The organism is Cupriavidus necator A5-1, assembly GCF_000744095.1.
Lineage (GTDB): Bacteria > Pseudomonadota > Gammaproteobacteria > Burkholderiales > Burkholderiaceae > Cupriavidus > Cupriavidus necator_A.
On the sequence record NZ_JQLI01000001.1, the window covers coordinates 3601356 to 3716698 of the forward strand.

At 67.2% G+C, this 115343-nt stretch carries 101 protein-coding genes and 5 pseudogenes (2 of these 106 cut by a window edge); 54 read left to right on the plus strand and 52 right to left on the minus strand.

What is annotated here, in order from left to right; genetic code table 11:
- The 5 genes from K307_RS16020 to K307_RS16040 all read right to left on the minus strand — a co-directional run.
- On the minus strand, positions 1–399 hold the 5' portion of the coding sequence (locus K307_RS16020) for a GlcG/HbpS family heme-binding protein (RefSeq protein ID WP_013953475.1). It extends 81 nt beyond the left edge of the window; 399 of the gene's 480 nt are visible here — the first part of the coding sequence; it begins with the start codon at positions 397–399; the stop codon falls past the left edge of the window.
- A 29-nt stretch (positions 400–428) separates the two neighbouring features.
- Positions 429–1874, minus strand: coding sequence for an aldehyde dehydrogenase family protein (locus K307_RS16025; protein WP_042879534.1), 1446 nt, complete (start codon positions 1872–1874; stop codon positions 429–431).
- A gap of 25 nt (positions 1875–1899) precedes the next feature.
- A complete protein-coding gene (locus K307_RS16030; RefSeq protein ID WP_013953477.1) occupies positions 1900–2631 on the minus strand; it encodes a TenA family transcriptional regulator in 732 nt (243 codons plus the stop codon).
- A 175-nt stretch (positions 2632–2806) separates the two neighbouring features.
- Positions 2807–3739, minus strand: a complete 933-nt coding sequence (locus K307_RS16035) for an ornithine cyclodeaminase family protein (protein WP_042879536.1) — start codon at positions 3737–3739, stop codon at positions 2807–2809.
- Positions 3740–3798: 59 nt separating this feature from the next.
- Positions 3799–4494 (minus strand): sulfite exporter TauE/SafE family protein, encoded by a 696-nt coding sequence (locus K307_RS16040; protein WP_051974926.1) that lies wholly within the window; start codon positions 4492–4494, stop codon positions 3799–3801.
- Between the two features lie 426 nt (positions 4495–4920).
- Here K307_RS16040 and K307_RS16045 point away from each other — a divergent pair, with 426 nt between their 5' ends.
- The 4 genes from K307_RS16045 (at position 4921) to K307_RS16060 (ending at position 7570) form a co-directional block, all read left to right on the plus strand.
- Positions 4921–6459 (plus strand): hypothetical protein, encoded by a 1539-nt coding sequence (locus tag K307_RS16045; protein ID WP_042879538.1) that lies wholly within the window; start codon positions 4921–4923, stop codon positions 6457–6459.
- An 86-nt stretch (positions 6460–6545) separates the two neighbouring features.
- Positions 6546–6896: a 2Fe-2S iron-sulfur cluster-binding protein gene (locus K307_RS16050; RefSeq protein WP_042879540.1), complete on the plus strand. Its 351-nt coding sequence runs from the start codon at positions 6546–6548 to the stop codon at positions 6894–6896.
- 1 nt (position 6897) lies between these two features.
- Positions 6898–7215 (plus strand): hypothetical protein, encoded by a 318-nt coding sequence (locus K307_RS16055; protein ID WP_042879543.1) that lies wholly within the window; start codon positions 6898–6900, stop codon positions 7213–7215.
- Positions 7216–7267: 52 nt separating this feature from the next.
- Positions 7268–7570 (plus strand): 2Fe-2S iron-sulfur cluster-binding protein, encoded by a 303-nt coding sequence (locus K307_RS16060; RefSeq protein ID WP_042879544.1) that lies wholly within the window; start codon positions 7268–7270, stop codon positions 7568–7570.
- Between the two features lie 67 nt (positions 7571–7637).
- On the opposite strand, the gene K307_RS16065 is transcribed toward K307_RS16060, so the two are convergent.
- The 5 genes from K307_RS16065 to K307_RS16085 form a co-directional block, all read right to left on the minus strand.
- On the minus strand, positions 7638–8537 hold the full coding sequence (locus tag K307_RS16065) for a nucleotidyl transferase AbiEii/AbiGii toxin family protein (protein ID WP_155301163.1): 900 nt from the start codon (positions 8535–8537) through the stop codon (positions 7638–7640).
- Positions 8521–9537: a type IV toxin-antitoxin system AbiEi family antitoxin gene (locus K307_RS16070; protein ID WP_196251553.1), complete on the minus strand. Its 1017-nt coding sequence runs from the start codon at positions 9535–9537 to the stop codon at positions 8521–8523. Before K307_RS16070 ends, K307_RS16065 begins: the two co-directional genes overlap by 17 nt.
- A gap of 180 nt (positions 9538–9717) precedes the next feature.
- Positions 9718–11436, minus strand: a complete 1719-nt coding sequence (locus K307_RS16075) for a cobaltochelatase CobT-related protein (RefSeq protein ID WP_042879547.1) — start codon at positions 11434–11436, stop codon at positions 9718–9720.
- Positions 11433–12449 (minus strand): AAA family ATPase, encoded by a 1017-nt coding sequence (locus tag K307_RS16080; protein WP_042879548.1) that lies wholly within the window; start codon positions 12447–12449, stop codon positions 11433–11435. The genes K307_RS16075 and K307_RS16080 overlap by 4 nt, the downstream gene beginning before the upstream one ends.
- 47 nt (positions 12450–12496) lie before the next feature.
- Positions 12497–13327, minus strand: coding sequence for an IclR family transcriptional regulator (locus tag K307_RS16085; RefSeq protein ID WP_042882154.1), 831 nt, complete (start codon positions 13325–13327; stop codon positions 12497–12499).
- Positions 13328–13672: 345 nt separating this feature from the next.
- On the opposite strand from K307_RS16085, the gene K307_RS16090 reads away from it, so the two are divergent.
- The 9 genes from K307_RS16090 to pdeM all read left to right on the plus strand — a co-directional run bounded on the left by K307_RS16090 (position 13673) and on the right by pdeM (position 26957).
- On the plus strand, positions 13673–15109 hold the full coding sequence (locus tag K307_RS16090; protein ID WP_042879550.1) for an amino acid permease: 1437 nt from the start codon (positions 13673–13675) through the stop codon (positions 15107–15109).
- A gap of 61 nt (positions 15110–15170) precedes the next feature.
- Positions 15171–16724, plus strand: a complete 1554-nt coding sequence (locus K307_RS16095) for a PLP-dependent aminotransferase family protein (protein ID WP_042879552.1) — start codon at positions 15171–15173, stop codon at positions 16722–16724.
- Between the two features lie 128 nt (positions 16725–16852).
- Positions 16853–17260, plus strand: coding sequence for a nuclear transport factor 2 family protein (locus tag K307_RS16100; RefSeq protein ID WP_042879554.1), 408 nt, complete (start codon positions 16853–16855; stop codon positions 17258–17260).
- Between the two features lie 16 nt (positions 17261–17276).
- Positions 17277–18719, plus strand: coding sequence for an NAD(P)/FAD-dependent oxidoreductase (locus tag K307_RS16105; RefSeq protein WP_042879555.1), 1443 nt, complete (start codon positions 17277–17279; stop codon positions 18717–18719).
- A gap of 455 nt (positions 18720–19174) precedes the next feature.
- Positions 19175–20293: a nucleotidyltransferase domain-containing protein gene (locus K307_RS46195; protein WP_080745043.1), complete on the plus strand. Its 1119-nt coding sequence runs from the start codon at positions 19175–19177 to the stop codon at positions 20291–20293.
- Between the two features lie 493 nt (positions 20294–20786).
- On the plus strand, positions 20787–21899 hold the full coding sequence (locus K307_RS16110; RefSeq protein ID WP_051974928.1) for a ligase-associated DNA damage response exonuclease: 1113 nt from the start codon (positions 20787–20789) through the stop codon (positions 21897–21899).
- Complete coding sequence (locus K307_RS16115; RefSeq protein ID WP_042879559.1) at positions 21896–23569, plus strand: ATP-dependent DNA ligase; 1674 nt, start codon at positions 21896–21898, stop codon at positions 23567–23569. The genes K307_RS16110 and K307_RS16115 overlap by 4 nt, the downstream gene beginning before the upstream one ends.
- On the plus strand, positions 23566–26253 hold the full coding sequence (locus tag K307_RS16120) for a ligase-associated DNA damage response DEXH box helicase (protein WP_042879561.1): 2688 nt from the start codon (positions 23566–23568) through the stop codon (positions 26251–26253). The genes K307_RS16115 and K307_RS16120 overlap by 4 nt, the downstream gene beginning before the upstream one ends.
- On the plus strand, positions 26250–26957 hold the full coding sequence (gene pdeM / locus K307_RS16125; protein ID WP_042879564.1) for a ligase-associated DNA damage response endonuclease PdeM: 708 nt from the start codon (positions 26250–26252) through the stop codon (positions 26955–26957). Before K307_RS16120 ends, pdeM begins: the two co-directional genes overlap by 4 nt.
- Here pdeM and K307_RS16130 read toward each other — a convergent pair.
- Entirely contained in the window at positions 26942–27712 is a 771-nt protein-coding gene (locus K307_RS16130) for an SDR family NAD(P)-dependent oxidoreductase (RefSeq protein WP_042879566.1), read from the minus strand. The two genes, pdeM and K307_RS16130, sit on opposite strands and share 16 nt — an antisense overlap.
- 947 nt (positions 27713–28659) lie before the next feature.
- On the opposite strand from K307_RS16130, the gene K307_RS16135 reads away from it, so the two are divergent.
- The 9 genes from K307_RS16135 to K307_RS16175 all read left to right on the plus strand — a co-directional run bounded on the left by K307_RS16135 (position 28660) and on the right by K307_RS16175 (position 36434).
- The gene (locus tag K307_RS16135; protein WP_042879568.1) at positions 28660–29589 is read left to right on the plus strand and encodes a LysR family transcriptional regulator; all 930 of its coding nucleotides are present in this window, start codon (positions 28660–28662) and stop codon (positions 29587–29589) included.
- 388 nt (positions 29590–29977) lie between these two features.
- Entirely contained in the window at positions 29978–30331 is a 354-nt protein-coding gene (locus K307_RS16140) for a Zn-ribbon domain-containing OB-fold protein (protein WP_042879570.1), read from the plus strand.
- A gap of 28 nt (positions 30332–30359) precedes the next feature.
- Positions 30360–31505 carry a thiolase family protein gene (locus K307_RS16145; RefSeq protein WP_042879572.1) on the plus strand — a complete coding sequence of 382 codons (1146 nt, stop codon included), beginning with the start codon at positions 30360–30362 and terminating at the stop codon, positions 31503–31505.
- A gap of 1 nt (position 31506) precedes the next feature.
- Positions 31507–32271: an SDR family oxidoreductase gene (locus tag K307_RS16150; RefSeq protein ID WP_042879574.1), complete on the plus strand. Its 765-nt coding sequence runs from the start codon at positions 31507–31509 to the stop codon at positions 32269–32271.
- Positions 32272–32281: 10 nt separating this feature from the next.
- A complete protein-coding gene (locus tag K307_RS16155) occupies positions 32282–33085 on the plus strand; it encodes an enoyl-CoA hydratase/isomerase family protein (protein ID WP_042879576.1) in 804 nt (267 codons plus the stop codon).
- Positions 33086–33117: 32 nt separating this feature from the next.
- Positions 33118–34101 carry a tripartite tricarboxylate transporter substrate binding protein gene (locus K307_RS16160; RefSeq protein WP_042879578.1) on the plus strand — a complete coding sequence of 328 codons (984 nt, stop codon included), beginning with the start codon at positions 33118–33120 and terminating at the stop codon, positions 34099–34101.
- Entirely contained in the window at positions 34098–34523 is a 426-nt protein-coding gene (locus tag K307_RS16165; protein ID WP_042879580.1) for a PaaI family thioesterase, read from the plus strand. The genes K307_RS16160 and K307_RS16165 overlap by 4 nt, the downstream gene beginning before the upstream one ends.
- Before the next feature lies 1 nt (position 34524).
- A complete protein-coding gene (locus K307_RS16170) occupies positions 34525–35757 on the plus strand; it encodes a CaiB/BaiF CoA transferase family protein (RefSeq protein WP_042879581.1) in 1233 nt (410 codons plus the stop codon).
- A complete protein-coding gene (locus K307_RS16175; RefSeq protein WP_042879583.1) occupies positions 35754–36434 on the plus strand; it encodes a nitroreductase in 681 nt (226 codons plus the stop codon). Before K307_RS16170 ends, K307_RS16175 begins: the two co-directional genes overlap by 4 nt.
- A 15-nt stretch (positions 36435–36449) precedes the next feature.
- Here K307_RS16175 and gcvA read toward each other — a convergent pair whose 3' ends face one another.
- The gene (gcvA, locus tag K307_RS16180; RefSeq protein WP_042879585.1) at positions 36450–37346 is read right to left on the minus strand and encodes a transcriptional regulator GcvA; all 897 of its coding nucleotides are present in this window, start codon (positions 37344–37346) and stop codon (positions 36450–36452) included.
- Between the two features lie 189 nt (positions 37347–37535).
- On the opposite strand from gcvA, the pseudogene K307_RS16185 reads away from it, so the two are divergent.
- Both K307_RS16185 and fusA read left to right on the plus strand, forming a co-directional pair.
- Positions 37536–38412: pseudogene (locus tag K307_RS16185) on the plus strand (oxidoreductase).
- Positions 38413–38619: 207 nt separating this feature from the next.
- Positions 38620–40674: an elongation factor G gene (gene fusA, locus K307_RS16190; RefSeq protein ID WP_042879588.1), complete on the plus strand. Its 2055-nt coding sequence runs from the start codon at positions 38620–38622 to the stop codon at positions 40672–40674.
- Positions 40675–40680: 6 nt separating this feature from the next.
- On the opposite strand, the gene K307_RS16195 is transcribed toward fusA, so the two are convergent.
- The 9 genes from K307_RS16195 to paaA form a co-directional block, all read right to left on the minus strand.
- Complete coding sequence (locus tag K307_RS16195) at positions 40681–42345, minus strand: cation acetate symporter (protein ID WP_042879591.1); 1665 nt, start codon at positions 42343–42345, stop codon at positions 40681–40683.
- Positions 42342–42650, minus strand: coding sequence for a DUF485 domain-containing protein (locus tag K307_RS16200; protein WP_042879593.1), 309 nt, complete (start codon positions 42648–42650; stop codon positions 42342–42344). Before K307_RS16200 ends, K307_RS16195 begins: the two co-directional genes overlap by 4 nt.
- Positions 42651–42803: 153 nt before the next feature.
- On the minus strand, positions 42804–44153 hold the full coding sequence (gene paaK / locus K307_RS16205) for a phenylacetate--CoA ligase PaaK (RefSeq protein ID WP_042879595.1): 1350 nt from the start codon (positions 44151–44153) through the stop codon (positions 42804–42806).
- A gap of 77 nt (positions 44154–44230) precedes the next feature.
- Positions 44231–45895 (minus strand): phenylacetic acid degradation protein PaaN, encoded by a 1665-nt coding sequence (paaN, locus tag K307_RS16210; protein ID WP_042879596.1) that lies wholly within the window; start codon positions 45893–45895, stop codon positions 44231–44233.
- Positions 45896–45950: 55 nt separating this feature from the next.
- Positions 45951–47027, minus strand: a complete 1077-nt coding sequence (gene paaE, locus K307_RS16215) for a 1,2-phenylacetyl-CoA epoxidase subunit PaaE (protein ID WP_042879598.1) — start codon at positions 47025–47027, stop codon at positions 45951–45953.
- A 19-nt stretch (positions 47028–47046) separates the two neighbouring features.
- Positions 47047–47562 carry a 1,2-phenylacetyl-CoA epoxidase subunit PaaD gene (paaD, locus tag K307_RS16220; RefSeq protein ID WP_042879601.1) on the minus strand — a complete coding sequence of 172 codons (516 nt, stop codon included), beginning with the start codon at positions 47560–47562 and terminating at the stop codon, positions 47047–47049.
- A 5-nt stretch (positions 47563–47567) separates the two neighbouring features.
- Positions 47568–48320 (minus strand): 1,2-phenylacetyl-CoA epoxidase subunit PaaC, encoded by a 753-nt coding sequence (gene paaC / locus K307_RS16225; protein WP_042879605.1) that lies wholly within the window; start codon positions 48318–48320, stop codon positions 47568–47570.
- Between the two features lie 13 nt (positions 48321–48333).
- On the minus strand, positions 48334–48615 hold the full coding sequence (gene paaB, locus K307_RS16230; RefSeq protein WP_029044895.1) for a 1,2-phenylacetyl-CoA epoxidase subunit PaaB: 282 nt from the start codon (positions 48613–48615) through the stop codon (positions 48334–48336).
- A 55-nt stretch (positions 48616–48670) separates the two neighbouring features.
- On the minus strand, positions 48671–49657 hold the full coding sequence (gene paaA, locus K307_RS16235; protein ID WP_042879609.1) for a 1,2-phenylacetyl-CoA epoxidase subunit PaaA: 987 nt from the start codon (positions 49655–49657) through the stop codon (positions 48671–48673).
- 130 nt (positions 49658–49787) lie between these two features.
- Here paaA and paaX point away from each other — a divergent pair, with 130 nt between their 5' ends.
- Positions 49788–50744, plus strand: a complete 957-nt coding sequence (paaX, locus tag K307_RS16240) for a phenylacetic acid degradation operon negative regulatory protein PaaX (protein WP_042879612.1) — start codon at positions 49788–49790, stop codon at positions 50742–50744.
- Positions 50745–50747: 3 nt separating this feature from the next.
- On the opposite strand, the gene boxA is transcribed toward paaX, so the two are convergent.
- From boxA to K307_RS16260, 4 genes are all read right to left on the minus strand, one after another.
- Positions 50748–52028, minus strand: coding sequence for a benzoyl-CoA 2,3-epoxidase subunit BoxA (boxA, locus tag K307_RS16245; protein ID WP_042879613.1), 1281 nt, complete (start codon positions 52026–52028; stop codon positions 50748–50750).
- A gap of 144 nt (positions 52029–52172) precedes the next feature.
- Positions 52173–53600, minus strand: a complete 1428-nt coding sequence (gene boxB / locus K307_RS16250; protein ID WP_042879615.1) for a benzoyl-CoA 2,3-epoxidase subunit BoxB — start codon at positions 53598–53600, stop codon at positions 52173–52175.
- A 45-nt stretch (positions 53601–53645) separates the two neighbouring features.
- The gene (gene boxC / locus K307_RS16255; RefSeq protein WP_042879617.1) at positions 53646–55304 is read right to left on the minus strand and encodes a 2,3-epoxybenzoyl-CoA dihydrolase; all 1659 of its coding nucleotides are present in this window, start codon (positions 55302–55304) and stop codon (positions 53646–53648) included.
- A 171-nt stretch (positions 55305–55475) separates the two neighbouring features.
- Complete coding sequence (locus tag K307_RS16260) at positions 55476–56438, minus strand: helix-turn-helix transcriptional regulator (RefSeq protein WP_042879618.1); 963 nt, start codon at positions 56436–56438, stop codon at positions 55476–55478.
- Between the two features lie 103 nt (positions 56439–56541).
- Between K307_RS16260 and K307_RS16265 the strand changes: the two genes are divergently transcribed.
- The 4 genes from K307_RS16265 (at position 56542) to K307_RS16280 (ending at position 61659) form a co-directional block, all read left to right on the plus strand.
- On the plus strand, positions 56542–57006 hold the full coding sequence (locus tag K307_RS16265) for a DUF4863 family protein (protein ID WP_042882156.1): 465 nt from the start codon (positions 56542–56544) through the stop codon (positions 57004–57006).
- A gap of 8 nt (positions 57007–57014) precedes the next feature.
- Positions 57015–58562 (plus strand): 3,4-dehydroadipyl-CoA semialdehyde dehydrogenase, encoded by a 1548-nt coding sequence (locus K307_RS16270; RefSeq protein ID WP_042879619.1) that lies wholly within the window; start codon positions 57015–57017, stop codon positions 58560–58562.
- Positions 58563–58645: 83 nt separating this feature from the next.
- Positions 58646–60250, plus strand: a complete 1605-nt coding sequence (locus tag K307_RS16275) for a benzoate-CoA ligase family protein (RefSeq protein WP_042879620.1) — start codon at positions 58646–58648, stop codon at positions 60248–60250.
- Between the two features lie 47 nt (positions 60251–60297).
- Positions 60298–61659 carry an MFS transporter gene (locus tag K307_RS16280; RefSeq protein ID WP_042879622.1) on the plus strand — a complete coding sequence of 454 codons (1362 nt, stop codon included), beginning with the start codon at positions 60298–60300 and terminating at the stop codon, positions 61657–61659.
- Between the two features lie 80 nt (positions 61660–61739).
- Here the strand turns inward: K307_RS16280 and K307_RS16285 are convergent, their stop codons facing one another.
- From K307_RS16285 to K307_RS16305, 5 genes are all read right to left on the minus strand, one after another.
- Entirely contained in the window at positions 61740–62219 is a 480-nt protein-coding gene (locus K307_RS16285) for an IS4 family transposase (protein ID WP_230625713.1), read from the minus strand.
- A 61-nt stretch (positions 62220–62280) separates the two neighbouring features.
- The gene (gene ltrA, locus K307_RS16290; protein WP_042876603.1) at positions 62281–63588 is read right to left on the minus strand and encodes a group II intron reverse transcriptase/maturase; all 1308 of its coding nucleotides are present in this window, start codon (positions 63586–63588) and stop codon (positions 62281–62283) included.
- A gap of 504 nt (positions 63589–64092) precedes the next feature.
- On the minus strand, positions 64093–65106 hold the full coding sequence (locus tag K307_RS16295) for an IS4 family transposase (protein WP_230625715.1): 1014 nt from the start codon (positions 65104–65106) through the stop codon (positions 64093–64095).
- A 244-nt stretch (positions 65107–65350) separates the two neighbouring features.
- On the minus strand, positions 65351–65977 hold the full coding sequence (gene ycaC, locus K307_RS16300; protein WP_042879626.1) for an isochorismate family cysteine hydrolase YcaC: 627 nt from the start codon (positions 65975–65977) through the stop codon (positions 65351–65353).
- 88 nt (positions 65978–66065) lie between these two features.
- Positions 66066–66743 (minus strand): isochorismatase family protein, encoded by a 678-nt coding sequence (locus K307_RS16305; protein WP_042879627.1) that lies wholly within the window; start codon positions 66741–66743, stop codon positions 66066–66068.
- A gap of 147 nt (positions 66744–66890) precedes the next feature.
- Between K307_RS16305 and K307_RS16310 the strand changes: the two genes are divergently transcribed.
- The 4 genes from K307_RS16310 to K307_RS16325 all read left to right on the plus strand — a co-directional run bounded on the left by K307_RS16310 (position 66891) and on the right by K307_RS16325 (position 69130).
- Entirely contained in the window at positions 66891–67799 is a 909-nt protein-coding gene (locus tag K307_RS16310; protein WP_042879628.1) for a LysR family transcriptional regulator, read from the plus strand.
- A 443-nt stretch (positions 67800–68242) separates the two neighbouring features.
- A complete protein-coding gene (locus K307_RS16315) occupies positions 68243–68497 on the plus strand; it encodes a hypothetical protein (protein WP_051974929.1) in 255 nt (84 codons plus the stop codon).
- Positions 68498–68568: 71 nt separating this feature from the next.
- Positions 68569–68790: a translation initiation factor IF-1 gene (gene infA, locus K307_RS16320; RefSeq protein WP_008646230.1), complete on the plus strand. Its 222-nt coding sequence runs from the start codon at positions 68569–68571 to the stop codon at positions 68788–68790.
- An 85-nt stretch (positions 68791–68875) separates the two neighbouring features.
- On the plus strand, positions 68876–69130 hold the full coding sequence (locus K307_RS16325) for a hypothetical protein (protein WP_042879631.1): 255 nt from the start codon (positions 68876–68878) through the stop codon (positions 69128–69130).
- A 49-nt stretch (positions 69131–69179) separates the two neighbouring features.
- On the opposite strand, the gene K307_RS16330 is transcribed toward K307_RS16325, so the two are convergent.
- The 4 genes from K307_RS16330 to K307_RS16345 all read right to left on the minus strand — a co-directional run bounded on the left by K307_RS16330 (position 69180) and on the right by K307_RS16345 (position 70744).
- Entirely contained in the window at positions 69180–69554 is a 375-nt protein-coding gene (locus K307_RS16330; protein ID WP_042879633.1) for a hypothetical protein, read from the minus strand.
- A 65-nt stretch (positions 69555–69619) separates the two neighbouring features.
- Positions 69620–69946, minus strand: coding sequence for a hypothetical protein (locus tag K307_RS16335; protein WP_022539268.1), 327 nt, complete (start codon positions 69944–69946; stop codon positions 69620–69622).
- A gap of 107 nt (positions 69947–70053) precedes the next feature.
- Positions 70054–70356: a hypothetical protein gene (locus K307_RS16340; RefSeq protein WP_042879635.1), complete on the minus strand. Its 303-nt coding sequence runs from the start codon at positions 70354–70356 to the stop codon at positions 70054–70056.
- Between the two features lie 184 nt (positions 70357–70540).
- The gene (locus K307_RS16345) at positions 70541–70744 is read right to left on the minus strand and encodes a cold-shock protein (RefSeq protein WP_020202065.1); all 204 of its coding nucleotides are present in this window, start codon (positions 70742–70744) and stop codon (positions 70541–70543) included.
- 327 nt (positions 70745–71071) lie between these two features.
- On the opposite strand from K307_RS16345, the gene K307_RS16350 reads away from it, so the two are divergent.
- Entirely contained in the window at positions 71072–71314 is a 243-nt protein-coding gene (locus K307_RS16350; protein ID WP_042879637.1) for a hypothetical protein, read from the plus strand.
- Between the two features lie 109 nt (positions 71315–71423).
- Here K307_RS16350 and K307_RS16355 read toward each other — a convergent pair whose 3' ends face one another.
- On the minus strand, positions 71424–73661 hold the full coding sequence (locus K307_RS16355; protein ID WP_042879639.1) for an NADP-dependent isocitrate dehydrogenase: 2238 nt from the start codon (positions 73659–73661) through the stop codon (positions 71424–71426).
- 294 nt (positions 73662–73955) lie between these two features.
- Positions 73956–75497 carry a methyl-accepting chemotaxis protein gene (locus K307_RS16360; RefSeq protein ID WP_042879642.1) on the minus strand — a complete coding sequence of 514 codons (1542 nt, stop codon included), beginning with the start codon at positions 75495–75497 and terminating at the stop codon, positions 73956–73958.
- A gap of 291 nt (positions 75498–75788) precedes the next feature.
- Between K307_RS16360 and K307_RS16365 the strand changes: the two genes are divergently transcribed.
- Positions 75789–76220, plus strand: coding sequence for a phasin family protein (locus K307_RS16365; protein ID WP_042879644.1), 432 nt, complete (start codon positions 75789–75791; stop codon positions 76218–76220).
- 231 nt (positions 76221–76451) lie between these two features.
- On the opposite strand, the gene gdhA is transcribed toward K307_RS16365, so the two are convergent.
- The 5 genes and pseudogenes from gdhA to K307_RS16390 all read right to left on the minus strand — a co-directional run.
- Positions 76452–77804 (minus strand): NADP-specific glutamate dehydrogenase, encoded by a 1353-nt coding sequence (gene gdhA, locus K307_RS16370; protein ID WP_042879647.1) that lies wholly within the window; start codon positions 77802–77804, stop codon positions 76452–76454.
- Positions 77805–78091: 287 nt separating this feature from the next.
- Entirely contained in the window at positions 78092–78847 is a 756-nt protein-coding gene (locus K307_RS16375; protein ID WP_042879648.1) for a DeoR/GlpR family DNA-binding transcription regulator, read from the minus strand.
- A gap of 159 nt (positions 78848–79006) precedes the next feature.
- A pseudogene (gene phnY, locus K307_RS16380) lies at positions 79007–80470 on the minus strand (phosphonoacetaldehyde dehydrogenase).
- 33 nt (positions 80471–80503) lie between these two features.
- Positions 80504–81766, minus strand: a complete 1263-nt coding sequence (gene phnA / locus K307_RS16385) for a phosphonoacetate hydrolase (protein WP_042879650.1) — start codon at positions 81764–81766, stop codon at positions 80504–80506.
- A gap of 87 nt (positions 81767–81853) precedes the next feature.
- Positions 81854–82078, minus strand: a pseudogene (locus K307_RS16390) (FCD domain-containing protein); the annotation flags it as partial.
- Between K307_RS16390 and K307_RS16395 the strand changes: the two are divergent.
- The 4 genes and pseudogenes from K307_RS16395 to K307_RS16410 all read left to right on the plus strand — a co-directional run.
- Positions 82077–83402: pseudogene (locus tag K307_RS16395) on the plus strand (glycine cleavage T C-terminal barrel domain-containing protein); the annotation flags it as partial. The pseudogenes K307_RS16390 and K307_RS16395 sit on opposite strands and share 2 nt — an antisense overlap.
- A 224-nt stretch (positions 83403–83626) precedes the next feature.
- Positions 83627–85147 carry an aldehyde dehydrogenase gene (gene adh / locus K307_RS16400; RefSeq protein ID WP_042879654.1) on the plus strand — a complete coding sequence of 507 codons (1521 nt, stop codon included), beginning with the start codon at positions 83627–83629 and terminating at the stop codon, positions 85145–85147.
- 96 nt (positions 85148–85243) lie between these two features.
- A complete protein-coding gene (adhP, locus tag K307_RS16405) occupies positions 85244–86272 on the plus strand; it encodes an alcohol dehydrogenase AdhP (RefSeq protein WP_042879656.1) in 1029 nt (342 codons plus the stop codon).
- A gap of 13 nt (positions 86273–86285) precedes the next feature.
- Positions 86286–86687 (plus strand): DUF779 domain-containing protein, encoded by a 402-nt coding sequence (locus K307_RS16410; RefSeq protein WP_042879657.1) that lies wholly within the window; start codon positions 86286–86288, stop codon positions 86685–86687.
- Between the two features lie 104 nt (positions 86688–86791).
- On the opposite strand, the gene K307_RS16415 is transcribed toward K307_RS16410, so the two are convergent.
- Positions 86792–88756 (minus strand): sigma-54-dependent Fis family transcriptional regulator, encoded by a 1965-nt coding sequence (locus K307_RS16415; RefSeq protein WP_042879659.1) that lies wholly within the window; start codon positions 88754–88756, stop codon positions 86792–86794.
- 181 nt (positions 88757–88937) lie between these two features.
- Positions 88938–89180 carry a hypothetical protein gene (locus K307_RS16420; protein WP_042879660.1) on the minus strand — a complete coding sequence of 81 codons (243 nt, stop codon included), beginning with the start codon at positions 89178–89180 and terminating at the stop codon, positions 88938–88940.
- Between the two features lie 191 nt (positions 89181–89371).
- On the opposite strand from K307_RS16420, the gene K307_RS16425 reads away from it, so the two are divergent.
- The 3 genes from K307_RS16425 to K307_RS16435 are packed head-to-tail and all read left to right on the plus strand — an operon-like array spanning position 89372 to position 93700.
- Positions 89372–90307 (plus strand): alpha/beta hydrolase, encoded by a 936-nt coding sequence (locus tag K307_RS16425; protein WP_042879661.1) that lies wholly within the window; start codon positions 89372–89374, stop codon positions 90305–90307.
- Positions 90308–90344: 37 nt separating this feature from the next.
- Entirely contained in the window at positions 90345–92417 is a 2073-nt protein-coding gene (locus tag K307_RS16430; RefSeq protein ID WP_042879662.1) for a penicillin-binding protein 1A, read from the plus strand.
- A gap of 29 nt (positions 92418–92446) precedes the next feature.
- Complete coding sequence (locus tag K307_RS16435; protein ID WP_042879664.1) at positions 92447–93700, plus strand: arsenic transporter; 1254 nt, start codon at positions 92447–92449, stop codon at positions 93698–93700.
- A 9-nt stretch (positions 93701–93709) separates the two neighbouring features.
- Here K307_RS16435 and K307_RS16440 read toward each other — a convergent pair whose 3' ends face one another.
- Complete coding sequence (locus K307_RS16440) at positions 93710–93901, minus strand: hypothetical protein (protein ID WP_042879666.1); 192 nt, start codon at positions 93899–93901, stop codon at positions 93710–93712.
- 324 nt (positions 93902–94225) lie between these two features.
- Between K307_RS16440 and folE the strand changes: the two genes are divergently transcribed.
- Positions 94226–94987 (plus strand): GTP cyclohydrolase I, encoded by a 762-nt coding sequence (folE, locus tag K307_RS16445; RefSeq protein ID WP_042879668.1) that lies wholly within the window; start codon positions 94226–94228, stop codon positions 94985–94987.
- 84 nt (positions 94988–95071) lie between these two features.
- The gene (locus K307_RS16450; protein WP_042879672.1) at positions 95072–95515 is read left to right on the plus strand and encodes a BLUF domain-containing protein; all 444 of its coding nucleotides are present in this window, start codon (positions 95072–95074) and stop codon (positions 95513–95515) included.
- A 142-nt stretch (positions 95516–95657) separates the two neighbouring features.
- On the opposite strand, the gene K307_RS16455 is transcribed toward K307_RS16450, so the two are convergent.
- The 3 genes from K307_RS16455 to K307_RS49495 form a co-directional block, all read right to left on the minus strand.
- Positions 95658–95912 (minus strand): hypothetical protein, encoded by a 255-nt coding sequence (locus K307_RS16455; protein ID WP_041682184.1) that lies wholly within the window; start codon positions 95910–95912, stop codon positions 95658–95660.
- Between the two features lie 170 nt (positions 95913–96082).
- On the minus strand, positions 96083–96247 hold the full coding sequence (locus K307_RS16460; protein WP_042879673.1) for an FmdB family zinc ribbon protein: 165 nt from the start codon (positions 96245–96247) through the stop codon (positions 96083–96085).
- 651 nt (positions 96248–96898) lie between these two features.
- Positions 96899–98275, minus strand: coding sequence for a hypothetical protein (locus K307_RS49495; RefSeq protein WP_051974930.1), 1377 nt, complete (start codon positions 98273–98275; stop codon positions 96899–96901).
- Between the two features lie 34 nt (positions 98276–98309).
- Between K307_RS49495 and K307_RS49500 the strand changes: the two genes are divergently transcribed.
- The 4 genes and pseudogenes from K307_RS49500 (at position 98310) to K307_RS16475 (ending at position 102001) form a co-directional block, all read left to right on the plus strand.
- Entirely contained in the window at positions 98310–99314 is a 1005-nt protein-coding gene (locus tag K307_RS49500; protein ID WP_230625719.1) for a sensor histidine kinase, read from the plus strand.
- Positions 99315–99504: 190 nt separating this feature from the next.
- Positions 99505–99966: pseudogene (locus tag K307_RS49505) on the plus strand (response regulator); the annotation flags it as partial.
- Positions 99967–100213: 247 nt separating this feature from the next.
- Complete coding sequence (locus K307_RS16470; protein WP_051974933.1) at positions 100214–100477, plus strand: Hpt domain-containing protein; 264 nt, start codon at positions 100214–100216, stop codon at positions 100475–100477.
- A gap of 132 nt (positions 100478–100609) precedes the next feature.
- Entirely contained in the window at positions 100610–102001 is a 1392-nt protein-coding gene (locus K307_RS16475) for an MFS transporter (protein WP_080745045.1), read from the plus strand.
- Positions 102002–102158: 157 nt separating this feature from the next.
- Here the strand turns inward: K307_RS16475 and K307_RS16480 are convergent, their stop codons facing one another.
- From K307_RS16480 to K307_RS16490, 3 genes are all read right to left on the minus strand, one after another.
- The gene (locus K307_RS16480) at positions 102159–103133 is read right to left on the minus strand and encodes a Bug family tripartite tricarboxylate transporter substrate binding protein (protein WP_042879677.1); all 975 of its coding nucleotides are present in this window, start codon (positions 103131–103133) and stop codon (positions 102159–102161) included.
- Between the two features lie 85 nt (positions 103134–103218).
- Positions 103219–104031, minus strand: a complete 813-nt coding sequence (locus K307_RS16485) for an SDR family oxidoreductase (protein WP_042879679.1) — start codon at positions 104029–104031, stop codon at positions 103219–103221.
- Between the two features lie 33 nt (positions 104032–104064).
- Positions 104065–104997, minus strand: coding sequence for an IclR family transcriptional regulator (locus K307_RS16490; protein ID WP_042879680.1), 933 nt, complete (start codon positions 104995–104997; stop codon positions 104065–104067).
- Positions 104998–105573: 576 nt separating this feature from the next.
- On the opposite strand from K307_RS16490, the gene K307_RS16495 reads away from it, so the two are divergent.
- From K307_RS16495 to K307_RS16515, 5 genes are all read left to right on the plus strand, one after another.
- Positions 105574–106437, plus strand: a complete 864-nt coding sequence (locus K307_RS16495) for a branched-chain amino acid ABC transporter permease (RefSeq protein ID WP_042879681.1) — start codon at positions 105574–105576, stop codon at positions 106435–106437.
- A 12-nt stretch (positions 106438–106449) separates the two neighbouring features.
- Positions 106450–107481 carry a branched-chain amino acid ABC transporter permease gene (locus K307_RS16500; protein ID WP_042879683.1) on the plus strand — a complete coding sequence of 344 codons (1032 nt, stop codon included), beginning with the start codon at positions 106450–106452 and terminating at the stop codon, positions 107479–107481.
- Positions 107474–108238: an ABC transporter ATP-binding protein gene (locus K307_RS16505; protein ID WP_042879684.1), complete on the plus strand. Its 765-nt coding sequence runs from the start codon at positions 107474–107476 to the stop codon at positions 108236–108238. The genes K307_RS16500 and K307_RS16505 overlap by 8 nt, the downstream gene beginning before the upstream one ends.
- Positions 108225–108932 carry an ABC transporter ATP-binding protein gene (locus K307_RS16510; RefSeq protein WP_042879686.1) on the plus strand — a complete coding sequence of 236 codons (708 nt, stop codon included), beginning with the start codon at positions 108225–108227 and terminating at the stop codon, positions 108930–108932. Before K307_RS16505 ends, K307_RS16510 begins: the two co-directional genes overlap by 14 nt.
- Positions 108933–109071: 139 nt before the next feature.
- Positions 109072–110244 (plus strand): ABC transporter substrate-binding protein, encoded by a 1173-nt coding sequence (locus K307_RS16515; protein ID WP_042879689.1) that lies wholly within the window; start codon positions 109072–109074, stop codon positions 110242–110244.
- A 110-nt stretch (positions 110245–110354) separates the two neighbouring features.
- Here K307_RS16515 and K307_RS16520 read toward each other — a convergent pair whose 3' ends face one another.
- Positions 110355–113192, minus strand: a complete 2838-nt coding sequence (locus tag K307_RS16520; RefSeq protein WP_230625721.1) for a DUF6600 domain-containing protein — start codon at positions 113190–113192, stop codon at positions 110355–110357.
- Positions 113193–113474: 282 nt separating this feature from the next.
- A complete protein-coding gene (locus K307_RS16525; RefSeq protein ID WP_042879691.1) occupies positions 113475–114803 on the minus strand; it encodes a putative bifunctional diguanylate cyclase/phosphodiesterase in 1329 nt (442 codons plus the stop codon).
- Between the two features lie 247 nt (positions 114804–115050).
- Here K307_RS16525 and K307_RS16530 point away from each other — a divergent pair, with 247 nt between their 5' ends.
- On the plus strand, positions 115051–115343 hold the 5' portion of the coding sequence (locus K307_RS16530; RefSeq protein ID WP_042879692.1) for a methyl-accepting chemotaxis protein. 1288 nt of this gene lie beyond the right edge of the window; only the first 293 of its 1581 coding nucleotides appear in the window; it begins with the start codon at positions 115051–115053; the stop codon falls past the right edge of the window.

Here is a 115343-nt window from a genome sequence, read left to right on the forward strand (position 1 = left end):
CCCGGCCTGCGTGTCCTGCTCGCCGTTGCCGCCCGACAGGCCGATGCCGCCGATCACCTCGTCGTTGACCACGATCGGGAAGCCGCCTACGAACGCGGCGAACTTGCCCTCGAAGCTCCACTGGATGCCGAATGCCTCGTTGCCTGGCAGTGCCGGCCCGTTGGGCGGCGTGGTGAACAGGTGCGTGGAGCGCTTGTGCCCCGCGGCCGTGAACGCTTTGTTCCATGCGATCTGCGGCCCGGTGATGCGGGCACCGTCCATGCGCTCGAGCGCGAGCGGGTAGCCGCCCTCATCGACCACGCAGATCGACTCCAGCACGCCGATTTCCTCGGAGCGCCGGATCGCCGCAGCAACCATATGGCGCGCTTCGCGCAGTTCCAGCTTGATGGCTTTTTTCATGTCTCTTTGACTCCTTGTGACGGCCGGGCTCAGGCGCCCCGGTAGACCGTCTTGACCTGCGTGTAGAACTCCAACCCCGTGCGGCCCGACTCACGGAAGGTCGAGGTGCTCGATCGCTTCACCCCGCCGAACGGCGCGTTGACCAGGTTGCCGGTGGTGGTGCGGTTGACCTTGACCGTGCCCGCCTCGATATCCGTGGCGAAGTGGTGGATGTAGCGCGGGTTGCTGGTGACGATGGCCGCCGCCAGCCCGTACTCGGTGTCGTTGGCCTTGGCGATGGCGTCCGCGTAGTCCGTGAAGCCCAGGATGGCGATCACCGGCCCGAAGATCTCCTCGCGCGCGATCCGCATCTGCTGGGTCACGTCGGTGAACACCGTCGGCGCCACGTAGTGGCCCTTGTCGAAGTCGCCGCCGCTCAGGCGCGCGCCGCCACACAGCAGCGTCGCCTCGGACTTGCCGATATCGATATAACGCAGCACCGTTTCCAGTTGCTTGTGCGAGGCCAGCGGCCCCAGGTCCATCCCGGCCGTCATGCCGCTGCCGACCTTGAGGGTGGCGACCTTCGCCAGCAGCCGCTCGGTGTATGCCGCCTTGACGGACTCGGCCACCAGCACGCGGCTGGTGCCGGTGCACGCCTGCCCCGACAGCGAGAAGCCGCCCTTGATGGTCAGGTCGACGGCGCGGTCGAGGTCGGCGTCTTCCATCACGATCAGCGGGTTCTTGCCGCCCAGCTCCATCTGCGTGCGCGTGGTCAGCGGCACGGCGCGGTGGATCTGCTCGCCGGCGCGCGACGAGCCGGTGAACGAGATCGCCCGCACGGCCGGCGCCTCGGTGATGGCCGCGCCGATCTCGGCCGCGCTGCCGGTGATGAAGTTCAGCACGCCCTTGGGCAGGCCGGCCTTGACCAGCGCCTCGGCCAGCCGGTAGCCCGACAGCGGCGCCTCGGACGACGGCTTGAACACCACCGTGTTGCCGGTCACCAGCGCCGGGGCGATCTTGCGGGCCGGGATCGACACCGGGAAATTCCACGGCGCGATCACCGTCACCACGCCCAGCGGCTCGCGCTGGCTGTAGACAAGCTGGTCGGGGTCGTCGTTCGGGAACACCTCGCCGGTGAAGGTCTGCCCTTCCACCGCATAGAAGCGCAGCGTCTGGGCCGAGCGCAGCACCTCGTCGCGGGCCAGCGCCAGCGCCTTGCCTTCCTCGCGGGTCAGCTCGGCGGCAATGCTGTCGGCGTTGGCCTCGAGATGGTCGGCGGCGCGGTTGAGGATGGCGGCGCGCTTGCCGACCGGGGTCTTTTTCCAGCCGGCGAACGCAGCCGCCGCGGCGGCGACGACTGCCTGCGCGTCCACCGCGGAAGACGCCTGGAAGCGGCCCACGATATCGGTGGTGTCGGCCGGGTTGATGTTGTCGAAGGTGCGGCCCGACTGGCAGGCCGTCCATTCGCCGTCGATATGGTTGAGGAATACGGTCATCGTCGATCCGGTTGCGCGGCGGCGCTCAGGCGGCCATGTCGAGTTCGGGCAGCGGCAGTTCTTTCTCGACGTAGTCGTGATAGAGCGCCGTCGTATACAGCAGCCGCATCTGGGCGCCGATCTCGCAGATCTTCAGGCAGCGCTGCTGCAGCTCCGGCGTGTTGGCGTGCTCCAGCACGATCTGGTAGCCGCGCTCGCCGTGGATCTCGTCCGAGACGATATGCAGGTCGAAGAATTCGACTTCCTCGTCGGTGAACTGGTACTTGTCGCGCAGCGTGGGGGTCTGCTTGCGGTAGATCGACGGCACCTGCGACTCCAGCCCGACCACCAGCCCGGCTACCGCGACGATGGGGTCTTCACGCATGGCCACGGCGTAGCACCAGCTCTGCAGGCCACGGGTGGTGGGCGACATATTGTCCGGGTCGATCACGCGCTCGCGGGTGGTGCCGCAGGCTTCGGCGAAGCGGATCAGCAGGTCGGTATGGCGGTCGCCGCCGATCTCTTCCTCATACATATTGGCGAGCAGGAAATCCTTGGCTTCGGTATAGCGGTCCGGGGTGCGAGCGTAGATGTAGCCCAGGTAATCCGCGAACGGGCCGACGTAGTGATAGTGGTTCTCGGCCCAGCGTGCGAGATGGGCGCGGGTCAGCTTGCCGCTGGCCCAGGCCACGCTGAACGGCGCCTTGTTGGCGCTCTTGCCTTTGATGGCTTCTTCGAGGGCGGCACGGAATTCTTCGCGGTTCATCAGTTCGGCCATGGCGGAGGCTCCTGGTTGGCGATGTGGGGCGATTGAGTGGGTTGGATGCCGGGGTCGCTTCGTAAATCGATCATCCCTTGCATGCTGTATACTATATACAATAAGGCAGCGACAACAAGGACTTCGTTGACTAATCACGTAAGTGTTTACCCGGCTGGGAACCGGGCGATGGCGCTCAGGCCGCGCGACGCTCCGCCGCGCCAGTGATGCGGGACCAGGCGAAGCCCGCCAGCGCCACGTCTTCCAGCCCCACGCCGACTGACTTGTAAATCACGATGTCGTCGTCCCGCTGGCGCGGCGACACCTTGCCCAGCACCACGTCGCCCAGTTCGACGATCTTCTCGTGCGGAAGGGCCTGCGGATCGGCCAGCACGATGTCGCCGGCCTCGCGCACGGACTGCGGGCGCCACTCGACCACCACGGCGGCGGCGCGGCGCAGCGCGGTGTCGTCCAGTTCACGCGTATGCGGCAGGCTGGAGCCGATGGCGGCGACGAAAGCGCCCGGCCGGATCGACGCGCCCGCGAACAGCGGCGTGGTCGCGCGTGACGCCGTGACGACGATATCGGCCTCGGCCACGGCAGCATCTGGCGCTGCCAGCGCGACCGGAATGCCGCACAGCGCCGACAGCCGCGCCGGCATGCCTTCATCGGCATGCGGATCAGACACCAGGATGCGCTCCAGCCCGAGCGTCGCGCTGAGCTGGCGCGCGTGCTGCACGCCCTGCGTGCCGGCGCCGAACAGCGCCAGCGTGCGCGCGCCGGGCCGGGCCAGCCGCTGCGCCGCAAGCGTGGTACAGGCGGCTGTGCGCAGGCGCGTGATGGCGCCGGCGTCGAACGAAGCGAGCGGACGGCCGTCGTCGGCCGAGAAGATCAGGATGACAAAGGAGAACTGGCCATTGATGGTGGTGTAGACCTTGGCGCCCGCGACGCCCTGCTGCGGGATCACTGCGCCCAGCGTGGACAGCTTGACGCCGCCCGCCTCGGTGCGGATGCGCTCCTGCATCGTGGCGTCGCCGCGCGCGAAGCTGGAAAACGCTGCTTCCATGACTTGCCGGGCATCTTCCGGGCTGACGTGGGCATCGATCATCGCGTCTGTGATGTGCTGCATGGGAACTCCGCTGTTTGGGATGGGGACAGGAAAGACAGTGATCTCTGCGGGCCAGAGCCTCACGAAAAGGCAGTGCGGCCGAGCACACCGAGCGCCCCCGCAGCGCAAAGACCCAGCAGCAGCCGGCGCACCGCCCCGGGCGAAACGTGCCCGCGCAACCGGTTCGACAGCGCGAAGCCCGCAAACAGGAATGGCGCAAGGGCCGCCGCCAGCACCAGTTGCGGCAAACCGAAGCGCCCGGCCATCGCCAGCATGGCGAGCGACAGCACCGCGCCGCCGGACAGGATGCAACCCATCGTCGCGCGCATCGGCGCCGGCGCCATGTGCTGCATGACCAGCGCGAACGGCGGCGCGCCGGCCGACGTGATCGTTCCCATAAAGCCCGACAGGGTGCCGGCAATGGCCACGTTGGGCGAGGTCGGCAGCAGGCGCCAGCCCAGCAGGCTCAGCGCCACGGCGGCGAGTATCGACACCGAGAACAGCACCCCCAGCGGGCCCGGCGCCAGCCACGCCATGGTCAGCACCGCCGCCGCCCCGCCGAGCGCGCGTCCGATTAGAGCAAAGCCTGCGATGCGCCACGCGATCACCTCCCGCTCACGCAGCGCACCCATCAAGGAGAGACAGCAGCCCATCGCCAGCAGCGGTCCCGGCACGAGTTCGGGGAAGAAGATTGCCCCCAGCGGTGCCGAAAGCATCGCAAATCCGATTCCGCCCACGCCTTGCAGGCAGGCGCCCACGAGGATGAGTGCCCCCATCCATAGATATGTGGGGACGGAGAGTCCGGCGGGAAGCAGAGAGAGCAAGGTGGCGGGCAAGGCAGAGGTCATGGCGGCAGGTCGGAACAGCGGCTTGGAAGGCGCGAATGAAGCGCGTCGGACGGACGACCTCTTTGGGGCACGCCTCCCGCAAGTCGCTGGATAACGGTATACAGTCTACATGTCACAGCGCAATCGGGCAAACCTGTTGACCCATCTGTGCACCACTTGAAGGACGCTTCGCACCGCCGCAGGCCCAATAAAAGTGCGGCGTTCGGGCGACTTGCACCAGTCTGGTATAGGCGTAAGTCCGGATGAAAAACCTGTTGTCGTGAGATCGCACTGGAATATAGTATACCGACACTGGGTTCCAGAACTGGTACGGAACCCGGGGCCCCACAACCCCTCCGCCCCCAGGGAGTCTTCATGTCACAACAAGTCGTGATCGGTGCCGCGCACTGGATCTATCTGTCAGGGGTAGCAGTCATCGTGCTGACGATGATTCTGCGCGCCAATGTTGTCGTCCCTTCCATCGTCGGCACCGCCCTGGTCGTGTTTGCGCTTACCGGCAGCCCGGTCTCGGCGCTGGGCGGGGTGTTCTCCGCGAGCCTGGTTGCCGCCAAGGAGCTGTTCAATATCTTCCTGGTGATCGCGTTCATGACGGCGCTGCTGAATGCGCTCAAGACGCTGCGCTCCGACATCCGCATGGTCGAGCCCTTCCGCGTGGTGATGAAGAACGGGCATTCGGCGTTCTTTATCCTGGCGGGCATCACCTACGTCATCTCGCTGTTCTTCTGGCCGACCCCTGCCGTGCCGCTGGTCTCCGCGATCCTGCTGCCGGCCGCCATCGCAGCGGGGCTGCCGCCGCTGGCGGGCGCGATGGCGATTGCCATCGCCGGCCAGGGCATGGCGCTGTCGTCCGACTATGTGATCGGTGTGGCACCCGGCATCAGTGCCAAGGCCGCCGGCGCGGCGGTGAGCGCCGCGGTGGTGGCCGATCGCGCACTGGCCCTGTCGATCATCACCGGCACTATTGCGCTGTGCCTGGCCTACCTGTCGATGCGCAAGCATATCGTCCCCGCCTGCGGCACCCTGCTCGACCGCTGGCAGGCGCGCGCCGGCGGCACCGCCGAGGCGCTGGAAGGCGGCGGCACCTTCGACAAGGCCGAGATCGCCAAGGGCACCGCCCACGCCGAGCCGCTGGCCACCGACAGCAATATCGAAGCAAGCCTGTCGATGGTGGCCCGGCGCCGGGTGAAGTGGTCGAAATGCTTCGCGATCGTGACGCCCGTTGCTTTCCTCGCGGTGGTCGCCGTCATGGTGCTGCCCAAGCTGGGTACCGGCGTGCAGGACCTCAAGGGCGGCGATGCGGCCGCGCTGGTCGGCGGCGTCGCGGCGGTGCTGATGATGCTGGCGACGCTGGCCGCCGAAGGCCCGCGCCGCATGCTCGACGTGTGCCCGGAGCACATCACCGACGGCTTCGTCTTCGCCTTCAAGGCGATGGGCTCGGTGCTGCCGATCGCGGGCTTCTTCTTCGTCGGCGCCGGCGAAACCGCCGCGCAGATCCTGGGCCTGCCGCCAGGCAAGGCGCCGAGTCTGCTGTTCGAACTGATCCAGGCCTACCAGCACATGATCCCGGACAACCACGTGCTGGTCGCCTTCGGGGTGCTGCTCGTCGGCATGATCACCGGCATCGACGGCTCCGGTTTCGCGGGCCTGCCGCTGACCGGCACGCTGGCCGGCGCCCTCGGCCCGGTGGTCGGCTTCGACCCCGCCACACTGGCCGCGGTGGGCCAGATGGGCGCGGTCTGGACCGGCGGCGGCACGCTGGTGGCGTGGTCGTCGCTGATCGCGGTGGCCGGCTTCGCCCGGGTGCCGGTGCTGGAAGCGGTGCGCGCGCTCCTGATCCCGGTGCTGATCGGGTTGGCCTGCTCCACCGTGGCCGCCATGGTGTTGTGGTCGTAGGCGGCTGCATGCGCCGCCAGGCCCGACAGATTTCCCCGACTTCTCTTGACGCCGGGTGGGCGCCCCTACCCGGCAGGAACCGCAAGATGCCGACAGTCACTTTCCACAAGCAGGGCCAGACCTTCGTCGACGAGGTCAAGTCCCAGACCAACCTGGTCGTTCGCGCCGGGATCCGGCATTTTCCCTATCCCAACCTGCGCTACGAGTGCGGCATGGGCAAGTGCTCCAAGTGCGCCTGCCGCGTGATCGCTGGCGCCGAACACCTGCCCCCGCCCAACTGGAAGGAAAAGAAGCAGCTCGGCGAGCGGCTCGAACAGGGCTACCGGCTGGCCTGCCAGCTCTGGATCGAGCACGACATCGAGCTGGCGCAGGACGACCTGACCGGGGCTGCGCCGGCCACCGCCGCCACCCTGGCCACGGCCAGCGCGGACGCCTGACATGTTCGTCCTCCTCACCAGCCGCCCGGGCCAGTTCCGCACCGAGCCCACCGCGGGCATGACCGCGGTCGAGGCATACGACTACGTCTTCTACGGCAAGCGCACCGCGCACTTTGTCATCGCGGAACTGGCCGCCGACACCAAGGTGCGGGTGCTGGAAGAAACGCCGCTCGGCATCGTCAATCTGGTGTCGACCAAGTTCCTCGACAAGTACGCCACGCTGGAGGCCGCCCGCGCCGCGCTACGCGCACTGGCCAGCTTCGGCAGCATGGACATCGCCCTGGTGCCCACGCCGGTCGCCGTATGCGGGCGGTGCTGATCCTCCGGCCCTCACGCGCGCACGTGACGCATTCCGCAACACATTCATCGCCATGATCCAGATCACCTTCCTCACCAACCACGGCAAGACGGTCAGCGCGCCGCCCAACAGCAACCTGTTGCGCGTGTCGCTGCGCGATCAGGGCGGCATCCCCTTCAAGTGCGGCGGCGGATTGTGCGGCACCTGCAAGTGCCGCATCGAAAAGGGCCACGAGCACACCGACGCGGTCAAGCCGAAGGAAAAGAAGCTGCTGGCGGAAGCCGAGCTGGCCGCCGGGTTCCGGCTGGCCTGCCAGACTTTTATCAATGGCGACATTGCGGTGTCGTGGCAGCCGAAGGAGGCGGTGCGCGCGTGATGGGGGTGGTGAGCGGCTGCTGAGGATGGCTGGCGGCGGAGGCCAGGCGGCCGCGTCAGTATTGGGCCTACGATGGCTTCAATTTGAGTAGCGGCAGAAACTCTGCCCGAAAAGCCTGCATACGCGGATGTACCCGCCGTGGATCCATGCTGTCACCTGCGACCGCCTGGCGGTCGCCGAACGCCATATGATCCAGCAACAGGCTAAAGACCCGCTCGTCCCCGAGAATCACAACAAGCTGCTTCGTCACCGCTTCAGCCCCACGAGCCAGTGCAGCAGCGTCGCGGGCCAGCAAGGCCGCTGCGGCGATGTCAAGGTCGAAGTCGTATTTCTCCAGCAGGCCAGCCTCCTGCCCGAACAGGCGATCCTGGTTGCCGGCGGTTTCATAGCTGCATAGCAGCGTCAGCAGATCGGTAGCGTCGCGCCGGTCGTCGCAATGGCGGTCGTACCACGCAAGGAGCTTGAGCATTGCCAGCCCGGGCAGCGATGCGAACGGTATGACCAGGTCTTGATCGACAACAATGTGGATCGCGGCGTCAAAGGCTTGTCGGAATCCGGCAACGTTCATCATCGTGTCCATGGCTGGCGGCCACGCGATGCTCGCAGCCGGCTTTTCGATGTCGCCGAAAGGAATCACGTCGAGAACCATCACCCGCTCCCCGCCGTGGTGGTAGGTCAGCTTGTGCGGGTTCTTGTTGACCGACCAGAACCGGCCCGTGGCTACCAGTTGCCGGCATAGCGCCTCATGTTCCGCCCAGTCTGCGATGCAGATGCCGATGTCGATATCCTGCGTGCGCCGGGCTGGCCGGTTGCCGAAAACGTTCTCCAGGATGACCTGCCTGGCAGTCGCCCCGCCAACGAAGTAACGGACGCCAAGCTGGCGCGCGACAGCATCCAGGTCGCTCAGCAAGGACTTGCTGTCAGCGTCAAGCGGCCGTGTCGCGGGGAGTTCAAGAAGGATGGGCAAGGTATAACTCTCTTATCTGCCGCGCAGCCTCGACATTGCGCGATTCCCCGGTATCCAGCAGGTCGGCATACACCAGAATGGGATGCGCGACATCCGGTGCGGTCGTGGCAACAGGCCTGGACGAAGCGTGCCAGAAGCGCTGCACGATCTCGACTTCGCCGTCAGGGTCCGCTTTCAGCCTCGCTTCGAGCAGGAGTTCGCGAGGTGTTACCGAGCCCGCATACAGCGTGATGCGCTCGGCCCGCAGATTATGGGCGAGCTTCTCTGCGGCCGCCTCTCCGCCAAGGACGGCATCGTACCGGCGCAGGTCGATGGCATGCCACCAGTCGGGCCGGGTCGCGGCAAAGCGCCGTGATGCCAGTCTGGGCTTGAGCCGCAGCGGGTATAGCGCCGCCCATTCATCGACGACGCGCTCCCAGTCGCTGAAGCGGCGCTTGCCATCCGGGCTGACCGCCAGCAGGCCGCGATTCAGTAAGTCGTCCAGCGCCAGGTTGACCGTGCTCAGGGCAACGCCAGCGGCGCCGGCGATGGTGCGGTAAGGGGCCGCTACCAGACCAGGATCGGCGATCAGGGCGTACAGGACTTCCAGCTGTTTCGGGCTACCGGTGCGTGCACGCTGCATCGGCACCCCGCGCTCCAGCGGCCGGCGCCCCACGACGTAGAGCAACGCATCCGGCAAACGCAACGAAACGTTGCCTGCTGTATCGAGAAAGGCAATGTCATTGCTACGCAGGCGTTCCGCCATCTCCTGCGACACGTGCGAGGTGACCAGCAGCAACTTCTGCCCGACCCGATCCTGCAATTCTGCGATACCTGACACCACGGAAAAACGATCCACCGAACGCCTTGCCGTGACCGGTAAGGTGAAGGTACGCCCCTGCCCCAAGTCGAAGCGCATCGCACCGTCCAGCAGAAAGCCGCCCGCATCCGGCATCGGCGAAGCCGGCTCGGCGTGCATTGCTGTGGCATCGCGGAAGGCGGTGGCTGCCGCCTGCAGCAATGCATCGGCGGCACCGAGTGTCTTAATATTCACTTGAATATCCGTGCGGTGTTCGTGGGTGTACGCGTTACGCGTACAACATCCAATTATCATACGCCTACACTTGCGACAATTTGTACGAATTCCAGTTAATGTACGCGTAACGCGTACATGGTGCAAAACCAGACAGAGCCGGCTACGTCACCGCCGCCGCACCCCCAGCCCCGCCACCTCATCCAGCATCGCCATATCCACCGGCTGCGACAAATCCAGCGCCAGCGTATGCCGGTAATACGGACTGAGATCCAGCCCCACCCCCAACCCCAGCACTTCGACGTCCCGCAACGCCGCATGCCGCGCCACCACCGCCTTCAGGTGGTTGTCGAGATAGCAGGCGTCATTGGCCTGCCCGGTGGCGGTATCCATCGGGCTGCCGTCGGACACCACCAGCAGGATGCGGCGCGCCTTGCCGGTGGCGTGCAGGCGCGTGCAGGCCCACTCAACGGCCTCCCCATCCACGCCTTCGCGGAACAGGTCGGCCTTGAGCAGTGCGGCGATGTCGGTACGGGCCCGGCGCCAGCTGCGCTGCGCATCCTTGAATACCATATGGCAGGTCTCGTTGAGCCGGCCCGGATGCGCCGGCCCGCCGCGCGCCAGCCAGTCGGCGCGGGCGCGGCCGCCGTTCCAGGCGTTGGTGGTGAAGCCGAGCACCTCGGTGGCGACGCCGGCCTGGTCGAGCGCGCGGGTGAGCATGTCGATCAGCAGGGTCAGCGGTTCGGCCTGCGCCTTCATCGAGCCGGAGCAGTCGATCAGGAAGCCCACCACGCAATCGGCATGCGCCTTGTGCGCTTCGCGGCGGAAGAGCCGGCGCTCGGCGGGCGAGCTGACCAGTTGCGCCAGGCGGCGGCCGTCGATGCGGCCGCTTTCCTCGCCGAAGGACGAGCCGTCCACGCGCGGTTGCGCCAGCGCCGCGCGCAGCCGGCGCGCGAGTCGTGCGATGTTGACGCCGGCGCGGGCGATGCGGGCGTCGAGCCGCGTGCGGTACTCGTCCAGCAGCGCGCGCCGCACCAGCGTGGCGGCGCGCACCTCGCGGTCGTAGCGCGTGGTGAAGACGCGGTAGCCGTCGGTGGCCTCGGCCAGTACGCGGCTGTGGCCGCTGTCGGCGAGGGCGAAGTCTTCCGCGGGCGGTTCGTCGAAATCGAGCCACAGCGCAAACCCGGCGCGCGCGGCCGAGGCGGCGCTGTCATCGTCCTCGCCTGCGCGCGGCGCTTCGGTGCGGACCATGTCCGCCACCGCTCGGGCGAATGCCAGCGCGTGCACGGCGAACGCTGCCTGGTCATGGCGATGCGCGCGCAGCCCGGCCAGCGATGTGCCCAGCACGGGCACGATGTTGGCGCGCGTGGCTTCGATCAGGTCTTCGGTCTCTTCCAGCACTGGCTCGCCGGTCAGTCGCGACCATGCGACTTGCGCTACGGTGTAAAGCAGGATGCCGAGATGCCCTTCAGTCAGGCCGGAACGATGGAACGCCCGCGACCACGCCATGAAGCGATGGCGCAGGTTGGCCGCGACGCCCGCCATGCCGCGCGGCAAGCGCGTCTCGCAACGCAGCTGCTCGAGCAGTTCAAATACCAGGCGCTCGACCGGATCGGCGGGGCATAGCCGGCGATGCAGCGCGGCATCGGAATGCGCCTGGCGCAGCGCAGCGCCGTCAGCGGCGCCGCGCAGGCACGTGGCAGTATCGGTTTCCGGATCGGTACGCAGGTGCGGCGCATGCTGCGGCACCGGGCGCATCGCGCGCCAAAGCTGCCCGTCGCGGAAGTGCAGCGCAGCGTCGCCCGTCAGCGCGCGCACGGCGGCGCCGGACAGTTCATCCTGCCGCTGGCGCCGGCGCAATTGCTGCGCGGCCGCGGCGGCGCTCATCGCACGGACTCCGACTCGGCGGACGCGCCGGCGGCTTCGCCGGGCAGATGCCCGAAGCAACGCTGGTAGTACTCCGCCACCACCGGCCGCTCGGCTTCATCGCACTTGTTCAGGAAGGTCAGGCGGAACGCCAGCGCGGGATCGTGGAAGATCTGGCAGTTCTCGGCCCAGCTGATCACCGTGCGCGGCGACATCAGCGCCGACACGTCGCCCGCCGCAAACCCGCGGCGCGTCAGCCCCGCCAGCGCCACCATCGCATCGACCAGCGCGCGGCCGGCGTCATTGTCGAGCTCGGGCACGCGCGCCAGCACGATGCCGGCTTCCTCGTCATGCGGCAGGTAGTCCAGCGTGGCCACCACGTTCCAGCGGTCGATCTGCGCGTGGTTGAGAAGCTGTGTGCCGTGGTAGAGCCCGTTGGTGTTGCCCAGCCCCACGGTATTGGAGGTGGCAAACAACCGGAAAGAAGGGTGCGGCCGGATCACGCGGTTCTGGTCGAGCAGCGTGAACTTGCCGTCGCGCTCCAGAATGCGCTGGATCACGAACATCACATCGGGGCGGCCCGCGTCGTACTCGTCGAAGATCAGCGCCACCGGCCGCTGCAACGCCCACGGCACGATGCCTTCCTGGAACTCGGTCACCTGGCGCCCGTCACGGACCACGATGGCATCCTTGCCGACCAGGTCGAGCCGGCTGATATGCCCGTCGAGGTTGACGCGCACGCACGGCCAGTTCAGCCGCGCGGCCACCTGCTCGATATGGGTCGATTTGCCGCTGCCGTGCAGCCCCTGCACCATCACGCGCCGGTCGCGCATAAAACCGGACAGGATCGCCAGCGTCACCTCGGGCTGGAAGCGGTAGGCCGGATCGATCTCCGGCACGTGGTCGTCGCGCTGGCTGAAGGCCGGCACCATCAGGCCGGAATCGATGCCGAACACGCTGCGCACCGGAATCATCCGGTCCGGCTTGCCAAACTGGTCTTGCGTCACCTGTTGCTCCTCGTTGCTTGTCGCCATGCCTGCGCAGTGCGACCAGCGGAGCAAACCGCGTGACGCCGTGCGCGCTATTCGTCCTCTTCCGCGCCGCCGTGCCAGGCGCTGGCACTGTCGGCCTCGATCGCCGCCAGCGCACCGGCTGCGCGCTGCAGCGCGGGCAGCAACTGCAATACCTTGTCGCGCGCCACCCGCATCACCGGGGCCTGCAGCGCCAGCCCCAGGTTGGATTTGCCGCCGTCCGCGGCCGGCACCAGCACGCCGATGCAGAGCAGCCCGGGCAGAAACTCCTCATCGTCCATCGCGTAGCCGTCGCGCTTCACGCGCTCCAGTTCGGCTTCCAGCTGCGCGTGGTCGGTCAGCGTGTTCTGCGTGTAGCGCTCCAGCTCCACGTGCCCCAGCAGCCGCTGCCGCTGCGCCGGCGCCAGTTGCGCCAGGAACAGCTTGCCGGTGGCCGAGCAATGCGCCGGCACGCGCGAGCCCGGGTGCAGGTAGAAGCGCAGCGGCGCCGCCGTCTCCACGCGATCCAGGTACAGCACTTCGCCACCCGAGAACGCGGTCAGGTTGCAGCTCTCGCCGACCTCTTCCACCAGCCGCCGCAGCACCATGTGGCGCGCGCCGTGCGAGGTGCTGTTGAGCAACAGGTTCTCCGCCAGCCGGCGCAGCCGCAGGCCGGTGCCGTATTGCCTGCCGTCGCCGTTGCGCTGGATCAGGCCCGCGGCCTCGAGCTGCTGCAGCATGCGGTGCAGCGTGGGCTTGGGCAGGCCGGTCTCTTCCACCAGCGCCTGCAGGTTGAAGGCCTGGTCCTTCTCGGCGATGACTTCGAGCAGCCCGAACAGCCGCAGTGCCGGCGTGTCTCCGTCAGGCTTGGCGTCACTTTTGGTGAGGCGCATATCGTTCATGCCTGGCTCCATCATAGGTAAGTTTCATTTTCAGAGTCAAATCATATCAATTATCGAAACTTCTGGTTGACCTTCCGCCGTTGACGGCCTACATTCCAGCTAAACAACGATTTTTTGGAACTTCTGGTTCCGATTTTTTAAGCGATCACCGGAGACAAGTCGACATGGACGGATAGGCGATCCGTTTCGGGATTGCGAACACTGAACCGACCACGGCCCCAGGCTGGCACAGGCTGGTATTTACCGCCCCGCCACCTATACAGAAGAGAAGCCGTGGCGCCTGCCCAAAACGCTGTACTGGCTGCAATGCAGTACCGGCAGCAAGCGCAGCACAGGAGACACAACATGATCCAACAACCCCAGTCCGGCAACGGGCTATCCCACGGCCTCAAGCAACGCCACATGACCATGATCGCCCTCGGCGGCGTGATCGGCGCTGGCCTCTTCGTCGGCAGCGGCGTCGTCATCAAGTCGGCCGGCCCGGCCGCGGTCCTTTCCTTCCTGATCACCGGCCTGCTCGTGGTGCTGGTGATGCGCATGCTGGGCGAGATGGCCTGTGCCATGCCCGGCGGCGGCTCCTTCTACGAATATGCGCGCGAAGCCTGGCGCGACCGCCCGGCGGTGGGCAACCTCGCCGGCTTCCTGACCGGCTGGATGTACTGGTATTTCTGGGTCATCGTGGTGGCACTCGAAGCCGTGGCCGGTGCCGACCTGGTGCGCTACTGGCTGCCCGACGTACCCAACTGGATCATCAGTCTGGTCTTGCTGGTGATGCTGACGCTGACCAACCTGGTCTCGGTCAAATCCTTCGGCGAGTTCGAGTTCTGGTTCGCGTCGATCAAGGTCGCCGCGATCATGGTGTTCCTGTTCGTCGCGGGCGTCTATGTACTGGGCCTGACCCCGGGCGCGCATGGCATGCAGGTGGCCAACCTGACCGCCAACGGCGGCTTCATGCCCCACGGCATCGTGCCGGTGCTGACCGGCGCGGTCGCGGCCACGGGCTTCTACTTCGGCGCCGAGATCGTCACCATCGCCGCCGCCGAGACCGCCGAGCCGCAGAAGGCCGTGGCCAAGGCCACCAACTCGGTGATCACGCGCGTCCTGGTGTTCTATGTCGGCTCGATCCTGCTAGTGGTGTGCCTGGTACCGTGGAATTCCACCAGCATTGCCACGCCGTACGTCAGCGCGCTGAACGTGATGGGCGTACCGGCCGCCGCGCAGATCATGAACGCAATCGTGCTGACCGCGGTGCTGTCGGCGCTCAACTCGGGCCTGTACGCCTCGTCGCGCATGCTGTTCGCGCTGACCCGCCGCGGTGACGCGCCCAAGTCGCTGGCACACGTGAGCCGCAACGGCGTGCCGACGCGCGCCATCCTGATGGCCACGCTGTTCGGCTACGGTGCGGTGGTGATGTCCTATGTCTCGCCCGATACGGTGTTCGCCTTCCTGGTCAACTCGTACGGCACCGTCGCGATCTTCGTCTACATCCTGATCGCGATCGCGCAGCTGCGCCTGCGCGCCCGCCTGGAGCGCGAAGCCCCGGACCGGCTGCGCGTGCGGATGTGGTGCTATCCGTATCTCACCTACGTGGCGATCGTCGGCATGCTGGGCATCGTGATCGCGATGGCCTTCATCCCCGACCAGCGCACGCCGCTCGCCCTGGGCGTGGTCAGCCTGGCGATCCTGCTGGTGGCGTACGCGGCGCGGCAACTGTTTCGTCGTGGCGTGGATCCGGTAGTGTCGCTCGCAGAGATGCCCCGACCGGACCTGCATGAGTATTGATGACTGACGTGGCGCGCCGGTGCGGTATGCTGGCGCGCTTCGCCGTGTTGCCTGCCGCCCCATGAGCCTCAAGTCCCCCACCACGATGTGGTTCCAGCTGTTCCAGCAGCACGCGCTGTCGGGCCTGAGCCTGCAAGGCAAGATCCGCCAGATGCTGGTCTCGGCCATCCTCGACGAGCAACTGCCGCAGGGCGAGCCGCTGCCTAGCAGCCGCGAACTGTCGGCGCAGCTGCGCGTGGCGCGCAATACGGTGGTGCTGGCCTACCAGCAGTTGGTCGATGAGGGTTACCTGGTGGCGCGTGAGCGCAGCGGCTACTTCGTCAACCCGGAGATCCTCGGCACGCGCGTGAGCGGCGTGGCCTCGCTGCGCGGCGAGCCGGTGCCCGCGCGTGCGGGCGAACCCGACTGGGAGCGGCGCTTCGTGTTCCGCCCCACGCAGCAGCGCAATATCGTCAAGCGCGCCAACTGGCGCGACTACCCCTACCCCTTCCTCTACGGCCAGTACGACCCCGTGCTGTTCCCCACCGCCGACTGGCGCGAATGCTGCCTGAAGGCGCTCAGCGTGCTCGACATCCACGACTGGGCCCAGGACATGATCCTGCGCGACGACGAATCGCTGGTGCAGCAGATCCGCACGCGCGTGCTGCCACGCCGCGGTGTGTGGGCCGGCACCGACGAGATCGTGGTGACGGTGGGTGCGCAGCAGGCGCTGTACCTGCTGGCCGACCTGCTGGTCAGCCCCGACACGCCGGTCGGCATCGAAGACCCCGGCTATCCCGATGCGCGCAATATCTTCGGCTCGCACACCTCGCTGCTGGTGCCGCTGCCGGTCGACAGCGACGGCCTGGTGATGTCCGACGCGCAGCGCACGTGCGACTACGTCTACGTGACCCCAGGCCACCAGTGCCCCACCACGGTCACCATGCCGCTGGCGCGACGCCTGGCGCTGCTGCGCCAGGCCGAGGACGCGGACTTCGTGCTGATCGAGGATGACTACGAAAGCGAGAGCCGCTTCGAAGGCGATCCCACCCCCACGCTCAAGAGCCTGGACCGCAGCAACCGCGTGATCTACGTCGGCAGCCTGTCCAAGAGCCTGGCGCCGGGGCTGCGCATCGGCTATATCGTCGGGCCGGCAGCGCTGATCGCCGAGCTGCGCGGCGCGCGCCGGCTGATGCTGCGGCACCCGTCGGCGTATATCCAGCGCGCGTTCTCGCTGTTCCTGTCGCTCGGCCACTATGACGCGCACCTGCGCCGGCTGTCGGCGGCGCACCGCGAGCGCGCCGATGCGGTGCTGGCGGCGCTGGCCACGCATATGCCCGACTTCCGACCCGTGCCGATCGCCGGTGGCGCTTCTTGCTGGATCGAAGGCCCGCCGTGGCTCGATGCCGATGCGCTGGCGCGACTGGCGGAGCTGCAGGGCGTGCTGATCGAGCCGGGCAGCGTCTTTTTCATGGCGGAGCCCGCGCCGCGCAATTGCTTCCGGCTGGGCTATTCGTCGATCTCGCTGGACCGCATCGAACCCGGCATCCGCGTGCTGGCGGGCGTGGCGCGTGAACTGCAAGCCACCGCCGGCAGCGCGCCTGCCGTCACTTCCCGGGCCCGTCCCGCGGCCTGAACACCGGCGGCGTCGCTGGCCCAAGCGATAATCCCGAACTGGCGCTACAGCGCGACGCCCGGCTTCCCTATCCTCGAGTCATGGCCGGTCCTGAACGGATCGGCAGACAACACTCAGGAGACCAAGCCATGTCCGACCAGAACCACAACGCCACCGGCATCGAACTGCTGCAGGCCTTCAACGACGCCTGGAACCGCCACGACATCGACGCGCTGATGGGCTTCATGGCCGATGACTGCGCCTTCCACGGCGTGGCCGGGGGCGAGCTGCTGGGCCGCAGCTTTATCGGCCGCGACGCGGTGCGCGAAGGCTTCCAGCTCGCGTGGCAGACCTTCCCGGACGCGCAATGGATCGATGGCGAGCACTTCGTCGCCGGCGACCGCGGCGTCAGCGAATCGACCTTCCGCGGCACCCGTACCGACGGCGCGCGCATCGAGGCGCGCATGGTGGACGTCTTTACCTTCCGCGACGGCAAGATCGCGGTCAAGAACGCGTACCGCAAGGACCGTCCGCCCGTAGTGACTCCCGCAGCCTGAGAACAGGAGACGCGCCATGCAAGCCGTAGTTCCCCGCAATGTCCTGGCCGGCGAGCACTCGACCGCGCCCACCCGGCCGTACGACCCCGCCTACGACCCGCTGCACACCCCCACCCCCGGACACGGGCGCGAATACGCGCCGACCTACTGGATCGGCACCGCCGGCGAGCCGCCCGCCGACGACGGCCCGATCACGCATGACATCGACGTCGATGTGGCGATCATCGGCTCGGGCTTCACCGGCCTGACCTGCGCCATCTTCCTGGCGCAGGAACACGGCATCAAGGCCACCGTGCTGGAAGCGAATCGCGTCAGCTGGGGCTGCAGCACGCGCAACGGCGGCCAGGCGCAATGCGCGTCGGGGCGGCTCAAGCGTTCGCAATGGATCCAGCGCTACGGTCTCGATACCGCGCTGCGCCTGCATGAAGAGGTCTGCGCCGGCATGGAGACCTTCAAGGGCCTGATCAAGGACATCGACTGCGATCCGCAGCCGGGCGGCCACCTCTACATCGCGCACCGCGACAAGGTGATGCCGACGCTGGAAAAGGAAGCCAAGGTCCTGCGAGAGGTCTTCAATTACGACGCACGCATCCTGGATGCCGATACCGTGCGGCGCGAATACGTCGACGACAAGGAAGCCGCCGGCGCCATGCACGAGCCTGAAGGCATCGGCATCCACGCCGGCAAGCTCGCCTTCGGCTACCTGCGGCGCGCGCGCGAGCTCGGTGCGAAGGTGCATCCGTCCAGCCCGGTGACCAGCTGGGAAACTCGCAACGGCGTGCATTACCTGCGCACGCCCGGCGGCATCGTGCGCGCCCGCGCCGTGGGCGTGGCCACCGGCGGCTATACCTCGCAGACGCTGCACCGCGAACTCAAGAACCGGCTGTTCCCGATCCTGTCGAACTCGATCGTCACGCGCCCGCTCACCGCCGAGGAACGCGCCGCGTGCAACTTCCGCACGACCCAGGTCATTACCGATACGCGCATCCTGCGCCACTACTACCGGCTGATGCCCGACGGCCGCCTGCAGATCGGCAGCCGCAGCGCCATCACCGGCAATGACGCGCCGCAGGAACAGTACAAGCAGAAGCTGATCGGGGATATGTATCGCAAATTCCCGGCGCTGCAGGGTATCCAGGTCGACTACTCGTGGTGGGGTTGGGTCGATGTCAGTCACGACATGATGCCGCGCATTACCCAGCCGGATCCTGCGCACTCGATCTACTACGCGATGGGCTATGGCGGGAATGGCGTGATGTACTCCGCGCAGGCCGGCAAGCGGCTGGCGGCGTTGATTGCGGGCAAGGCGTCAGCGCTGCCGGAGTTGCCGATCTTTCGCTCGCCGCTGCCGTTTCCAAATGTGCGGGAGATGGTGGAGTCGCAGATGTTTGCGCCGTTCCGGAGGATGGGGCAGCGGGTGCTTTATCACTGGTATCACTTGAAGGACGACGTGCTTTGAGGAATGTGGTCGCGCGGATGCATTGATGGCACGGGCTCCGCGCACTGCCGGCTTGCTAGCTTTCCTGCCTGCCATGGGGAACTACTGACGTAGCGGCTGGCTACAGCCGCTGTAGCTTCAAGCGCGCGCCAGGCAGTCGCCCAAGTCCACCTCCGACGACTGCCGCTGGCGAAATGCTCAGCCCCCAATCGTTATTCTCCGCCTCCTGCGGCGAAGTCAGACTTCCCCCACCAAGAACTCTTAGGCTTTCGGTTCCAAGCACACTGAGACACTGTTCTCACGCACCTTGGCAACCAGTCGACGTCTGTACGTTGAGCTTCTTCGTCTGGCCTCTGAGATTCTTCGGCCTGTACTTTGAGAGCCTTCCTGTTACATACCCCGTTTATCGCGACCAATATTGAGTATTCTGCGATGCCACGGGCGACCACACCCTGGCTCCCGCCACGCTGGAAGCCATGTTGCTGACCATGAACGATAAAATTGATGCTCGAACTCAGTATTTTCTTGCTTGTGCTCAAGACCTGTGTAGAGAAAATCTGGCTGGCATTGCGAGAACGGATTCGTACTTGCGACAACCAGATTATTTCTCGAGAGCTTCAGGGCACTATTATTTGATTCTCCGTGAGGCGGCAGGGCAGAAAGCGGTATTCCGCGTTCGTTATTTACAGGCGGAGTTTCCGGAGTTGGTACTGAACTATCTGACTGAAAGAGAACTGGCCGGGTATCCCGCACACGGTGTGTGGCAGTTCCATACCTGCGCTTGGCTCTATCGTAATGACATTGTAGACCTGGTATTAAAGGACGGAGAATCAGACTTGCCAGAGGCCGTCCGGCAAGCGATCTTCGGATCGGCCCATGCCGCTCGCCTCTATTATCTTCGCGATCTGCCGGCGAAGACGCACACTTGGGGAGTACGCCAGTTAGGTTGGGCTATGCGTTACGCGGAAAACGCGATATGCAAGCTACTGGGACTACTTAAAACAGGCGAGTATCAAATTCGAACCGTGGCGGGCCTGAATGAGGAGGACATTGGCTGGCTGATGCATGCTAATGAAAACTGGCAGCCACTCGAACACCGGTTATTGGAAAATGTCGATGAATTTCGCCACACGGCGGCACGTCTGAGCGGAATTATAGAGTGCTATTCGAAACACATGGTCTCTTGCTACCGCGACACGCAACCCCTGGTTGCTGAGGAAGCCGAAGCACCACCCGAATCTATTCGGGCGATGACGGAGCCGATAGTGATGGCCATGAGCGACACATTCGGCAATCGTATGCTCTCGTATTATTTGCACGGAAGCGCCGCCCGGGGGGACATGAGAGCGGATTCTGATATTGACACCATGGCGGTATTCGATCACGTTGACGCAGAAATATTGGAACGTACTCGGCTTATACAGCGCAGCTTTAACAAGCTCACCAGCTCGGTTTATAGCGTTGACAACATCAAGCAATATCCGAAATTTCGTCGATATGGTTTGATTAATGGCACCCGACTACACCATCCGTCAGGTGGCCCGCGGGTATCTCGTGGCTGGCTGCTATGGCCGTCGCGCTCATTACATGCTTAGCCTGATGGTGAAGTTGGCAGACCATGGGTGCCTTCGCCCCTTGCAGCAACTTGAGTGCAACCATTATCCGGAAAACAGAGCAGCCGCAGCTGCAAATTTCTCTGGTCGCGAACAAGCACAAGCTCTGTTCCACCACGCGTCCAGGCTGACTGAAGAAGAGAGGTCTCTTTGGGCTCTTTGGGGCCCAGTTGTTGGAGGGCAAGCGCGATGGGATAGAACAGCGTTGGTTGGAATTGGACAACTTCGCTACTGAACTGGAAGAAAAAGCTAGGCAATACCTCGCCTGAATTGTCAATGGCTTACTCGGGAGGTGAGTAATTCACTCCGGCGAAACGCCTGCCCTCTACCTGGCCGCTTTTGTCGGACCTCCACCGACACCCAAACCGGACTCCACCGAATCCACGGCCCCTGAACCGCCGCAGTATGATTCCCAAGTCTCCCGCCCCGGGAGCATCGCGGCCGCCCGCTGGCCGCAGTGCATCAGGAGGCACGCTTGGCCCCAGCCCGGCCCCCGCAGGCTGAACCCGCCCCCGCCGGCGATCTCATCGTCGCCCGCCCGGAGGGCCTCTATTGCCCGCCCGGCGACTTCTATATCGATCCTTGGCGCCCGGTCGAGCGCGCCGTCATCACCCATGCCCATTCCGATCACGCACGTTTCGGCCACGGTCACTACCTGTGCTCGGAACCCGGCCGGGGCGTGCTGTGGGCGCGCCTGCCCGGCATCCACCTGAACACGCTGCGCTACGGCGAACGCATCACCCACCACGGCGTCACGCTGAGTCTGCATCCGGCCGGACATGTGCTGGGCTCGGCACAGGTACGCCTGGAATACCGCGGCCAGGTCTGGGTGGCCTCCGGCGACTACAAGCTCGAAGCCGACGGCACCTGCGATCCGTTCGAGCCAGTGCCGTGCGACACCTTCATCACCGAAAGCACCTTTGGCCTGCCGATCTACCGCTGGCCGCCGCAGGCGACGCTGATGGCGGAGATCTTCCACTGGTGGCAAACCAACGCGCAGGCCGGCCGCGCCAGCATCGTTTACGCCTACACCTTCGGCAAGGCCCAGCGCATCCTGCACGGCCTGCTGCGCCATGCCGGCGCCGACGGCATGCCCGGCCCGGTGGTCGTGCATGGCGCGCTGACCGTGCTCAACGCCGCCTATGCCGAAGCCGGCGTGGCGTTGCCACCAATGGCGCTGGCCACGGAGCTGCCGCCGCGCAGCCCGCTGCTGCGCCAGGCGCTGGTGGTGGCGCCACCATCGGCGCAGCGTTCGACGTGGTTGCGGCGCTTCGGCGATGCGTCCGACGCCTTCGCCAGCGGCTGGATGCAGTTGCGCGGCACGCGCCGGCGCCGTGGCGTCGATCGCGGCTTTGCGCTGTCCGACCATGCCGACTGGCCCGGGTTGCTGAAAGCCATCGCCGCCACCGGCGCGGGCCGCATCATCGTGACCCACGGCAACGTGCCGGTGATGGTGCGCTACCTGAACGAACGCGGCTGGCAGGCGCAGGCCTTCGACACCGAATACGGCGACGACGACGAATCCGCGCGCAGTGAAGCGCAGGTTGCGGAGCCGTCCGAGGCCAGCAACGAGGAGGCCGCGCCATGAAGGCGTTCGCCGACCTCTACGCCGCGCTCGATGGCACCACTTCTACCAAGGCGCGGCTGGCCGAGTTGGTCGACTACCTGCGCGTCGCGCCGCCGGAAGACGCCGCCTGGGCCGTGTATTTCCTGGCCGGCGGCAAGCCGCGCCAGATCGTGCCGGTGTCGCTGCTGCGCGAACTGGCGCGCCAGGCCGCGGACCTGCCAGACTGGCTGTTCGAGGAAAGCTACCAGGCCGTTGGCGACCTCGCCGAAACCATCGCCCTGCTGCTGCCCGACCCGATGGACGCCGATCACGCCGGCCTGGCTGAATGGGTCGAGCAACGCCTGCTGCCGCTGCGCGGGCTGCCGCCGGAGGAACTGATGCCACGCCTCGACGCACTGTGGCGGCGGCTCGACGCGCACGGCCGGCTGGTGCTGTTCAAGCTGATCACCGGCGCCTTCCGCGTGGGCGTGTCGCGGCTGCTGGTGACGCGTGCGCTGGGCGAAGTGGCAAATATCGATCCCAAGCGCGTGGCCGAGCGCATGGTCGGCTACACCGACCTGTCGGCCCGGCCCGATGCGGCACGCTTCCTCGCGCTGCTCGCGCCAGAGAGCGACGACGACCGCGAACTGCGCGCCAGCGGCCAGCCCTACCCGTTCTTCTTAGCCCATCCACTGCAGGCACCGGTCGAGCAGTTCGAATCCGTGCTCGGCGCGCCGGAGAACTGGCTGGTCGAATGGAAGTGGGACGGCATCCGCGCGCAGCTTGTCCGGCGCGGCGGCCAGACCTGGCTGTGGTCGCGCGGCGAGGAGCTGATCACCGAACGCTTTCCGGAAATCCTGGAAGCGACCGGGCAACTGCCGGACGGCACCGTGCTCGACGGCGAGATCGTGGTCTGGAAACAGGGCCGCGTGCAGCCCTTCGCATTGCTGCAGCAGCGCATCGGCCGCAAGACGCTGAGCGCCAGGCTGCTGCGCGAGGCGCCCGCCATCCTAATGGCCTATGACCTGCTCGAATGGGAGGGCGAGGACTGGCGCACCCGCCCGCAGGCCGAACGGCGCAGGCGGCTGGAACAGGTGGTGTCGGACTACGTCCATCCCTCGCTCGAACTCAGCCCGCTGGTCGAGGCCGAAAGCTGGGAACGCTTCGCGCGACTGCGCGACGCCTCGCGCGAACTCGGCGTCGAAGGCTTCATACTGAAGGCCACTAGCGCCGCCTACGGCGCCGGCCGCACCAAGGATGTAGGCGTCTGGTGGAAGTGGAAGATCGACCCGTATTCTGTCGATGCGGTGCTGGTCTACGCGCAGCGCGGACATGGCCGCCGCGCCAGCCTCTACACCGACTTTACCTTCGCGGTCTGGAACGCCCCGCCCGGCACGCACGACCGCGCGCTGGTGCCATTCGCCAAGGCATATTCCGGACTGACCGATGAAGAGATGCGCGCGGTCGACGCGATCGTGCGCCGGACCACGGTCGAGAAATTCGGGCCGGTGCGCAGCGTGGAGCCCACGCAGGTATTCGAACTCGGCTTCGAGGGCATCGCCCGCAGTAGCCGCCACAAGAGCGGCATCGCGGTGCGCTTTCCACGCATGCTGCGCTGGCGCACCGACAAGCCCATCGAAGAAGCCGACACGCTGGCCACGCTGGAAGCAATGCTGCCGGCCGCTGCAGCGCAGCGGGAGGATGCGGCATGAGCCCGCCGCGCGCCGCGCGCCAGCCCGCCGAAGAAACCGCTACCGAGCCGCTGACAATCGCCCAGGGCCTGTCGGCGCTGTTCGACGTGCGCGGCTGGCAACCGTTCGCCTTCCAGCGCGAGGTCTGGACCGCGATCGCGCACGGCCAGAGCGGGCTGCTGCATGCCACCACCGGCACCGGCAAGACCTATGCGGCATGGCTGGGCGCGCTGATGGCGTTCGGCACGCCGCGCGCGGCACCGTCCCACGACAAACCCGCGCCGCCGCTGACAGTGCTGTGGCTGACGCCGATGCGCGCCCTTGCCGCCGACACCACGCGCGCCTTGCAGGCGCCGCTGCCCGAACTGGACCTGGACTGGACCGTCGCACTGCGCACCGGCGACACCGGCAGCGCCGAGCGCGCCGCGCTGCAGCGCCGGCTGCCTACCGCGCTGGTCACCACGCCCGAAAGCCTGACGCTGATGCTGACGCGCGCGGATGCGCACGAAACGCTGCGCCGCGTGCGCATGGTGGTGGTCGACGAATGGCACGAACTGCTCGGCAACAAGCGCGGCGTGCAGGTGCAGCTCGCGCTGGCGCGGCTGCGGCAGTGGCAGCCGGCGCTGATGGTGTGGGGGCTGTCAGCCACGCTGGGCAATCTGCCTCATGCGGCCGACGTGCTGCTGTCCGGCGTGCCTGACGAGCGGCGCGTGCTGGTGCACGGGCATACGCCCAAGAAACTGGTGATCGACACGCTGCTGCCCGACAACGCCAGCCGCTTCCCATTTGCCGGCCACCTCGGCCTGTCAATGCTGCCGCACGTGGTCGAGGAGCTGGCGCACAGCGGCACCACGCTGGTATTCCTCAACACCCGCTCGCAGGCCGAGCTGTGGTACCAGGCGCTGCTCGACGCACGGCCGGACTGGGCCGGCGAGATCGCGCTGCACCACGGCTCGCTCGACCGTGACGTGCGTGAATGGGTCGAACTGAATCTGAAGAACGGCATGTTGCGCGCGGTGGTATGCACCTCCAGCCTTGACCTCGGGGTGGACTTTTTGCCGGTGGAACGCGTGCTGCAGGTCGGCTCTCCCAAGGGCGTGGCCCGGCTGCTGCAGCGCGCCGGCCGCTCCGGCCACGCGCCGGGACGCGCTTCGCGCGTGACCGTAGTGCCCACGCACAGCCTGGAACTGGTGGAAGCGGTGGCGGCACGGCACGCGGTACAAGCCGGCCGCATCGAGGCGCGCGAGTCCCCCGACAAGCCGCTCGACGTGCTGGTGCAGCACCTGGTAACGGTGGCGCTCGGCGGCGGCTTCCGCCCGGAAGCACTTCTGGCCGAGGTACGCTCAGCGTGGGCCTACCGCAACCTGACCGACGAAGAATGGCAATGGTGCCTGGACTTCGTGCGTCAGGGCGGCGCCACGCTGTCGGCCTATCCCGACTTCCGCCGCGCGGTGCCGGACGAGGAAGGCGTCTGGCGCGTGCCGGACATGGGGCTCGCGCGGCGCCACCGCATAAGCGTGGGCACCATCGTCAGCGATGCCACCATGCAGGTGCGCTACTGGAGCCGCGCGGGCAGCGGCGGCGCCTCGCTCGGCACGGTCGAGGAAGGCTTTATCGCGCGGCTGGCGCCGGGCGACTGCTTCCTGTTTGGCGGCCGCTTGCTGGAGCTGGTGCGCGTGCAGGAAATGACCGCCTACGTGCGCCGCGCCACCGGCAACCGCCCGGTGGTGCCGCGCTGGAATGGCGGCAAGATGCCGATGTCGACCGAGCTGGCCGAAGCCGTGATCGACACGCTCGAAGCCGCCGCCGCGGGCCGGCTCGATCCGCGCGCTACGCCCGAGCTGCCGCTGATCCAGCCGCTGGTGGACCTGCAGGCGCAGTGGTCGGCCCTGCCCACCCGCCATACGTTGCTGGCCGAGTCGTTGCACTCGCGCGAGGGCTGGCACCTGTTCCTGTACCCGTTCGCTGGCCGCTCGGTCCATCTGGGGCTCGGCAGCCTGCTGGCCTGGCGCCTGGGGCAGAAGGTGCCGGCCACGTTCTCGGTCGCGGTCAACGACTACGGGCTTGAATTGCTGGCCTCCGCGCCGCTGGACTGGGCCCATTGGCTGCCGCAGGTGCTGGCCGAGGAGCGCCAGCGCGACCTCGCCGCCGACGTGCTGGGCAGCCTCAACGCGGGCGAGCTGTCGCTGCGCCGCTTCCGCGAGATCGCGCGCGTGGCCGGTCTGATCTTCCAGGGCTACCCCGGCGCGCCCAAGAGCGCGCGCCAGCTACAGGCTTCGTCGAGCCTGTTCTACGAGGTCTTCCGCAAGCACGATCCCGGCAACCTGCTGCTCGGCCAGGCCGAGCGCGAGGTACTGATGCAAGAGCTGGATGCGCACCGGCTGGCCGATACGCTCGAACGCCTGTCGGCGCTGAAGCTCGACCTGCATGAACTGAAGCGGCCCACGCCGCTGTCGTTCCCGCTGGTGGTGGAGTTCCTGCGTGAGAAGCTGAGCACCGAGAAGCTGGCCGACCGCATCGCCCGCATGCTGGCAGATCTGGAACTGGCGGCGGGTCCGGAGCCGGGAGAAGCGGAAAACATGCCGGCCGACGCAGTGGCAGAAGCCGCCCGATTCGGCATGGCAGACCACGCCGGCCCGTCCGGGCGCCCGCCACGCAAGCCGCGCCGGGTGCGCAAGCCTTCGAAGCCCTTACCGCTGCTATGAACCCGGATGCCCGCACATTGGAAGCGCACGGCGCCTTCACCGTAACCGCCGCCGGCGAGACGCTGTGGCTGCTGCCCGAGCATGCGATCTGGTGGCCTGCGGCCGGCATGCTGATGGTGGCGGATGTCCACTTCGGCAAGGCCGCGGCGTTCCGCGCGCTGGGGCAGCCGGTGCCGCACGGCACCACCGGCGACAACCTGGCGCTGCTGACCCGGCTGACCCGGCAACTGCCGGTGGAAGAACTGGTGTTCCTCGGCGACTTCCTGCACGCGCGCGCCGCGCGCACGCAGGCGGTGCTGCAGGCGCTCGATCACTGGCGGCACGGGCTGCCGCCGCAGGCACGCTGCACCCTGGTACGCGGCAACCACGATGCCCGCGCCGGTGACCCGCCGGAGTCGATGGACATCGCCGTGGTGACGGAACCCGCGGTGGCGGGCCCGTTCGCGCTATGCCATATGCCCGGCGTTTCGCCGCAGGGTTACGTGCTGGCCGGCCACTTGCACCCGGCTTGCCTGCTGCGCGGTGCAGGCGCGGACAGCCTGCGCCTGCCCTGCTTCCTGTTCGGCCCGCGCGGCGCCATCCTGCCCGCCTTCGGCGCCTTCACGGGCCACGCCACGGTGCGGCCGCAGCCGGATGAGCGCGCCTATGTGGTCGGCGGCGGCCGGGTCTGGCCGGTGGGGCGTCCCGCTCAGAACAGCGTATAGCCGCCGTCGATGACGAAGGTATCGCCCGTGTGATAGGCCGACGCCGGGCTCATCAGGTAGACCGCGATGCCGGCGAAGTCGCTGCCCTCGCCCCAGCGACGCATCGGCACGCGCTTGTGCACCATCTCCTGGAACGCGTCGTTGGCCTGCGCCGCGCCGGTCATCTCGGTCTTGATCCAGCCCGGCAGGATCGAATGGGCGCGGATGCCTTTGCGCGCATACTCGACGGCCAGCCCGCGCATCATGGAGATCACGCCGCCCTTGGTCGCGGCATAGTGCTCCGAGCGCGGCGCGCCCTCGATCGCCGCCACCGACGCCGTGGTGCAAAGCACGCCGCCCTCGCCCTGCGCCAGCATCTGCCGCACCGCGGCCCGCAGCGTGAAAAACGCGCCGTCCAGGTTCACGCGCATGGTCTTGCGCCAGACCTCCGCCGTCATGGCGTCGAACGGGCTCTTGTTGCCGCCGACGCCCGCATTGGCAAAGCAGCCGTCGATACGGCCCAGCGCGGCGATGGTCCGCTGCATGGCGCCATCGACCGCCTGCTCGTCGCCCACGTCGCAGAGCTCGGCATGCACCTTGCGGCCGTGCTGCTTCAGCCGGTCGGCCGCCGCGGCATTCTTGTCCGCGTTGGTGCCCCAGATTGCGATATCGGCTCCGGCCGCAGCCAGCCCTTCGGCAATGCCCAGGCCGATGCCGCCGTTGCCGCCGGTCACCAGCGCCACTTTTCCTGTCAGGTCGAACGGGTGCTTGCTCATGTCTCTCTGTCTCCTCGGGGTGGTCTGTCGCTGCCTTGGTCGGACATTGTTGACATCACGGGCGGCAAAGCTCGTCGTCGGAATGGATGAAATTTGGGCGCGCAGTGCCGCAGGCCGCCGTCGGGCTTGCAGAGAGTATTTGGACGGGGCAGCGGGGGGATGCGTGACGATAGCCACGCCGCAATGCGGATAGCCCAGCGGAACTGGCTGGGCTATTTTCGTTGGGTATGCCGGGCGCGCGGGTCAGTGGATCGGCGCGAGCGCAGTGCTGCAGCGCGCGCCAACTCCCGCTGAGCGCGCCGAGGACGTCCGCGACTTGCTTGGTTCAGCGCGTGGGGCGTGAGGCATGCTCAATCGCCTTTCACGGGAGCTATCGCAAGCCGAAGAAACTGAGTACCGCGAGGATGATGACAACGGCTCCAACCAGCCAGACTATGTTCATGACAGCTCTCCTTGTTCCAAAGGTATCGGCGCTAGTAAGGTCGAAAACCGACTGACGGCCTTTTGCGCGTGGGAAGGTCGACTTGGGTAACTCATCCAACCTCGCGCCGGCGATATGCCCATCGCTATCAAGAACCCCGCAACTTTCGTGCCGTCACGGGGCTGGTGCATTTACCTCCCCTCGCGGTGCAATTCATGGCCAGCACAAGCGACTGAGAGGGTCAGGAACCTCTCTTATTACAAAGAACGACGGGTTTTAATTACAAACTCCGGTGACAGCAGCGGCTTGCATCGACTGCTTTATCCCGGCCCACGCTCAAACTGCACATTTCGCGTACTGCGAGCCTCGGCAACAGCCACGTCGGCGCATCGCCAACCGTCGCGAGGCATAGTGCAAGCCATTGGTCCGCGTGGTTTCCAGCCGTGGGCAGTGGAAGGCAACGGCCGTCGAATCCAGCCGTGATTCGCACTATGATGCCCACATCCCCAACCCCCAGTTGCCAATCATGGACAAGGCCCGCGTCCTCACCCTCTTCCTCGGCGTCGTTCGAGCCAATAGCTTTCATCGCGCGGCGGTCGAGGCCGGCGTAACGCCCCAGGCCGCCAGCAAGGCCGTGCGCACGCTGGAAGACCACCTCGGCGTACGCCTGCTCCACCGCACCACCCGCAAGCTCAGCCTCACCACCGAAGGCGCCCGCCTGTTCGAGCTGGCCGCGCCCGGCATGCGCCAGCTCGACGAGGCGCTCGAACTGGTCCGCAGCAGCAGGAGCGACGACGACGGCCTGATCCGCCTGACCGCGCCGCCGTCGCTCGGCAGCCGCGTGCTGGTGCCGCTGGTGCGGGGCTTTCGCGAGCAGTACCCCGGCATCACCTTCGATGTGGTGCTGAGCGACCTCTTCACGGACCTGGTCGAAGCCAAGATCGATGTCGGCTTCCGCGTCGGCACCAGCCCGGGCCAGAACCTGGTGGCGCGGCGGCTGTGCGACCTGCCGCTGGTTATCTGCGCGTCCCCGGACTACCTGGCACGACACGGCGAGCCGGCCTTCCTCGACGACCTGCTGCAGCACCAGTGCACCGGCTTCCGGCGTCCCTCGACCGGGCGCGTGGTGCCGTGGGAGCTGCAGGTGGACGGCGACCTGGTCTACCAGGAGGTTCCTGCGGTGGCGAGCTTCAATGACGTCGAAACCGAGGTCGAGGCGGTGCGGTCCGGTATGGGCATCGGCCAATTGCCCGCCTACATGATCCACGCCGACCTGGTCAGCGGGCGACTGAAGGCGATCCTGCCGGGGTACAGCAGCAGCAATGTCGGCATGTACATGTACTACCCGCATCGCAGCCAGATGCCGGTGCGGGTCCGGCGGTTTATCGACTTCGTGGTCGAGGCGAGCCGGGGCGCGGAGCAGGCGCTGTCGCGGCTGGTGGGGATCGTGGCCTGAGCCTCTTCACAACCGCTTGTTTGCAACGACGACGACAGCAGCAGGCACCCCTCTCTCGCGTGCGGGAGGGGTGGGGAGAGGGCAGGCGTGTCAAAGGCAGACGCCCGTGGGTTAAAACCGTTGGCCCCGCTTGATGTGGTACCTAGCTAAACCACCCCTCACCCCGGTCCCTCTCCCCCCTGAGGGGAGAGGGAGAACACCATCCTTAGGCTAGTTCCGGCGGCGTTGGCGCACCCAACACCGCGCGCTTCTGCCCGCCGCCAAAGCGCGTCTCCAAACGCCCCCCTTTCGCTTGATTTTTTCTCAACCGAAAAGGCCGGAAATATCGTTTGTCGCGCAGCCCGCCGACGACAACTATTACGCCAAGGCCAACCCACAGGAGACAGCCATGTCAGACCAGCCCTATCCGCTCTGGAGCGCGGAACCCGTCCCTCACCTGCTAGCCTCGCGTGACCGCGCCACCGGCGAGTGGATCTTCCCGGCGCTGCCCGCCGACTCGCCGCTGGCGGAGGGTCACGAGACCGTTCCCATCACCGGCACGGGCGTGCTCTACAGCTTCACCGTGATCCATCCCGCACCCAAGAGCGGGCAGCCGCCGTATGCGCTTGGCTATGTCGATTTCGTGGGCCCGGTGCGCATCTTCGGCCGCCTGCTGGGCACGGCGCGTCCGGTCATCGGCGAACGCTACGCGCAGCGGCATGACGCCGAACTGGGCTATGTCTTCGAGGCCGTCACGGCCTGAACGATCGAGAGAAGGAAAGGTAAGCAAGATGCAGGACATCTACATCCAAGGCGGCGCGATGACGCCGCTCGGCCGCCACCCCGGCGTGCTGGCGCCGGAACTGGCGCAACAGGCGATCCTCAAGGCGCTGGCCGATGCCGACGTGCCGGCCGGCCGCATCCAGGCGGTCTACTGCGCCAACGTGCTGGGCGGCATGATCCTCGGCCAGCTGATCGTGCGCGACCTCGGGCTCAAGGGCATCCCCGTCTACAACGTCGAGAACGCCTGCGCCAGCGGCGCCACCGGCGTGCACCTGGCACGGCACGCGCTGCTGGCCGGGCAATATGAGACGGTGCTGGTCTTCGGCATCGAGCAGCTGACCGCGCTTGGCGGCGGCACCATCCCGCTGCAGCGCAATGACCACAAGACCGAGCTCTATGCGAAGTCGGGCATGGTGCTGCCGGCGGTGTATGCGATGCGCGGCACGCGTTTCCTGCACGAGCGCGACGCCAATCCGTCCGATCTCGCCGAAGTGGCCGTGAAGAACCGCTACCACGGCTCGCTGAACCCGTATGCCCAGCAGCGCAAGACCACCACGGTCGAGGAAGTGCTGGCCTCGCGCATGATCGCCGACCCGCTGACGCTGCTGCAGTGCTGCCCGTCGCAGGTTGATGGCGCGGCGGCGGTGGTGTTGAGCACACGCCGCCCGGCGCAGGCGCGGCCGGTGAAGGTGCTGTCGTCGGTGGTGGTGTCGGGCATGCGCGAGGAGGCCGACGACGACATCCTCGATGCCGAGATCACCGCGCGCGCCGCGCGCCAGGCCTACGAACAGGCCGGTCTCGGCCCGCAGGACGTCGACGTGGTCGAGCTGCACGACGCCTTCACCATCGCCGAACTGCTCTACTACGAAGTTCTCGGCCTGGCACCGCGCGGCGACGCCGTGCCCCTGCTCAAGTCCGGCGCAACGCGCCTGGGCGGGCGCGTGCCGGTCAATCCGAGCGGCGGCCTGCTGGCCAAGGGCCATCCGCTGGGCGCCACCGGCGTGGCACAGATGGTCGAGATCCTGTGGCAGCTGCAAGGCCGCGCCGGCGAGCGCCAGGTGGCGGATGCCCGCGTCGGCCTGACGCAATGCACCGGCGGCGGCATCGCGGGCGTGGACCACGCCGCCTCTTCCGTCCATCTACTGGGAGTCTGAGATGGGCACGCAACGTTTCGATCCTTCCCATGTGGCCGTGGTCACCGGCGCCGCGCGCGGCATCGGCCTGGGCATCGCCACGCAACTGGCCCGCCAGGGGCTGGCCGTGGCCCTGCTCGACCGCGACGCCGCCGCGCTCGATGCCGCCGTCGGCGCGCTGGTTGCCGAGGGCTTCAACGCCTTCGGCGCCAGTGCCGACCTGACCGACTCGGGCGCGGTCAACGACGCCTTTGCGCACGTACAGGCGCGCGCCGGCCGCGTCGACTACCTGGTCAACAACGCCGGCGCCGTGCGCGACATGCGTTTCCTGAACATGACCGACGCGGACTGGGACCTGGTCATCGATACCAACCTGCGCTCGCAGTTCCTGTGCTGCCGCGCGGCGCTGCCCGGCATGGTCGAGCGAGGGTACGGGCGCGTGGTCAATATCTCGTCGCGAGCCTGGCTGGGCGGCTTCGGGCAGGCCAACTACTCCGCGGCCAAGGGGGGCGTGGTCAGCCTGACGCGCTCGCTGGCAATCGAGTTCGCGGGCAAGGGCATCACCGTCAACGCCGTGGCGCCCGGCATCGTCGATACCCCGCTGTTCCGCGGTTTCGCGCCCGAGGTGCAGGCGCGGCTGCAAAAGTCTGTCCCGGTGCAGCGCATCGGCACCGCCGACGACATCGCCAACGCGGTCAGCTTCTTCCTCGATCCGCAGTCGTCGTACGTGACCGGGCAGACGCTCTATGTCTGCGGCGGTCGCAGCCTGTCGTCGCCGAGCGTGTAAGGAGGCCGCCATGACCATACGACTCCACACCGAAGGCGCGGTCGCCGTGCTGACCATCGACCGGCCCGAGGCGCTCAATGCGCTGGACGTGACCGCGCTGCGCGAACTGCGCGCGCAACTGGCCGCAGTGCGCGATCGCATCGACCTGCGCGTCGCGGTGCTGACCGGTGCCGGCACGCGCGCCTTCTGCGCCGGGGCGGACCTGAAAGGCACGCGCACTTCACCGGCCACCTACCCCGAAGCGCTGTTCCGCGCGCCGGAGCAGGCGGCGGACCTGGGCCTCTATATCCGGCTGATGGACCTGACCGACCTCGGCCTGAACAAGCCGCTGATCGCCGCGCTCAACGGGCATTGCCTGGGCGCGGGGCTGGAGATCGCCTTGCAGTGCGACTTGCGGATTGCGTCGGCGCAGGCCAGCTTCGGCCTGCCCGAAGCTGCGGTCGGCTCGATCCCGGCGGTCTCCGGCCTGCATCGGCTGCTCAAGGCCGTGCCGGCGGCCCACGCGATGCAGATGGTGCTGACCGGCGAGCGCATCGACGCCGCGCACGCCGCGCGCATCGGCCTGGTCAGCGAGACGGTGGCGCCCGATGCCTTGCTCGACCGTGCCCTCGCTCTGGCCGCGCGCATCGCCGCCAATGCACCGCTGGCCGTCCAGGCGGTCAAGAAGCTGTCGCGCCAGACCAGCCACCTCAGCGAGGCCGACGCGCAGCAGCTTACCGAACTCTACTGGGGCGTGCTGCGCGATACCGCCGACCGCACCGAAGGCCGCCAGGCATTCGCCGAAAAGCGGCAGCCTCGCTACACGGGCCGCTGAGCGGACCCACCAGAACCAGACAGGAGACAACCATGGCAGGAATTTCCCGATTCATGCGTGCGGCGCTGGCCGGCGTGCTCGCAACCACGGCACTAGGTGCGACGGCGCAGGCCCCCTTCCCCACGCAGAAGCCGATCACTTTGGTCGTGCCGTTCGCCCCCGGCGGCGGCAACGACATCCTCGCGCGGGTGATCGCGCCCAAGATGGGCCAGGTGCTGGGCCAGACCATCGTGATCGAGAACAAGCCCGGCGCCGGCGGCAACCTCGGCACCGATTATGTCGCGCATGCGGCGCCGGACGGCTACACGCTAGTGATCGCATCCAGCCAGGTCACCATGAACCCGTTCCTCGGCATGAAGGTGCCGTTCCGGATTGAGCGCGATTTCGAGCCGGTCGGGCTGATCGCGTCGGTGCCGATCATGCTGGTCGCCAATCCCGACCAGCCGTTCCGCACGCTGCAGGAATTCATCCAGTTCACCCGCGCCAATCCGGGCAAGCTCAGCTACAGCAGCCCCGGCCCCGGCACTCCGCAGCACCTGGCCGGTGAAGTGTTTGCAAAGCTGAACAAGACCGAGCTGCTGCACGTGCCCTACCGCGGCACCGGCCCGTCGATCACCGACCTGATGGGGGGCCAGGTACAGATCTCGTTCGCCACCTTTGCCTCGTCGATCCAGTATGTGCGCGCCGGCAAGCTGCGCGCGCTGGGCATCGCCGGCAAGAAGCGCAGCAAGCTGATGCCGGACCTGCCCACCTTCGCCGAAGCCGGCATCACCGGTTATGACGCGGAACTCTGGTACAGCATGCTGGCACCGGCCCACACGCCGAAAGCCGTGGTCGACAAGGTCAACGCCGCGCTGGTGGCCGCGCTCAAGTCGCCCGACGTCGCCGAGCAGCTGACCCGGCAGGGCTTCGAGGCGCAGGCGTCCACGCCGGCCGAACTCAAGGCCTATATCGGCAAGGAAATGTCGCGCTGGCAGCGCGTGATCCAGGACAACAACATCAAGGTGGCCCTATGAACGCCCCTGATGAACGCCATGTCCTGCCTCCCACCGACAACCCGCTGCTGGACTACCTCGGCATCCGCCTGGCCAGCGTCGGCGACGGCCGCTGCACCTTCGAGCTCGACCTTGAGCCGCGCCACCTGAACCGCCAGGGCAGCGTGCAGGGCGGCGTGACCGCCACCCTGCTCGACGCCGCCTGCGGCTACGCCGGGCTGCCCGCCGGTCCTGACGGCGCGCTCGGCCACGCCGTCACGGTGATGCTGACGATCAGCTATCTCAGCAAGGCCAGCACGGGCCGGCTGCGCGCCACGGCGCAGGTCACCCGCGCCGGCAAGAGCCTGTACTTCGCCTCGGCGGAGCTGACCACCGACGCCGGCGTGCTGATGGCCACCGCACAAGGCACGTTCAAACGATCCCGCACCCTTCCGGAGGCATGACATGTTGCGCGACGCACTGGACGGCCTGACCGTCATCGACTTTACGCAGATCGGTGCCGGGCCGACCTGCACCATGCTGCTGGCCGACATGGGCGCCAGGGTCATCAAGGTGGAGCCGCCGGGTGGCGAGCTAGGCCGCGGCCTGGGACCGGGCTGGCTCGGCGACGACAGCGCGCTGTTCCACGGCTTCAACCGCAACAAGCTGGGCGTGGCGCTCGACCTCAAGTCCGCCGACGGCGTCGCCGTGGCACACCGCCTGATCGCGGGCGCCGACATCGTGGTGGAAAGCATGCGCCCGGGCGTGATGGAGCGCCTCGGCCTCGGCCATGCGCAACTGGCCGAAGCCCACCCCGCGCTGATCTACTGCTCGATCTCCGCCTACGGGCAGGAAGGGCCGTATGCGCATCGCGCCGGCGTCGACGGCATCATGCAGGCCGATTCCGGCCTGATGAGCCTGATCGGCCTGCCCGATGGCGAGCCGTGCAAGGTGCAGGCGCCGGTGGTCGACGTGATGACCGGCTACGTGGCCTGCATGGGCGTGCTGGCGAAGCTCGCGCAGCGGGCGCGCGACGGCCTGGGCGGCCATCTCGATGTCAGCCTGCTCAATGCGGCGCTGGCGCTGCAGCAGTCGTCCCTCACCAGCTATTGCGCCGACGGGCAACTGCCCGAACACGTCGGCAGCGCGGCGCCCTACTCCGCGCCCAACCAGGCCTTCCGCACCGCCGACGGCTGGGTCATGGTGGCCGCCTACATGCCCGAGCGCTGGCGCCGGTTGTGCGATGTGCTGGGGCGGCCCGAGCTGGCCGATGACTCGCGCTTCGCCACGTCGCCGCTGCGCGTGGCCAATCGCGCGGCAATGGTGGAGGTGCTGACCAGCGAGTTCGTCACCCGCTCGACCAATGCGTGGCTGGCCATCCTGCAGGACGCCGACATCCTGTGCGCGCGCGTGGCGACCTACGAGGATGTCATGGCGCATCCGCAGGTGGCCGCCAACCGCATGGTGCAGCGCGTCCGGCACGACACGCTGGGCGAGATCCGCATGCCGGGATTCCCGATCAACAGCGCGCAGGAAAACGCGCTGCCAGCGCGGCCGGCGCCGGCTTGCGGGCAGCATACGCAGGCCGTGCTGGCCGGACTGGGCTACAGCCCGTCGCAAATCGCCGCGCTACAAAAGGACGGCGCGATCCACTGCATCGATGCCGGCCAGCAACGCCTGGCCGCCGCGGCGTCATGAACCGCGCCCACATCATCGCGGCGCTGTATGCGCGCCGCAGCGTGCGCGGCTTTCTCGATACGCCGGTGCCGGAGCAGACCGTGGCCGCGATCCTGGCCGACGCCGCGCGCAGCCCGAGCGCATCGAACACGCAGCCGTGGCGCGTCTACGCCTGCGCCGGCGACGTGCGCGAGCGCCTCAGCGCAGCCCTGCTGGCACTGCACGACACCGGCGGCGGTGAGTATCGCGAGGAGTATGTCTACTACCCGCCCGCGTGGCGCGAACCATACCTGGCGCGGCGCCGCACGCTGGGCAAGGCGCTGTACGGCCTGCTCGGCATCCCGCGCGGCGACGCCGCCGGCATGGCGCGCCAGTACGCACGCAACTACGCGTTCTTCGGCGCGCCGGTGGGGCTGTTCTTCACCATCGAGCGCGGGCAGGGCCAGGCTGCGTGGCTGGATCTCGGCATGTTCCTGCACGCGGTGATGATGGCCGCGCTCGGGCACGGCCTGGAAACCTGCGCGCAACAGGCGTTTGCGCGCTACCACCAGGTCATCCGCGCACAGTTGCGGATTCCGGACAGCGAGATCGTGGTGTGCGGCATGTCGCTCGGCCATCCCGATCCGCGCGAACCGGCCAACCGCCTGCGCACCGCGCGCGAGCCGGTGGAGGCCTTTGCGCGCTTTGCCGGATGGTGAGCGCAGCGATGCGCCTCAGCCTTGCGTGTCGAACTGCGCCAGCAACCACTGGCGGAACACCGCCATGCTCGGACTTTCCTTGCGGTCAGCCGGCGTCAACAGGTAGTAGGTGAATTCGCCCATGTCCACGGTCTGGCGGAATGGCGCCAGCAGCCGGCCGGCGTCGAGATCCGCCGCCACCAGGAAGCGCTGTGCGATCGCAAAGCCCTGCCCTTCGACCGCGGCCGCATAGGCCATGGCCGAGCTCTGGTAGGTCATGCCGCTGCGCGCATCGACCTGCCCGTCCGCGCGCGCGGCCTTGAGCCAGTGGGCCCAGTCATCGGGCCGCGCGATCGAGTGCAGCAGGGTCTGGTGCTGCAGGTCGGCGGGCTTCTTCACCTTCGGCCCGCCCGCGAGCAGCGCCGGGCTGCATACCGGCACCAGGATGTTAGACACCAGCCGGTGGGTATTCACGCCGCTCCACTTGCCGTCGCCCAGCCGGATCGCGCCGTCGATGTCCTCCTTGCGGAAGTCGACCGGATCGAGCGAGGCGGTGAGCAGCACCTCGATGCCGGGGTTGGCGGCATGGAAGCTCGACAGCCGCGGGATCAGCCAGCGCATGGCAAAGGTGGTGTAGGCGCGCACCTTGAGCTGCTTGCGCTTGGCGCGCTTGCTCAGCCGCCGCGTGGCCTCGCGCAGGTCGTCCATCGCCTTGGTCACGGCGCGGTAGTAGTCCTCGCCGGTGCGGGTCAGCGAGATCTGGCGGTGGCCGCGGTGCAGCAACTGCACGCCCAGCCCGTCTTCCAGCGCGCGGATCTGGCGGCTGACGGCGCCGGGCGTGACGTGCAGCTCCTCGGCAGCCGTGGTGATGCTGAGGTGCCTGGCGGCGGCCTCGAAGGCGCGCAAGGCGTTCAGTGGGGGCAGTTTGTCCATGCCGGCGAGTCTGCCACACGGTTGAGGTTTTCTCAATCGGCGCGCCGGCTTTTCATTCCCAACCTTTGGTTGTCATTCAAACGAGATTGAACCGCCTAGTGTTGCGGGCGTCGCCGGCCTAAATTTGTCTCCGTGGCCCCCGCCATCAGACATCGCAGTCAAACCGAGCACCCCGAAAGGAGATTCACCATGTCCGCCAACACCACCAACACCTCCATCAACGCTGCCAGCAAGGTCTGGTTCATCACCGGCGCTTCGCGCGGCTTCGGCCTGGAGCTGACCCGTGCCGCGCTGGCACGCGGCGACCGGGTCGTCGCCACCGCGCGCCGCCCGGAGACGATCACCGCCGCACTGGGCGAGCACGGCAACCTGCTGGGCGTGGCGCTGGACGTCACCAACGAAGCCCAGGCGATCGCCGCCGCCGAGGCCGCCGTGGCCCGCTTCGGCCGCATCGACGTGCTGGTCAACAACGCCGGCTACGGCCTGCTCGGCGCGGTCGAAGAGGCCTCCGCGCAGGAAGTCGAGCAGCAGTTCGCCACCAACGTGTTCGGCGTGCTGACCGTGACGCGCGGTGCTGCCGCAGATGCGCCGGCAGCGCAGCGGCCGCATCCTCAACATCTCGTCGATCGGTGGCTACGCCGCGTATCCCGGCTGGGGCGTCTATGGCGCCACCAAGTTCGCGGTCGAGGGCCTGACCGAAGCGCTCGATGCGGAACTGTCGCCGCTGGGCATTCGCGCCACCGTGGTCGAGCCGGGCTTCTTCCGCACCGACTTCCTCGATGCCAGCTCGCTGGTGCGCGTCCGTACCGAGATCGCGGCGTACGCCGAGACGGTCGGGGCAATGCGTGAGCACATGGCTTCGGCCAACCACCAGCAGCCCGGCGACCCGGCCAAGCTGGCGGCAGCGCTGCTGACCCTGGCCGACAGCGAAACCCCGCCGGTGCGGCTGCCGCTGGGCTCGGACACGGTCTACCGCATCACCGAGAAGAACCGCAAGGTGGAAAGCGAACTGGCCGCGTGGCAGACGCTGGCGGTGTCGACCGACCACGATGACGTGCGCCGCTGATCTTGCTGCAGCGCACCAGCGCACGGTTTGCTGCAGTGCGGGCATGCCGTGCGCCAGACAAAGTCAGGCCGTCCGAGCGCCGGCCTCAGCACTTGTGGGCCATCTTGCGTCAGGCAATGCACCGAGTCGGGCATGCGCGTATGTCGCTTCCGGCGAATTTCGCCAATAATGCCGTGAGAGTCATTGCCGGACGAACCGAGAGCCAACATGCACGATAGTCCCGATGCCATCCGCACCGTCGCCCTGCTTGGGCACGCGGGGTGCGGCAAGACCTCGCTGGTCGAGGCACTGCTGTACAAGGGCGGTGCCCTGCACACGCCCGGCAGCATCGAACGCGGTTCCACGGTGTGCGACAGCGATCCGCTGGAGCGCAAGTACAAACGCTCGCTGACCTCCGCGGTCGCCCACCTGCACTACCGCGACACCCGCATCTACCTGGTCGACACCCCCGGCTACCCGGACTTCTCCGGGCTGGCGATCAGCGCGCTGGCGGCCGTGGAAACTGCCGCCATCGTCGTCAATGCGCAGACCGGCATCGAGATGACCACGCGCCGGGCCATGGCCTGGGCGCAGGCGCGCCAGTTGTGCCGGATGATCATCATCAACGGCATCGACGGCGACAAGGTCGACTTGCCCTCGCTGCTGGGGGATATCCAGGAGGCCTTCGGCAAGGAATGCCTGCCGATCAACCTGCCGGCCGGCAACGGCAGCAAGGTGGTCGACTGCTTCTTCAATCCGGCCGGCGAGTCGGATTTTTTATCTGTGCCCTCCGCGCACGATGCGCTGATCGACCAGGTCATTGAGATCGATCCCGAGCTGATGGAGCTGTACCTGGAACAAGGCGAGGCGGTCACACCGGAGCAGCTGCACGCGCCGTTCGAGCGCGCGCTGCGCGAAGGCCACCTGGTGCCGATCTGCTTTACCTCGGCGGCGACGGGCGCCGGCATCACCGAGCTGCTGGATGTGTTCGTGCGGCTGCTGCCCAATCCCACCGAGGGCAATCCGCCGCTGTTCTATCGCGATACGGGTGAAGGCAGCGAAAACCGCAAGGCCGTGCGTGCGGAGCCCGTGCCGGACAAGCATGTACTGGCGCACGTCTTCAAGATGGTCATCGATCCCTATGTCGGCAAGCTGGCGGTGTTCCGCATCCACCAGGGGACGGTCTCGCGCGACAGCCAGCTCTATATCGGCGAAGGACGCCAGCCGTTCAAGGTGGCGCACCTGCTGCGGCTGCAAGGCAAGGAGACACAGGAAGTGCCGCGCGCCGGGCCGGGCGATATCTGCGCGGTGGCCAAGATCGATGAACTCGGCTTTGATGCCGTGCTGCACGATGCCACCGAGGACGGCGATATCCACCTGACGCCGCTGGAATTCCCCACGCCGATCTACGGGCTGGCGATCGAGCCGGCGCGCCGTGGCAACGAGCAGCGGCTGGCGGAGGTACTGCACAAGCTGAGCGCCGAAGACCCCTGCCTGCGCGTGGAGCATCCGGCCGGCACCAACGAGACCGTCGTGTTCGGCCTGGGTGAGTTCCACCTGCGCTGTGCGCTGGAGCGGCTGACCGAGCAATACAAAGTGGAGGTGGTGACGCGCCCGCCCAAGATCGCCTACCGCGAAACCATCGGCGGCAAGGCCGAGGGCCACCACCGGCACAAGAAGCAGACCGGCGGCGCCGGGCAGTTCGGCGAAGTGATGCTGAGGGTCGAACCGCTGGCGCGCGGCGAGGGCTTCGAGTTTGTCGATGCGGTAAAGGGTGGTGCGATTCCGGGCCAGTTTATTCCCGCCGTGGAGAAAGGCATCCGCCAGGCGCTGGAAAGCGGTCCGCTGGCTGGCTTCGCGATGCAGGACGTGCGCGTGACGGTGTATGACGGCAAGAGCCATCCGGTCGATTCGAAGGAAGTCGCGTTCGCGACCGCCGGGCGCAAGGCGTTTATCGACGCGGTGCTGAAGGCGCGGCCCAGCGTGCTCGAGCCGATCGTCGATATCGAGGTCACGGTGCCCGGCACTTCGATGGGCGACATCATCGGCGACCTTTCCGCCAAGCGCGGCCAGGTCCATGGCACCCGCACCGCTGCCGGCAACGCGGTGACCGTGGCCGGACAGGTGCCGCTGTCGGAGCTGAGCGACTACCAGTCACGGCTGAACAGCCTGACCGGCGGCCACGGCAGCTACACCATCCAGTTCAGCCACTATGACAACGTGCCGCCGGCGCAGCAGGAAAAGATGGCGTCCCGCCACAAGGCGCAGCAGGACACCGACTGATCGCGCTCAGTGCTGGCTGGCGCCGGCCGCGCCGATGCCGGTCATGGCGCGCACGAACTGCGCGCCATAGCGCTGGCGCTCGGCGCTCGCCTGGGCCGAGCGGTCCAGCACCGATACCAGCCAGGCGCAGCCGAAGGCCAGCGTCATCGAGAACAGCGCCGGGTTGGCATACGGGAAGATCGCCTGCTGATGCTTGAGGATGCCGACCCACACGGTCGGGCCCAGCACCAGCAGCGCCACCGCCGAGGCCAATCCGGCCACGCTGCCCGCCACCGCGCCGCGCGTGGTCAGCCCTTTCCAGAACATCGACAGGAACAGCACCGGGAAATTGACCGAGGCGGCAATCGCCAGCACCAGCCCTGACAGGAAGGCGATGTTCTGCTTCTCGAACATCACGCCGAGCACCATCGCCAGCACGCCGATCACCAGCGTGGCCGCCTTCGACACGCGGATCTCGTCCTTCTCGTTGGCCTGTCCGCGGCGGAACACATTGGCATACAGGTCATGCGAGACCGCCGACGCGCCCGACAGGGCCAGGCCCGCCACCACCGCCAGGATGGTCGCGAACGCCACCGCCGAGATAAAGCCGAGGAAGAGGTCGCCGCCGATGGCATGCGACAGGTGCACCGCCACCATATTGCTGCCGCCGATGATCTTGCCGGCCGCGTCGCGGTAGACTGGGTCCGCGCCTACCATCACGATCGCGCCGAAACCTACCACCAGGATCAGCAGGTAGAAGTAGCCGATAAAGCCGGTGGCGTAGAGCACGGACTTGCGCGCCTCTTTGGCGTCGGCAACGGTGAAGAAGCGCATCAGGATGTGCGGCAGGCCGGCGGTGCCGAACATCATGCCCACGCCCAGTGAAATCGCATCGATCGGGTTGGACACCAGCCCGCCCGGCGACAGGATCGCCGCGCCCTTGTCATGCACCTTGGCGGCGCCGGCGAACATGGCCTCGGGGCTGAAGCCGAAGTACGCGAGCACCATGATGGCCATGAAGGTCACCCCGCCCAGCAGCAGCGCGGCCTTGATGATCTGCACCCACGTGGTGGCCAGCATGCCGCCGAACATCACGTAGAGCACCATCAGCGCGCCGACGATCACCACCGCCGATTCATAGCTGGTGCCGAACAGCAGCTCGATCAGCTTGCCGGCGCCGACCATCTGCGCCACCAGGTACATGATGACCACGGTCAGCGTGCCGCAGGCGGCGGTGATCCGCACCGGCTTCTGCGCCAACCGGTACGACACCACGTCGGCAAAGGTATAGCGGCCGAGGTTGCGCAGCCGTTCGGCAACGATGAAGAGGATGATGGGCCAGCCGGCGACCACGCCCAGTGCATAGATCAGGCCGTCATAGCCCTTGTCGAACATCATCGCGGAAATGCCCAGGAAGGACGCCGCCGAGACCATGTCGCCGGCGATCGCCAGCCCGTTCTGGAAACCGGTCAGGCCGCCGCCGGCGGCATAGAAGTCCGACGCCGAACGCGTGCGGCTCGCGGCCCAGCGGGTAATGCCGAGCGTGAAGAGCACGAACAGCAGGAACATGACGATGGCGCTCCAGTTCAGTGGGCGCGGTGCGGCATCGGCCTGGATCGCGGGAGCGGCAATAGCGGCCGTGCTGGCAAGCCCCATCAGGGCCGCGGACAGGTAACGGTATGCCGGATTCATTCTTGGCACTCCTTGCGCACGCGCTCGTTGAGCGGGTCCAGGTCGCGGTTGGCGCGGTGCACGTAGATGCCGGTCAGCAGCACGGCCGCAAAGATCACCGCCACGCCCACGGGAATGCCCACGGTCATCACGCCCGCGCCGAAGGGCGTGCCGAGCGTGGCCGGCGAGAACGCCAGCAGCAGGATGAAGCCGAAGTAGATCGCCAGCATCACCAGCGTCAGCGACCAGCCGAGGCGTGCGCGCCCGCTGGTCAGCCGGATGAAATCGGGGTGGTTCTGGATGGTTTCCAGTTGTCGCGCGTCCATGGTTGTCTCCTTTGGCGCAGGGGTTGGCGTGGCGGCTCTTGAGGCTGCCATCTTTAGGGTGATCGCTATGTTTCGGATGCTGCCGGTTTGCTCCCCTCTCCCGCTTGCGGGAGAGGGGAGCGTTCGCGAGGGATTGTGGTGTAAAGCAGCGCTTCAGATCGCGCCGACTGGCTGCTCGTGCGTGACCTTCGGGCGCATATCCACCACGCGCCGCGCCTTGCCGACGCTGGTGCGCTCGATGCCCTCGGCGGTCACCACCTGCACACGCGTGGTGACGCCCACATAGGTCTTGATCTGGTCCTTCAGTTCGCGCTCCAGCGCCGCACGGTCATCCGCCGAGAGGGACGACGACCGCTCTGGCCGCGCCTCGACCCGCACCTCCAGCTTGTCCAGATGCCCATCGCGGGTCACCACCAGCTGGTATTGCGGCGCCAGCGCCGGCGCCTTCAGGATCAGTTCCTCGATCTGCGAGGGGAACACGTTCACGCCACGGATGATCAGCATGTCATCCGAGCGGCCGGTGATCTTTCCGATCCGGCGCATCGAACGCGACGTGGGCGGCAGCAGGCGCGTGAGGTCGCGCGTGCGGTAGCGGATCACCGGCAGCGCTTCCTTGGTCAGCGAGGTGAACACCAGTTCGCCCTCGGACCCGTCCGGCAGCACCTCGCCGGTCACCGGGTCGATGATCTCGGCATAGAAGTGGTCTTCCCAGATCACCGGGCCATCCTTGCTCTCGATGCATTCACACGCGACGCCCGGCCCCATGACTTCGGACAGGCCATAGATGTCGACCGCATCGATGCCGGCGCGGGCCTCGATCTCGGCACGCATCGCATCCGTCCACGGTTCGGCGCCGAAGATGCCGACCTTCAGCGAGCTTTCCGACGGATCCATGCCCTGGCGCTCCATCTCCTCGATCAGGTTCAGCATGTACGACGGCGTCACCATGATGATGTTGGGCCGGAACTCGCGAATCAGCTGTACCTGTTTCTCGGTCTGGCCGCCGGACATCGGGATCACGGTGCAGCCCGCCTTCTCCGCGCCGTAGTGGGCCCCCAGGCCACCGGTGAACAGCCCGTAGCCGTAGCTGACATGGACCAGGTCGCCGGCGCGCCCGCCGGCAGCGCGAATGGAGCGCGCCACCACGCTGGCCCAGGTATCGATGTCCTTCGCCGTATAGCCGACCACGGTCGGCTTGCCGGTGGTGCCGCTCGACGCATGCACGCGCGCCACCTTTTCGCGCGGCACCGCGAACATGCCGAAGGGATAGTTGTCGCGCAGGTCCTGCTTGGTCAGGAACGGGAACTTCGACAGGTCCGACAGCGACTGCAGGTCGTCCGGATGCACCCCCGCCGCGGCAAAGGCCTTGCGGTAATGCGGCACGTTGTCGTAGGCATGGCGCACGCTCCATTTGAGCCGTTCCAGCTGCAAGGCCTGCAGTTCGTCGCGGCTGGCGCGCTCGATCGGCTCCAGCTCATTGGGGTTGGGGATGCGTTGAACCATTGTCTACTCCATCTCGTTATGTGGGCGCCACGAGCAAGGGGGGCCGGCGCCGGGGTACTACGACTGCAAGCTGTGCGTCAGATATGGGACCGGCTCTGCACCACGCGGAAGCGGTTGGCAACAAAGGCCGCATCCGACAGCGAGGCATTGGCCGCGGGGTTGGCGCCGGTGGCATGGAAGTCGCTGAACGCCGCCGACTGGTTGACGAACACGCCGCCGGTCAGGTTCAGCGACAGCGCCACGCCGGCGTCCTCCGCCGCATCGCGGATGGCTTCGGTCACGCCCGCATCGGTGGTGTAGGCCGACAGTGTCAGCGCACCATGCTCCTTCGCGCCGCGGTGGGCCAGCGCGATGCTGTGCGCGGTGCTGTCGGTGGCAACGATGAACGAGATCGGGCCGAACAGCTCCTGCATGATCTTGCCCTCGTCGCTGGCGTCCACCTTCAGCACCAGCGGCGTGCGGATGCGCGCGCCGGGGAACTGCGGGTGTTCCAGCACGCGGCTGTCGGCAACGACCTCGCCCAACTCGCGCGACGACTCGATGCGCTGCACCACGCCGTCGTTCTGGATCGCGCCCAGCAGTTCGACTGCCTTGGCGGGGTCGCTGGTCAGCTTGCCGATCGCTTCGCCGATGGCCGCGGCCACCTGGTCGAAGCTGACGCGCCCTTCCGGCGTGTCGATGCCGTCCTTCGGCACGTAGATGTTCTGCGGCGCCGTGCACATCTGGCCCGAGTACAGCGACAGCGAGAACGCGATATTGCGCACCATGCCCTTGAAGTCGGCGGTGGCGTCGATCACGATCTGGTTGACGCCGGCCTTCTCGGTGTAGACCTGCGCCTGGTGCGCATTGCGCTCCAGCCAGTCGCCGTTGGCGCTGCTACCGGTGAAGTCGATCAGGCGCACTTCGGGGCGCAGCGCCAGCTTCGACGCCATGCGCTCGGTCGGGTCATTGGCCACCAGCGTGACCAGGTTCGGGTCGAAGCCGGCTTCCTGCAGCACCTCGCGCGCCACCTCGACGGTGATCGCCAGCGGCAGGATCGCGCCCGGGTGCGGCTTGACCACCACCGCGTTGCCGGTGGCCAGGCTGGCGAACAGGCCCGGATAGCCGTTCCAGGTCGGGAAGGTGCAGCAGCCGATCACCAGGCCCACGCCGCGCGGCACCACGCTGTAGCGCTTCTCCATGCGCAGCGGTTCGTTCTTGCCCTGCGGCTTCTCCCAGATGGCCTGCTTCGGGATGCGGCGCAGCTCGTCCCAGGCGTAGGCCACGGCTTCCAGACCGCGGTCCTGCGCGTGCGGGCCGCCAGCCTGGAAGGCCATCATGAAGGCCTGGCCGGTGGTGTGCATCACCGCGCAGGCAATCTCGAAGCTGCGGCGGTTCAGGCGCTGCAGGATCTCCAGCGACACGCCCACCCAGGCCTCCGGCCCGGCCTTTCGCCAGGCGGGCATGCCCTTGGCGACGCCGGCGAAGAGCTGGTCGAGGTCCGGCTTCGGATAGGTGATGCCCAGTTCCGGGCCGTAGGGCGAGACTTCCTTGCCGGCCTGGCCGACGGTACCCGGCTGCGACAGCGCGAACGGCTTGTTCAGGCGGGCTTCAAAGGCGGCCTTGCCGTCGGCGTTGGCGGTTTCGCCATAGACCTTGGGGCTCGGCATTTCGGAGAACGGACTCCAGTAGCCGCGCTCGGCGATGGCTTGGGTGGCTTGTTCCAGCAGCGCCTGGTGGCGTTCGAAAAACGGATGGGACACGGCTTGCTCCGGGGGCGAAATGGGTTCTGGATGTTTGGAGATGGCAGGAAACGCTTCAGGCTTCCTGGTCGAAGTCGATTACCAGCTTGTCGCTGACGGCATAGCTCTGGCAGCTCAGGATGAAGCCGCGCGCGACTTCGTAGTCTTCCAGCGCGAAGTTGACGTCCATGTCGACCTCGCCTTCGATGCGCTTGCAGCGGCAGGTCGAGCAGACGCCGCCCTTGCACGAGTAAGGCAGCTCGAGGCCTTGTGCCAGCGCGGCGTCCAGCACCGTCTCCTTGTTCTTCTCCAGCGTGAAGGAACGCGTGCGCCCATCCTGGATGACCGTCACCTCGCACTGCTGCTGGCCGACCTGCTTGTGCGCATGCGCCGCCGGGCGGGCCGAAGGGATGCTGGTGGCGAACAACTCGCGCTTGATACGGGTCTTGTCCACGCCGTTGGCGACCAGCGCCTGCGACACCTCTTCCATCATCGAATGCGGGCCGCAGATGAAGGCGACGTCGATGTCCTGTGGCTTCACCCAGTGCTTCAGCAAGGCATTGACCTTCTCGCCATCGATACGGCCGTTGAAGAGGTCGATATCAAGCTGCTCGCGGCTGAGCACGAACACGAGGTTGAAGCGCTGCAGGTAGGTGTCCTTCATGTCTTCCAGCTCTTCCTTGAACAACACGGACGACGAGGCGCGGTTGCCGTAGAACAGCGTGAAGCGGCTGTCGGGCTCGGCCTGCAGCGTGGTCTTGATGATCGAAAGCATTGGCGTGATGCCGCTGCCGGCGGCGAACGCCACGTAGTGCCTGGCGTGCGTGGCGGACAGCGGCACATGGAAGTGGCCGGACGGCGGCATCACTTCCAGCTTCATGCCGGGCTGCAGCTGCTCGTTGGCCCAGTTGGAGAACAGGCCGCCGTCGACGCGCTTGATCGCCACGCGCAGCTGCGCATCCTGCACCGCCGAGCAGATCGAATAGGAGCGGCGCACGTCCTCGCCGCCGATGCCAGCGCGCAGCGTCAGGTGCTGGCCCTGCACGTGGCGGTAGGTATCGGCCAGCTCATCCGGTACGGCGAAGGTCACGGCCACGGCGTCGCGGGTCTCGCGCGTGACCGAGGCCACGGTCAGTTCATGGAATTTGCTCATCTCACTACCTCGGTCTGGCTCAGTGCGCCTTGAAGTAATCGAACGGTTCCCTGCAGTCGCCGCAGCGGTACAGCGCCTTGCACGCGGTCGAGCCGAACTGGCTGACCAGCCGCGTATGGCACGAGCCGCAGTGCGGGCAGGCCACCACCAGCGCCGGCGACGCCTTGCGGCTGATGCCGCTGATGTCGATCACCTGCTGCGCCGGCGGTGCGATGCCGTAGCCGGTCAGGCTCGCCTTGCCGCGCGGGGTCATCCAGTCGGTGGTCCAGGCCGGCGCGAGTTGCGTTTGCACGCGCACCTTGTCCACGCCCTGCGCGGCCAGCGCGCATTCAATGCCTTCGCGGATCACGGTCATGGCCGGGCAGCCGGAGTAAGTCGGCGTGATGGTGACAACGCAGGCGTCGTCCACCCACGCGACGTCGCGCACGATGCCAAGGTCCACCACGGAGATCACCGGGATCTCCGGATCGGGCACCGTATCTAGCCAGCGCCAGACCTGTTCGACAGCGGGGCGCGCCAGCGATTGCGCAGTCATGGCGCTCACCACTGCGCGCCGGGATAGGCGCGCTGCAGGAACTGCATTTCGGCCAGCAGGTAGCCGAGGTGTTCGGTATGGCGCCCATGGCGGCCGCCGCTCTGTGCCCACTCGCCGGCGGGCACGCGCAGCGTGGCTTCTTCCAGCACCTCGCTGACGTGGCGCTGCCAGGGTTCGGCCAGCGTCGCCGGATCGGGAATCACGCCGTCCCGCACCAGCGCGGTTTCGGCCGCATCGGCTTCGAACAGTTCGCCGGTGAACATCCACAGGTCGTCGAAGGCGTCCTGCATGCGGCGGTGGCTCTCTTCGGTGCCGTCGCCCAGGCGCACCACCAGGTCGGCGCTGCGGCGCACGTGGTAGGTCACTTCCTTGAGCGACTTGGCGGCGATCTCGGCGATGCGCGCATCGGTCGAACGCTGCAGCCCTTCCAGCAGGAAGTAATGCCAGGTGTCGAACAGGAACTGGCGCGCGAGCGTATCGGCATAGCTGCCGTTGGGCTGCTCCGCCAGCAGCAGGTTGCGGAACTGGTGCGCGTCGCGCAGGTAGGCGAGCTGGTCGGCGGTGCGGCCGGCGCCCTCCTCTTCCGCGGCATAGCCCAGCCACAGGCGGGTCTGGCCGATCAGGTCGAGCGCGACGTTGGTCAGCGCGATGTCCTCTTCCAGCGCCGGGCCGCGGCCGCACCATTCCGACAGGCGCTGGCCGAGCACCAGCGTGGAATCGCCGAGGCGCAGCAGGTATTCGAGCTTGTGGTTGTCCATGATGCGCGCCGTATCAGATGTGCTTGACCGCTTCCGGCATCGGGAAGAACGTCGGATGGCGGTAGACCTTGCTGTTGGCGGGTTCGAACAGCGGGCCCTTGTCGCCGGGGCTGCTGGCCATCACGTCGCTGGCCTTCACCACCCAGACGCTGACGCCTTCATTGCGGCGCGTATAGACGTCACGGGCGTTGTTGATCGCCATTTCGCCGTCCGGCGCGTGCAGGCTGCCCACGTGCTTGTGGGCCAGGCCGTGCTGGCTGCGGATAAAGATCTCCCAAAGCGGCCACTCTTTCATGGCTACCTCCTGTTTGATGCGGGTTCGATGGGGAGCGGCGCCGTGCGCCGCGGGGTCAGGCCGCGGCTTGCTGCGCCTGCTTGTCGGCGTGGGCCACCAGCGCCTCGCGGAACCATGCGCCGTCGTCCCATGCCTTCACACGGGTACGCAGGCGGTCGCGGTTGCACGGGCCGTTGCCCTGGATCACGTTGTAGAACTCGGACCAGTCGATCTCGCCGAAGTCATAGTGGCCACGTTCCTCGTTCCACTTCAGCTCCGGATCGGGAATGGTCAGGCCCAGGTACTCGGCCTGCGGTACGGTCTGGTCGACCATCTTCTGGCGCAGATCGTCGTTGGAGAACAGCTTGATGCGCCATTGCATGGATTGCGCGCTGTTGGGCGAGTCGCCGTCGGACGGTCCGAACATCATCAGCGCCGGCCACCACCAGCGATTCAGCGCGTCCTGCGCCATCTGCTTCTGCTCTGGCGTGCCGTTGCACAGCGCCAGCAGGATGTCGTAGCCCTGGCGCTGGTGGAAGGACTCTTCCTTGCAGACGCGCACCATGGCACGCGCATACGGACCGAACGAGCAGCGGCACAGCGGTACCTGGTTGATGATGGCAGAGCCGTCCACCAGCCAGCCGATCATGCCGATATCGGCCCAGCTCAGCGTCGGGTAATTGAAGATGCTGGAATACTTGGCCTTTCCGGTATTCAGGTCGCCCAGCATCTGGTCGCGCGAAACGCCCAGCGTCTCCGCCGCGCTGTAGAGGTACAGGCCATGGCCGGCCTCGTCCTGGATCTTGGCCAGCAGCACCGCCTTGCGCTCCAGCGTCGGGGCGCGGGTCACCCAGTTGCCTTCGGGCAGCTGGCCGACGATCTCCGAATGCGCGTGTTGCGAGATCTGGCGGACCAGGGTCTTGCGATACGCTTCGGGCATCCAGTCCTTGGCCTCGATCTTGATGCCGGCATCCACGCGGGCCTGGAACTCGCGCTCCTGCGGGGCCATCTCTTCCATTGCGCGGAGCCTCGTCGCTCCTGTCTCCACCAGTTGTGCGTACATCGCCTGCTCCACCTGTTTTGGTCGTGATCGACGTCTTGATCTGCGTCAATCTCGTAAGTTGAAATGGATGGTAGTGATACAATTTGATTCAAGCAATCGACGTTTGTGTATCACTTTCGGAGACCCGCCGATGGCGACGCCCGACCCCGATCCGGTTTCCCCTCGCGTGGCGCGGCTGGCGCGCGGGCTCAAGCTGGGCGCCAATTCGCTGCTGGTGACGCTGTTCGGCGACGTGGTCGCGCCGCGGCAGCAGGCGGTGTGGCTGGGCAGCCTGATCCGCCTGGCGGCGCCGTTCGGGATCAATGACCGGCTGGTGCGCACCGCCACTTTTCGCCTCACCGCCGACGACTGGCTGGCCGCGACCAAGATCGGTCGGCGCAGCTACTACGGGCTGTCGGAAGCTGGCCTGCAACGGGTGCTGCACGCGGGCAAGCGCATCTATGCGGGCGACGCGCCCGAATGGGACGGGCGCTGGACGCTGGTGATGGTGCGCGGTGACGTACGCGCCACGGTGCGACAGAAGCTGAAGCGGGAATTGCTATGGGAAGGGTTCGGCGCAATCGCGCCCGGGGTGATGGCGCACCCCAACGCCGACCTGGCCTCGCTGCGCGAGATCGTCCAGGCTGCGCGCGCGCAGGAATATGTGGCGGTGATGGACGCGAGCAGCCTGCAGGCGTTTTCGCTGCGGCCGCTGCAGGCGCTGATGCACCAGACCTTCAAGATGGGCGATGTGGCGGACGCGTGGCAGGCGCTGCTGCGGCGGTTTTCACCGCTGGAGGAAGAAGCGGGGCAGCTCACGCCGGCCGATGCCTTCTTCGTGCGAACGCTGCTGGTGCATGAGTACCGGCGCGTGCTGCTGCGCGACCCGAACCTGCCGGAAGTGCTGCTGCCGGTGGACTGGCCCGGCCGCACCGCGCGCAGCCTGTGCAGCACGCTGTACCTGGCATTGCTCGACGCCAGTGAAGACTACCTGCACCGCGTGGTCGAAGTGGCGGATGGCTCGCTGGTGAATGCGGGCCGAGTCCTGCGCAAGCGCTTCGTGGCCGGCAGCCATGTTGGCGCCGGCCGCGACCACGCCGCGCTGTAAGCGTTAGTACGTTTCGAGATGCAGGCGGCCGTCGCGCTTCAGTCCCTCGGCCAGCGCCTCCCATGACAGGCCGGCCTGCTGTGCCACGTCGCGCAACGCCAACACCACGCCCTCTTCCATGCTCTTGAGTCCGCACACATAGAAGTACGTGTCAGGGCTCGCCAGCAGCGCCGCCAGATCCGCCGCGCGCTCACGCATCAGGTCCTGCACGTAGCGCTTGGGCTGCCCCGGCGTGCGCGAGAACGCCAGGTTGATGTCGATGAAGTCCTTGGGCAGGTTCTGCAGCGGGCCGAAGTAAGGCAACTCTTCCCGCGTGCGCGCGCCGAAGAACAGCATCAGCTTGCCGCCATCGAACTTGCCGGCCTTGCGCAGGCGCCGGCGCCATTCGGTCATGGCCCGCATCGGCGCGCTGCCGGTGCCCGTGCAGATCATCACGATGTTGGAGCGCGGGTGGTTGGGCATCAGGAAGCTGGCGCCGAACGGTCCGATCACTTCCACCTTGTCGCCGACCTTCAGGTCGCACATGTAGTTGGAGGCCACGCCGCGCACCGGCTTGCCGGCATGGTCCTGCAGCACGCGCTTGATGGTCAGCGACAGGTTGTTGTAGCCGGGACGCTCGCCGTTGCGCGGGCTGGCGATCGAGTATTGGCGCGCGTGGTGTGGACGACCGCTGGAGTCAGTGCCCGGCGGCACGATGCCGATCGACTGGCCTTCCAGCACCGGGAACGGCGTCGCGTCGAAATCCAGCACGATGTGGTGTGTGTCGTACTCGCGGCCGACTTCAGTCACGCGCACATTGCCGGTCACGGTGGCGGTGATGGTCTTGTGGGCGGACTTGGCGCCGTACAGGTTGGTGTAGGCATGCGCTGCGGACCACGGTGGCACGGTGGCACCGTAGCGGGCGCTGTTGAAAGCGTCTTCGCCGGTGCCGGCCAGCGGCGACGTGGCGGGAATCTCCGGCGCGACGGTCTGCATCTCGGCGCCGGGCGCCAGGTCGGCCAGCTGCTCGGGCGTCAGTTCCTCCGGCAGCGCGTCCCAGCCGAGTTGCTCTTCGATGCTGTAGGCGCGCAGCTTCGGCATGGCGCGCCAGTTGTCGATCGAGCCCGTCGGGCACGGGGAAATGCAGGCCATGCACAGGTTGCACTTGTCGGCATCGACCACGTAGTTGCGCGAGTCGTGCGTGATCGCCCCCACCGGGCAGGTCGCTTCGCAGGTGTTGCAGCGGATGCAGATCTCGGGATCGATCAGGTGCTGCTTGATGACTTGAATTTCTGCCATGTTCATGGCGGTCTCCACAGAATCAGGGGCGCTCGGGGTGAGGGTCGTTGTTGCAGCGGCGGTTCATGGACGCGCCTGCCCTCTCCCCCGGCCCCTCTCCCGCAAGCGGGAGAGGGGAGCAAACAGGGAGCAATGGGTTAAGACCGTGGCTCAGTTGAAGCGCACGTACTCGAAGTCCACCGGCTGGCGGTTGATGCCCATCACCGGCGGCGCGATCCAGTTGGCGAACTTGCCCGGCTCGACCACGCGGCCCATCAGGCTGGCGACAAAGGCACGGTCGCCTTCGCTGGGCAGCCACTGGTCGCGGAAGTCGCGCCATTCGGCCTCGGAGATCGCGCGGCCGTCCGGTGATACCTTGACGCCCGCCAGCGCGCCGATATTGCGGTGGAAGGCTTTGTGCGGCACCTTCAGGCGGAACGGGATACCGGCCTTCTCGATGACCTTGTTCCAGCGCTCCACGCCGCCCATGCTGTCCTTGATGTAATCGTCGCGCAGCACTTCATTGAGCGCGTTGAGCATCGGCACTTCCTTCTCGGTCAGCTGGCCGTTCTGCGCCTGAAGGATGCGGTAGGTCTGGCCCTTGAGCACGTGGTCGTCCATGCGCTTGCCTTCTTCGTAGCGGCCCTTGAGGCCGGTGCTGTAGAAGGTCGCGGCATTGCTCGACTCGTCGGCGCCGAACAGGTCGATGGTCACGCTATAGTGGAAGTTCAGGTAGCGCTGCAGCGTCGGCAGGTCGATCACGCCGGCCGCGCGCAGCTTCGCCGGATCGTCGGTCTTCAGTTCGTTCATCACCTGGCAGGTGCGCTGGATCACGCGCGACACGCCGGACTCGCCCACGAACATGTGGTGCGCTTCCTCGGTCAGCATGAACTTCGTCGTGCGCGCCAGCGGATCGAAGGCGCTTTCGGCGAGCGCGCACAGCTGGAACTTGCCGTCGCGGTCGGTGAAGTAGGTGAACATGAAGAACGACAGCCAGTCCGGCGTCTGCTCGTTGAACGCCTGCAGGATGCGGGGATTGTCCTGCTGGCCACTGCGGCGCTCCAGCAGCGCTTCACCTTCCTCGCGCCCGTCGCGGCCGAAGTACTTGTGCAGCAGGTAGACCATGGCCCACAGGTGGCGGCCCTCTTCCACGTTCACCTGGAACAGGTTGCGCAGGTCGTACATGCTGGGCGCGGTCAGGCCCAGGTGGCGCTGCTGCTCGACCGATGCGGGTTCGGTATCGCCCTGCGTCACGATGATGCGGCGCAGGTTGGCGCGGTATTCGCCCGGCACGTCCTGCCAGGCATCCTCGCCCTTGTGGTCGCCGAAGTGGATCTTGCGGTTGGCCTCGGCCGGGTTCAGGAAGATGCCCCAGCGGTAGTCCGGCATCTTGACGTGACCGAAGTGCGCCCAGCCCTGCGGATCGACGCTGATCGCGGTGCGCAGGTAGATGTCATGGCTGTGTGAGCCTTCCGGGCCCATGTCGTTCCACCAGCTCAGGTAGTTGGGTTGCCACTGCTCGAGCGCGCGCTGCAGGGTGCGGTCTTCGCTCAGGTTGACGTTGTTGGGGATCTTGTCGCTGTAGTTGATGCCGGACATGGTGGTCTCCTTCGGGGGACGATTCGGTTGTCGTGTAAGGCTGGATCAGACGCGGTTCCAGTCGAAGGCGGCCTTGTCGCCCTTGCCGTAGACCTTGAGCGCGCCCTTGTCGCCGACGGCGTTGGGGCGCTGGAAGATCCAGTTCTGCCACGCGGTCAGCCGGCCGAAGATGCGGGTGAACATGTTTTCCTGGCCGTTGAAGCGCAGGTTGGCTTCCATGCCGGTCAGCGCATCGGGAGACATCGCCACGCGCTCTTCCAGCGCGATGCGCACTTCGTCGGTCCAGTCGATATCGTCGGGATTGGCGGTGACCAGGCCCAGCGCATAGGCGGCATCGGCATCGAGCGGTTGGCCGGCCTTGGCGCGCACCGCGTCCAGCGCGGGCTGTTCCTCATAGAAGCGGCGGCCCAGGCGGCTCTGGCCGGTGGCCATGGGGTACAGGCCGAAATTGACTTCCGCCACGGTGATCTTCGGCGCGCGGTCCTCGTCGTCCGGCAAGGCCAGGTGGTAGCTGCGGTCGCAGGCCAGCGCCAGTTCCAGGAAGGTGCCGGCAAAGCAGGATTCCGGCTCGATCAGCGCGAACAGGCTGCGCGACGACACATCCAGGCGGCTCAGCGTCCGGCGCAGCAGGCCGATGGTCTCGCGCACCAGCCAGTGGTCCTTGTGCGCGAGCAGCGTGGCGTCGGTGGCCAGCACCGCGGCGGCGTCGCCGGCGGTCTTGATCAGCCAGGTGCCGATGTCCAGTTCATTGGTGCGCATCGACAGGATCGCGTCTTCCAGTTCGCGCGCCAGTTGCAGTGGGTACCAGGCGGCGCCGGCCTCCACGATTTCATCGATATTCTGCGGCTGCGTGCCCGTCGGCGCCTTCACCGTGAAGGTGGCGGTGCGGCCGGCGCGGTCGATCTCGACCGTCACGTGCGTGTAGCGCAGCGCATCCGCTTCGATAGTCCGCTCGATCGGCTTGAGCGCCACGCCCTGCGCATCGGCCGGGCGGTCGCTCTGCGCGGCCAGCGCCAGCGCGCGCTCCTGCACTTTCTGCGCGAACACGGCGGGCTTGGCGATATCGTCGACCAGGCGCCAGTCCTTGGCGCGCTGGCCGCGCACGCCTTCGGTGGTGGTGCAAAAGATATCGGCCAGGTCGTGGCGCACATGGCGCTTGTCGGTCACGCGGGTCAGGCCGCCGGTGCCCGGCAGCACGCCCAGCAGCGGCACTTCCGGCAGGCTGACGGCCGACGAGCGGTCGTCCACCAGCAGGATCTCGTCGCAAGCCAGCGCCAGTTCATAGCCACCGCCGGCGCAGGCGCCGTTGACCGCTGCCAGGAACTTCAGGCCGCTGTGTTGCGAGGAATCCTCGATGCCGTTGCGGGTCTCGTTGGTGAACTTGCAGAAGTTGACCTTCCACGCATGGCTGCTGACGCCCAGCATGAAGATATTGGCGCCGGAGCAGAACACCTTGTCCTTGCCGCTGGTGACGACCACGGTGCGCACTTCCGGATGTTCGAAGCGGACGCGGTTGAGCGCGTCGTTCAGTTCGATGTCGACGCCAAGGTCATAGCTGTTGAGCTTGAGCTTGTAGCCGGGACGCAGGCCGGCGTTCTCGTCGATATCCACCGCCAGCGTGGCGACGGGGCCTTCGAACTTCAGCTTCAGGTGCTTGTACTGGGAAGGGTCGGTCTGGTAGTCGACACGGGGGGCGTTTGTCACGGCGTTGTCTCCTCTGCAAAACTGCACTATCATGCATAAACAGGAATCTGGTGAGACGAACTATAGTTCATCACTCAGATTTTCTGCAAGCACTATTGTGCAGATTCAAAGAGAAGCGCGGTGGAATGCTCCCGAACGATCGGTACGAGGCCGGTTAGTGACGGTTCCGCATCAGCCCGGCATGCGCAACGCCTGGCGTACCAGCTCGCGCAGCGCGGCAAAGGTCGGCTCCAGCGGCTGCGCGCTGGTATCCAGCGAGAACTCCGCCTTGGAATAGAACGCCGCGCGGCCTGCCAGGATATGGCGCAGGTCTTCCATCGCCTCCTTGCTGGCCGCCATCGGCCGGAAGTCGCCCTGCGCGCGCACGCGTTCCATATGGTCTTCCGGGTCGGCCTGCAGCCAGACCGTGGTGCAGTGGGCCAGCAGCAAATTGAAGGTGGCCGGGTCCGACACCAGTCCGCCAGGCGTGGCGATCACGGCTTCGGGATAGATCTGGATGGCTTCTTCCACCGCGCGGCGTTCGTAGCGGCGGTAAGCATTCATGCCGTAGAGGCCCTGGATCTCGGCAATGCTGCAGCCGGCAAACTTCTCGATCTCGCGGCTCAGTTCGACAAAAGGAAAGTCCAGGTCTTCCGCCAGCATGCCGCCCAGCGTGGTCTTGCCGGCGCCGCGCAGCCCGATCAGGGCCACGCGCGAACTGCGCGCGGCCTGCGCGGCGTTCTCGCCGCCGGTGCCGAGCATCTCGCCCACGGCAATGCGCACGCGCCGCAGCGTGGCTTCGTCGCGGTGCTCCAGCAGCTCGCGCAGCAGGATCCATTCGGGCGACGACGTGGTCACGTCGCCCAGCAGCCCGGCCAGCGAGCACTGCAGCGCGTCGGCAATGTGCTGCATCACCAGGATGGAAGCGTTGCCGCTGCCGTATTCCAGGTTGGCCAGGTGTCGCTCCGACACGCCGGCCGCGTGCGCCGCGGCCTTCCGCGTCAGGCCGCGGCGGGCGCGCAGCTCGCGCACGCGCTCGCCCAGCGCGACCAGGAACGGGTTTTTCTCCGCGCCGTTGGCGGCAGCGACGCCTGAATCATGATGCAGGTCGGTATCCCGGGTTAACCCAGATTCATGCAATATAGTGCTTGACATGATTTCCCGGTGGTCCTATTTTTCATACATGCACAATAATGCATGGAGCCAGCGATAGCAACTGGCGAATCAGACGGAGCCCCCTCTTCTTATGTCCCGCACCCTGTCCCCAACTGAATTCCGCAGCCAGATCGCGCAGCTCACCGCGCAACTGGCTGGCCGCCCGCTCGATGCCGCACTCGACGCCTGGCTCAATGCCGAGCACGGCGCCGGCAGCACCACCTACCAGCAACTGAAGGAAGCCTGCCAGGCCGGCGTGGCCGCAGGCTGGCTGTGCGACCGGGAAGGCGGTGGCATCCGCTACGGCCGCATCTTCAAGCCTGCCGACGACCTGCACGGCTTCTCGGTGGATGTGGTCGACATGCAGGACATTGCCGGCCCGCACCATACCCATCCCAATGGCGAGATCGACCTGATCATGCCGCTCGACGGAGACGCGGAGTTCGACGGCCGCCCGGCGGGCTGGCTGGTGTGCCCGCCGGGAAGCGCCCACCGCCCCACCGTCAGCAACGGCCGCGCGCTGGTGCTCTACCTGCTGCCGGAAGGCCGCATCGACTTCACGCGCTGAGATCCCCCATGACTGAATTGCTTTCCAACTACCTCGGCGGCAAGTGGCAAGCCGGCAGCGGCACCGGCACGGCGTTGTTCGATCCGGTGCTCGGGGATGAACTGGTGCGTGTGGACGCAACCGGGCTGGACCTGGCGGCCGGTTTCGCCTTTGCGCGGGAACAGGGCGGTGCCGCGCTCCGCGCACTGACCTACCGCCAGCGCTCTGCGCTGCTGGCCGAGGTCGTCAAGGTGCTGCAGGCCAACCGCGACGCCTACTACGAGATTGCCACCGCCAACAGCGGTACCATGAAGAACGACTCGGCGGTCGACATCGACGGCGGCATCTTCACGCTGGGCACCTATGCAAAGCTTGGCGATACGCTCGGCGACCGGCATTACCTGCTCGATGGCGAGGCCGCGCGCCTTGGCAAGGATCCGCTGTTCCAGTCGCAGCACGTGCTGGTGCCCACGCGCGGCGTAGCGCTGTTTATCAATGCCTTCAACTTCCCGAGCTGGGGCCTGTGGGAGAAGGCCGCGCCCGCGCTGCTGGCCGGCGTGCCGGTGATCGTCAAACCCGCCACGGCCACTGCCTGGCTGACCCAGCGCATGGTGCACGACGTGGTCGAGGCTGGCGTGCTGCCTGCGGGCGCATTGTCGGTGGTGTGCGGCAGCTCGGCCGGCCTGCTCGACCAGTTGCAGCCGTTCGACGTGGTGTCGTTCACCGGCTCGGCCGATACGGCTGCGGTGATCCGTTCGCATCCGGCGATCGCGCAGCGTTCGGTGCGCGTGAACATCGAGGCGGACAGCATCAATTCTGCGGTATTGCTGCCAGGCGATAGCCCGGACACCGCCGCCTTCGACCTGCTGGTCAAGGAAGCGGTGCGCGAGATGACGGTCAAGTCGGGACAGAAATGCACCGCGATCCGGCGCGTGTTCGTGCCCGAGGCGCTGTTCGGGCAAGCGGCGGAGGCCATCGGTGCGCGCCTGTCGAAAGTCACCGTGGGCAACCCGCGCAACGAGGCCGTGCGCATGGGCGCGCTGGTCAGCCGCGCACAGTTCAACGCCGTACAGGAAGGCCTGGCAAACCTGCGCAAGCATGCGCAGGTGCTGCATGACGGCACGCAGCAGCCGCTGGTCGATGCCGATCCCGCCGTGGCCTGCTGCATCGGCCCGACCTTGCTCGGCGTCAACGATGCTGACGCTGCCGGCGCGGTGCATGACACCGAAGTCTTTGGCCCCGTAGCCACGCTACTGCCCTACCGCGATACCGTCCACGCGCTCGCGCTGGTACGCCGCTGCCAGGGCTCGCTGGTGACATCGCTCTATGGCAGCAACGCTGCCGCGCTGGGCGCCGCCGCGGTGGAATTGGCCGACAGCCACGGCCGCGTGCACGTGATCTCGCCCGACGTCGCGCAACTCCACACCGGCCACGGCAACGTGATGCCGCAATCGCTGCACGGCGGCCCCGGCCGCGCCGGCGGCGGCGAAGAACTGGGCGGCCTGCGCGCGCTGAATTTCTACCACCGTCGCAGCGCCATCCAGGCCAGCACCGCAGTGCTCGACACCCTCGCCTGACTGTCAGCCATCCGGCTTTACCGCGCCGCCACGTCCGCATGGCGGCGCGCAGCACACCGTACACCAGAAACGGGGAGACACGCATGACCGCCATCACCGCAGACGTCCCGGTCCCGCCGCCGGGCACGTCCTTCAACTTTGCGGCGCACTTGCTCGGCTGCAACGCGGCGCGCGCCGGCAAGGCCGCCTATATCGACGACGACGGCCAGCTTACCTATGGCGAACTGGCGCAGCAGGTGCGGCGCCTGGCCGCCGCGCTGCTCGATGCCGGCATCCGCCGCGAGGAGCGCGTGCTGCTGCTGATGCACGACTGCATCGACTGGCCGATGTGCTTCCTGGGCGCGATGTATGCCGGCATCGTGCCGGTTGCCGTCAATACGCTGCTGACCGCCGACGACTACACCTACATGCTGCAGCACAGCCGCGCGCAGGCGGTACTGGTCTCGGCCGCGCTGCTGCCGCTGCTGCAGGAAGCGCTGGCGCGGCCCGGGCATGAAGTCGGCAAGGTGTTCGTCTCGCGGGCGCGTGGGCCGCTGCCGGACGGCATGGTGGCGCTCGATACCGTGCTCGCCACGCAAACGCCGTTGTCCGCGCCTGCCGCGACCAGCCCCGACGATCCCGGCTTCTGGCTCTATTCGTCCGGCTCGACGGGGCAGCCCAAGGGCGTGGTGCATAGCCACGGCAATCCATACTGGACGGCCGGCCTGTATGCGGGCCCCGTGCTCGGCCTGCAGGAACAGGACATCTGCTTCTCCGCGGCCAAGCTCTATTTCGCCTACGGGCTCGGCAACGGCCTCAGCTTCCCGCTCAGTGTGGGCGCGACGGTGGTGCTGATGGCCGAACGGCCCACGCCCGAAGCCACCTTCCGCCGCTGGCGCGAGCAGAAGCCGACCGTGTTCTTCGGCGCGCCCACGGGCTATGCTGGCATGCTCGCATCGCCGGCGCTGCCCGCGCGCGACGAGGTGGCGCTGCGTCTGTGCTCGTCCGCCGGCGAGGCGTTGCCCGCCGACATCGGCCTGCGCTTCACCGCCCATTTCGGCTGCGAGATCATCGACGGCATCGGGTCCACCGAGATGCTGCATATCTTCCTGTCGAATCGCCCCGGCCAGGTGCGCTACGGCACCACCGGCTGGCCGGTGCCGGGCTACACCATCGAGCTGCGCGACGAGGAAGGCCGCCCGGCGCCCGACGGCGAGATCGGCGACCTCTATATCCAGGGCCCCAGCGCCGCGATGATGTACTGGGCCAACCGCGAGAAGTCGCGCGAGACCTTCCGCGGCGGCTGGACCAAGAGCGGCGACAAGTACGTGCGCAACCCCGACGGCACCTACAGCTACGCCGGGCGCAGCGACGACATGCTCAAGGTCAGCGGCATCTACGTATTGCCGTTCGAGGTCGAGGCCACGCTGGTGCAGCACCCGGCCGTGCTGGAAGCCGCGGTGATCGGCGTGCCCGACCCTGAAGGGCTGGTCAAGACCAAGGCCTTCGTGGTGCTGAAGGCGAACGCGCAGCTTGGCGACGGCGAACTGAAGGCCTTCGTCAAGGAGCGGCTGGCCGCCTACAAGTACCCGCGCGCGATCGAGTTTGTCGAGGCACTGCCCAAGACCGCCACGGGCAAGATCCAGCGTTTCGTATTGCGCGAGCGCGAACGGAAGGCCGCCGAAGAGCGTGCCGCAGCGGTGGCGTGACCGGCAACGCCGGCCGCCCCGCCATACCACCATACCGGAGACAAACCATGCGTCAGATCGATGTCCACAAGCTGGCCGACGCGGCCCGCTTCAACCGCTTCCATGCGCTTATCCTGTTCTGGTGCGCGATCATCATCATCTTCGACGGCTATGACCTGGCCGTGGCCGGCATCGCGCTGCCATCGATCATGAAGCAGATGGGCGTGACCGCCACCAGCGCGGGCTTTATGGTCAGCTCGGCGCTGTTCGGCATGATGTTCGGTGCGATCTTCCTCGGCACCGTGGCCGACCGCATCGGCCGGCGCCGCGCGATCGCCATCTGCATCCTGCTATTCAGCGCCTTTACCGCAACCGCGGGCTTTACCAGCGACCCGGTGACGTTCAGCATCACGCGCTTCCTGGCGGGGCTGGGCATCGGCGGCGTGATGCCCAACGTGGTGGCGCAGATGACCGAGTACTCGCCGCGCAAGCTGCGCGGCACGCTGGTGACGCTGATGTTCAGCGGCTATTCGGTCGGCGGCATGCTGGCCGCGCTGCTGGGCAAGGGGCTGATCGAGAGCTATGGCTGGCAGTCGGTTTTCCTCGCCGCCGGCCTGCCGGTGCTGCTGATCCCGCTGGTGCTGCGCTCGCTGCCGGAGTCGATGCCGTACCTGATCCGCACCGGCCAGACCGACGCGCTGCAATCCGTGGTATCGCGCCTGGTGCCTTCGCATCGCGCGCAAGCCGGCGACGTTTTCACGCTGGCCGCGGACGACAAGGCTGGCAGCGCGCCGATCCGCCGCCTGTTCCAGGACGGCCGCGGCTTCAGCACGGTGATGTTCTGGGTGGCGTTCTTTATGTGCCTGTTCATGGTGTACGCGCTCAGCTCGTGGCTGACCAAGCTGATGGCTGGCGCAGGCTACAGCCTGGGCTCGGCGCTGACTTTCGTGCTGGTGCTGAACTTCGGCGCGATGATCGGCGCCATCGGTGGCGGCTGGCTGGCCGACCGGCTGCCGATCAAGTACGTGCTGATCGGTATGTACTCGCTGGCCGCGGTGTCGATCACACTGCTGGGCTACCCGATGCCCAGCGCCGCGCTGTTCGTCGTGGTGGGCCTGGCCGGCGCCTCCACCATCGGCACGCAGATTGTCACCTACGCCTATGCGGGCCAGTTCTACCCGATGGCGGTGCGCGGCACCGGCATCGGCTGGGCCTCGGGCGTGGGGCGCAGCGGCGCGATCCTGGCGCCGATCGTGATTGGCGTGCTCGTGGGGATGTCGCTGCCGTTGCAGCAGAACTTCATGGCGATTGCGATTCCGGCGGTGATTGCGGTGCTGGCGGTGTCGCTGATTGATAACCGGAGGTCGGCGTCGGCGGAGGTGGGGATTGGCGTTGCGCCTGCGCCTGTGGCTGCGGTAAAGGAGGCTTGAGAGAAGCGAAATCGCTTTCTCTGCCACCGACCGGTCCCCTCTCCCACTTGTGCTTGCCTTTACCCACAACTTCCGGCGGCTTACTCGTTTTTCTGGAAGATCCGATACATTTCGGTGATTTCGTGCAAAACGAGGAAGCCGCGCCAGAGGACAGTAGCACCGGGGGGATCGTCGTTTTTGCGACCCAGGTAGCCGCCGAGCTTGGCGATCCAAAGGACCGCTTCGCTGAGTTTGGGTGCCTGCTCCGGTGGCTTGGATGTGCCGTGCGTGCGGCAGTACAAGGCCTGCCATTCGAGCGATTGCAGTAGCACCGAGCAAGGGATATCGGCTTCGAGCCGGCCCAGCATAGTCGCATACAAGATGCGCCAGCCGATTACGGCGAACAGGGCCGTGGCCCGCAGGAACCGCTCCAGCGTCCCGAACTGCCGGGCTTCGATCTGGCAGCCACTTTTCAGGACACGATGCCAGGATTGTCGGGTAAAGGACTGGCGCGGTGCTCGGCTTGTCCGGCCCGTTTCCAGCCCCTCCCCATAAGAACTGCTCGTGAGGTTTTCCCTCAAGCAGCTCACCCAGTGAGATTCATCGCAAGGGTTATGAGTCCTATCGGTGTGGCGACCACTTTCACGCGAACCCCTCCGCGCCCGACAGCGGGCGCGTCTTCCAGTCCCAGAACAGTCCCAGGACTCCGTAGAGGTACTCGTTACTCCATCGTCGCCACCCGATGCTCGTCTTCTGGCGTCGCTTGCGCCGCGTTAGCAGGGTTCGAACCTTCATTTCCAGATAGTCGCGCACCTCGCTGAAGGCGCGACTGGCGTTGCCGACCCGGAAGTAGTTGACCCATCCCGCCACCGCAGCGTTGAGTTTCGCGACCAGCTTCACGGCCGGGGTCGAGCCTCCATGCCGGATGATGTCGCGGATCCTCGCCTTGATGGCTTGGCGAGCCTTCTTCTTGGGGGTCATCAGGACGAAGTACCCGTTCCCCGCTCGTTTGCGCACGCGACGCAGGTCGAATCCCAGAAACCCAAAGGCGTCCTCCTTCAATGTATCCACCACAATGGTTTTCTCCGTGTTCAACTCGACGCCTAGCGGCACGAGTTGTTCCCGCAAACGCTGCAGGGCACGTTCAGCCCAGCCGCGTTTGGTGTGGTGGCCACTGACGGTGATGACAATGTCGTCAGCAAACCGGTGATAGTTCACTGCCTCGTAAGGGCCCTGTGCCGTCTTGCGTCGAATCTCATCGAACATCCAGTCAATCTCATTCAAGTAGATGTTCGCAGCGAGTGGGCTAAATGGGCCACCTTGCGGTACCCCAACTTTGCCCGCTGCTTTGATAACCTGCTTGACCAAGTGCATGACCTGAGGATCCTGAATGCGCTTCGCGATCTTGCCCAACAGGGTTGAATGTTGAATTGTGTCAAAGTAGCGCGACAAATCCACATCAACCACCGTCGACATGCGCCGCAGCACACTGCGTCTGACTTCCGCCAGCGCGCGGTGTGGGGACCGCTTCGGTCGGAACCCGTAGGAGTTCGGGCAGAAGTCCGCCTCGAATACCGCTTCGAGGATCAGTTTCAGCGCCCCCTGCACCACGCGGTCGCGGATGCAAGGAACCTGGAGAACGCGGACCTTGCCATTGCTCTTCGGGATCTCTACCCTGCGGTTCGGCTTGGGTTCATACCTGCCTGTTTTGAGGTCTGCCTGAATCTCCGCAAGGAATACAGTACGTCCCGATGCCTCGATGTCTTCAAAACTCAGATCATCGATTCCCGGCGCACCGCCGTTCCTCTTGGCGATACGGTAGGCCTCGTCGAGGGTTTCACTCTTCGCAATATGTACGAAGAGCCCCCAGAAGCGATGAGTCTTGTCAGACTTCGCCTTGCGATATATCCGCCTTCTCAGTTCCTGCAGACTGCCGGATGCCTTTGTCATTTCATCCCTGCCTCACCTTGTTGGGCGGAGTACTCACCGGTCCGGGCCCTTCCCTCCGGGCGCGTTTTGCTGCACGCCCATCGACAGTACTACGACCCGATCCGTCACCCTGGCACCTATGCCCGCATTTCCCACTCGCGGTTATAGCGGACATCTCCTCGACGGGATTTCTCCGCCGGGTGCCGAGGGCTTCTCCAGTTTCCACGTTATCCTTCACACCATGTCGCCGCTGATACCCCGCCGGTGAGAGTTGCCGCATCGGACTCGTTTCGGACAACTCTTGCTGCTTTCGCGCGTTATCGACCGTCTCAGCCACCGGGTTTTCGTGTGACGAGGCTACATCTGCGTTCACTGCACGTTGCAACCTGGTGCGTTGCATACACTCCTTTCTGAGCATACTGTCGGAGGGCTCCGTCATCTTGCTTTCGCGCCATGACGCCTCCCAAGCTACGAGGCTTGAGTCTTTTGCCTCGGTCGGACTTACACCGACTGGATAACGTGTCCTTATCTGGACACACCAATGGTCCAGCGACGAGCGTACCAGCTCAGCCGTTCGAGCACATCTTCCAGCGTTTGGGTGGGCATCGAACTGAGCAACATCCATTCGAGCGGCTCAACGCCTTCGGGCGGGTCGATTTCCAGCGCCTGAATGGCAAACACTTCGAGACTCGGTAGAGCCTCTGCACCGCGGCTGCGCGGCGGTCGCAGTTGGACGGGCACACAGCGCAAAGCCAGTCGGGCACTACGTGCCTGCCTGGCGCCGGACCTGGGCACGTGCAGTACGGTCTCCCCAAGTACAGGAGCCGCGGCAACCGTCTCCCACAGATACTTCTCTGGGTGGTCCACGCCCCGATTCCAGGCGGCCCGCACCAACCAGTCCACCCCCGCTGGGCGCGGCGCCAGGAACACGTCATACACATCGCCCTCGCGATCGCTGACGGCAACAAGGTGCGTGTCCGGACACTGCATCTTGAGCGGCTCAAGGCATTCCAGCCCCTCCAGCCACTTCACGCTTTCCTTCTCGCGAATGGACAGCGCCCGGCGCTGCCTGGCCTTGCCCGATGCTTGAGGCGCACGCACCCACGTCTTCATGCTCAACACGCCCAGTGGCAGGCCCTCAGGCGTCACCGCCAGCACGCTGTGCAACATGAATCCGTGCAAATTGCCGCCCGTGCCGTGACCAAGTCCCTCAGTCGCAGGCAAATTTGTCAGATTGAATTCCGTGGTGTCCTGCACCGCCAATACGACAGGCACCTGCTGCATGCGACCCACGGTTTGAGCGACGTGGCTCGCCAGTATTCCGTCCGGGTCAACCGCCTCATTATCAAAGAAGCGATATGCTGCCTTGAGTTGGGCACCACTCAAGGCCTGCGGGAACGAAACATGGGCTTTTTGCGCCAGTCCGCGCGCCAATGCCACAAGGCGCTGCGTGCGACGTGCATCGCCCAACTGAGCGCCACCGAATTCGTCGCTGGCCCAGTCTTCCAGATCTTCCGTATCAGGCAAAATTGCCACCACTGATTGTCAACTTCATCCGAAGTTAACACCGTCCAATCCGGTTTACAACCTTTCCTATCGAGATGTGGGTAAAGGCAAGCACTTGTGGGAGGGGGCTAGGGTGAGGGCCAGGCCTTTGCGGACCAAGGCGTTCCCTCGCAGCGGACACGCCTGCCCTCACCCCCTGCCCCTCTCCCGCAAGCAGGAGAGGGGAGCAAACCGGCGGCTCGCTAAGCCGTATCGTGGCCGGGTAGCCGACCGCTACTTACTTCCCGCCCTTCACCGTCGTGTACGCCGTGATCAAATTCCGGTAATCCGGAATATGGTTCGAAAACAGCGCCCCCAGCCCCTCGATATCATTGCGCCAGTCGCGGTGCAGCTCGCACGCCACGCCGAACCACGTCATCAGCTGCGCGCCCGCATCGGACATCCGTTGCCAGGCCGAGTGCCGCGTGACTTCGTTGAAGGTGCCCGACGCATCCGTCACGACAAACACCTCAAAGCCCTCTTCGATCGCCGCCAACGCCGGGAACGCTACGCACACCTCGGTCACCACGCCGGCGATCAGCAGCTGCTTCTTGCCGGTGGCGCGCACCGCGGCGACAAAGTCCTCGTTGTCCCACGCATTGATCTGGCCGGGTCGCGGAATGAACGGCGCATCGGGGAAAATCGCCTTCAGTTCCGGCACCAGCGGCCCGTTGGGCCCGTCCTCGAAGCTGGTGGTCAGGATGGTCGGTAACTTGAAGTACTTGGCCAGATCAGCCAGGGCCAGCACGTTGTTCTTGAACTTGTCGGGCTCGATGTCCCGCACCAGCGACAGCAGGCCGGCCTGGTGGTCGACCATCAGGACGGCTGCCTGGCTCTTGTCCAGGCGCTTGTAAGGCTTGCTCATGGGGTGCTCCTGTGTAAGGGGGACGCGAAGGGCATGTTCATCATGCGGCCGCGCCCTTGGGGGTATGTAGTGACTGGCGAGTCAGGCTTCAGCGCCGGGAGTCCAGCACCTCGTGGTTCTTCGCGACTTCCTGCGCCTTGGTATAGCTTTCGATCAGCAGGCGGTAGGCCGGGAAGATCTGCGTGTAGACCTCGGCCCATTGCTGCGCGTCGGGGCGGTTCCAGGTCTGCTGCAGTTCGGAAGCGACGGCGGCGGTGTCCATCGGCACCACGCCGGCCTGGACAATGCGCGCCAGCGTGATTTCCTGCGCCATCTTGGAATACGTGCCCGAGGCATCCACCACCGCGAACACCTTGTAGCCGTCGGCCACCGCGCTGATCGACGGGAACGCCATGCATACGCTGGTGATCGTGCCGGCGATGATCAGGGTCTTGCGGCCGGTCTCGCGCACCGCGGCGACAAAGTCGGGGTTGTCCCAGGCATTGATCTCGCCCTTGCGCGCGACGTATTTCGCGTGCGGCGCGTTCTCATGGATTTCGGGGATCAGCGGGCCGTTGGGGCCCTGCGGCACTGACGCCGTGGTGATCACCGGCAGCTTGCACAGCGTGGCCATCTTGGCCAGCGCTGCGGCGCGGGCGCGCAGTTCGGGCATCGGCATGTCACCCACGGTCTGGAACAGGCCGCTCTGGTGGTCGATCAGCAGCATGGCCGTATCGGCCGGATCCAGTACCGGGCGCTTGCCGTTGAAATTGGCGGGGGTGGTCATTCGCATTCTCCTTGGCACGGGTTGGCGATCCGTCAGCTCCGGCAGTGCGGGGCCGACCGTGGCGAAAGCATAGGTCTTGGCAGAACGCATCGGTAGGCCGGAAAATCGGCCCTCAGCGTCCTACTGGCAGGACGACAGGAGTTGCCTTTGCATCCGGACCTCAATGACCTCTACTACTTTGCGCAGGTGGTGGACCACCAGGGCTTTGCACCGGCCGGGCGCGTGCTCGGCATCCCCAAGTCCAAGCTGAGCCGGCGCGTGGCGATGCTGGAGGAGCGGCTGGGCGTGCGGCTGATCCAGCGCTCGACGCGCCGCTTTTCTGTGACCGAGCTGGGCCAGACCTACTACGCCCACTGCAAGGCGATGCTGGTGGAAGCAGAGGCGGCGGAAAGCGCTATCGAGCGCACGCGCGCGGAACCCAGCGGGCTGGTGCGCATGACGTGTCCGGTGGCACTGCTGCATGCGCGCGTGGGCGACATGATCGCGGACTTCATGGCCGCCAACCCCAAGGTCACGGTGCACCTGGAGGCCACCAACCGCCGCGTCGACGTGGTCGCCGAAGGGGTGGACCTGGCGATCCGCGTACGCGTGCCGCCACTGGAAGACAGCGACCTGGTCATGCGCGTGCTGGCCGAACGCGCCTGGTGTATCGTCGCCAGCCCGTCATTGATGGCGGGGCACGCCGCTCTGGTGGCGCCGGCGGACCTGAATGCGCTGCCCACGCTGGACCTGGGCCCGCCGCGAGCCGCGCACGCCTGGGCCCTGCATGGTCCCGACGGCGCCAGTTTCGAGCTGCATCACAAGCCGCGGCTGGTCACGGACGACATGATCATGCTGCGCGCGGCGGCCGTTGCCGGCGCGGGTATCGTGCAGCTGCCGACGATGATGGTGACCGAGGAACTGCGCTCCGGCCGGCTGGTAAAGATCCTGCCGGCGTGGTCGGTCAAGGGCGGCATGATCCACGCCGTGTTCCCGTCGCGCCGCGGGCTGCTGCCGTCGGTGCGCGAGCTGATCGATTTCCTGACATTGCGTTTCACGCAGATCCGCGAAGACTGAGCCGCGCACGGCGCGCCGCGACAGGCGCATTGCCCGTCACGCCGGCAGGAAGGCGCCGTACGTGGTATCATCGGCCTTCCTCCGCACGGATCGGCAGCACGCCCGACACCGTTGCGTCAGCCGCGGAACACCCCAACAAGACATACAGCCGCGGCAAATCGGGGAAGTACACCCGATACTCCACGGGCCGGATCGACGACACGATTCACGATTGGCCCATCACCCTTTCCGACCGGCGGCACGTCCGCTCCGCAACGATCGCGCCTGTACCTGGCGTATCGGTTTGCGCAGGCATGGTCCACTTCACGCCAGATTCCCCGCCTGCGCCTCGCGCCGGCCCCGACGCTGGCCCACAGCAACGGCGAACGGTCGCCACCCTGCGCCGCATGCATCGCACCGATGCACCGCGCCGCCCGCGGCCGCGCCCATGAACAGGCATCACATTGAAGCAAAGCAACCACAACTACAGCCACGGCCACAAGCACGGCCATAACCCGTACACCGTTTCCGTCTATCCCATCCAGCAGGAACCGGGGCTCTGGTTCGCGACCTACATGATCGCGGAGTACCGCAACGGCGCCGAGCGCATCGTCGCCAACGTGGCCATGCGCCATGACACGCACCGCTCCGAGGCGCGCGCCAGGCAGGCCGCGCGGCATGCCGGCGAAAGCGCCGCGGCGCGCCTGCGCCAGCAATAAACGCATATATCGGCCTGCAAGGCCTCACAACAGCGCGCGCCGAACCGGCGCGGCTACAGCAAGGAGCCTCCTTGGCAAAAGAAGAACTGGTGGAATTTGGCGGCAAGGTATCCGAAGTCCTGCCTGACAACCGTTTTCGCGTGATCCTGGAGAACGGCTTCGAGGTCTGGGCGTACTCGTCCGGGCGCCTGAAGAAAAACCGCATCCGCGTACTCGCGGGCGACCGTGTCACGCTGGAGATGTCGCCGTACGACCTCACCAAGGGACGCATCAACTACCGGCACAAGTCGTAGTAAAAGCGTCATCTCGTCATGGCATGCGCCACGCCGGCGCGTGCCGTCCTGCAACGATTCACCCCACAGCAAAGGAGAACCGATCATGTCCGTCATTGAAGAATGGGAAGCCGTACACCTGACGCCGGAAGGCTGGCAGGCAGGCAGCTACCGGCATGCGCCGTGGCAGGCAGTAGAGGTCGCGCCGCCCGCATCGGGCGTGCTGACCGTGAGACGTCACGTGACGGCCACCTATTGCGGACCGTCGCGCGCGGTCGAAGACCGCACGCCTGAAATTACCGACATGGCGCTGATCGAAGCGCTGCTGGAGCGCCACGGCGCCCCGGTCTTCGGTATCTGAACCCTGGGTTCAGCGCGTTCGGGTTGGCGTGGCCGCAGCGGCCAGCGCCTCAGCCAAGCACGCGCACATGCGGCCGGGCCGTCCTGAGCCCCGCGCCGACCGTCCTCAGCTCGCCGTCCCAGGGCTCGGCGGCGAGGTCCAGCACATAGTCACCCTCGCGCGCCTTGTCGTGCAACTGGTCGCGCATCACCTGGCCGATGGCCAGCCGGCACAGCGCCTCACCGCTGGCAGCCAGCTGGCCCTGCAATGCCCCCGCCTCGGCCAGCACGCCAAACGAACGCCGCCCTACCCCCACGAAGCTGGTGAACAGTACCCCGGTGGGGCGATCCGCATCGATAAAGCACACCGCGACGTGATAGGTGATGCCCTTGCCCTCGCCGGGCAGGGTGCATAGAAAACCGGATGATCCCGAACGCATGTCCATGAACGGACTCCTTGCAGTCTGACGGTTGGCTGGTTGCCGCCAGGCGGCCTGTCCTGTCGGGCGTGCTAGAGCGACGTCACCGATTCACCCGCGACCAGTCCGTTGATGATGTCTTCCCCGAACCGCAGCGCGCCGCGCCGTGCGGAGCCGATATTCTCCCAACGCGATTCGGCCATCGGGAACACGCGCGCATGGTCGCTGCCCGGCCGGTAGCCTTCGCGGCAGATCACGATCGAGGCAAGGAAGCTGGTGTCGGGCCTGGTACGCGGCCAGGCCTGCTCGGGCCGGTGGCGGTAAACCAGGGGATAGAGATCGAAACCCTTGTAACTGGCAAAAGGCGTACTGCCAGGCAGGTTGTTGCCGGGACTGCGGCTAGGACTGCTGTCGCTCACGGCGGCTCCATGCGGCATCGTGCCGCGTTGATGGAAAAGGTGCTGCAATAGCGCGGATTGGCGCGCAACGTCGCAGATAGGGAGGGGCGCCAGGGCGTGACAGACGCTCAGGACGTCATCGGCATGCCGGACGAAGCTACCGACATGCCCGGCACCGTGCCGTTGATGATGGCTTCGGCATAGCGCAGCGCACCGCGGCGCGCGCCACCGACGTTGTCCCAGGGCGCGGCCTCCAGGCGGAACGTACGCGCCTGCCCGCCTTCGGGCGATTCGCCCTCCAGGCAGATCACCACCGCGGCATCGAACGAGCGGTCGGGCCGCGGCTCGGGCCATACGCGCGTGACGGCATGCTTGTACACCAGGGGATAAAGGTCATATCCCTTGTAAGTCGCAGCTGGATAGATATCCATGGCAGCCTCCGCCGTTTTGGTGGTGTTGCCCCCACTCTACGCCTGTTGCCCGAACCGCAGTGGCTTTATTTCACTATCGCGGGAAATGGCCGGAAATGGCGGGAACAGAAAGAAAAAAGCTCCGCCTAAGCGGAGCTTTTTCTCATCGCACTGGCGCCGTGGCGCTCAGTTCAGGCGGTAAGACTCAGATCGGCTCGATCTTGGTCGCGGCCGGGCCCTTCTGGCCGACGCCGGCGACGTAGCGAACCTTCTGGCCTTCTTGCAGCGACTTGAAGCCGCTGCCTTGAATTTCGGAGAAGTGCGCGAACAGGTCGTTGCCACCTGCGTCAGGGGTAATGAAGCCAAAACCCTTCGAATCGTTAAACCACTTGACGGTACCGGTTTCCATGTTGGATTCCTCAATAATTTTTTCTCACCTGGCAAAAGCGCCGGCAAGGCATGACGATCAAGGAAGACACAAGGAGAATAAGTGGCGCCGTGTGGGCAAGCACCTGGACTTCTAGGTTGCTGCTTGAAAGATCCTGCATCCACCCTTATACAGGTGCCCCACCCTGGTGTCAATGAACTTGGCCCGATTGACCAAAAACAATGCGGAATGTGCGGGTTGCGGGTCCCACGAGCACACCGGTGCCGACGCGCACCGCACATCCGGCTTGCAGGGCGTGCGCCATGCGCGCGCGTGCTACAGTGGCCCATCCCACGGACCAGACAACGGATGACACTCTGCACTGCCTGCCAGGCCATCGAACTTCACCTGCGCGGCGCCCCCGGACACGCGGCACTGCGCATCACCGATACCCAGCGCATCAAGCCGCCGGGCAAGGCCGCGGTCACCATCAGCACCTTCGTGTGCCAGGACTGCGGGACGCTATGGACCTATCGCGACCAGAAGACCGGCCCCGAACAGGGCTGGCAGGTACACAGCGAAGCCGAACCACCGCCAGCGGCGCCGCAATAAAAAACCCCGGGCCCCACCAGCGCCTGCCTGCCGGATCAACCGGCATGGCGAAGCACCAGGCATGGGCCCGGGGTCGTGATCAGCCAGCCCGCGGCGCGGGCCGGACCAATCAGGCTGACACTGTCTGCAGTGCGGCGTTCAGCGTCTGGCTCGGGCGCATCGCGGCGCTGAGCTTGGCGGCGTCCGGCTGGTAGTAGCCGCCGATGTCGACCGGCTGGCCCTGCACGGCGGCCAGTTCACCAACGATCTTCTGCTCGTTGTCGGTCAGCGTCTTGGCCAGCGGCGCAAACTTGGCCACCAGTTCCGCGTCGTCGGACTGGGTGGCGAGTTCCTGCGCCCAGTACATCGCCAGGTAGAACTGGCTGCCGCGGTTGTCCAGCTGGCCGGTCTTGGGCGACGGGCTCTTGTTGTTGTCCAGCAGCTTGCCGGTGGCAGCATCCAGCGTCTTGGCCAGGATCTTGGCCTTGGCATTGCCGGTCTTGATGCCCACATCTTCCAGCGACACCGCCAGCGCCAGGAACTCGCCCAGCGAATCCCAGCGCAGGTGGTTCTCTTCCACCAGCTGCTTGACGTGCTTCGGAGCCGAACCGCCGGCGCCGGTTTCATACATGCCGCCACCGGCCATCAGCGGCACGATCGACAGCATCTTGGCGCTGGTGCCCAGTTCCATGATCGGGAACAGGTCGGTCAGGTAGTCGCGCAGGATGTTGCCGGTCACCGAGATGGTGTCCAGGCCGCGAATCACGCGCTCCAGCGTGTAGCGCATGGCGCGCACCTGCGACATGATCTGGATGTCCAGGCCGTTGGTGTCGTGGCCCTTCAGGTAGGCCTCGACCTTCTTGATCAGCTCGGCCTCGTGCGGACGGTACGGGTCCAGCCAGAACACGGCCGGCATGCCCGAGTTGCGCGCGCGCGTCACGGCCAGCTTGACCCAGTCGCGGATCGGCGCGTCCTTGACCTGGCACATGCGCCAGATGTCGCCCTGTTCGACGTTCTGCGTCAGCAGCACTTCACCGGTGGCCAGGTCGACGATGTTGGCGACGCCGTCTTCGGTGATCTCGAAGGTTTTGTCGTGCGAACCGTATTCTTCAGCCTTCTGCGCCATCAGGCCGACGTTCGGCACCGTGCCCATGGTGGTCGGGTCGAAGTTGCCGTTGGTCTTGCAGAAGTTGATGATCTCTTGATAGATGCGGGCGAAGGTGCTCTCCGGGATCACCGCCTTAGTATCCTTCGGACGGCCGTCGGCACCCCACATCTTGCCACCAATGCGGATCATGGCCGGCATCGAGGCGTCGACGATCACGTCGTTGGGCGCGTGCAGGTTGGAGATGCCCTTGGCCGAATCCACCATCGCCAGTTCCGGGCGATGCTCGTGGCAGGCGTGCAGGTCGCGGATGATCTCTTCGCGCTTGGAGCTGGGCAGCGTCTCGATCTTCTCGTACAGGTTGACCAGGCCGTTGTTGACGTTCACGCCCAGTTCGTCGAACAGCGCGCCGTGCTTGGCGAAGGCTTCCTTGTAGAAGATCTTGACGGCGTGGCCGAACACGATCGGGTGCGAGACCTTCATCATGGTCGCCTTGACGTGCAGCGACAGCATCACGCCGGTCTGGCGCGCGTCTTCGAACTGCTCTTCATAGAAGGCGCACAGGGCCTTCTTGCTCATGAACATGCTGTCGATGATCTCGCCGTCCTGCAGCGACACCTTGGGCTTGAGCACGATGGTCTTGCCGCTCTTGGTGACCAGCTCCATCTTGACGTCGCGGGCCTTGTCCAGGGTCATGGACTTTTCGCCGTGGTAGAAGTCGCCGTGCTTCATGTGGGCCACGTGCGTGCGCGAGGCCATGCTCCACTCGCCCATGCTGTGCGGGTGCTTGCGCGCGTAGTTCTTGACCGCGGCGGGGGCGCGGCGGTCGGAGTTGCCTTCGCGCAGGACCGGGTTCACGGCGCTGCCCAGGCACTTGGAATAGCGCTTCTGGATGGCCTTCTCTTCGTCGGTCTTCGGGTCTTCCGGATAGTCCGGCACCTTGTAGCCCTTGCCTTGCAGCTCACGGATGGCGCTGACCAGCTGGTGCACCGAGGCGCTGATGTTCGGCAGCTTGATGATGTTGGTTTCCGGCAGCTGCGTCAGCTTGCCCAGCTCGGCCAGGTTGTCCGGCACGCGCTGTTCCTCGGTCAGGAATTCGGGGAACTCGCCCAGGATACGGCCGGCCACCGAGATGTCGCTGGTGGTGACGTTGATGCCGGCCGGCTTGGTAAACGTCTGGATGATCGGGAGGAACGCACTGGTCGCCAGCAGGGGAGCTTCGTCGGTCAGCGTGTAGATGATGGTGGGTTGCTGGGTACTCATTGCTTCTCTCAGATCCTCGAACGGTGGGTGGGATATCTGCCTGCCGGGTCACAGCAGGACAGCAAACTAGGCGAAAAATAGAATTTTGCCTCAGTTTGCTTTCAGGAGTCTGAAAACCGGCCTGCTGTGGCCGGGAATCGGCCAAAAAACCGGGCCGGCGCTCGCATCCGCCACTCATCCGGCCCGGATCTGGCCGTTTATGCGTCGCCTTGCACCGCAAAGGTGCGCCCGGTGGGTCTCAGGCGGGGCAGGTGGCAATGTCTTGACATTTTCGCCTGACCCGGGATGTCCGCCTCAGGCCGCCAGCCTGAAGGTCGACACCGCCTCCTTCAACCGCTGCGCTTGTTCTTCCAGCGAACCCGCCGCGGCAGCCGCCTCTTCCACCAACGCGGCGTTCTGCTGCGTCACGCTGTCCATCTGCGTTACCGCCTGGTTCACCTGTTCGATACCGGCGCTCTGTTCGGTCGACGCCGCGCTGATCTCGCCCATGATGTCGGTCACGCGCTTCACCGCTGCGACGATCTCTTCCATGGTCTGCCCCGATTGGGTCACCAGCATGGTGCCCTTCTCGACGCGATCCACCGAATCGCCGATCAGCGCCTTGATCTCCTTCGCGGCAGTGGCGCTGCGCTGCGCCAGGCTGCGCACCTCGCCCGCCACCACGGCAAAACCACGCCCCTGCTCGCCGGCACGCGCGGCTTCCACCGCGGCATTCAGCGCCAGGATATTGGTCTGGAAGGCAATGCCCTCGATCACGGCAATGATGTCGACCACCTTCTTGGACGCGCCGTTGATCTCTTCCATGGTCTCGGCCACCTTGCCCGCGACCTCGCCGCCCTTCTCGGCGATGTCCGAGGCATTCACCGCCAGCGTGCTGGCCTGGCGCGCGTTGTCCGCGTTCTGGCGCACGATGCTGGTCAGCTCCTCCATGCTGGCCGCGGTCTGCTGCAGCGACGATGCCTGTTCCTCGGTGCGCTGCGACAGGTCGGTATTGCCGGCCGCGATCTGGCTGGTGCCGGACACGATCGACTCGGTGCCGGCGCGCACCTGGCGCACGATGCGCAGGATATTGGCGTTCATGTGCGCCAGCGCCTGCAGCAGCTGGCCGGTCTCGTCGCGGCTATCCGCGTCGATGCGGCTGGTCAGGTCGCCCGATGCCACGGTGCGCGCCACGGCCACCGCACGATGCAGCGGGCGCGTGATGCCGATGGTCAGCCAGACCGAGAATGCGATGCCGATCGCCAGCACCACCACGCCCACCCCGATCAGGCTGTTGCGCGCGTTGACGTAGATGCCGTTGATCTCGCGCGCGGTGGCGTCGATGCTGGCGCGCTGGATGTCGAGCAGCTTCTGGATCTCGCCCAGGTAGGCGTCGCCCGCGGGCACGAACTCTTTCTCCAGCACCTGGTTGGCTTCTTCGGTCAGGCCTTCCTGCTTGAGCTTGGTGATCTTGTCGCGGCCGTTGTTGTACGGGTCGCGCACGCTGAGGATCTTCTGGAACGCGGCCTTCTCTTCTTCCGAGCTGAGCAGCGGCTGGATCTTGTCGCGCAGCGCGGCAATGCCTTCGATCGACGCCTTGGTCTCGGCCGCGAAGAACGCGCCCAGCGACGGGTCGGCGCTGCGCGCCACCGCCGTGGTGCGGCGCACGCTGGTGTGCATGAGCCGGTACCAGTCGCTGACCAGCCGCTCCTTGGTCAGCGGCTGCTGCATCATCGCATGCGTGCGCTCAGCCACCTGTTGCAGGCGCATCATGCCGAATACCGTCATGAGCGCCGAAAGCAGCAATACCACCCCAAAGCCGATGCCGAGGCGGACCCCGATGCCTAGATTCTTCATTTCTTCTACCTGATTAGCACTGGTTACGGCGAAGTGCCGGCGCAAGACCACAGTGGGCGCGGCGTATTTCGCTCTCATTGTCCGCGGCGGGCCGGATTGGCTGACGCACGTGCGGGCTATGGATGCCAACGGCACGGGGGCCCCAAACTTTAGGGTCTTCCTCGATTGACGGCTAGAAGTGTGCGGATAACGGTTATAGTGGAGTCGAACCGGCCCGGGGCAGGGCACGCGACCCTTCGCGGCGCCCCGCCCTGCCACCCCTGCCCGCCTTTCCACCCGAGGAGATCCAGCATGGCCACGCCCCCCAATCCCTTTGCAGATTTCACCAAGATGATGGAACAGTTCCGCCTGCCAGGCGTGGACATGACCGCCGTGATCGAAGCGCGCCGCAAGGACATCGAGGCCCTGACCGAGGCCAATAAGCTGGCCTACGAGGGCATCCAGGCGGTGATGCAGAAGCAGCAGGAGATCTTCACCAAGACCATGCAGCAGCTGCAGGCCGCGGCGCAGCAATACACCACGGCGGGCAACCCGGCCGAGGCCATGGCCAAGCACAGCGAACTCGTGCAGCAGGCGCTGCACCAGGCGTTCGAGAACATGCGCGAGCTGGCCGAGACCGCGCAGAAGGCGCAGGCCGAAGCGCTCACCGTGATCGGCAAGCGCGCGGAGCAGAACGTGAAGGAGGCGGGCGCGCTGTTCCAGCCGCCCAAATCGAAAGGCTAACGTCGCAACCGCTGACGTGGGAGACGGCTGACACTGAACGGCCCGCCACGGGTCGTTCAGCGATAGCCGGTGGTGTCGGCAGGCTTGCCCGCGCGGTAGTTCTACGCGTTGTACCCAGCAGTGCCGTCGGTGACTTCCACCACCAGCCGGCCCAGCGTTTCGCGGCGAACCCAAACCGGTCGCGCTACGCCATCGGTATTGCACCGGCCGGCGTTGCGCCGGCCGTTTGGCTCAGATCACGCCCTGCGCCAGCATGGCGTCCGCCACCTTGACGAAGCCCGCGATATTCGCGCCTTCGACGTAGTTGATGTACCCATCCGCCTTCTGCCCGTGGTGGATGCAGTTCTTGTGGATGTCCTTCATGATCGCGTGCAGCTTCTCGTCGACCTCGGCATGGTGCCAGGACAGGCGCATCGCGTTCTGCGACATCTCCAGGCCGGAGGTAGCGACGCCGCCGGCGTTGCTGGCCTTGCCAGGCGCATAGAGAATCTTCGCATCGACAAAGCGGTCCACCGCTTCCAGCGTCGACGGCATGTTGGCGCCCTCCGCCACGCAGATCACGCCATTGCCGAGCAGCGTCTCGGCGTCATTGCCGTCCAGTTCGTTCTGCGTCGCGCACGGCAGCGCCACGTCCGCCGGCACGTGCCACGGGGTGCGGCCGGCTTCGAAGGTCATGCCATGGCGGGCGGCGAAGTCCGACAGGCGGCCGCGCTCTTCATTCTTGAAGGCCATCACTTCTGCCAGTTGCTCGCTGGTCATGCCCTGCGGGTAGTGGAGCACGCCGCCGGAGTCGGACAGCGTCAGCACCTTCGCGCCCAGCTCGATCGCCTTCTCGGCCGCGTACTGCGCCACATTGCCCGAGCCGGAGATCAGCACGCGCAGGCCGTCAAAGGCACGACCGCGCTTGTGCAGCATTTCCTGGGCGAAGTAGACCGTGCCGTAGCCGGTGGCTTCGGGGCGCATCAGGCTGCCGCCATAGGCCAGGCCCTTGCCGGTGAAGACGCAGGCAGACTGGTTGGACAGCTTCTTCATCATGCCGGCCATGAAGCCGACCTCGCGCGCGCCCACGCCGATGTCGCCGGCCGGGATATCGGTGTCCGGGCCCAGGTGCCGATACAGCTCGGTCACCAGCGCCTGGCAGAAGCGCATCACCTCGCCGTCGGACTTGCCCTTGGGATCGAAGTCGGAGCCGCCCTTGCCACCGCCCATCGGCAGCGTGGTCAGCGCATTCTTGAAGGTCTGCTCGAAGCCCAGGAACTTCAGCACCGACAGGTTCACCGTCGGGTGGAAGCGCATGCCGCCCTTGAACGGGCCGATCGCAGAGCTGTGCTGCACGCGGAAGGCGCGGTTGACCTGCACGCGGTTCTGGTCGTCAGTCCAGGCCACGCGGAACTGGATCACGCGCTCGGGCTCCACCAGCCGCTCGAGCACGGCCTGGTCGGCATAGCGCGGATTGCGCTCGACGAACGGCCAGAGCGTCATCATCACTTCCTTCACGGCCTGGAGGAATTCAGGTTGATTGGGGTCGCGGCGGGCGACCCCCGCCAGGAATGCTTCAAGGGAAGGACGGGAGGGAGAACTCACGGTTGTCTCTGCTGTGCTGGGTGCTGTGGCTGGATCCGGCAGCCTTGCCGGTCGAGCCGGTCTCTTGTGCCGTTTGGCGTTGCGCCGATGGAAGGTGGGTGGCCTCCGGTTGTCTGGACATTCACGGCATGCCGTGCTTGTCAGACAACGCGAAACTGTAGCACCACCATGGGGCATGTGACAGTCAAAACACCTGTGACTGCGGCGAGAAAACCGCATTTTGGCGCTGACGTTTTTGGGATTTTCGTGCGATCAGCGGACAGCGCCGACGCGCCGCCGTGCGGGGTTCAGGCAATCAGCAGCTTAGTACCGCGCTCCTTCAGGGCCGCCCCCAGCTCCGGCTCCGGCGCCATGTCCGTGATCAGCCAGGCAGCGAGATCGAAATGCTTGATGGTCACACCCGTATTGCGCCCGAACTTGGTATGGTCGGCCACCACGCAGGGTACGTCGGCGGCCAGCAGCATGCGGCCGCGCAGCTCGGCGGCGGCGCGCGAGAAGTCGCAGATCTCGCCGCGCGGCGTGACGCCCCCGATGCCGATAAAGGCGAAGTCGGTGTGGTAGCGCGACAGTTGCTCGATGGTGTCCCAGCCGTGGGTGGCGTCTTCATTGTCCTGTAGCTCGCCGCCGAGCACGATCACCCGGTTGCCGTTGCGCCGGCCCAGCAGTTGGGCGATCGCCAGGTCGTTGGTGTAGATCAGCAGGTTGTGGTGGCCATGCAGCGCCTGGGCCACCGCATGCGTGGTGGTGCCGTAGTCCAGGATCAGCGAGGCGCCATCGCGCACGAGCTCGGCCGCGCGCACGCCGATGGCCCGCTTGCCTTCGGCATTGACCGCGGCGCGGGTCTGGGTGTCGGGCTCAGTGCGGTCGGAGGCCAGCGCGCCGCCGTGGGTCAGCACCAGCAGGCCGCGTGCGGCCAGGGTATTGAGGTCGCGGCGGATGGTTTCGCGCGAGACGTCGAGTTCGGCGACCAGTTCGCTGATGGCCAGGGCGCCGGTGGCGGACAGCAGGTCGAGGATGTATTTCTGCCGTTGTTCGGCGAGCACGGGGACTCCGGGAGGGTCAGGAAGTGGGGCTGATTCTAGCGCAGCAAGTCGCGTGGTGTGCCAAGGGCCATGGGCTACCAGCCACCGATTGCGTGCTCCCTCTCCCGCAGGCGGGAGAGGGGATCAAACCAGCGGCAGCCTTGGCTCCTACTCAGCAGCTCACCCCCACGGCAGCGTAATCGACTTCAGGTTAGTAAAGCTCTTGGCCGCCTCCTGCACCCCTTCCTTGTAGCCCAGCCCCGAATCCTTGATACCGCCGAATGGCGTCAGCTCAATGCGGTAGCCCGGCACTTCCCACAGGTTCACCGTGCCGGCGTGCAACGAATTGGCGATCCTGGTGAACGCCTCGATATTATTGGTGCACACCCCGGACGACAGCCCGAACGCAGTCCCGTTGGAGATGCGAATGGCGTCGTCCACATCACGGAACGTGATGAGCGGCGACACCGGCCCGAAGGTTTCTTCGCGCACCACGGTCATCGACGGATCCACACGGTCCAGCACCGTGGGCGAATAGCTGGCGCCGCTGCGCTGGTTGCCCACCAGCAGCCGCGCGCCCTGCGCCACCGCCTCGTTGACACGCGCCTCGAACAGCGCGGCGGCCTCGGCATCGATCACGGTGCCCATGTCGACGCGGCGATCCATCGGGTCGCCGTATTTCCACGCGCGGGTCTTCTCGACCACCAGTTCGGTGAAGCGCGCGGCCACGGCCTCGTGCACCAGCATGCGCTTGACCGCGGTGCAGCGCTGGCCGGAGTTCTTGTACGAGCCCTGCACCGCCAGGTCCGAAGCCCGGTCCAGGTCGGCATCGTCAAGCACGATCAGCGGATCGTTGCCGCCCAGCTCCAGCACCACGCGCTTGTAGCCGGCCTTGCTGGCGATGTACTTGCCGATCGCCACGCCGCCGGTGAAGGTCACCAGGTCCGCCGACGGGTGCGTGATCAGCTCGTCGGCAATCTCGCGCGGGTCGCCGGTGACCACCTGGAACATCTGCGGCGGCAGTCCGGCCTCGTACAGCAGGTCGGCCAGGTAGTAAGCCGATAGCGGCACCTTCTCCGAGGGCTTGAGCACCATGCGGTTGTTGGTGGCGATCGACGGCGCGACCTTGTGCGCGACCTGGTTCATCGGGTGGTTGAACGGCGTGATGGCGCAGATCACGCCCAGCAGCGGCTCGCGCTGCGTCATCACGCGGCGCTTCTTGCCGTGCGGGGTCAGGTCGCACGAGAACATCTGGCCGTCGTCGCGCAGCGCCTCGGTGGCGGCAAAGCCGAGCACGTCGGCCACGCGGCCGATCTCGTAGAGCGAGTCCTTCTTTGAGAGGCCGGACTCCAGCGTGATTAGGTCCGAGGCTTCCTCGGTGCGCTAGCGTAGCAGCGCGGCAGCCCGGTTCAGGATGGCGGCGCGCTCGTAGCGTGTCAGCGTGGAACGGTAGGCGTGCGCGGCCTCGAAGGCGCGGCGCACGTCCTCAAGCGTGGCCTTGGGCACGGTGCCGACCAGCGAGCCGTCATACGGGTTGCGCACTTCGATCACGCGTTCGCGCACGATCTTCTGGCCGTCGATGCGCAGCGCCTCGGCGCGGAAATGGGGGCTGACGGCGCCAGCGGGAAATTGGGGGGCGTTCATGGGTCTGCTCCGGTCAGTACGTGTCAATGCGGCTCAGTGCAGATGATTGAGCGCCACGTCGAAGATGTCGAAGTTGCGCAGCACCGGCTTGCCCGCGATGCCGGCCGTGGCGCGGTTGAACACCAGCGGCACGGTCTGCTCCGACACGCCGCCGTGCGAGCGCAGCGGCGCATCCAGCCCGGACAGGTCGTGGCGGCTGCGGCTGGTGCCGAGCACCACGTGCTTGTCGCTGGTCACCACGAGGTCGCCGACGCGGTCGGGCGGCAGTTCAAAGCGCGCGCAGGCCTCGGCGTTATCGAGCACGCTTTCCACGCCTTGCAGGTCGGACAGCTTTGCCTTGATCGCGTCACGATCGACATCCTCGGGCAGGTAGACCGTGGCGTAGGAGCCGAGTGCGCCGTGGTGGACCACGTAGGGATCGGTGATCGGCAGGATCACGCGCGCACCGCCCTCCTCCAGGCCGCGGCCGAGCCAGGCGTCGAGGTGGTCCTGCAGGTAGATCACGTTGCGTGCCTTGGTGGCGTCGTCGTGCTTGGCGTTCATGCCGTGGTCGGCAGTCAGCGCGACCACGCAGCCCAGTTCGTCGAGCCGCGCCAGGTACTTGTCCATCATCGCGTAGAAGGCGTTGGCGCCGTCCGAGCCGGGGGCGAACTTGTGCTGGATGTAATCGGTGGTGGACAGGTACATCAGGTCGGGGCGGCGCGTTTCCATCAGCCGCACACCGGCGGCGAAGACGAATTCCGACAGCTCCGCGCTGTACACATCCGGCACCGGCATGCCGACCAGCTCGAGCACGCCGTCGATGCCATTCTCCTCAACGGTCGCCTGGTCAGCCTTCTCCGATGAGAAGCAGATGCCCTGCATGCCATGGCCGAGCAGGCGGCGCAGCTTGTCCTTGGCGGTCACCACCGCGACGCTAGCGCCGGCCTCGGCAAAGGCGGCCAGGATGGTGCCGGCGCGCAGGTATTTGGGGTCATTCATCATCACTTCCTCGCCGCGCCCGCCGTTGGCGCTGCGGTCGAAGAAGTAGTTGCCGCAGATGCCGTGCACCGCAGGCGGCGCGCCGCAGACGATCGACAGGTTGTTGGGATTGGTGAAAGTGGGCACTACGCAGGCGCCGCGGAAGGCGGAGCCGGCTGCCAGCAGCCGCTTGAGGTAGGGCGCGCGGCCGCTGGCGGCGGCGGCCCCCAGGTAGTCAAACTCGCAGCCGTCGACACAGACCACCACGACGGGCTGCTGCATCCAGCGGTAGGTGCGCTGGTTGACGGTGATGGTGCGGGCATTGGTATCGGGCATGGTGGCGGTCCTGTGCGAGGGCGTTGTCCGGGAGATCAGGTGGCTCGGGTTGGGCCGGGCGGCGCGGTTGCCGCCGGCCGTTGAGATTCAGGCGGCGGCCCCTTTGTCCGCGCTGCCGGGGTCCACGGCTGCATGCATGCGCGCGCGGCCGCGCTCGACGTGCTCGCGCATCAGGCGCGCCGCCAGTTCGCCGTCGCGCGCCGCGATGGCCGAGACGATGGCGCGGTGCTCGCGGGTGGAGTCGGGCATGGCGGCATTGCTGCCGGACAGTGCTTCGCGGCGGAACAGCGTCAGTTCCTTGACCAGGCGCCGCCGCTTTGCCGGCTTCAACGGCAACCAGAACTGGTTGCACGACCATGTCAAGGAAACGCTGGGGTTGCACTATGCGATGCCGTGGCCCAACCGCGAGCTGGAAACCGCGCGGCCCTTCCGCCGTTCCCCCTTGTATGCCCAGCTGCGCGAGGCCGGCGCCAGCTTCGGCAGCAAGATGGGTTGGGAGCGGCCCAACTTCTTTGCCCCGCCCGGGGAGTCGCCGGAGATCCGCTATTCCTTCGGCCAGCAGAACTGGCTGCCGTGGAGCGGCGCCGAGCACCGCGCCTGCCGCGAAGGCGTGGCGCTGTTCGACATGAGCTCGTTCTCCAAGTACATCGTCAAGGGCGCCGACGCGGAGGCCGTGCTGCAGACGGTGATGAGCAACGACATGGCGGTGCCGCCGGGCCAGACCGTCTACACTGCAATGCTCAACGAGCGCGGCACCTATGAATCGGACCTGACCGTGACGCGGCTGGCGCACGACCAGTACCTCGTCGTTACCGGCTCGGCGCAGACCACGCGCGACTTCAGCTATATCGAGCGGCTGATCCCGGCGCACCAGCGCTGCGTGATCGTCGACGTCACCGGCCAGTACGCGGTGCTGGCGGTGATGGGGCCGCGTTCGCGCGCGTTGCTGCAAAAGGTATCGCGCGCGGACTTCTCCAACGAGGGCTTTCCGTTCGGCACCTCGCGCGAGATCGACCTGGGCTACGCCACGGTGCGCGCCACGCGGCTGACCTATGTGGGCGAACTCGGCTGGGAATTGTACGTGCCGGTGGAGTTCGCCGTCGGCGTCTATGAGACCCTCCTTGATGCCGGCCGCGGCCTGGGCCTGGTCAATGCCGGCTACTACGCGATCGAATCGCTGCGGCTGGAGAAAGGCTACCGTGCGTGGGGACGCGAGCTGTCGCCGTCGGTCAACCCGTTCGAAGCCGGGCTGTCGTTTGCCTGCAAACTGGCCAGCGGCATCCCCTTCCGCGGGCGCGAGGCGCTGCTGAAGCTGCGCGGGGCAGTGCCGACGCGCCGCATGGTGGTGATCACGGTGGATGGCGCGCGCGACGCGATGCTGTGGGGCGGCGAGGCGGTACTGCGCACCGCGCCCGACGGCAGCGTACGCGCGGTGGGCGCGCTCAGCTCCGCCGCCTTCGGCCATACGCTGGGCTGCCCGGTCGGCATGGTGCTGCTGGCACGCACGCACGGGCCCGCCGACGCCGCGTGGATCGAGGGCGGCCGCTACCACGTCGACCTGGCGGGCGAGCTGCTGCCCGCGCGCGTGCACCTGCGCGCGCCGTACGACCCGGCATCGGCCCGGCCCAAGGCCTGACGAGCGGGTGTTCCATTCTGGAACACCCCGGTGTCACGCGCTGGCACAGCGCTGCTACTGCGTGACACATCCGGCGCGGGCACAAGCGCCCGCCACCGCGTTTTCCCCGTTCTTCCGCCAGTTTTACGCCGGTTCTCGCTCCGGCACACCTCTTGCGATCTGTCTGCCGTGCGCACGGCGCGAGGCCGTGACGACACCACACAGATCAACGAACGGAGCGAGACATGAACATGGCGGAAATCGCCCAGCTGGGCGTCAGCAACCCCTACAAGCAGCAGTACGAGAACTACATCGGCGGCGCCTGGGTGCCGCCCGCCGGCGGCGAGTACTTTGAGTCGATCACGCCGATCACCGGCAAGCCGTTCACGCGCGTGCCGCGCTCCAACCAGCAGGATGTCGATGCCGCGCTGGACGCCGCGCACGCCGCCAAGGCCGCCTGGGCGCGCACCTCCACCACCGAGCGCGCCAATATCCTGAACCGCATCGCCGACCGCATCGAAGCCAACCTGGTGCTGCTGGCCGTGGCCGAGACCATCGACAACGGCAAGCCGGTGCGCGAGACCTGCGCCGCCGACCTGCCGCTGGCGGTCGACCACTTCCGCTACTTCGCCGGCTGCATCCGCTCGCAGGAAGGCGGCATCTCCGAAATCGACGGCGACACCGTGGCCTACCACTTCCACGAGCCGCTGGGCGTGGTCGGCCAGATCATCCCGTGGAACTTCCCGCTGCTGATGGCCACGTGGAAGTTGGCGCCGGCACTGGCGGCCGGCAACTGCGTGGTGCTCAAGCCCGCCGAGCAAACGCCCGCTTCGATCCTGGTGCTGATGGAGCTGATCGGCGACCTGCTGCCGCCGGGCGTGGTCAACGTGATCAACGGCTTTGGCCTGGAGGCCGGCAAGCCGCTGGCATCGAGCCCGCGCATCAGCAAGGTGGCCTTTACCGGCGAAACCACCACCGGGCGGCTGATCATGCAATACGCCTCGCAGAACCTGATCCCGGTGACGCTGGAACTGGGCGGCAAGTCGCCCAATATCTTCTTCGAGGACGTGCTGGCCGCCGACGACGCCTTCTTTGACAAGGCGCTGGAAGGCTTCGCCATGTTCGCGCTGAACCAGGGCGAGGTCTGCACCTGCCCGTCGCGCGCGCTGATCCAGGAATCGATCTACGACCGCTTCATGGAGCGTGCGCTCAAGCGCGTGGCGGCGATCCGCCAGGGGCATCCGCTCGACAAGGGCACCATGATCGGCGCGCAGGCATCGGCCGAACAACTCGAGAAGATCCTGTCGTACATCGACCTGGGCCGCAAGGAAGGCGCGCAGTGCCTGACAGGCGGCGAGCGCAATGCGCTGGACGGCGACCTCGCCGGCGGATACTACGTGAAGCCGACGGTATTTGCCGGCCACAACAAGATGCGCATCTTCCAGGAAGAGATCTTCGGGCCGGTGGTGTCGGTGACGACCTTCAAGGACGAGGAAGAAGCCCTGGCGATCGCCAACGACACGCTCTACGGCCTGGGCGCAGGCGTGTGGACGCGTGACGGCGCGCGCGCATTCCGCATGGGGCGCGGCATCCAGGCTGGCCGCGTGTGGACCAACTGCTACCACGCCTACCCGGCGCATGCCGCATTCGGGGGATACAAGCAGTCCGGCATCGGCCGTGAAAACCATCGCATGATGCTCGACCACTACCAGCAGACCAAGAACCTGCTGGTGAGCTACAGCCCCAACGCGCTCGGATTTTTCTGACGATGCGCAAGGCACGCTGCCGTGTGCGTGCCATGATTGGATTGAGCCCCGCGGGCGCGGGGCCAACCCGATCAGGGAGTCATTCAAGGAGTCGAGATGCCTGCCATGATGAAAGCTGCGGTGGTGCGAGAGTTCGGCGCGCCGCTGACGATCGATGAAGTTCCTGTTCCGCAACCCGGCCCCGGCCAGATCCAGGTGAAGATCGAGGCCTCCGGTGTCTGCCACACCGACCTGCACGCCGCCGACGGCGACTGGCCGGTCAAACCCACGCTGCCCTTTATCCCCGGCCATGAAGGCGTGGGCTTTGTCTCTGCCGTCGGCAGCGGCGTCGCCCGCGTGAAGGAAGGCGACCGCGTCGGCGTGCCCTGGCTGTACAGTGCCTGCGGCTATTGCGAGCACTGCCTGCAGGGCTGGGAGACGTTGTGCGAGAAGCAGCAGAATACCGGTTATTCCGTCAACGGCGGCTACGGTGAATATGTCGTTGCCGATCCCAACTACGTGGGCCTGTTGCCCGACAAGATCGGCTTTGTCGAAATCGCGCCGATCCTATGCGCGGGCGTCACGGTCTACAAGGGCCTGAAAGTCACCGATACGCGGCCGGGCCAGTGGGTGGTGATCTCCGGCATCGGCGGCCTGGGCCACGTGGCCGTGCAGTATGCGCGGGCGATGGGGCTGCGCGTGGCCGCGGTGGACATCGATGACGAGAAGCTCGCACTCGCAAGCCGGCTCGGCGCGGAGGCGACCGTCAACGCGCGCACTACCGATCCTGCCGCGTGGCTGCAGAAAGAGATCGGCGGAGCGCATGGCGTGCTCGTGACCGCGGTGTCGCCGATCGCGTTCTCGCAGGCCATCGGAATGGTGCGCCGCGGCGGCACGATCGCGCTCAACGGCCTGCCGCCGGGCGAGTTCGCCACGCCGATCTTCGACGTGGTGCTCAAGGGCATCACCATCCGCGGCTCGATCGTCGGCACGCGCAGCGATCTGCAGGAGTCGCTGGACTTCGCCGCGCATGGCGACGTCAAGGCCACGGTGTCGACCGCGAAGCTCGACGATATCAACGATGTGTTCGGGCGACTGCGCGCGGGCAAGATCGAAGGGCGCGTGGTGCTGGACCTGGCGGCCTGACGGGAGCGCGGCCATGCCATCACCTGTTCCTGTTTCGGCCGATGTGCCCGTTGCGCGAGTGGTTGCGACGCCGGCCGCGCTCGCGCTGATCGCGCAACTGCGCGCGCGGCATGGCCCGCTGATGTTCCACCAGTCCGGCGGCTGCTGCGACGGCAGCGCGCCGATGTGCTACCCGGCCGGCGAACTGCTGGTGGGGCAGGCCGATGTGTGCCTCGGCGAGATCGGCGGCGCGCCCTTCTACATGACGCGCGCGCAGTTCGAGTACTGGCAGCACACGCGGCTGGTGATCGACGTGGTGCCGGGGGCGGGCGGGATGTTTTCGCTGGAGGGGCCGACGGGCAAGCGCTTTCTGACGCGGTCGGAGTTGTTCAGTGAGGAGGAAGCGACGTGGCTGGCGGCGCAGCCGGAGTTGTGACCTGCCTCATGCTTCGCGCTAGCCAACTGGGTGCTCCCTCTCCCGCAAGCGGGAGAGGGAGCAAACCGGCGGGAGATGAACCGCATCAGCGCTTGCGCGAAGCCTCAGCCCTCCAACCCCGGCTCGTCATCCAGCCCTTCCTTCAACCTCCGATAGATCGTATTGCGCGACACCCCCAGCTCGCGCGCGGCATGACTGACATTGCCACCATGCCGCGCCAGCGCCTGGCGGATGACGCCCGCTTCCCAGTCGCGCATGCGCCCGGCAGCTGCCGCTGTTCCGGTCGCTGGCGCTGACTGCGCAGCCGGCGTTTCCGCACAGCGTTCCGCGTCGTCGTCACACTCCTGGTCAAACCCTTCCGGCAGGTGCTCGCAGCCGATCTCCGCCTCCCCTTCCGCCAGGATCGCCGCCGTCCGCAACACATTGGCAAGCTGCCGGATATTGCCCGGCCACGGATGCCGCCGCAGCATCGCCAGCACTTCAGCGCCAACCTGCAACGGAATCTCCGTGCCACCCTCTTCCCGCTGCCGCTGCAAGATGCGCTCCACCAGCAGCGGCAGGTCGCTGCGTTCGCACAGCGACGGCAGCGTCACGGCCAGCGCATTGATGCGGTAGTAGAGATCCTCGCGGAAGGAACCTTCGGCAATCATCGCCCGCAGGTCCCGGTGGGTGGCACAGACCACCCGCACATCAACCGGCACCGCACGCGCACCGCCCAGCGGCGTGACCGCGCGCTCCTGCAGCACCCGCATCAGCCGCACCTGTTGCGCCAGCGGCATGTCGCCGATCTCGTCGAGGAACAGCGTGCCGCCATGCGCCTGCGCCAGCTTGCCGACGCAGCCGCGGCGACGCGCGCCGGTAAAGGCGCCCTCTTCGTAGCCGAACAGCTCGGCCTCGATCAGCGACTCGGGGATGGCCGCGCAGTTGACGGCGACAAAAGGCCCGTTGCCGCGCGGCGAGGCGGCGTGGATGGCGCGCGCCAGCCATTCCTTGCCGGTGCCGGTGCGGCCCTGGACCAGGATGGGGATATCGCGCCCGCAGACCTTGCGCACCCGGCGCAGCACCGCGGCCACGGCGGCATCGCCGGTATCGAGCGCGGCCAGCGCCGGCGGCAACGGGTCGTCGGCGACCGGCTGCCGCACCGTCACCGGGGCGGCCAGGTATTCGACGCGCGCGAACACCTGTACCCGGCTCGGCAGCGTCAGCACCTGCAGCGATCCGGCCGAAGTGGCGCGCGCCTGCATCGCGATGCGCACCGGCAGGCCGAACAGCTCGGCGAATCCAGACAGCGCCAGCGCCTGCGGCGCCAGCCCGAGCTGGAACAGCCCGCTGCGGTTGGCGGCGAGGAAGGCCCCGTCGGGCGTGAACGCCGCCATGCCCTCGAACAGCGTGCCGACGAACTCCGGGCGCGTATGGAAGCGCACCAGCACCGCCTCCGGAAAATGGTTGGCGAACAGGTGGTTCTCGATCATCTGCGCCGACATGCGCACCAGCGCCATGGTGTGGCGATGGAAGCCGCGTTGGTCGCCGCTGACGTCGAGCGCGCCCAGGATCGCGCCGGTCGGGCCGGCGATCGGCGCGCACGAGCAGGTGAGCTGGTGGTTGGCCTGCAGGAAGTGCTCGCTGGCGTGGATGATGGTGGGACGGGCCTCGGCCAGCGCGGTGCCAATGGCGTTGGTGCCCTTGCTGGGCTCGGCCCACGACACGCCCGGCGCCAGTGCCACGCGCCGGGCACGCGCGACGAAATCGCCGTCGCCCAGGCTGTGCAGGATCACGCCGCTGCTGTCGGTCAGCAGCACCATGCTATCGGTATTGGCGATCTGCGCGTGCAGGGTCTCCATCACCGGCAGCGCATGGCGGTACAGGTCGCGGCTGGCATCGACCAGTTCGCCCAATGCGCGCGTGCCGACGATGTCGAAGTCGGGCGCATGGCGCGCGTCGAGTCCGAAGCCGGCCGAGCGCGCATGGGAGCGGGCGATCAGGCCGGCGCGGTCGGCGTCGGCCGGGTCGACGGCCTGGAGCGCAGCGTCGGCGGCAGGATGGTCAGCAGAACGGGCGGCACGATGCATGACGGCGGGTCTCCTGTGCTGGCAGGCGGCGCGCATCGCAAAAGGCTAGGCGGCCGCTGCCCTGCCGTCCCGTGTCGTGTACGCGCAGGCGTGTGCTGCGGCAGGCTGGGCGGCTGTTATCCGGCAACCATAGCACAGGGCGGGGCCCCTGTATCAGCCCTGGCCGCCCGGGCCCGCGCCGTCAGCGTTTTTCGTCGAGCAGGTCGTTCAGGATCTCGTCGAACGCGGCCTGCGCGTCCTCCAGCGCCTGCAGCGCCGCATCGAAGGTCTGCAGTGCGAGCTTGGACGGCTTGCCGCTGCCCTGCGGCGGATAGTGCGCCTGCAGCGCGGTGAATGCCACCTGGACCTGCCGCGTCGCCGCGACTACGCGTTCCATTGCCTGCGCCTCTTCGGCGCGGTACTGCTCGTGCTTCTGCTCGCTCATGCCTGTCAGCTCCGTATGCGCGTCGCCGGTGTGGGGGTGCGCGCGCCTGAATGAGGCATATCGTACAAGAACTGCGCCGGCTGGCTTGCGCTGCGGCCTCGCGCCTGACAAAAATGAGGTAGGCTGCGCGGCTAGGCGGCAAGGCCGGCGCCCGGGGGCGCCACGCCAGGCCGCGACACCGTGGACGAGCCATGAAATTCCCCACCCGCCGCGCGCTGGCGGCCGCGCTGATCACCGCCGGCGGCTTCGCCAGCTACTGGACCTACCTGACGCTCAACCAGGAACGGCTGCTGTTCGACGCGCGCCGGCGCCCGCCGCGCGACCTGCCCGACGGCATCATCGGCTATTCGCACCGGATCCCCGGCGGCGTCGTGCGCGGCTACATCTACCAGGCGCCCGGCGACAGCGTGCGCGACCTCTTGTTCTACCTGCCCGGGCGCGGCGAGGACGTGCTTGAAACGCTGCAATACGCGCGCTGGCTGCCGGCCGGCATGGGCTTCGCCACCTACGACTACCGCGGGCTGGGCCATTCCGACGGCCGTCCATCCGAGGCCGCCGCGGTGGCCGATGCGAGCCAATTCCTGCTGCATGTGCGGCGTGTCTTTTCCGACACCCGCGTGCATGTGGTGGGCCGCAGCCTGGGCACCGGCGTCGCGATCCAGCTGGCGGACCTGCAGGAATTCGAGAGCCTGCAGCTGATCACGCCCTACGACTCGCTGCTGGAACTGGTGGGCAAGCGTTTCCCGCTGGTGCCGCTGCGCCAGCTGATGCGCCACCATTTCGATTCGATCTCGCACTGCAAGAAGGTCGTGCAGAGCACCAAGGTGCTGCTGGCGGAAACCGACGAGGTGGTGCCGCACGTGTGCTCCGAACGGCTGATGGCGGCTTGGCCCGGGCCAGTGGCGCTGCAGACCATGCCAGGCACGGATCACTTCACTATCGTCGAGTGCGAGGAAACCTGGCTGGCGCTGTGCGAATTCGCGCAGCAAAACAGCGAGGCCCGGTTGCCCGTCCGGGTGGCGCAGCCCGAGGGAGCGCCGGCATTACCGCCATTATCCGCAGCTCCCGCAGCGCCGGTCGAACACGACGAGGACGGCAGCCCGCTGCCGCTGGCCGCGGCCCGATAACCGCTACGACGCCACGGCCAGCGGGTAGAATGCGCGCATGAAAAAAATCGCAGTCAAGGCAGGCGGCGCCGCGCTGGCGCTGGCTGCGGCCGGCTTCCTGCTTGCCGGCTTTGCCGCGGTGGTGAGCCTGCGGCAGCTTCCTCCCGTTGACGCCCTGCGCGACTACCGGCCCGACGTGCCGCTGCGGATCTACACCAGCGACAACGTGCAGATCGGCGAATTCGGCAGCGAGCACCGCGAGTTCATTCCCTTCGAGCAGATTCCCACGCGCATGGTCAAGGCACTGCTGGCGGCCGAGGACGACCAGTTCTACCAGCACGAGGGCGTCGATATCCCCGGCGTGTTGCGCGCGGCGCTGGCCAACCTGGGCCAGGGCTACGCGCAGGGTGCGTCGACCATCACCATGCAGGTGGCGCGCAACTTCTACCTGTCGCGCGAAAAGACGCTGGCACGCAAGTGGTATGAAATGCTGCTGGCCTGGCGCATCGACCAGTCGCTGTCCAAGGACCGCATCCTCGAGCTGTACATGAACCAGGTCTACCTGGGCGAGCATGCCTATGGCTTCGGCAGCGCCGCGCATGCGTATTTCGGCAAGCCGCTGGCCGCGTTGTCGCTGGCCGAGACAGCGATGCTGGCCGGGCTGCCCAAGGCACCGTCGACCATGAACCCGGTGGTCAACTTCCCGCGCGCCAAGCGGCGCCAGGAATATGTGCTGGGCCGCATGCTGGCGCTGGGCATGATCAGCCAAGACGAATACCGCGAGGCCCGCGCCGCGCGCCTCGCCATCTCCAATGACAGCCCCGGCAGCTTCGCCGGCCATGCCGAGTACGTGGCCGAACTGGCGCGCCAGCTGGCGCGCGACCGCTTTGGCGACGAGGCATATACGCGCGGCCTGAACGTCTACACCACGGTGTCGTCGGTGCGCCAGACGCTGGCCTACGACGCGGTGCATGGCGGGCTCGAAGGCTACGCGCGCCGCCACCGCAAGTCCATCAAGACGCTGGCGCAGGGACCGCAGGCAGCGCTGGTGTCGCTGGACTGCGCCACCGGCGCGATCGAGGCGATGGTGGGCGGCACCGACTTTGCCGCCAGCCGCTTCAACCACGCCACCCAGGCGCTGCGCCAGCCGGGCTCGACCTTCAAGCCCTTCGTCTATGCGGCGGCGCTTGAGCACGGGCTATCGCCCGGCACGGTGATCAACGATGCGCCGCTGGCCAACAGCTCGCGCTGGCAGCCGTCCAATGACGATGGCCGCTTCGTCGGGCCCATCACCGTGCGCCAGGCGCTGGCCGAATCGCGCAACCTGCCTGCCATCCGCACGCTGCAGGCCATCGGCATCCCGTATGCGGTGGAGTTCGCCAGCCGCTTCGGCTTCTCGCCCAAGCGGCTGCCGCGCTACCTGCCGCTGGCGCTGGGCACCAGCACCACCTCGCCGCTGCGACTCGCGGCGGCCTACGGCGTGTTCGCCAACGGCGGCCACCGCGTCGAGCCTTACCTGATCGAGCGCATCACGGACAGCGAAGGCAACGTGCTGTTCTCCGCCGGCAACGGGCAGGGGGCCGAGGGCACGGCGCCGCCGCGCGTGATCAGCGAGCGCAATGCCTTCGTGATGGACAGCCTGCTGCGCAGCGTGGTCGACGACGGCACCGGCACGGACGTGCGCCGCTACCTGCGCCGCGACGACGTGGCCGGCAAGACCGGCACCACCAACGACTCGGTCGACGGCTGGTTCGCCGGCTATGCCGGCGGCGTGGTCACGGTGGCGTGGATGGGCTATGACGACAACCGCAGTCTGGGCGAGCATGAGTTCGGCGCCACCACCGCGCTGCCGGTCTGGGGCGCCTACATGGAAGGCCGCCTCGCCGGCGTGCCAGTGCCTGAGGCGCAGGCGCCGGCCGGCGTGGTGCGCGTGGGCGATGACTGGATGTATGCGGAGTATGCCAACGGCAACCGCGGCATCGCCTCGCTTGGCTTCCCGCCGCCGGCAGCGGATCCGGTCGCCAGCAACCAGCCCGCGCCGACACCGGTGACCAGTGAGGCGATCGGCCTGGCCGCCCCTGGCGCCGCGCCGCAAGCGACGCCCGGCGCGCCCGCCGACCCCAGCCTGTAGTCCCATCCACCACCAGAATAACAATACCGATGCCCAGCCACAGCCCGTTGCTGATCTGGTCGGTCGCCGCGCTGACCACGGCCGGCGTCCTGTTCCGCCCCTTTCGCCTGCCCGAGGCCTTCTGGGCCGCCGCCGGCGCCCTGCTGCTGTGCGTAACCGGCCTGCTGGCGCTGCCCGACGCGCTGGCGGCGGTGATGCGCGGCTATGACGTGTACCTGTTTCTCGCCGGCATGATGCTAATCTCCGAACTGGCCCGCAAGACCGGGCTGTTCGACCACGTCGCTGCGCTGGCGGTGCGCCAGGCGCGCGGTTCGGCGCTGCGGCTGTTCCTGCTGGTGTACGGCTTCGGCACGCTGGTGACGGCATTCATGTCCAACGATGCCACCGCGGTGGTGCTCACGCCCGCGGTACTCGCCGCCACGCGCGCGGCGCGGGTCCGGCATCCGCTGCCTTACCTGTATGCGTGCGCCTTTATCGCCAACGCGGCCAGCTTCGTGTTGCCGATCTCCAACCCTGCCAACCTGGTGATCTTCGGCGAGCGCATGCCGCCGCTGGCGGGCTGGCTGGCGAGCTTCGCGCTGCCGTCGCTGGTCGCCATCCTGGCCACGCTGGCCGCGCTGTGGTGGACGCAGCGCGAGGCGCTGTCCGAGCCGATCGAACACGATGTGCCGGTGCCGCCGCTGTCGCTGCAGGCCTGGCTGACGGCGCTGGGCATCGTGCTGACCGGCATCGCGCTGCTGGTCGCCTCGCTGCGCGGCAGCGACCTCGGCTGGCCCACCTTCGCGGCGGGCGTGGCGACGCTGCTGCTGGTCTGCGCCACGCGGCGCGGGCTGCTGGCGCCGGCGCTGCGCGAGGTGCCATGGGGCGTGCTGCCGATGGTGGCGGGCTTGTTCGTGCTGGTCGCGGCGCTGGAGCAGACCGTGGTGATCCGCCACCTGGCTGACGCGGTCGAGGCCGCGTCGCGCCATGGCGGCGCCGGCGCGCTGCTGGCGGTGGGCGCGGTGGTGACGCTGGCGAGCAATATCGCCAACAACCTGCCGGCCGGACTGATCGCCGCGTCGGCGCTGGCGGCCGGGCATGCGTCGCACGCCGTCACCGGCGCGGTGCTGGTCGGCATCGACCTTGGCCCCAACCTGTCCGTGACGGGGTCGCTGGCCACGCTGCTGTGGCTGACCGCGCTGCGGCGCGAAGGACATATGATCAGCGCCGGCCAGTTCCTGCGCGTGGGGGCCGTGGTCGTGCCGGCAGCGATGCTGCCGGCGCTGGCGTTGCTGCTCTGGTAAGCGGCGGTCTCAGGCGGTAGGGGTGCCGGTGGCGGCCGGCGTGCGTGCTGCCGGCAGCAGCGGCCGGCGCAGGCCGGGCGCTGCCAGGCGTGCCGCGCTGGCGTGGTGTTCCGCCACGCCCGTTTCCACCGGCGCCGCCGGCAGCGGCACCGTCACGACATGGAGCAGCATCAGGCTGCTGCATGGAAAGGCAATCGCCATGGTCTCTTTGTCCCGACAAGAGTAAGGCCGCCCGATGCAGCGGCCGGTTGCCGGCGGCCTTCAACGGGCCGCCTGACGTGTGCAGACATTATGTGCGCTTGTCGGCGTCGTGCGGCGTGGGCTTGAGCGATGTCATGAACTATTCACGGAAGGGTGTGCGCTTGTGGCGCATCCGGCCCACCGCCGCCCGCATGGCGGCTTCCGTGGCGGGTTGTTCGGCCATTGCATCTGCCATATAGTGGACCCGGCACACCCGTGCGGCGGCGCCGCCGCGCGCAGTGCAAGCCTCTGGCAGCTCTCAATGCAATCCGGACACCCCGACTCATGACCAGCAAGGACGCGGCGCGCCGCGCGAAGGAATTCACCCCGGCCGAAGACCACGCCCACGGCAAGGAGCATGGCGCGGCCCCCAGCGTCTCGTCCCGCATCCGCGCCCGGCTGCAGGCCGCGCAGGAGCGCTTCCACGCCAACGACAATATCGCGCCCTACCTCGAGCCGGGCGAGATGGAACAGTTGCAGGCCGAAGTGCAGGCGCGCCTGGAAGACGTGCTGCGCGCGCTGGTGATCGATGTCGACAACGACCACAACACGCAGGAAACCGCGCGCCGGGTTGCCAAGATGTACCTGAAGGAGATCTTCGCCGGCCGCTATGCCAAGGCGCCGGCGGTGACCGAATTCCCCAACGTCGGCCAGCTCAACGAGCTGATGATCGTCGGCCCCCTGCGGGTGCGCAGCGCCTGCTCGCACCACCTGTGCCCGATCATCGGCAAGCTGTGGGTGGGCGTGATGCCGAACCAGCATTCCAACCTGATCGGGCTGTCCAAGTATGCGCGGCTGGCCGAATGGATCATGTGCCGGCCGCAGATCCAGGAAGAGGCGGTGGCGCAGGTGGCCGACCTGTTGCAGGAGAAGATGAACCCCGACGGCCTGGCCATCGTGATGGAGGCCGAGCATTTCTGCATGCACTGGCGCGGGGTGCGCGACACCGACGCCAAGATGACCAACAGCGTGATGCGTGGCTCGTTCCTGAAGGACGACAGCCTGCGCCGCGAATTCCTCACGCTGCTGAACAACAACCGCGGCTAGAGGCCCCGCCCCGGGATCACGCCCGGGATCAAGCCCAGAATTCACGCCGCTTAAGCCACGCCCGATACCGGAGCCGCCACGATCATGCTAGTCCGCCTGCTCTATGCCAGCCGCGCCCGCCAGGCCATCGACGCCGCCCTGCTCGACGCGATCCTGGCCACCAGCCTCGAACGCAATCCGCGCCACGGCATCACCGGCGTGCTGTGCCACGGCAACGGCATGTTCCTGCAGGCGCTGGAAGGCGACCGGCAGGACCTGTCGCAGTTGTACCAGGCGATCGCGCGCGATCCCCGCCACCACGACGTGACGCTGCTGCATTTCGAGGAAACCTGCACGCGCGACTTCGCCGGCTGGGCCATGGGCCAGGTCAATGCCGCGCGCATCAACACCGCCACGCTGCTGAAGTTCTCGGCGCGCGCCGAACTGGATCCGTACCGCACCTCGGGCGCGGCCTCGCTGGCGCTGCTCAAGGAGCTGATCGCGGGCGCGTCGGTGGTCTCGCGCACCGGCGAACGCGGCCGGCACTGAGCGGTCACTGCGCCGCAACCGAGTCGCATCTGAACCGCCCAGCTGGAGTGCAAGGCCGCGGCGTCCTGAGCGCCAACAAAAAAGGTGCCGGCCACGCCGGCACCCGCATCCGCAGTACTAGCCCGGTTCCCCGGGCGTCGCGCTAGGCAGTCACCTGGCCAAACAGGCCGCATTCCAGGTCGCTCTCGAACTCCTCGACCCAGACCGAACCAGGCCCGGCCTCGTAGATACTCTGCTTGTCCGTGCCCGCCCGGCGCACGCTGACACGGCGCGCGCCGCCGCCGTTGCTCTCATCGGAAATATCGAACATCTCGGGCGCCAGTCCGACCTGCATGCACACCTGCGTGACCTGTTGCTGCTCGTCAGCGGGAAATTGTGAGAACGGTCTCGTAGCCATGGCATCCTCCGTCAAGGTTGAGATCGCCGCTTGCGCGCAGCGCGAACGCGCGTGGCACACCATGCGCCACGCATGAAAACAGGCGTGCCGTTGTCATACAACTCCGGCACGTCGCGCGCCGCCGCACCATGGCGGCGGCGCGCAGACCCTCCAGGGATTGTTGTTCGGACTCAGCTCTTGCGCTGGGTCACTGCCACGAACGGGGCCGGCGCGTGCTGCACGGACTGGCTGCCGCAATTCGGGCAATTCGGATGGGAAGAGGCATGTTCTGCGAGATGCTCGGTTTTCTCGAACATATGGCCGCACTTCTCGCAGCGGTATTGGTAGACGGGCATGGCATTCCCTCAAGCGGTGCACGCGCCACGGGCGCCGCAAGCGCCACCTTGGCCGTAGCCGGATGCTGCGCCACGTCATTTGCCGGGCGCGTGTCAGGTTCATTCTAGGACAGCGATTTGCCACGCGCAGCGTGAAAATGCCGCTGTGCGACATGCCAGGCTGCGTGGGCATGCGTGCCGGTGTCATTCCGAATCCACTTGCCGCCGCGGCGGTTTTGCGCCCCGCAATGATTTCAGGCAAATGACCTGGCACCGGTGTCGCGGATCAGGCGATGCAATCGCGCGCAAACCCGGGCCAGGCGCGCCGCCATGGCGCCGTACTCTCTGGCAGGTCTTGCCATTCCCGCATTGCAGTGCCAGCCGCCCTCCTCCCCGGAACTAGCCGAATTACGATTCAACGGGGCGAGGAACATAGCCAGAATGCGGAATTTGTGATGACGCAATGACCTGGCGCAACCGGAACCGGCCGGTTGCCATCCCGATCCGGAGACGCTCTGCAATGATTCCCCCACCCCGACTGGTGTCGTGCCCGCGTGGCCGCGCCATTCCCCTGCCTGTGCCGGACACGGCCGCCGCCCCATCCCACCGGTGCGCTGCGCCGGGCAGCATCGCGCACGCCGCGCCCCACTGTGCGCCCAGTGCCGTCCAATGTCAGCTTCTTGAACACAGGATCCAAGGTATGCACGACCGAGTCATACGTGTCGCCCTGGCGGACGACCACCCGCTGGTCGTGGCCGCCCTGCGCGACTGCCTGCAGCGCACCGCCGGCGTCGAAATCACCTGCGAATGCCGCAACGGCACCGAGTTGCTGGGCGCACTGGACAAGCGACGATCGCGGTGCTGATCGCGATCGTGCTGTTCTCCCGCCTGCTCGCCGGCCTGGTGGCGTGCAAGCACCTGGACTACCGCCGCAGCCACGTGTCGCAGTACGTGGCCTCGATCGCGCAGCTGCTGCACAACGAATTGTCGTTCCTGCGGCGCACCGTGCTGACGATCCGCTACTACCCTGACGCGCGTGCTCCCGACCCCTCGCGCGAAGCCGGCTACGAGGCGTTCCGGCGCACCGGCGCGGCCAGCGTCCACGTCGAGACCGTGCACAAGGATTACCACCTGCTTGCCGCCGACGCCACGCGGCGCGCCTGGGGTGCCACGCTGCCGGCGCAGTTCATGCGCCTGCGCCAGATCGCGCTGGCGACCGTGGCCACGCAGCAGGCGTTCGATCTCGACCACGGCGCCTACGCGGTCTCGCTCAACGAAGACAGCGCCATTGTCATCAGCCAGCCAGATACCGGCGCGCGCGCGCCAATGGCGCTCGACCCGACGCTGATCCCCCTGCTGCGCACGCGGCTGACGCAGGCGCTGCTGGACCGCACCGGCCACGCCGTGCCGGCGCGCGACGAGCAGGTCTGGGTCGGCCCGCTGCGCCATCCGGTAGACGATTCCCCCATCATGGTGCTGGCCGGCGCCGCCTATGTCGGCGATACCCCGGACATGCTGGTGGCCGCGTGCGTGCCGGTGCAGGCCTTCCTCGCCAAACTGCGGCGGCCCAGCGAGCCGGCCCTGCTGACGCTGCTGAACGAAGCCGACGAGGTGGTCGACGTCTCGCCGCGCGAGTGGCCGGCAGCGGACGCCACCGTCCGGGCGGTCACCGCGCGGGCGCGCCAGATGTCGCATGACTCGCTGCACTACACGCGCTCGGGCGTGCTGCTGGTGCAGGAGTTGCGCGCGGAGTTCGGGCTGCTGGCCTACTACCTGCCGTACCGGATGCTGGCTTCCGCGCTGGCGGCTGAACTCGCCGTCATCCTCGGCGCCATGCTGCTGCTGGTGGGTGCGATCGTGCTGAGCGCGCGCTACTGGAGCCGGCACCTGCTGCGGCGCACGCACGCTGAAGCCTCGCGCGCGCTGGAAAGCGAACTGATGAACCACATCCTGGTCAGCGCCACGCCGGTCGGGCTGTGCATCGTGCGCCAGCGCGACTACGCCGTGCTGACGTCCAACCGGCTGGCCGATACGCTGCTGCAACTGCACGGCCGCGAGCGCCTGCTGCCGGATGCCGTGGCCGATGGCTTCGGCATTCCGCCGCGCCGCGGGGGGCGGCCAGGCCGCCCAGGCCGCCCAGTCCGCCATCGCCAGCTTTACCGTCGCGGCGCCTCTGGAAGCCGCCGACGCGCAGCCCCCAGGTGGCGAGGCCGGGCAGCGCTTCCTGCAGGTCACGTACGCGCCAGCGCGCTATTGCGACGACGAGGTGCTGTTCTGCGCCGTTCAGGACTGCAACGCGCAGCAGGCGCTGCAGGAGCAATTGCGCTCGGCGCAGCAGGCCACCGAGGCCATGATGCGCGTGCGCGCCGCCTTTTTTGCCGCGATGAGCCACGAGATCCGCACGCCGCTGAATGCGCTGCTGGGCAACCTCGAACTGCTGGCGCGCAGCGCCGGCATGGAAGCCTGTGCGCCGCGGCTCAAGGTGCTCGACACCGCCGCCGAGTCATTGCGCCGCATCGTCAACGATGTGCTGGACTTCTCCAAGATCGATGCCGGCAAGCTCAGGCTGGTCAACGAACCCTTCCGCCCCATCGATGCGGTGGAAAGCCTGGCGCTGACCTACGCGCCGATGGTGGCCGGCCGCGCCATCCGCTTCCACCTGTACCTGTCGCCGTCGCTGGACGTGGAAGTCATCGGCGACCGCACGCGACTGGTGCAGGTGTTCAACAACCTGCTCAACAACGCCTTCAAGTTCACCGCCAGCGGCCGCATCACGGTCAGCGGCGATATCCGCCAGGACGAGCTTGGCACCCAGCGGCTGGTCTGCCGCGTCAGCGACTCCGGCATCGGCACGCCGCCGTCGCTGCTCGCACGCGCGTTCCAGCCGTTCGTGCAGGGCGATGCCGTCAGCGCCAGCCGCTATGGCGGCACCGGGCTGGGACTGTCGATCTGCGCGCGGCTGTGCGAGCTGATGGGCGGCAACATCGCGGTGGACAGCGTGCAGGACGTGGGCAGTGCCTTCACGGTGTCGATCCGACAGCGCCGCTGGAACCGGCGCCGGCGCTCGATTCGCGGAGCGGCCATGTGATGGTGCTGTGCCAGGACGCGCGCACCGGCGATCATCTCGAAGCGTGGCTGAATGCGGCGGGCTGGCCAATGTCCTGGGCTCGCTGGCCGCGGTGCAGGAAACCCTGCATTTCAAGGCGCCCCAGGTCATCGTGGCCACCGACGAGTATCCGCTGGGAACCCTTGCCAGCCTGCGCGAGGCCACGCAGATCATGGTGGTGTGGGTCACGCTGGAGGGCCCGCACCGTGCGCGCCAGCGCGCGCCCGGCGTCCTGGAGGTCACCGCGTTCAGCCACCGCGCGCTGCTTGAGTGCGTGGCGCTGGCGGTCGACAGCGCGGCGCCGGCCCCCGGGTACGCACCACCGCAGCGACTGCCCGCATTGGCCGCGGCAACGGCGGCGCCGACGATCCTGGTCGCCGAGGACAACCCGCTGAACCAGGCCCTGATCACCGAGCAGCTGCAGACGCTCGGCTGCCAGCCGATCGTGGTCGGCAACGGCAAGCAGGCGCTGGCGGTGCTGGAAAGCACGCGTGTCGACGCGGTGCTGACCGATATGCACATGCCGGTGATGGACGGCCACGAACTGCTGAGCGCGGTGCGCGCGCAGCATCCCTGCATACCGGTGCTGGCCTTCAGCGCGTTCACGAGCGAATCGTCCGAAGACTGGCAGCAGCGCGGATTCAGCGGGTACGTGCCCAAGCCGGCGTCGCTGCAGGACCTGCAGGCATGCTTGCGCGGGCTGCCGGGGCTGGCGGACATTGGCAGCGCGGTGAGTGGCGCACGGGCGCTGGCAGCGGAGACGCGCCAGTGGCTATGGCGGGGGGCGCTGCGGCTGCCGTTATCGATGGCGATATCTCCACCGATTCCGATAGCGATTCCGCTACCGGCAACCCCGCCGACGCCGACGCCGCTACGAAACCATGCTGCGCAGCCAGCTCCGGCACGACCTGCCGGAACTGGCCCGCATCGTGGCACTGCGGGACCTGCCGGCCCTGCGGCGCTGGGCGCACGCCACGGCGGGCGCCTTCATGATCGTGCGCCGCAAGTCCATCGTCGGCGAGTGCCGGGCGCTGGAAGCGCTATGCGACGGCAGCGCAGGCTGGACACCGGCCACAGCGGCCGCGGCCAAAGCGCTGCAGGCACGGCTGCAGCGCTATATGACGGCCGGGGAGGCGGCCGGATAGCGGCGCAGCGACGGCCCCTACCACAATTGGCGGATTTGCGAGTGCCGCCACGCGGGACGATAATGGCGGTGCCGTGCCCTGGCCGCCACCCTGGCTATTCCTGGCGCGGCATTGTCTTCAATGTTTCCCCCCATGCAGCCAGAACAAGGCCTCCCCCAGCCACAGCGCACCTGGGCGATCCTCACCGTTTTCTGCGGCCTGATCATGGCCGTGCTCGATGGCTCGATCGCCAACATCGCCCTGCCCTCGATCTCGCGCGAGCTGCACTCCGACCCGGCCAGCACCATCTGGGTGGTCAACGCCTACCAGCTGACAGTGACCGTGTGCCTGCTGCCGCTGTCTTCGCTGGGCGATATCCTCGGCTACAAGCGCGTGTACCGTGCGGGGCTTGCAACCTTCCTGGTGGGCTCGCTGCTGTGCGCGCTGGCGGTCAACCTGCCGATGCTGGTGGCGGCGCGCGTGCTGCAGGGCATCGGCGGTGCCGGCATCATGAGCGTCAATACCGCGCTGGTGCGATTTATCTATCCGCCCACCAAGCTGGGCCGCGGCATCGGGCTGAACGCGCTGGTGGTGGGCGTGACCATCGCCGTGGGTCCGTCGCTCGGGGCACTGATCCTGGCGGTGGCGAGCTGGCAGTGGCTGTTCGCCGTGAACGTGCCGGTGGCGATCTTCGCGCTCGCGCTGAGCCGCACCGCGCTGCCGGCGACGCCGCCGCAGCCGCGCGATTTCGACTATCCCAGCGCGGCGCTGTCGGCGCTGGTGTTCGGCATGTTTATCCTCAGCGTGGACGGGCTCGGGCACGCCGGCTGGCGCATTGCCGGCGGCGTGGGACTGGCCGCGGCCGTAGTGCTGGGCTGGCTGCTGGTGCGGCGCCAGCGCGGACGGGCCGCGCCGCTGGTGCCGGTGGACCTGTTCGCCAGCCGCGCCTTCACGCTGGCGGTGGGCACGTCGTTCTGCTCGTTCATGACGCAGATGCTCTCCTTCGTGGCGCTGCCCTTCTACCTGGAGTACCAGTTGGGCCGCTCGCTGCAGGAAACCGGGCTGCTGATCACGCCCTGGCCGCTGATGGTGGCGATGATGGCGACGGTATCGGGCCGGCTGTCGGACCGCTATCCGGCCAGCATCCTCGCCGGCGTCGGGCTGGCCATGCTGGCGGGCGGGCTGGTCGGGCTGGCGACGCTGGGGCCGGATGCGAGCAGCCTGGATATTGCCTGGCGCATGGCGATGTGCGGCACGGGCTTCGGTTTCTTCCAGTCGCCCAACAATCGCGCCATGATCGGCGCCACGCCGCCGGAGCGCAGCGGCGGCGCCAGCGGGGCGCAGGCGACCACGCGGCTGCTGGGGCAGACGACCGGCACGGCGGTGGTGGCGCTGTTGTTCAGCCTGGCGCCGACCGGAGCGGCACGTATCGCGTTGTATGTGGCAGCGGTCGTGGCGACGCTGGGGGCGGTGATCAGCCTGAGCCGGTTGCGGGATACGAATGGCGTGGAGCCTGCGCGGACGGCGGTGGAGCCGGACGCTTAGGCCCTTCGCTCATCGATTGTGGGCAAACCGGCGGTGTTGCGGATCGGATTACAGAACCGTGGAGGTCGCACACCGATTGTGTGCGCCCTCTCCCGCTTGCGGGAGAGGGTTGGGGAGAGGGGAGCAAACCGTCGCCGCAGAGGGAACCGGCGGACGCTTACTCCGCCTTCGCGCCCGATTCCTTCACCACCTTCGCCCACTTCGCGATCTCCTGGCGCTGGTACGACGCCAGCTTCTCCGGCGAGCCCAGGATCGGGTCCAGCCCCAGCGTCTTCAGCCTGGCCTGCACGTCCGGCAGCGTGAAGATGCGGTTGAACTCAGCATTGAGCTTCGCCACTACCTCCTTCGGCGTGTTGGCCGGTGCGAACACCGCAAACCACGAATCCGCCTCGAAACCCGGCAGGCCCTGCTCGGCCAGCGTCGGGATATCCGGCGCTGAAGCCGAGCGCTTCGCGCTGGTAATGCCCAGCGCGCGCAGCTTGCCTTCGCGCACCACCGGCAGCGCCGACGGCAGGTTGTCGAACATCATCGTGATATGGCCGCCGAGCAGGTCGGGGATGGCCATGGCGCGACCCTTGTAGGGCACGTGCGTGATCTTGACCCCGGCCATCGAATTGAACATCTCGCCCGCCACGTGCGGCGAGGTGCCGACGCCGGGCGTGCCGAAGGTCAGCGCGCCGGGCTTGGACTTGGCCAGCGCGATCAGCTCGGCCGTGGTCTTCGCCGGCACGCCGGGGTTGACCACCAGCACGTTGGGCGTCGAGGCGATCAGCATGACCGGCGCGAAATCCTTCACCATGTCGTACTGCATCTTGCTGTACAACGCGCCGTTGATCGAGTGCGTGCCGACCGTGCCCAGTGCCAGCGTGTAGCCGTCTGCCGGCGCGTGCGCCACCGTCTCGGCGCCGATATTGCCGCCCGCGCCGGGCTTGTTGTCCACGATCACGGGCTGGCCCCACGACGGCGAGATCTTTTCCGAGATGATGCGGGCCAGCGTATCGGGCGCGCCGCCGGTCGGGAAGCCGACCACGATCCGGATCGGCTTGGCGGGCCAGGTCTGCGCGAGCGCGGGGGCCGCGCCGGCCAGCGCGGATGTGACAAGCATTGCCGCGGCAAGGGTGCCGAAACGCATGGGTGCTCCTCCTGTTGCCGGCGGCTGCGTGGCCGCCCGCTATGTGAAGACGGCGGCCACTGCCGCCGTCTGAACCTGCCGCGCCCTACACCGCGATGCCGCCGAACTCCTGCATCACCTTGTCGTGCAGGCGCCGCATGCCGCGCAGCCAGCGGTCGTAGTCCTGGCCCTTGCGGCGATAGTACTCAAGCACCTCGGGGTGCGGCAAGATCAGGAAGCGCTCGTCGGCCACGCCTTCCAGCGTCATCGCTGCCACATGCTCGGCGGTGACCGAGCCTTCCTGCAGGAAGCCCTTGCGCTCGCCCTTCTCGCCGAACAGCATATTGGTCTGCACCCCTTGTGGGCAGATGCAGCTGACCTTGATGCCACGGTCGCCGTAGGTGATCGACAGCCATTCGGCAAAGCCGATGGCGGCATGCTTGGTCACCGCATACGGCGCCGAGCCGATCTGCGACAACAGCCCCGCGGCCGACACGGTGTTGACGAAGTAGCCGTCGCCGCGCTCCAGCATCTGCGGCAGCACCGCGCGCGCCGCATGGATATGCGCCATCACGTTGATCTCCCAGATGCGCTGCCAGTCGTCGGCGCTCGCTTCCAGGCCCTTGCGCAGAATGATGCCGGCGTTGGAGCAGAAGATTTCGACCTGGCCGAAGCGGCGCGTGGCTTCGTCGACCAGGCCCTGCACCGCGGCGGCATCGGCGACGTCGACCGCCTGCGCGAACACGTCGCACGCCGGCACCGCGGCCTGGATTTCGGCGGCCACGGTGGCGGCGCCCGCCGCGTTCAGGTCGGCCACCGCCACGCCGCGCGCGCCGGCCTGGGCAAAGGCCAGCGCCAGCGCGCGTCCGATGCCGGTGGCGGCGCCGGTCACCACCACGGTCTTGTTGCGTACTTCCATCGGTTGTCTCCTCGTTGAATAGGGATGGCCGCGTCAGTCGTTGGACGCGTGGGTGCAGGGTTCGGAGTGGGGCTCGGGCTGCGCCGACACAACGCGGGCCGACGCACGCGCGCCGCCCGGCTGCCACAGGCGCGATTGCAACGTCTCGGCCAGTTCGCGGATGCGCGGGCCCAGGTTGCCTTCCAGGATCTCCGGCGACAGCCGCGCCGCGGCACCGCCGATATTCAGCGCCAGCACCTCGCTGCTGCCCGCCAGCCGCAGCGGCGCGGCGGCACCGCTGACAGTGCGGTCCCATTCGGCATGCGCCACGCAAAAGCCGCGCCGCGCGTGGTCGCGCAGCGCGCGTTCGATGCCGGCGCGCACGCCGGGCCAGTCCGCGCCGTGGTGGCGCGCCAGCTCGGCCAGCGCGGCCTCGCGGTGGTCGGCGTCCAGTCCCGCCAGCCAGGCGCGGCCGATCGCCGAGGTCGCCATCGGCAGGCGCGCGCCGTGCGCCAGCCGGATCACCAGCGCGCCGCGCGGCTGGCAGCTTTCCAGGTAGACCATGGCGTGCCGGTCCGGCATCGCCAGCGCCACCGTGCAATCGGTGGCGAACGCCAGCGACTGCATCAGCGGCTGCGCGATCTCGCGGATGCCGGCGCCAGCCACATAGCGGTGGCCGAGCGCCATCGCGCCCTGGCCGAGCCGATATTTCTCGATGGCCTCGATATAGGTCAGGTAGCCGAGCGTGGCCAGCGTATAGGTGAGCCGCGACACGGTCGGGCGCGGGATGCCGGTGCGCCGCGACAACTCCGCATTGCCGAGGTAGTCATCCCGCGGTCCGAAGGCACGCAACAGCTCCATGCCGCGCGCCAGCGCCGTGACGAAATTGCGGTCGTCGGCGCAGCCAGCGCCCGCCTGCGCATCGGCCGGCGCCAGCGTGTGCGCGGCGTCGGGTGGCGGCATCGGGATGGTGGTGGTGCGCTTCATGGGCAGACGGTCCGGAACAAGACTCTTGATAACAGCTTCGGGGCCGCGCAGTGGACCGGTATGTAGGGAAAACATAGGGGTCATATGCGCCGTCGATGGCGGCGGGTAGACCCTCTCGGGGCATACCCGAATACGTTCCGCCGGCTATTTCGCTGTGCGGAATACTCGCCCGCTTTCCTTGACGATGCTGCGAAGCGTATGCAACAGTCGGTGAAAACGAACGACCGTGCGGGAACACTCCCGACACCTCGTCACCGGCTCGCAACGCCGCCGTCCATGCTGACGCGGCCAGCGTCCCGGCTTGCCGGGCGGCCATCGCGCCGCATCGCACAGGAGACAGCCATGCAGCACCTGCAACACGCATCCGCGCACCCGCACCGTGATTTCCACGGCGCGCTTCACCACGGTGGGCCACGGTGCCACGCCCGCGCAGCGGCGCGCGCACCCGCCTTGCCGCCCGCCTGATCCTCGCCCCCTGATTCCTTTGCCGTGGCCGCGCCTGGCGCCGCCGCGACGGAGCACGCACGGCCCGCGCCTGCGCGTGCCTGGTTTCCCCGAACCGCACGAGGTACCCCTGTGGCATTGTTCCTTCAACAGATCCTGAACGGCCTGACGCTGGGCGGCGTGTACAGCCTGGTGGCCCTTGGCCTGACGCTGGTCTACGGCATCCTGCACGTGCCCAACTTCGCGCACGGCGCGTTCTACATGGCCGGCGCCTACGTCTCCTACTACCTGATGACGTCGCTCGGCGTGAATTACTGGCTGGCGATGCTGGGCGCGGCGCTGGTGGTGGCGGCGCTGTCGATGCTGGCCGACCGGCTGGTGTTCCACCCGCTGCGCAACTCGCCCGAACTGCACGACATGATCGCGGCGATCGGCATCCTGCTGTTCCTGGAAGCCGGCGCGCAGGCGCTGTGGGGCGCGGACTTCCACCGCATGCCCACGCCGTACGGGCAGATCGTCGATATCTTCGGCCTGACCGCACCGCTGCAGCGGTTGCTGATCATCGGCGCCGCCTTTGCGCTGATGGTGCTGCTGCACCTGTTCCTCACGCGCACCATGACCGGCGCCACCATCATGGCGATGGCGCAGAACCGCGAAGGCGCAGCGCTGGTCGGCATCGATGCCACGCGCGTGACGCTGCTGGTCTTCGCCATCTCCGGCGCGCTCGCCGCGATCGCCGCCACGCTCTATGCGCCGATCAACCTGGTCTACCCCAGCATGGGCAACCTGGTGATCACCAAGGCCTTCGTCATCATCATCCTGGGTGGCATGGGCAGCATCCCCGGGGCCATCGTCGGCGGGCTGATCATCGGCATGGCCGAGAGCTTCGGCGGCTTCTACGTTTCCACCGACTACAAGGACATCATCGCCTTCGTGCTGCTGGTGGTGATCCTGTCGATCCGGCCGCAGGGCCTGTTTGCCGGCAAGGCAGCCTGAGGAGCGCAAGACATGAAAGCACTGCAAGGAAAAACCGGCTGGATGCTGCTGCTGGCACTGGCCATCGCCTTCCCGCTGATCACGCCCAACAGCTACTACCTGACCGTGATGACGCTGGCATTCATCTATGCCCTCGCCACACTGGGGCTGAACCTGATCACCGGCTATACCGGCCAGCTCAACCTGGCGCACGGCGGCTTCATGGCGATCGGCGCCTATACGCTGGGCATCCTGACCGTGGACCACCAGGTGCCGTTCTGGCTGGCGTTCGCGCTGGCGGGCGTGGTCTGCATGGTGCTGGGCTATGTGGTCGGCGTGGTGTCGCTGCGGCTCAAGGGCCATTACTTCTCGATCTTCACCATGTGCATCGGCTACATCATCTACCTGCTGATCGAGAAGTGGGAAAGCCTGACCCACGGCACGGTGGGCCTGATCGGCATCCCGGTGCCGGCGTCGATCGGCCCGGTCGCGTTCGACAGCGTGCAGGCCCAGTACTACCTGGTGCTGTGCTTCCTGGCCATCGGCACCTTCCTGATGCACCGCATCGTCACCTCGCTGCTGGGCCGCAGCTTCATGGCCGTGCGCAACAGCGACGCGCTGGCCGAGGCGCTGGGCATCAACCTGATGCGCACCAAGGTGTTGTCGTTCGTGCTGTCGGTGGGCTACGCCGGCTTTGCGGGCGCGCTGTACGCCGGCCAGGTGCGCTTCCTGGGACCGGACATCGCCCGCACTGACCTGACCTTCGACATGGTGATGTCGATGCTGGTGGGCGGCATCGGCACGATCTTCGGGCCGCTGCTGGGTGCGGTGCTGGTGCCGTGGGTCACGCAGTCGCTGCAGTTCATGCAGGACTACCGCATGCTGGTGTTCGGCCCGGTGCTGATCCTGCTGATCATCTTCTTCCCGGACGGCATCGCCGGCTCTTACCTGAAGAAGCAGGCGCGCAAGGCCGCGGCCGCGCGGCGCGGCAAGCTGGCGCAGTCGGCGCCCGCTCCCGCCCCTGTCCAGACCCCGACCACCCGCGCCGGAGCCGACCATGCTTGAGATCCGCAACCTCACCAAGAAATTCGGCGGCCTGACCGCGGTGCACGACGTGTCGGTGACCTTCGAGCAAGGGCATATCAACGCCATCATCGGGCCCAACGGCGCCGGCAAGACCACCTTCTTCAACCTGGTGGCGGGCACGCATGCGCCCAGCTCCGGCCAGATCCTGTTCAAGGGCCAGGACGTCGCCGGCCTGCGCGCCGACCAGATCGCGCGCCTGGGCGTGGCGCGCACCTTCCAGGCCACGGCGCTGTTCGACCGCGCCACGGTGCTCGACAACCTGATCGTCGGCCACCGCCTGCGCACCCACTCCGGCCTGCGCGACGTGCTGTTCAACACGCGCCGCCTGCGTGAAGAAGAGCGCTTGTGCCGCGACAAGGCCGAAGCGGCGCTGGACTTCGTCGGGCTGTCGCACCTGGCGCACGAGGTCGCCGCCGATATCACGCAAGAGGCGCGCAAACGGGTGGCCTTTGCGCTGGCGCTGGCGACCGACCCGGAGCTGCTGCTGCTCGACGAACCGGCAGGCGGCGTCAACCCGGAAGAGACCGTCGGCCTCGCGGAGCTGATCCGCAAGATGGTGCGCCATGGCAAGACGGTCTGCCTGATCGAACACAAGATGGACATGATCATGCGCCTCGCCGACAAGATCATGGTGCTGAACTACGGCGAGAAGATCGCCGAAGGCACGCCCGCGCAGATCCAGCAGGATCCCCATGTCATCGAGGCCTACCTGGGAGCCGACCATGTTGCAGCTTGAACGCGTTTCGCTGTCGTACGGCAGCTTCCGCGCCCTCGACAACATCACCCTGCACGCCAGCGCCGGCGAGCTGGTGGTGCTGCTGGGCGCCAACGGCGCCGGCAAGAGCTCGATCTTCCTGGCGATGAGCGCGATCCACCGCATCAGCGGCGGCAGCATGCGCTTTGACGGGCGCGAGCTGTCGGGCATGAAGCCGTCGCAGATCGTGCAGGCGGGGCTGGTGCATTGCCCCGAGGGCCGCAAGCTGTTCCCGGCGATGAGCGTGGAGAAGAACCTGGTGCTGGGCGCCTATGTGCACCGGCGCGATGGCGCGGGTATCCGCAAGACGCTGGAAGAGGTCTATGAACTGTTCCCGATCCTGCGCCAGAAGAAGGATGATCCGGCCGGCTCGCTGTCGGGCGGACAGCAGCAGATGGTGGCGCTGGGGCGTGCGCTGATGAGCCGGCCGCGCGCGCTGCTGCTCGACGAGCCGTCGCTGGGGCTGGCGCCGCTGGTGGTCAGGCAGATGTTCGAGATCATCCAGCGCATCAACCGTGCGGGCACGACGGTGCTGTTGGCGGAGCAGAACGCGTATGCGGCGCTGGGGATTGCGCATCGCGCCTATGTGATCGAGAGCGGGCGGATCGTGATGGAGGGGGATCGGGATACGTTGCTGATGGATGAGGGGATTCGGAAGGCGTATATCGGGGGATAGGTAGACGTGTGGTAGCCGCGATGCCGTACCCCTTACCGATTGCGGGCTCCCTCTCCCGCTTGCGGGAGAGGGGAGCAAACAAGCGGTTCAGCAAGGCATGGCAGACATAACAAGACGTAGTACTTTCAGGAGACAAGACATGCAACACAACATCATGCGCCGTATCTTCCCGCTGGCCGCCACCGCCGTGGCCGCCATGCTGGCATCGGGCGCCGCGCTGGCGCAGGAAGTGGTCAAGATCGGCTATACCGGCCCGCTGTCGGGCGGCGCCGCGCTGTATGGCAAGAACGTGCTGTCGGGCGTGCAGATGGCCGTGGACGAGATCAATGCCTCGGGCCTGGAGGTCAAGGGCAAGAAGGTCAAGCTGGAAGTGGTGGCGCTGGACGACAAGTATTCGCCCGCCGAGGCCGCGATCAACGGGCGCCGCCTGGTGCAGCAGCACAAGACCGCAGCGATCTTCGTGCCGCACTCGGGTGGCATCTTCGCGCTGCAGGCCTTCAACGAGCAGGAGAAGTTCCTGGTGATGGCCTACTCCAGCGTGCCGCGCATCACCGACGCCGGCAACAAGCTGACCATCCGCATCCCCCCGGCCTACACCGGCTATATCGAGCCCTTCATCAAGGCGCAGATGAAGCGCTACGGCAAGAACGTGGCGCTGGCGCCGGCCGACCACGACTACGCCAAGGCATGGGTGCAGGCCTTCACGCCGGCGTGGGAAGCGGCCGGCGGCAAGGTGGTGGCCAACAACCCGATGTCGTACACCAAGGCGACCGATTTCTACAGCGGCGTGTCGCGCGCGATCAGCGAGAAGCCGGACGTGATGTTCGTCGGCGGCCCGTCGGAGCCGACCGCGCTGGTGGTCAAGCAGGCGCGCGAGCTGGGCTTCAAGGGGGGCTTTATCGTGATGGACCAGGCCAAGATGGACGAGATGGCCAGGGTCACCAACGGCCTGGGCATGCTGGAGGGCTCGATCGGCGTGCTGCCGCTGGTCAACGACAGCCGCCCGGCCGCGCAGAACTTCAACGCCAAGTACAAGAAGCTGCATGACGGGCGCGATGCCACCACCGAGATGTCGCTGAACTACACCATGGTGTATGCGCTTGCCGGCGCGATGAAGCTGGCCGGCAGCACCAGCGATGCCGCGGCGATCCGCGCGAAGATGCCTGATGCTGTGAAGGGGCTGGCCAAGGAGGTCAATCCCAACGAGGTCGATGGCATCGATGCCAAGGGTGGGTCGATGGCCGATACCGTGGTGGGCTGGGTGCAGAACGGCAAGATCTCGCAGGTACGGCTGTCTGAACTGGCAAAGTAAGCGAAACTGAGGTGCCGCTTCGCGCGGCGCCGGCAAATGAAAAAGAACCCCGGCAGGCCGCAAGGCTTGCCGGGGTCGATTTTTATCTTCTTACCAGCCCGCGCGCTGCGCTACTGGCGGCGATCGCCATCCCGCCCGTTGCGCGCCTCCATCTGACCGCGCTCGTGCTGCGCGCGCTGCTGTTGCTGCTGTTGTTGTTGTTGCCGTTGCTGCTCCATCTGCTGGCGCTGCCGCTCCTGCATCTGCCGTTGCTGGTCCTGCTGCTGGCGCTGCTGCTCCTGCATGGCGCGCTGCTGCTCCTGCGCGGCGCGTTGCTGCTGCTCGTGCACCTGGCGCTGCATGGCCTGCTGGCGTTGCTGCTCCTGCATCTGCCGTTGCTGCTCCATCTGCTGGCGCTGCACGGCCTGGGCCTGGGCCTGTGCCTGGGCTTGCGCCTGGCGCTGCTGCGCCTCCTGTGCCTGCCGCTGCTGCTCGAAGCGCTGGCGCTGCATCTCCTCGCCCTGGCGCTGCTGCTCGGCCATCTGGCGCTGCCGCTCCACCTGTTGGCGCTGCTGGTCGGCGGCCTGCCGCTGCTGCGCGTCGAACTGGCGCTGCTGCTCCATCTGCTGCCGTTGCGCGTCCTGCGCCTGGCGCTGCCGCCCTTCCTGCATTTGCCGCTGCTGCTGGGCCTCCTGCGCCTGGCGTTGCTGGGTTTCATGCATCTGCCGCTGCTGCTGCGCCTCCTGCATCTGCCGCTGTTGCTCGAAGCGCTGGCGCTGCATCTCCTGCGACTGCCGCGCCGGATCGGGACGATCCTGGCCGTCGGCCCACTGGCGCTGCTGGGCGCGCAGCTGCTCCTGCTGGCGCCGGTCCATCGCCTCCTGCTGCTGCCGCTGCAGTTCGCGCGCCTGCTGCTGTTCGCGTGCCTGGCCTTGCCACTGGCGCTGCTGCTCCTGCTGGCGGCGGTCCATCGCTTCCTGCTGCTGACGCTGCAGTTCACGCGCCTGTTGCTGCGGGTCCTGCCCCTGGCGCTGCTGTCGCTGCAGGGCTTCCTGCTGCTGCCGCTGCATCTCGGGCAACTGCCGTTGCTGGTCGCGCAGCGCGCGTTGCTGTTCCATCTGCTGGCGCTGCAGCGCCTGCTGCTGTTCGCGCTGCATGGCCTGGGCCTGGCGTTGCGCGTCGGGCGCACCCGGCTGGCCGGCGAAGCCGCGTGCCTCGTCCGGGCGGTTGCTGGCGCCCCGGCCGTTGCCGCGCCACGGCTCAGCCGGCGCGTTTGCATTGCCGCGATCGCGCGCCGCGATGGCGGCCTGGCTCATGCGCACCTCGGGTGCCGGGCGCGCCTCGGCGCGTCCGGGACGCCCGCGCTCACCGCGATCCACGCGATCCATGCGCTCGCCGCGCCAGACCGGCCCCGCACCTGGCACGACCGCGCCCTCGCGCGCAAAGCGCCGGGCCAGGTCATCGCTGGCGGGCCGACCCGGCGGGCGCGCGGCGATGGCCTGGCGCTCGAAGCCATGCCGCGCCTGCGGCGGCAGCGGCCGCGCCGGGGCCGCGCCCAGCAGGCTGCCCTTGACGGGTGCCACCGGCGGCCCGCCGCGGGCCTCGCCCGTCGGCAGGTTGCGCCATTCCTCGCGGTGCATGCCGCGCACCGGCCGGCCTTCGACAAAGTTGCGCGCCGGCATGCCGGTGATCGCACCGGGCACGTTGCGGTTGGCGTAGGGGCCAGGGCGGCGATCGCCCATCACGATGTTGTTGACGGTAACGCGGTTGATGCGCGCGACGTAGGTCGGGCTGGCCCGATAGGCCGGACGGTACGCGTCGCGCGGAGCCAGCGGATACCAGGCCACGCCAGGCCCGTTGCCCACCCGCACATTCCAGTGCGGACCGCCGCCGCCGACGAAGGCAACTACCGCAGGTGCGTAGCACGGATGCCCCACGCGCGGCCCGGGTACCCAGCCCCAGCGTGTGCCGACATAGGCCCAGCGGCCGTAGTGCGAGGGCGCGAAGCCCCACGGCGCATCGTCGATCCAGGTCCAGCCCCACGGCGCAATCCACGCCCAATGCCCGGCGCTGTATGGCGCCCAGCCCGCGCTCACCACGCGCGGGAACCAGACCGCGCCATAGCCGGGGTCTTCCTGCCAGTCGCCGTAGTCGTCCAGCGCGGCATAGCCCGGCATCTCGCGCGGCAGGTAGCGCGCCGATGGCGAGGCGTCTTCGCGCGCATCGCGGGCCGCGGTCCAGCGGTCGAAGGCGTCTTCCGGCGCGCCGCCGCCGCCCGCATCGGCCAGGTCGGTGCCGGCAAAACGCATGCGGTCGCCGCGCTGCATTTCGATCGAGCGGCTGTCGCCGTAGACCACGGCGCTGCCGTGGCGCATGGTGACGGTGGTGGTGCTGCCGTCGGGCGCGACGTCAAGGCGGTAGTCGCCCGGCTCGCGCGGGACGAAGGCCAGGTTGGGGGTATCCACCTCCACGGTCTGGTCCTGCGGCAGCGCGCGCACGCGCAGTTGCAGCGTGCCCTGGGTCAGCTTGACCTGCGTGGTACTGTCGTCCAGGTTCAGGATGCTGGCCGCAGTGGCGCCGCCCATCCGGATCGCCACAGTGCCCGCGTGCAGCTCGGCGCGGCCGCCGGCGTCCAGCCACAGCCGGTCGCCGGTGGTGACCGGTCGGTTCAGGCCCGCCGCGGCCCAGTCGTCCGACCCCGCCGGCGCAAAGCTCAGGTTGCCGTCGACGGCGGTCAGCGTGGCGATGCGCGAGGACGGGTCGATCTGCTGGGCCGAGGCGTCGGCCACCGGCGCATCGAGGTAAGCGTCGCCGGGCGCGGGGGGGACCTGCGCCAGTGCAGCGGCCGCCACGGCCAGGCCGGCGGCCGCCGCCAGCGCGGTCAGGGCCAGCCGGGAGCGCTGCGCGCGGCGGTTGTGGCCGGCAGCCTGGGAAGGAACTCGGGAAGAATCGCGGGAGGGATCGAACATGGATGTCGGCAACGGGAACAAGACGCTTCAGGGCGCGCCTGCCTGCGGCAGCCGTCACCCTATTGTCACCATACATGGCGCCGGGCGCGACGGCATGCGCGGGCCGGCGGACTTTGTAAGCTTGTATTTCGCCATGTGGCACTGCAATGCGAACGGCGTGGCGGCCCGAGTCAGGCTGCGAGCGGGCGGCAGGTCAGCGGCCGTGCGGGCGGGTCTCGGGGGGTGTCAAAGGTGGAAACAACTCTTTCCCGACAGCCAGGCTGGCAAGGGTTTTCCCGGGGCTCAGCCGCCCGCCTGCTCGCGCAGGCGCTGGGTCAGCTGCTCGGCCGGCATCGGGCGGCCGTACAGGTAGCCCTGCGCCTCATGACAGCCGTTGGCCAGCAGGAAGTCGCGCTGCTCGGGCGTTTCCACGCCTTCAGCCACCACGCCGATGTGCAGGCTCGCCCCCACGCTGATCACCGAGCGCACGATCGCCGCATCGACCGGATCTTCGGTCACGTTGCGGATAAAGGACTGGTCGATCTTGAGCCGGTCCACCGGGAACGACTTCAGGAAGCTGAGCGAGGCATAGCCCGTGCCGAAGTCGTCGCAGGTCAGCGTCACGCCGTCGCGGCGCAGCGCCTGCAGCTGGTCGGAAACCTCGTCGCCCTGCTGCAGCGCGATGGTCTCGGTGATCTCGATTTCCAGGCAGTCGGGCGCCAGCTCCAGCGCGCGCAGCACGTGGCGCACCTCGGTCAGCAGGCGGCTCTCGGACAACTGCGCGGCAAACAGGTTGATCGCCACGCGCGGCGCCTGCGGAAAGGCCAGCGACCATGCGCGCGCCTGCGCGCACGCGGTCTGCAACAGCCACATGCCGACATCGCTAGCGATACTGCTCGCGGCCAGTGCATCGATGAAAACGGCCGGCGTCAGCAGCCCGCGCGTCGGATGGCGCCAGCGCATCAGCGCTTCGGCGCCGCGGATGCGGCCGTCGCGCAGGTCTACCTGAGGCTGGTACAGCAGTTCGAACTGGCGTTGCGCATAGGCTTCGTGCAGCGCCTGCACCAGCGACAGCCGCGTGGTCACGTCCGAGCGCATCTGCGGCTTGAAGAAACGCATGGTGCGGCCGCCGTCGTGCTTGGCGCGGGCCAGCGCCAGGCTGGCGGCGGCCAGTACGTCGGAGCCCTGTTCGCCGGCGGCGGGAACCACGCAGGCGCCGATGCTGGCCAGCACATGGTGGCGGCGGCCGTCATGCTCGTGCGGGGACGACAGCATCGACAGGATAGCGGCGCCGACATGGCGCACCAGCGTGGGATCGGAAATGGAGGGCAGCAGCACGCCGAATTCGTCGCTGCCGACGCGGCCGATGGCGGCGTCGCGGGGAGAGGCGTCGCGCAGGCGCCGGGCCACGCGCTGCAGGACGGTGTCGCCTTCGGCATGCCCGTGCATGTCATTGAAGGCGCGGAAGTCGTCGATACCGATGAGCAGCAAAGCACAACGGGGCACAGCCTCGCTCTGCAGGCGCACCTCCAGCCGCTTCAGAAATCCCTGGCGATTGTCAACGCCGGTCAGCGGATCGAGATCCGAGCCTGGCGAGGCACCAGTCGCCTTCGCTCCCGACTTGGCCACCATCCCTGCCCCATCTGTAATTGTCGACATTGTTACCTGCAAGCAATTTAGCAAGTGTGACGAAAACTTGGAAAAAATCAAGCAGTTCCGATTTGCGCGCAAACGGCAATGCGGCGGCGCAACGCCGGTCGTCCGCCGCGCCGCCTTGTGCGTTGAATCGGCACCCGGCTTGCAGTACCCTACCGCGCACCGAGCCGCCCCCCCCCCCCCCGGGCCGCGCCCCCGCCCCGGCGCGGCAGCCAGTGCGGCGATGCGGGCAACGGGCGCTCCTGAACAAGAACATCACCGGGACTTCACCGTGAACCACTGGACCATCCGCACGCGCATGCTGGCAAGCTTTTCGCTGATCCTGCTTGTCATGGCCCTGATGGGCGTTGTCGCCTATACCCGCCTGAACGCGATTGAGCGCGGCACCGCGGTCCTGCTGCAAGACGCGTTGCCCGGGCTGACCTACAGCACCGGCATCCGCGGCGTCTGGGGCGAGCGCTACGTGCTGGCATGGGAGATCCTCAACGCTTCGGGCGACGCCGAACGGCGCGACCT

Excerpts from the sequence above, each read along its gene's own strand:
- K307_RS16440 (WP_042879666.1), bottom strand. The coding sequence starts at position 93,901 with ATGGCGATTGCCTTTCCATGCAGCAGCCTGATGCTGCTCCATGTCGTG.
- pdeM (WP_042879564.1), top strand. The coding sequence starts at position 26,250 with ATGAACCCGGATGCCCGCACATTGGAAGCGCACGGCGCCTTCACCGTA.
- paaD (WP_042879601.1), bottom strand. The coding sequence starts at position 47,562 with ATGACTGCGCAATCGCTGGCGCGCCCCGCTGTCGAACAGGTCTGGCGC.
- K307_RS16270 (WP_042879619.1), top strand. The coding sequence starts at position 57,015 with ATGACTGAATTGCTTTCCAACTACCTCGGCGGCAAGTGGCAAGCCGGC.
- paaE (WP_042879598.1), bottom strand. The coding sequence starts at position 47,027 with ATGAGCAAATTCCATGAACTGACCGTGGCCTCGGTCACGCGCGAGACC.
- K307_RS16075 (WP_042879547.1), bottom strand. The coding sequence starts at position 11,436 with ATGAGCGCCGCCGCGGCCGCGCAGCAATTGCGCCGGCGCCAGCGGCAG.
- K307_RS16200 (WP_042879593.1), bottom strand. The coding sequence starts at position 42,650 with ATGGACGCGCGACAACTGGAAACCATCCAGAACCACCCCGATTTCATC.
- K307_RS16365 (WP_042879644.1), top strand. The coding sequence starts at position 75,789 with ATGGCCACGCCCCCCAATCCCTTTGCAGATTTCACCAAGATGATGGAA.
- adhP (WP_042879656.1), top strand. The coding sequence starts at position 85,244 with ATGCCTGCCATGATGAAAGCTGCGGTGGTGCGAGAGTTCGGCGCGCCG.
- K307_RS16305 (WP_042879627.1), bottom strand. The coding sequence starts at position 66,743 with ATGACCACCCCCGCCAATTTCAACGGCAAGCGCCCGGTACTGGATCCG.
- K307_RS16340 (WP_042879635.1), bottom strand. The coding sequence starts at position 70,356 with ATGGATATCTATCCAGCTGCGACTTACAAGGGATATGACCTTTATCCC.
- K307_RS16325 (WP_042879631.1), top strand. The coding sequence starts at position 68,876 with ATGTCCGTCATTGAAGAATGGGAAGCCGTACACCTGACGCCGGAAGGC.
- K307_RS16055 (WP_042879543.1), top strand. The coding sequence starts at position 6,898 with ATGTTCGTCCTCCTCACCAGCCGCCCGGGCCAGTTCCGCACCGAGCCC.
- K307_RS16025 (WP_042879534.1), bottom strand. The coding sequence starts at position 1,874 with ATGACCGTATTCCTCAACCATATCGACGGCGAATGGACGGCCTGCCAG.
- K307_RS16140 (WP_042879570.1), top strand. The coding sequence starts at position 29,978 with ATGTCAGACCAGCCCTATCCGCTCTGGAGCGCGGAACCCGTCCCTCAC.
- K307_RS16155 (WP_042879576.1), top strand. The coding sequence starts at position 32,282 with ATGACCATACGACTCCACACCGAAGGCGCGGTCGCCGTGCTGACCATC.
- K307_RS16355 (WP_042879639.1), bottom strand. The coding sequence starts at position 73,661 with ATGAGTACCCAGCAACCCACCATCATCTACACGCTGACCGACGAAGCT.
- K307_RS16460 (WP_042879673.1), bottom strand. The coding sequence starts at position 96,247 with ATGCCCGTCTACCAATACCGCTGCGAGAAGTGCGGCCATATGTTCGAG.
- K307_RS16345 (WP_020202065.1), bottom strand. The coding sequence starts at position 70,744 with ATGGAAACCGGTACCGTCAAGTGGTTTAACGATTCGAAGGGTTTTGGC.
- K307_RS16510 (WP_042879686.1), top strand. The coding sequence starts at position 108,225 with ATGTTGCAGCTTGAACGCGTTTCGCTGTCGTACGGCAGCTTCCGCGCC.
- K307_RS16455 (WP_041682184.1), bottom strand. The coding sequence starts at position 95,912 with ATGGCTACGAGACCGTTCTCACAATTTCCCGCTGACGAGCAGCAACAG.
- K307_RS16175 (WP_042879583.1), top strand. The coding sequence starts at position 35,754 with ATGAACCGCGCCCACATCATCGCGGCGCTGTATGCGCGCCGCAGCGTG.
- K307_RS16150 (WP_042879574.1), top strand. The coding sequence starts at position 31,507 with ATGGGCACGCAACGTTTCGATCCTTCCCATGTGGCCGTGGTCACCGGC.
- gcvA (WP_042879585.1), bottom strand. The coding sequence starts at position 37,346 with ATGGACAAACTGCCCCCACTGAACGCCTTGCGCGCCTTCGAGGCCGCC.
- K307_RS16275 (WP_042879620.1), top strand. The coding sequence starts at position 58,646 with ATGACCGCCATCACCGCAGACGTCCCGGTCCCGCCGCCGGGCACGTCC.
- K307_RS16435 (WP_042879664.1), top strand. The coding sequence starts at position 92,447 with ATGCCCAGCCACAGCCCGTTGCTGATCTGGTCGGTCGCCGCGCTGACC.
- K307_RS16260 (WP_042879618.1), bottom strand. The coding sequence starts at position 56,438 with ATGTCAAGCACTATATTGCATGAATCTGGGTTAACCCGGGATACCGAC.
- K307_RS16100 (WP_042879554.1), top strand. The coding sequence starts at position 16,853 with ATGTCCGACCAGAACCACAACGCCACCGGCATCGAACTGCTGCAGGCC.
- K307_RS16035 (WP_042879536.1), bottom strand. The coding sequence starts at position 3,739 with ATGCAGCACATCACAGACGCGATGATCGATGCCCACGTCAGCCCGGAA.
- K307_RS16520 (WP_230625721.1), bottom strand. The coding sequence starts at position 113,192 with ATGTTCGATCCCTCCCGCGATTCTTCCCGAGTTCCTTCCCAGGCTGCC.
- K307_RS16515 (WP_042879689.1), top strand. The coding sequence starts at position 109,072 with ATGCAACACAACATCATGCGCCGTATCTTCCCGCTGGCCGCCACCGCC.
- ycaC (WP_042879626.1), bottom strand. The coding sequence starts at position 65,977 with ATGAGCAAGCCTTACAAGCGCCTGGACAAGAGCCAGGCAGCCGTCCTG.
- K307_RS16170 (WP_042879581.1), top strand. The coding sequence starts at position 34,525 with ATGTTGCGCGACGCACTGGACGGCCTGACCGTCATCGACTTTACGCAG.
- K307_RS16430 (WP_042879662.1), top strand. The coding sequence starts at position 90,345 with ATGAAAAAAATCGCAGTCAAGGCAGGCGGCGCCGCGCTGGCGCTGGCT.
- paaC (WP_042879605.1), bottom strand. The coding sequence starts at position 48,320 with ATGGACAACCACAAGCTCGAATACCTGCTGCGCCTCGGCGATTCCACG.
- K307_RS16165 (WP_042879580.1), top strand. The coding sequence starts at position 34,098 with ATGAACGCCCCTGATGAACGCCATGTCCTGCCTCCCACCGACAACCCG.
- ltrA (WP_042876603.1), bottom strand. The coding sequence starts at position 63,588 with ATGACAAAGGCATCCGGCAGTCTGCAGGAACTGAGAAGGCGGATATAT.
- K307_RS16420 (WP_042879660.1), bottom strand. The coding sequence starts at position 89,180 with ATGAGCGAGCAGAAGCACGAGCAGTACCGCGCCGAAGAGGCGCAGGCA.
- K307_RS16415 (WP_042879659.1), bottom strand. The coding sequence starts at position 88,756 with ATGCATCGTGCCGCCCGTTCTGCTGACCATCCTGCCGCCGACGCTGCG.
- phnA (WP_042879650.1), bottom strand. The coding sequence starts at position 81,766 with ATGCCCGATACCAATGCCCGCACCATCACCGTCAACCAGCGCACCTAC.
- K307_RS16030 (WP_013953477.1), bottom strand. The coding sequence starts at position 2,631 with ATGGCCGAACTGATGAACCGCGAAGAATTCCGTGCCGCCCTCGAAGAA.
- K307_RS16490 (WP_042879680.1), bottom strand. The coding sequence starts at position 104,997 with ATGAAGCGCACCACCACCATCCCGATGCCGCCACCCGACGCCGCGCAC.
- K307_RS16500 (WP_042879683.1), top strand. The coding sequence starts at position 106,450 with ATGAAAGCACTGCAAGGAAAAACCGGCTGGATGCTGCTGCTGGCACTG.
- K307_RS16280 (WP_042879622.1), top strand. The coding sequence starts at position 60,298 with ATGCGTCAGATCGATGTCCACAAGCTGGCCGACGCGGCCCGCTTCAAC.
- K307_RS16085 (WP_042882154.1), bottom strand. The coding sequence starts at position 13,327 with ATGAACGATATGCGCCTCACCAAAAGTGACGCCAAGCCTGACGGAGAC.
- K307_RS46195 (WP_080745043.1), top strand. The coding sequence starts at position 19,175 with ATGTTGCTGACCATGAACGATAAAATTGATGCTCGAACTCAGTATTTT.
- K307_RS16095 (WP_042879552.1), top strand. The coding sequence starts at position 15,171 with ATGAGCCTCAAGTCCCCCACCACGATGTGGTTCCAGCTGTTCCAGCAG.
- K307_RS16360 (WP_042879642.1), bottom strand. The coding sequence starts at position 75,497 with ATGAAGAATCTAGGCATCGGGGTCCGCCTCGGCATCGGCTTTGGGGTG.
- K307_RS16135 (WP_042879568.1), top strand. The coding sequence starts at position 28,660 with ATGGACAAGGCCCGCGTCCTCACCCTCTTCCTCGGCGTCGTTCGAGCC.
- K307_RS16450 (WP_042879672.1), top strand. The coding sequence starts at position 95,072 with ATGCTAGTCCGCCTGCTCTATGCCAGCCGCGCCCGCCAGGCCATCGAC.
- K307_RS16485 (WP_042879679.1), bottom strand. The coding sequence starts at position 104,031 with ATGGAAGTACGCAACAAGACCGTGGTGGTGACCGGCGCCGCCACCGGC.
- K307_RS16045 (WP_042879538.1), top strand. The coding sequence starts at position 4,921 with ATGTCACAACAAGTCGTGATCGGTGCCGCGCACTGGATCTATCTGTCA.
- K307_RS16195 (WP_042879591.1), bottom strand. The coding sequence starts at position 42,345 with ATGAATCCGGCATACCGTTACCTGTCCGCGGCCCTGATGGGGCTTGCC.
- fusA (WP_042879588.1), top strand. The coding sequence starts at position 38,620 with ATGCACGATAGTCCCGATGCCATCCGCACCGTCGCCCTGCTTGGGCAC.
- K307_RS16090 (WP_042879550.1), top strand. The coding sequence starts at position 13,673 with ATGATCCAACAACCCCAGTCCGGCAACGGGCTATCCCACGGCCTCAAG.
- K307_RS16120 (WP_042879561.1), top strand. The coding sequence starts at position 23,566 with ATGAGCCCGCCGCGCGCCGCGCGCCAGCCCGCCGAAGAAACCGCTACC.
- adh (WP_042879654.1), top strand. The coding sequence starts at position 83,627 with ATGAACATGGCGGAAATCGCCCAGCTGGGCGTCAGCAACCCCTACAAG.
- K307_RS16350 (WP_042879637.1), top strand. The coding sequence starts at position 71,072 with ATGACACTCTGCACTGCCTGCCAGGCCATCGAACTTCACCTGCGCGGC.
- K307_RS49500 (WP_230625719.1), top strand. The coding sequence starts at position 98,310 with ATGGCTTCGGCATTCCGCCGCGCCGCGGGGGGCGGCCAGGCCGCCCAG.
- paaA (WP_042879609.1), bottom strand. The coding sequence starts at position 49,657 with ATGTACGCACAACTGGTGGAGACAGGAGCGACGAGGCTCCGCGCAATG.
- K307_RS16160 (WP_042879578.1), top strand. The coding sequence starts at position 33,118 with ATGGCAGGAATTTCCCGATTCATGCGTGCGGCGCTGGCCGGCGTGCTC.
- K307_RS16425 (WP_042879661.1), top strand. The coding sequence starts at position 89,372 with ATGAAATTCCCCACCCGCCGCGCGCTGGCGGCCGCGCTGATCACCGCC.
- K307_RS16525 (WP_042879691.1), bottom strand. The coding sequence starts at position 114,803 with ATGGTGGCCAAGTCGGGAGCGAAGGCGACTGGTGCCTCGCCAGGCTCG.
- K307_RS16060 (WP_042879544.1), top strand. The coding sequence starts at position 7,268 with ATGATCCAGATCACCTTCCTCACCAACCACGGCAAGACGGTCAGCGCG.
- K307_RS16105 (WP_042879555.1), top strand. The coding sequence starts at position 17,277 with ATGCAAGCCGTAGTTCCCCGCAATGTCCTGGCCGGCGAGCACTCGACC.
- boxB (WP_042879615.1), bottom strand. The coding sequence starts at position 53,600 with ATGTCCGGCATCAACTACAGCGACAAGATCCCCAACAACGTCAACCTG.
- K307_RS16040 (WP_051974926.1), bottom strand. The coding sequence starts at position 4,494 with ATGGGGGCACTCATCCTCGTGGGCGCCTGCCTGCAAGGCGTGGGCGGA.
- K307_RS16145 (WP_042879572.1), top strand. The coding sequence starts at position 30,360 with ATGCAGGACATCTACATCCAAGGCGGCGCGATGACGCCGCTCGGCCGC.
- K307_RS16470 (WP_051974933.1), top strand. The coding sequence starts at position 100,214 with ATGCTGCGCAGCCAGCTCCGGCACGACCTGCCGGAACTGGCCCGCATC.
- K307_RS16475 (WP_080745045.1), top strand. The coding sequence starts at position 100,610 with ATGCAGCCAGAACAAGGCCTCCCCCAGCCACAGCGCACCTGGGCGATC.
- paaK (WP_042879595.1), bottom strand. The coding sequence starts at position 44,153 with ATGGTTCAACGCATCCCCAACCCCAATGAGCTGGAGCCGATCGAGCGC.
- paaB (WP_029044895.1), bottom strand. The coding sequence starts at position 48,615 with ATGAAAGAGTGGCCGCTTTGGGAGATCTTTATCCGCAGCCAGCACGGC.
- K307_RS16130 (WP_042879566.1), bottom strand. The coding sequence starts at position 27,712 with ATGAGCAAGCACCCGTTCGACCTGACAGGAAAAGTGGCGCTGGTGACC.
- K307_RS16505 (WP_042879684.1), top strand. The coding sequence starts at position 107,474 with ATGCTTGAGATCCGCAACCTCACCAAGAAATTCGGCGGCCTGACCGCG.
- K307_RS16050 (WP_042879540.1), top strand. The coding sequence starts at position 6,546 with ATGCCGACAGTCACTTTCCACAAGCAGGGCCAGACCTTCGTCGACGAG.
- boxA (WP_042879613.1), bottom strand. The coding sequence starts at position 52,028 with ATGAACATGGCAGAAATTCAAGTCATCAAGCAGCACCTGATCGATCCC.
- K307_RS16480 (WP_042879677.1), bottom strand. The coding sequence starts at position 103,133 with ATGCGTTTCGGCACCCTTGCCGCGGCAATGCTTGTCACATCCGCGCTG.
- folE (WP_042879668.1), top strand. The coding sequence starts at position 94,226 with ATGACCAGCAAGGACGCGGCGCGCCGCGCGAAGGAATTCACCCCGGCC.
- K307_RS16330 (WP_042879633.1), bottom strand. The coding sequence starts at position 69,554 with ATGGACATGCGTTCGGGATCATCCGGTTTTCTATGCACCCTGCCCGGC.
- paaX (WP_042879612.1), top strand. The coding sequence starts at position 49,788 with ATGGCGACGCCCGACCCCGATCCGGTTTCCCCTCGCGTGGCGCGGCTG.
- K307_RS16080 (WP_042879548.1), bottom strand. The coding sequence starts at position 12,449 with ATGGCGACAAGCAACGAGGAGCAACAGGTGACGCAAGACCAGTTTGGC.
- K307_RS16115 (WP_042879559.1), top strand. The coding sequence starts at position 21,896 with ATGAAGGCGTTCGCCGACCTCTACGCCGCGCTCGATGGCACCACTTCT.
- K307_RS16410 (WP_042879657.1), top strand. The coding sequence starts at position 86,286 with ATGCCATCACCTGTTCCTGTTTCGGCCGATGTGCCCGTTGCGCGAGTG.